Below are 115,343 nucleotides of genomic sequence, written 5' to 3'. Positions count from 1 at the left end.
TGTAGAAATGAAAACCAAACAAGATCAAGAAGAACTTGGCACGCACATCATTATTGAAGGCAGTAAATTTGTTTCGCAAGATGTTGCAGTTTTGCCAAAAGGCACTTCATTTGCAGTCAAAAATTTATTTTTTAATATTCCAGCGCGACGTAATTTCTTAAAATCGGATACGGTGGAATACCGTCATATTATTGATGAGTTTCAACGTGTGGCTTTGGCTCATCCAAAAATACATTTTACGTTTTATCACAACGGTAGTGAAATGTTCAATTTACCGCCATCTACTTTGCGACAACGAATTGTCAATATTTTTTCGGGGAAAACCAATGAAAAATTAGTGCCGGTTCAGGAAGAAACTGAAATAGTGGCCATTCAAGGATTTGTGAGCAAACCAGAATTCGCCAAAAAAAATCGTGGAGAACAGTTTTTCTTTGTCAATGATCGTTTTATAAAAAGCGGTTATTTGCACCATGCGGTTATGGCTGCCTATGACGGAATCCTAAAAGACGGTGCACAGCCTAGTTATTTTTTATATTTATCGGTGCCACCAAACACAATTGATATCAATATTCATCCTACTAAAACGGAGATTAAGTTTGACGATGAACATGCGTTATATGCTATTTTAAGAGCTTCCATAAAACATAGTTTGGGTCAGTTTAATGTAGCGCCAGTTTTGGATTTTGACAGGGATTCTAATTTAGATACGCCGTATCATTACAAAGATTTAGAAGGTGCAACGCCGACGATTCAGGTGGATGGCAACTTCAATCCGTTTTCTGATGATAAGCCCAATAAGCATTTTTCTAATTATAAGAAACCGGAACCAACGGCTAATTGGGAAAGTTTGTACGTAGGTTTAAAACAAGATACGGATGAAATAGGACACATGACTTTCGAAAATGAAGAAGTGACTTCTTCCTTATTTAATGATGAAGAAGTAGAGCATTCTGTTCATAAAACCTATCAAATTCATAAAAAATACATTGTTTCATCGATCAAATCAGGAATGGTAATTGTCGATCAGCAACGCGCACATCAACGTGTTTTGTATGAGCAGTTTTTAGTAAATATGACAGTGAATCAGGCATCAAGCCAGCAGTTATTATTTCCTTTGAACTTGTTTTTTTCGTCAAGCGAAATGAATCTTATCGCTGAGTTGCAACTTTCGTTGATGAATACGGGATTTGTTTTTGAAGAAAATAATAGTGACCATATAGTCATTTCAGGAATTCCGGTAAATGTAACAGAGAGTGAAGTTTCACTGGTTTTGGAACAATTATTAAGTGATTTGCAGGACGGAATTCCAGAAAGCAGTTTCAGTCAGAACGATACGATTGCCAAATCCATGGCCAAAAGTTTAGCGGTGAAAACAGGAACGCACCTTACAGAAAAAGAGCAGGAAAATTTGGTAAACGGGCTTTTTGCCTGTAAAGACCCCAATGTTTCCCCCTTTCATAAACCCACTTTCATCACGATGCGTGTGGAAGATTTAGATAAAAAATTTGCATTATGAGAAACGTAACTGAGACAGTAAAACAATTAATAATTATAAATGTATTGTTTTTTGTTGGTACTCTGGTAATAGGTGATGCTGCCTATAAAATATTGGCTTTGTATTTTCCGGAAAATCCTGATTTTCAATTGTGGCAACCGTTGACGCACATGTTTATGCATGGAGGCTTTATGCATATTTTTTTCAATATGTTTGCGTTGTATTCTTTTGGATCTGCTTTAGAGCAAATGTGGGGAAGCAAGAAATTCTTATTTTTCTATATTTCCTGTGGATTAGGAGCTGCGTTGTTGCACACCGGAGTCAATTATTACTATTTTCAAGAGAGTTTGAATACGTTAATCGCTAACGGATTTCCCAAACAAGAAATTTTACAACTTTTAAATGAGGGTAAAATCGATACAAGATGGCAACAATTTATATCCGTTTCTGATTTTCAAAATTTTACAAGTGCTTATATTGGTACTGCAGTGGGTGCATCCGGAGCTATTTATGGAACGATAGTGGCATTTGCTTTTATGTTTCCTAATGCTGAATTGGCTTTGATGTTTATTCCTGTGCCAATAAAAGCAAAATATTTTGTTCCAGGTTTAGTATTGGTCGATTTGTATTTAGGTATTTCTGGAAAATCTATTTTTGGAGGCGGCGGAATTGCCCATTTTGCACACGTTGGTGGCGCTTTATTTGGTTTTATTATTATGTGGTATTGGAAAAAAAATCAGTTTAATAAAAACCGTTGGAATTAAAATTGTAATACCCTTTAAATTAGTGCAACCTAAATATCAGATCTTAAATCCCAATTGAATTATGAATATTATTGACGACCTGAAATTACAATACAAAATGGGAGGAATAGTGACTAAGCTGATCTTTTGGAATGCAGCTTTGTTTGTTCTTCCGTGGTTGTTTTTTGCTCTTTTATCCTTGTTGGGTGTCAATATTGATTATATTCATTATGTGAGTTTATCATCTAATCCGGCACATTTGCTTTGGAAACCTTGGTCGTTGCTTTCGTATGCTTTTTTTCACAGTGGAATCATGCATATTATTTTTAACATGATTGTTTTGAACTTTTCGGGCAACTTATTTATGACGTATTTTACGTCTAAACAATTGCTGGGATTGTATGTGTTAGGTTCCGTTTTTGCTGGAATTAGTTATATTCTTGTATTCTATGTTTTAAATATTAGCGCTCCAATTGTAGGTGCCTCTGCCGCTATTATGGCTATTTTAGTCGCAACTACTACGTATTATCCTTTGATGGATCTTCGATTATTGATTATTGGAAATGTCAAGTTATGGCATATAACCGCCGTAATTATTATTATTGATTTGATGCAACTGCGCTCAGAAAATATGGGTGGACATATTTCTCATCTTTCCGGAGCATTTTTTGGTTTTATTTTTATTAAATTGCTCCAAAATGGAACGGATTTAAGTACTGTTGTTTCTCGTGTTTTAGATTTTTTTGCAAATTTATTCAAAAAAAATACGGCGACACCATTCAAGAAAGTGCATAAAAACTACAGTAAGCCTCTGGAAAAAAGCGTTTCAAAAATAGTAGCGAAAGATAAATCGCAGCAACAGATAGATGAAATTTTAGATAAAATTAGTCAGTCAGGTTACGATAGTTTGACAAAAGAAGAGAAAGAATTCTTGTTCAAAGTAGGGAAATAAGTAGCAATGAGATTTTAGCTATTGTCTTAATAAAAAATGTAGAAAATGAAAAATCTTTCATGGTTTAATAAAGGAATGTTTTTTTTGAATATAGTCCTTACTATTGTGACTTTTATTGCCTATGTTTTGCCCTTTTTGGCGCCAAAATCATTTCCTCTTTTGTCTGTTTTGACACTTTTTATGCCACTCTTTTTTATCTTGAATGGCTTGTTTTTTGTGTATTGGGCCTTGCAATTCAAAAAACAATTGATAGTTTCAGGTTTGGTTTTGTTGATAGGAATTACTTTTATAAATAAATTTTATAAATTTTCTTCTCCTGAATTTTCTAAAGAAGAAAAGGATTTTACCGTAATGAGTTATAATGTTCGTCTGTTTAATGTTTTTAAATGGATTGACAGAGACGATGTTCCTTCTGATATTCTCACCTTTATAAATGATAAAAACCCTGATATATTGTGTGTTCAGGAATACTCTTCGTCTGCTGACATTGATTTGAAAGTGTATCCGCACCGATATATTTTTACTGATGGAAACCAAATTAAAACGGGGCAGGCTATTTTTTCTAAATTCCCGATTATTGACCAAGGAAATATTATTTTTCCAAATTCCAGTAATAACGTTGTTTTTGCGGATATAAAAAAAGGGAAAGATATTATCAGAGTGTATAATATGCACATACAGTCCATTAAAATTTCTCCTGATGTTAATGAAATTGATGAAAATATCGATGCTATTAATCAGCAAAAATCACAAATGCTATTTATTAGGATAAGTAAAGCGTTCAAGCAACAGCAACAGCAAGCGGAGATTTTCAAGGAGCATAAAATGAAATGTACGTATCCAATTATCATTTGCGGAGACATGAACAATAGTGCGTTTTCGTATGTGTACCGAAGTATCAAAGGAAAGTTGAAAGACAGCTTTGAAGAAGCAGGGAAAGGTTTTGGAGAGACGTATAAATTCAGGTATTATCCCGCCAGGATTGATTATATTTTTGCTGACGAAAAAATGAAAGTAAAGAAGTTTGAAAATTTCCCGAAATTTATAAACTCAGATCATTTTCCTATTATGGCAAGACTGTCTTTTGAATAAAAATCTAATTAAGAATTTTATTTTAAAATCAGTTCTTGTTTTTTTAGATAATCCATCGCATATTTCCCTTCATTAAACAGCAAATCCAGAACGCTAAGATTGTTGATAAAACCATGTTTATCATCAAAAACCTGTGTGTAACTCTCGAATAGAAAAAGATCTTTTTTCCCGTTTACCAAAGCCCTGAAATCTGTGATTGTTGTTGTATCAACATCATGAAAGTATTCAGTTGTTGTTGTGTAATCTAATTTTAGACGGAAACATTTTGATAGAATGCCTAAAACCTCAAAATTTAAATCCAATAAAAAAGTATATTTTTTTTCGAAAATTGGTCTGATATCATCTTCGAAAAATTCAAAAAAAGGAGAACTTCGGTATCCTGCTTCTAATGATTTGAAGTGTTGTTTTTGCCAGTCAAAATCAGTTTCAATTTTGATGTCTTTTGTTTTTTGATGATTTTCTTTCGAATGTTTTACCGGGATATTCAATAACTGAATTCCGTTTGGACTATAAATATAAGCGCGGTTGCGGTTGGTTTGTTTCTGAAAATTATCTTCTATTTCAAAAGTGATATTTTCCGATTGTACCATGGCCGCAAAATGGCTAATTGATGGAAAATAGGTAGGATGGATGAGGATGTCCATGTGGTTATTCGTTAATTTGGTTATTTGGTTTTTTCCGTTGATTTGTCTATTTGGTAATTTCGAAGTCCATTTAGTTTGTTTGTAACACTTTCGATATTTTGTCTTAACCTTAAATAGTCATCTTCGATTATAATATTTAACTCAAAAGATAATATCAATTGATTTAAAACTTCAATAGCTGAACTAAATGCCATTGTTGTAAAATGTGCCTTGTCTTTATATGAACTCCTTGCAGAACCTTCGGCAATATTTGAGCAGATAGAAACGGATGCTCTTCTTAATTGTGAAATTAATCCAAACTTCTCTGAATCTGGAAATGTAGAAGTTAAGAAATAAATGGATTTAGTGAATTCTTTAGCTTCATTCCAAACCTCTAATTTCTCAAATGAATAAGTATGCATTTTATTTGTTGATTTGTTAAGTAAATTGCTAAGTTATTTGAAACGTAAATTTCATATTTATTTTTTATCTAATGACTAGATATGTTTCTGTCTTTACGATCAAATAAACAAACTAACGAATAACCAAATTAACTTTTCCCCTCTTTTCTTTTTTTCCAAAAATAATCTCCAATAAAAAATGCTGCTAAAGCGATTAGGAAATATTTAAAATAAGATTGAGGTTGGCCTTCACCGCTAACAGTTGTAAAAACTCTGTCCCAACGTATTTTATTCAAACCTTTACCGTTCGTATCCCAGCTTAACCAGATAAAAATAGGTTTCCCTACAATGTGATTTTCAGGAACAAATCCCCAAAAACGACTGTCTTCAGAGTTATGACGGTTGTCACCCATCATCCAGTAATAATTTTGTTGGAAAGTATAATCTTTAACTACTTTTCCGTTTAGTCTTATTTCGTTTCCTGTTACTTTAAGGTCGTTTTTATCTCCATTTTCATTTGTTTCATAATCAGTAATTATGGTTTTGTAAAATGGTAATGATTCTGTTGTTAAAGCGACAGTTTTTCCTTTTTCAGGGACATAGATGGGACCATAGTTATCACTGTTCCATTTATTGATGTGAGGAAAAACACCTTTCCCATGATTAGATTCATCAACAACTCTGGATATTTGTCTTGTAACAGCTGTTATACCGGGTACATTTTTCAATCTTTCCGCCCCTGGTGTTGTCAATGCACTAAAGAATAATGTATCTCTTCGAGTTTCATCAGTAACCATCACAGGGTCAGTTACGTCCATCTCTTTAAGTAAATATTCAAAATCGATTGGCGTTTTTCCGTCTAATGCTACTTTGTATGAGAATTGTGGTTTTGCTCTTTCGGGCATTTCCAATAGTTTGCCATCAATATAAATCATACCGTCTTTTATAGACAAGTTGTCTCCAGGAATTCCAACACATCTTTTTACATAATTGGATTTTTTGTCTACCGGTTTGAAAGCGCGTCTTTTTGAAGTGTCAAAAAATCTATAAACAGTATCAACCGGCCAGTTAAATACAACGATGTCTGTTCTATTAATATTTTGTATTCCTGGTAATCTTAAATAAGGCAATTGTGGCCAAGTTAAGTATGATTTTTTTTGAACTAAAGGTATCGAATCGTGAACCATTGGCAATGCCACAGTTGTCATTGGAATTCGGGCACCATAATTCATTTTGCTTACAAATAAAAAATCACCTACCAATAAGGATTTTTCTAATGAAGAGGTAGGAATTGTGTACGGTTGAATTAAATAGGTATGAACCAAAGTAGCTACGATAACTGCAAAAAGTAAAGAGCTAACCGTATCAGCGGTTTTGTTTTCGGGACTTAAACTTCTATCAGCTATGTAATTTAATTTTTGAGTATAATTGACATAATAGATGTAAAATCCAAGAGTTATAAGCCCTAAAAAAGTATCTAATCCAGATCGTTTTCCAAAACTTCTCAATGTTTCTATCCAGATTACAGGAAACATAATCAAATTAATAATTGGAATAAAAAGTAAAATGGTCCACCAAGTTGGGCGGCCTATTATTTTCATCAAAACAATAGCATTATATACTGGAATAGCTGCTTCCCAGCGTTTCCTTCCTGCACTTTCGTATAATTTCCATGTTCCTAAAAAGTGTACCATTTGTACAAGCAGAAAAAATATAAACCATTGATATGCTGACATAATATGTTTGTTTGGTTAATCGGTTATTTGTTTATTCAAAAATTAGAAAGTTTTATAATTTCTAAAAATCTATTTATCTAATTCTAATACATCCTTCATTGTGAAAATCCCTTTTTTTCCCACAATCCATTCTGCTGCAATTACAGCACCTAAAGCAAAACCTTCACGATTGTGTGCTGTATGTTTTATTTCGATAGCATCAACAACAGAATTATAGGTTACGGTATGTGTTCCCGGAACAGTTCCTATTCTTTTTGCTTCGATATGAATTTGGCTAGCTTCTGGTTTTTCTAATGTCCAATTGGTGTAAGAACTATTTTCAATTACTCCTTTGGCTAATGAAATTGCAGTGCCACTTGGTGCGTCTAGTTTCTGGGTATGATGGATTTCTTCCATGTCAACCGAGTAATTGTCAAATTTTGACATGATTTTTGACAAATATTCATTGAGTTCAAAGAAAATATTTACACCTAAACTAAAGTTAGAACTAGAGATAAAACCACCGTTCTTTGCAGCACAAAGTGCAACCATTTCATCATAATGCTCTAGCCAGCCTGTTGTTCCTGAAATCACAGGGATATTAGCATGGAAACAACTGGAAATATTAGGGACTGCAGCTGTTGGAACACTGAAATCTATAGCCACATCAGCACTTGAAAGACCGTCAAAAGTATTGTTTTCATCTTTTTTCAAAACGATTTCATGACCTCTTTCCAGTGCAATTCTTTCAATTACCTGACCCATTTTTCCATATCCTAAAAGCGCAATTTTCATTTGTTTATTTTTTAAATTTTGAATAATTTACGATTCCTGCAAACAAGAGCCCTATTAAAATTCCAGCGATAAATCCAGAAAAGAAATTATTCATTCGAATAGCCTCAAGCTCTTTAATTTCTGAATAATTTATTAAAGTGATTAATAACAAAACTGTAGTTATAATAAAAAAATATTTCTTCCCTATTTTATTAATTAATGACATAATGAGCTGTTATTTTTCTTTATGTAAGCTTTTGGTTTCTAAAAATTATAATTAAATGTTAGTCCTACATTAGTCTTTAATGTTACATCATTCGGATAAAGAACTGGTCTTATTGATAAGTTCTCATCTACATTGAATTGTATTAAAGCGGCATCCACATTAGCATCAATAATATTTAAAGCATAAAAAGCCACAACAAATAATGCAGATAAGTCACGATTTCTCTGATAAAATTTTTGTCCGGCAATCAATCGGTTATTATCTAAGAAAGCCAAATCATCGGTTACATATCCTTCCAATCGGCTTTTATAAGCGTCTCTGTATTGATGGTATTTTTTATTGCTATCGATATAAAAATAGAGACTGGTTCCGATAGCTCCATAAACCAGTGGTATTTTCCAGTATTTTTTGTTGTAAGCTTGCCCCAACCCTGGTAAAACGGCTGAATAAAAAGCTGCTTTTGCAGGAGTTAACGGGTCAATGTCATTCGATTTCAAAGTATCTTTTGCTACAAGCACAGCATTAGTTTCCGTTTGGGCAAAAACAGTAGTGTTTCCTATAATAAAAAGGAATAGACCTATGAAAATGATTTTATGCACTACTCGTTTATTAGTTTAATAATTCTATTGAAGTCTTCTTCAGAATGAAATGGAATAGTGATTTTTCCTTTGCCGTTTCCAGCTACTTTTACATCGACTTTGGTTCCGAAATAATTTGTAAAAGTACTTTTGTGAGCATCTGCAATTTCAAATGAAGCTGCTTTTGGTTTGCCGGCAGGTTTAGGTTTTAAGCTTTCCTGATAGTTTTTTACCAAAGCTTCCGTATCTCGAACGGATAGATTTTGACTCACAATTTTTTGATAAATATCAGTTTGAATATCTTGATCTTCAATGTTGATTATCGCACGACCGTGCCCCATACTAATGAAACCATCACGAATTCCGGTTTGGATTATCGGGTCTAATTTTAGAAGTCTCAAATAATTAGCGATTGTAGAACGTTTTTTTCCTACACGCTCACTCATTTGTTCCTGAGTCAATTGAATTTCATCAATCAAACGTTGGTACGAAAGTGCAATTTCAATTGGATCTAAATCATGACGTTGGATGTTTTCCACCAAAGCCATAACCAATGATTCGTTGTCATTTGCAATACGAATGTATGCAGGGACAGTTTTTAACCCCACAAGAGTCGACGCTCGAAGACGGCGCTCACCCGAAATTAATTGGTATTTATTGAAGTCTAATTTACGTACGGTAATCGGCTGAATAACACCTAATTCTTTGATAGAAGTTGCTAGTTCTCTCAGAGATTCCTCATTGAAATTACTTCTGGGCTGAAACGGATTTATTTCGATCGCATCAATTTCAAGCTCAATAATATTCCCTACAACTTTATCGGCATTTTTATCGTTTACGGATTTTATATCGTTTTCCGGATCTTTCAATAATGCAGATAATCCTCTTCCTAATGCTTGTTTTTTTACTGCTTTTGCCATAAAACTATTTACTGTTTTTCTTTATAACTTCTTGAGCAAGATGTAAGTAGTTAGTAGCTCCTTTGCTTGTGGCATCGTAGTTTATTATACTTTCTCCAAAACTTGGCGCTTCGCTCAGTTTTACATTTCTTTGAATAATGGTATCAAAAACCATGTCGTTAAAATGTTTTTGAACCTCTTCAACTACTTGGTTTGATAAACGCAATCTCGAGTCAAACATGGTCAATAATAACCCTTCGATATCTAAATCCGGATTGTGAATTTTTTGGATGCTTTTTATTGTATTCAATAATTTGCCCAAACCTTCTAATGCAAAATACTCACATTGAATAGGAATAATTACAGAATCTGCAGCAGTCAAAGCATTCAAGGTAAGTAATCCAAGAGAGGGTGCGCAATCTATAATGATATAATCGTAGTCATCTTTGACACTTTCCAATGCTTTTTTAAGCATATACTCCCTGTTTTCTTTATCGACTAATTCGATTTCAATAGCAACGAGATCAATATGGGATGGAATCACATCTACATTTGGAGCGGAACATTTTATAATGGCCTCTTTGGGCGTATGACTATGTTCCAGAATTTGGTACGTGCCAATTTCGATAGATTCAACATCAATACCCAATCCTGATGAGGCATTTGCCTGGGGGTCAGCATCAATAAGTAACACTTTCTTTTCTAAAACACCCAGTGAAGCAGCCAGATTTACAGACGTTGTAGTCTTTCCAACTCCACCTTTTTGATTAGCAATCGCGATGATTTTGCCCATTTATTTTTCTAAATTTTGAACCGTAAAAATACAATTATTTATGGTTTCTAAAAATCTATTTTGTTAACATTTGTTAAAGGTTGATTAGTCGCTATTTGACAGATTCGAATTTTTAAAACGGATATGATTTTCGGGAGCTATTCCAGCGGTTCGTTTCAATCCCGATGTTTTTTACCACCATATGTGCAAGAGACAAGATTTTAATATTTATTTATCTGAAAAATGAAGAATATCAAATAATCAAATTAATTGGTATAATAAAAGATATCCTGTGGCTGTACCTAGATTGAAATGTCTATGTTTACATTAACAGGTATAAATAGTGTTATGAGCTTATTTTTTAGATTTCTATGCCTCGATTTATTTTCTTTTAATAGGGGGTTTGTTGCTGAACCTTTTATCGGTTTTATTTGAAATTTGAATACTTATTAATCTTCACAATTAGATTTTTATAAAAAAAGCAGTTAGCGCCATTTCAAAAAAACAATGTTTCAAAAACATCTGATAAGGGTAAAAATAGAAATAAAATTATTTCAGAAGTAATTTAATTATTCAAATTAATACATGCTTCTATATTTTAATAAAAAATAAAAACAATAACATGAAAATTGGACTAATAGGATTTGGAAAAACAGGTAAAGCCGTAGCTTCAGTAATTCTTCAAAATAAAGAATTTTGTTTGGAATGGGTGTTAAGGCAAAGTACACTTTTAGAACATAGATCAGTTCCTGAATTCTTAGGGGTACATTCTGATGAGCCTGGATTAATATATTCCAGTTCTAAGATTTCAATGGAAGAACTTTTAGATAAACATCCGGTGGATATTATTATTGATTTTTCTTCAGATCAAGGAATTTATACTTATGGATTAATAGCTGCTGAGCGGGAAATTAAAATTATTTCGGCTATATCTCATTATACAGAAAAGGAAATAGAATTACTGAAAGAATTAGCACTACAAACCACTGTGTTTTGGTCTCCAAATATTACTTTAGGGGTTAATTATTTATTATTTGCAGCTAAATTTTTAAAAAAAATTGCGCCATGGGTAGATGTTGAAATCAATGAAGAGCATTTTAAATTAAAAGAGGGAACCTCAGGTACTGCAATTAAAATTGCGGAAGCATTGGATGTTGAAAAAGAGAATATAAATTCGGTTAGGGCAGGGGGTATTGTTGGGAAACATGAAATAATTTTTGGATTTCCATTTCAAACGGTTCGACTGATTCACGAATCCATTTCAAGGGAAGCATTTGGTAGCGGTGTGATTTTTGTTGCCGAAAATTTAAAAAACAAAAGTAAAGGTTTGTATAATTTTGAAGATATTTTACAACCTTATTTTACGAATTAGGTTGTAAAGGTCCATTCTTAGGACCTTTCGGCTTCATCTTTTCGGGATGCCATGATGATTTTATTATACAAAAAAGTCGAACATTTCTGTTCGACTTTTGTCGGGGTGGCAGGATTCGAACCTGCGGCCTCCTGCTCCCAAAGCAGGCGCGATAACCGAGCTACGCTACACCCCGTAATTCTGGTGCAAAGATAGAATTATTTTTTATTTGACCAAACCAAAAAACAAAATAGGGGAATATTATTTCGGAATAGGTAAAAATGATCTTTTTATCGCCATATTTTTTTATTAAAAAACTACATTTGCAACTTCATAAATGTAATAAAAAACAACATGTCTGATACAATCGAAAAAATTAAATGTCTTATTATAGGTTCTGGTCCAGCTGGTTATACTGCAGCTATTTATGCTGCCAGAGCTAATATGAATCCTGTTTTATACCAAGGAATCCAACCTGGAGGTCAACTGACAACAACCAATGAAGTAGAGAACTTTCCGGGTTATGTTGATGGTGTTACGGGTCCTGAAATGATGGTTCAATTGCAATCTCAATCACAACGTTTTGGTACTGATGTTCGTGATGGTTGGGCAACGAAAGTAGATTTTTCAGGAGATATTCATAAAGTTTGGATCAATGGCACAAAAGAATTGCATTGTGAAACTGTAATTATTTCGACAGGAGCATCGGCTAAATATTTAGGTTTACCATCAGAACAACACTATTTAAAAATGGGTGGAGGAGTTTCTGCATGTGCTGTTTGTGACGGTTTTTTCTATAGAAATCAAGAAGTAGTAATTGTAGGAGCAGGAGATTCAGCTTGTGAAGAAGCACACTATTTGTCCAAATTGTGTAAAAAAGTAACAATGTTAGTGCGCAGCGAAAAATTTAGAGCTTCTAAAATCATGGAAGAACGCGTTCGAAAAACAGAGAACATTACTATATTAATGAATCACGATACTGTTGAAGTATTAGGTGATGAGCAAGTAGTTACTGCTGTGAAGGCTTTAAATAAAACTACAAATGAAGTTTTTGATATTCCTGCAACAGGTTTCTTCGTAGCTATTGGTCACAAACCAAATACAGATATTTTCAAAGATTATATCACATTAGACGAAACAGGATATATTATCAATATTCCGGGAACTTCAAAAACAAATGTTGATGGCGTTTTCGTAGCGGGCGATGCTGCGGATCATGTATATCGTCAAGCGATTACAGCAGCCGGAACGGGCTGTATGGCAGCTCTTGATGCTGAAAGATATTTGGCTTCTAAAGAATAATCAGAATCTGATTTTTAAGAAAAAAAAGTCCCATTTGCCTTTGCAAGTGGGACTTTTTGTTGGTTAGGATATATAGGATCAATCCAGTTTTTACTCCCTCTCCTTTGGAGAGGGTTGGGGAGAGGGTTTCCTATTTCAACTTTTTTATCAATTTAGCTTCATCGGCAAATTTTCTGATTTCAATTTTTGGAGCGCCCACAAGTTGAATTTCTGATTTATTAGCGGCGTCTATAATAACTGTTGTTACCGCATTTACACTACAATTGGAATAACTTTCTGTGGTTACATCAACATTTTTTATAGTTAACTTATTTCCGGTTAAGCTCGAGTTATTATCCAACCGAATGATGGCATTAGTTGCGTCTCCTTCGATAGTTGCATTTGATTTTTGGTACATATCCACTTTCAAATCAGTTGTGGTAACTAAGGCTTTTAGAGATGCATTTTTACTTAATTCGATAGTAGTATTTTCTGATTTTAAATTGAGTTCTGTTTTTGATTTATCATCAGACTGTAATACGAAGTTTTTAGCATTCACATTCAAAAATAGTTTGGATGTATCGTATGTTTTAAGGGTAAGGTCGTTTAATAAAATTTCTTGAATTGCATTTATTGTCGTTTCGTTTTTTGAAGTAATCAGTTTTAAATCATTGGTATACGTTATTCTAACAATCAGTTTCTTATAATTGGTGGCTTGTTTTGAGGTATAAATACGAAGCATATTGTCTATTAAATCCAGCGAAATAATATCGTGTAAATTTTCATCGGCTTCAATTTTTAGTTCGGTTTTTTCACCTCTTTCCAAGTTTACTTCGAGATTGTCTTCAACAGTTAGCGACTCGAAATTCCCAACTTCTCTTTGTTCCACAGTTACTGTTTTTGAGCCTTTTATTTTTTCCTTTTTCTGTGCAAATGTCAATGTAGTTGATAAAAGGAGTAGGAGTATAGCAGTATATTTTTTCATAGTTATTTATATTAGAGTCTACACAAATATAAAAAAATCATCCACTTGTGATGGATGATTTTTTGATTTTTGTAAAATGATTTTATTTATCGATAGATAACTTTTTTCTTAACGAATTTATTTTAAGCCTTTGTAAACAAGAATTCTTGACCATTTACTTTAAATTTAAATTCATTTTTAGTTTCGTTAAAATGAATTTCAATTCCTGCTTGTTCAAAACCAAATTTGTCTTTACCTATTGAGTCTAAAGTAAGCGTCGGTTGACCTGTCGCATTTGCAGTAAGATTGCCATTGTTTTCTGTTAAAATAATTTCTACCGGAATTTGTTTACTTGAAAAACTACCAACATAACTATCTAAAATAACTGCTTTTTCTAACTCACTTTTGTCCGAACTCCACACATTATTTTTTGTGTTTACATCAGGTAAAGCGTGATCTGGATCTATGGTAATGGTTTCAATTTCTTCCGTAGAAGCATTTTTAAATACCCAATTCGTGTTGCGTTGCCAGATTTCTACTGGAAGTTGCACACGGTTAGTTGCGCCACTTTTGGTTTTAATTTCTAATACTACAGGCATAGCCATTTTTTCCAGATTTTCAATGTAAATAAGAGCTCCCAATTTTGGATCATTTTTCAAATACTTAATCTTTGAAATGCCTTGGTCTAAACTCCAATTGTTTACAAACCAAGCTCTCCAAAACCAGTTTAAATCCTCTCCGGAAACATTTTCTATAGTTCTGAAAAAATCATCTGGCGTTGGATGTTTAAAAGCCCAGCGTTCCGTATAAACTCTAAACGCCTTATCAAATCGTTCCTTGCCTAACACTTGTTCACGCAACATAACTAACCCGGAAGATGGTTTTTCATAAGCCAGCAACCCTAGGCTTGATTCTTTCATCCCGTCAGGAGCAGTCATAATAGGTTCTAATTCCGGATTGGTTAATCTTTTAGACATTCTGTGCATGTCTTTTGGTTTCGATTTGTACTCTCCTTTGTTAAAATCTTCAGCACTCAGTGAGTTGATAAAGGTATTTAAGCCTTCGTCCATCCAAGCAAATAAGCGTTCGTTAGAGCCTACAATCATTGGGAACCATCCGTGTCCAAATTCATGGTCCGTAACTCTCCATAACTCACTGTCTTTTGATTGCCAATCACAAAAAACAATCGCCGGATACTCCATTCCACCTTCATTTCCTGCTACATTTGTTGCTGCGGGATAAGGATATTCGAACCATCGTTTTGAATAATTCTCAACCGATGATTTTGTGTATTCAGTGGCGCGGCTCCAAGCATCTTGACCAGAACTCTCAACAGGATAGGCTGAAATGGCTAACGATTTTTTACCGCTTGGCAAATTGATTTTTGCGGCATCAATAATAAATGCTGCCGAAGATGCCCAGGAAACATCACGTGCATTTTTTATTTTAAAATGCCAGTTCAAAGTAGCTTTTCCTGAAGGTCTTGAAGCAGTATTTGTCACTTCTTCTGCAGAACGAATTGCAATTGTTTTGTCGCTTTGGGAAGCTGTTGCCCAACGTTTTTGTTGTTCAGCGGTGTATACTTCAGATGGATTCATTAATTCACCGGAGCTAACTACGATATGATTTGCAGGAGCTGTAATGGTTACATCAAAGTTACCAAATTCCAGATAAAATTCTCCAGCGCCTAAATAAGGTAAGCTATTCCAACCTTTGACATCGTCATAAACACACATTCTTGGATACCATTGCGCCATGGTAAATACTTTGCCGTTTTTGGTTTCTAAAACTCCCATTCTATCTGACCCAAAGTCTGGCGAAATAAATGAAAAGTCAATTTTAAGTTTGATGCTTGCTCCATTTGGATTCAAATCTTGAGGAAGGAAAACTTGCATACGTGTATCGATTATTTCAAATTTAGCTTCTGTTTCGACAGTCTTTCCATTTTTTTCAGAAACTATTTTTATCGATTTTATTTTATGACCACCGTCAAAAACTTGCCCTTTATCTCCGTTGCGACTTCCGGTTATTGGAATAACAGTTTCTCCAAGGGAATTGTTTTTAAATAAATTCTGATCCACGTTCATCCATAAAAAAGAAATCTTATCTGGGCTATTGTTCGTGTAAGTCAAAATTTCAGAACCAATAATCTCATTGTTTTTCTCATTCAAGACAGCAGTCAATTGATAATCGGCTCTGTTTTGCCAGTACTTTGCTCCGGGTTGACCGCTTGCTGAGTGGGAATCTGTACCGTTTTTAGTATAAAAATTTGGGCCAAAAGTATCATGATAATCATACTTTGATATTGCTTTATTGTTTACAGGGGCTACTGTTTTACCTTCTTGCGCCTGAAGAGTTGTAACTCCAAAAAATAAAGCTAAATAGGGTGTAGCCTTAAAGAAATTGTTTTTCATAATTTGATTGATTTTGATTGATGATTTGTTGAAATAATTAATTGTTTATAGGACTGTCATGATTTCAGATAGTTATTTATTGTAATAAATAGATGGTTAATTATTTGATTTTCGATAAATGAAGTTCAAAAAAAACATCCATGATTGGTGGATGTTTTTTTAGACTAAGAAAGATTTGTTATTCTTGATGAATACTTCCTCCGGAATTGGTTTCTTTTCGAATTGATTTTGGAACTTTATTATAGCTTATACTTCCTCCGCTTGAAGCTTCGGCATCCAAACTTACAATAGGGTGAATACTTATGGTGGCCCCACTGGAAGCTTCAGCATTAACTTCATTTGCTAATAAGTTTTTGGAGTCAATTTCGCTTCCACTTGATGCATTTGCTTTCATTTTTAATGCTATTCCATTAATGGTGATACTGCTTCCACTACTGGAATCACAAGTAATATTATCTGATTCTATATTCAGGTCCATAGTTCCGGCGCTAGAAGTATTTAGTGTGATGTTTTCTCCTTTTATAGTATTTACGCTTGTTATTGATGCACTGCTATTGGCTTCTAATTGATCAATAACAGGCATTTTTACGGTTACTTTTTTTGATTTCGTATTGATAAAAGAATTTTTATCGCAAGAAATAACGAGTGTGCCATTTTCAACTTTGGTAAAGATGTGTTTTTGTAAATTATCATCAGCTTCAACTACTATTTCAGTTACGTCTGATTGTTCAATGACAAGATCGATGGCATTACTGACTTCTATGTTTTTGAAATCACCTTGGACAATTCTTTTTTCAGTGGTAACATTCCCACTTCCTTCAATTGAGTGTAAATTTATGGAATGGTTACAGGATGCGAATAGTAAGGCAGTTAAGGCAACCAGAATAAATTTTGTAATTAATGTGATGATTTTTAACATAGCTTTAATTTTTTATGATTATACCGTTTTTACTTATGGATAAGCCTTTTTTGGTTCCAGCTTCATTTACTGTTACCGTTTCACCGTTTACTTTTACTGTAGTTGTAGTAATACTGTCATTTTCTGTTACTTTTCCAGTAATGTTTACTTCAACACTATCTTTATCTGTTTCAACATCATTATACTCGTTTTCTTCAGCAGGACAATTTAAACATTTTATTTGAGAGTTTTCTACTTTGTAAATGTAATTGTCTGAACTGTAGTGTAAGTTGAAGAAAGAATCGTCAGATCTGTCAAAATTTTGTACTGAAGAATCTGGTTTTAATAAAATTCCTTCCGGTAAGTATAAAAATATTTCCACTTCCTGATCACGAAATTTATTAGCTACTTCGGTCAATAAATAATTATCTAGAATCAGCTGGTTTCCTACAATTTTGATGGCGTATTTTATTTTTTCAGCTCTTCGTTTTGCATCTTGAAATGATTTACCTCTAGCTATTTTTTCAATTTGAATGAAAGGTAATTTTTCATCGGTACGTAAAATTTCTAAACTTACATTATTGGAATAAATCAATTGGGTGTTAGCTGAATCCTGAACAAACTTGAAGCTTTCTCTCTCATCGATGTCTTTAGTGTAATACTCATTGTATCTGAATTTTACAAACAAAGTGTCATTTGGCATTACATTAATCGTTTCTTTCTGAACTGTTTTTCCCTCGTAAGCCACTTCTGATGCTTGTTTTATTCCTATCGAAATTAGTATCGCTATAGCAATTATCCAAAGTGCCAATAATGTGTATTTAGCAATGTTTCCAATTGATTTCATGGTTGGAGACAATAATTTGAAACCTAAAAGTGTCAAGAAAAAGAACGGAATTCCAACAGCAAAGAACATTAACAATCCAAAAGACCATATTGGATAATCCGTGAAATTTCCTGCTTCAATGAAACTTTGCCATGGTACATTAATAAAATCAGATGAACCTAAAGTGAAAACAGCAATTAGTAAAGAAACTAATGTTGCAATTCCAGTGATGATTAGAATCACCCCCAAAAACTTAGCGAAAATTTTGAAAACTGTCATGATAAAATCTCCCAGACCGCTTCCTATTTTCCCAGCACCAGTTTTTATTTGATTGCCATATTTGTCGTAATCCACATTTTTTAATCTCCCAGAAACGCTTTCAAATTCTTCACGTACTTTTTTTTCGATATTCGAAATATTTACTGGTTCTCCAGTCATTTCCAGTTTTTCAGATGTGGTAACCGCTTCAGGTGTAACAATCCAAAGAATAATATACACCAAAATTCCAGTTCCAAATCCAGCAAAAACTAATAGTATAAGAGCGATTCGGATCCATACGGCATCAATTCCAAAATAATGACCTAATCCTGAAGAAACACCACCAACCATGCCTTTTTCTTTATCACGGTATAATTTTTTTGTTCTTCTGTTAGAGTGGTCGCTAAAAGTTAGAGAACCTTTCAACTCATCTTCAATAATGTAATCTTCCGGTTGTCCCATTACGGCAATAACCTCATCTACATCTTTTAAACCCACAACATGTTTGTCGCTTATTTGTTTCTCATTTAATAATTCTGAAACACGTATTTCAATATCTTTTATAATTTCATCATGTCCTGATGAATTAGATAAAGAACGTTTTATGGCATCAAAATATCGAGTTAATTTTTGGTATGCATCTTCATCTATATGAAAGAACATTCCGCCTAGATTTATATTTACAGTTTTGTTCATGACTATTGTTTTTGGTTGGTTATAAGGTTTACGGCATCGGATAATTCAGTCCAAGTGCCACTAAGTTCTTTTAAAAATGTTTGTCCTATTTCGGTTAGACCATAATATTTTCTTGGTGGTCCTGATGTGGATTCTTCCCAACGATAGTTGAGCAATCCATCATTTTTCAATCGGGTTAGCAGCGGGTAAATAGTTCCCTCCACGACTAATAATTTTGCGTTTTTTAATGTGTCCAATATTTCCGATGTGTATGCATCTTTTTCTTTTAATACGGATAAGATGCAAAACTCGAGAACACCTTTACGCATCTGGGCTTTTGTGTTTTCAATATTCATAATTTCTTTTTTTTGATTTTGTGTTGATTAAACGGTTCATTTTCTGATTGATGATTGATTTTTTTTTTGGAGCTAATTCCTGCTTTCCATTTCAATCTTTTTTATTTTTAAAGGAAAAATAAAAAAGGATTTCCATTTCAATCAGGGCTATTTGGTTCGTTTTATTTATTACGTCTATTCTCTTTTAATCCATTTTATTTTCCTACTTAATAAACGGAATCGTTATTGGATATTTGTATTTTTCACCATTTGATGTTTTGATTGAAGCATAAATGATTAAAAAGAATTCAGCCACTTTTAAAAGGCCAAAAATTAAAACAGCAACTAAGCCTACTGTTAACATTCCAATGTTTCCTTCAAAGTTAAAATTTCTAAAAACAAAATCGTGATCATTTACTACAGCTTCTAAAGGAACATTTCTAAACAGTGTAATTAAAAATGTTGGAACTGCAATTAGTATCAGCACTAAAGAATACAATAATAAACTTAACTGAAAATTAAGTACTTGTTTTCCGTGGTGATCCACAAATTCTGAACTTTCCTTTTTCGAGGTCCAAAGTATTATTGGAAAAATATAATTTCCAAAAGGAATAAAATATTGAGTTAATGCACTCAAATGAGTAAAAGTTGCGGTGTTTTTTTCGGTAGTTGTTTCCATGATTAAAAGTATATAGTAATTTCTTATGCAAATATATATCTAAAAGACAGTATCTTGTTTCGCATAGTACCAAATATTAACATAAAATTAACAAATTAATTTAATATGTATGCATACTATTTTTTTGTATTTTAGCAAAAAACCTAGCAATAATGAACCCGCCATGATTCAAAATTCCAAAAATAATGAAGAATGGCGATACCATATTCCTATAAAAACAAATATTAGCTACATATGAAACTTACAGCGTCAAAACTTAATAAATTTCTCTTATTTAAATTACCGTCGGCATTTATCTGTGGTGTGCGTGTAAAAGAGATTGATGAAAACAAATGTGTGGTATCAGTAAAACACCGTTGGATTAATCAAAATCCGTTTAACTCCATGTATTTTGCTGTGCAGGCAATGGCTGCAGAGCTTTCTACAGGAGCTTTAGTAATGTTCCAAATTCAAAAAAGCGGGAGAAAAATATCTATGCTCGTCGCTAATAATAAAGGGAATTTTACCAAAAAAGCCACAGGAAGAATCACTTTTACCTGTAAAGATGGCTATCTAATCGAACAAGCGATTCAAAAAACAATTGCTACTGGAGAAGGACAAACCTTCTGGATGAAGTCTATTGGAACGGATGAAAAAGGAGTTCAAGTATCCGAAATGGATTTTGAATGGAGTGTAAGAGTCAAATAAAAAATGCTGAGATTTATTAAAATGGAAAAACGCCTCTAAATCTAGAGGCGTTTTTTATAGGAAATTAAAATTTATATTTTTTAGATTAGCATTTTTTTCCACTTGCTTTTGCCGTTGAGACATCGCACTTTTTTCCTTCGGCCTTGCATTTTGCTTGGCATTTTTCTATTTCATCAGCACTCATTGCTTTTGATTTGGAATCTTTTTTAGCACAACAGGATTCTTTTTTTGCTTTTTCTTTTGTGGCAGTTTTACTTTCTTGCGCACTAAGATTTACAGTCAGAAATGCGATTGCTATACAGGTTATTATCTTTTTCATTTTTTGTAAAGTTAAAATTGGTTTTATTTTTTGCTTTGGATGTAAATCCAAAATTATAATTCAAATATAAATAATAATTTAAATCAATTGTTAAAATTCAGGTTAATGTTTACTTAATTGAATCGGATTTTATTACTGGAAATATCCCTTTTATTTGATAATGATTTTTTTGCCGTAATCCCCTTTTGAAGTTTTTAGTTTTACTATGTATACTCCTGAACTTAAATTTTTGATTGGAATTTGAATTTTGGTTTGATTCTCATCTTTCACATCCCAATTTGCCATAGCTTGTCCTAATAAATTAAAGAGATGAACTTCGTTTACAGTTGCGTCAAGAATTTTATTTTGAATAATTAAGACTTTATAATTGTTGGAATATAAAACTATAAGTCCATCATTCAAATTATTCTCTTCAACATCAAGTGTTTTATTTGTGAATTGTAAGGAGAAACGGTTTTTGTATTCACCAATGGCTAACGAAATTGTAAAATCACTATTCCGGATGTCATGATAAATGCCTGTAATGTTATCATGTAAATAGATTTTGGTAGTCTCAGGTATGTTTTCTAATGCATCAATCTTGATAGTTGCTTTACCTTCATTTGCTATAGCAAGACCTATAGGGATTATTTGATTCACATTAAAATCGGGAATTGCTTGAATCACAAACTGACTGTTACTCAATTCCCAATACATATCATTCTCATTCATGTCGAACATTTGTGCATCATAACCAATATCAAAAAGAGGGGTTGTATTACTGTCTGCTCCAACTAATAGTTGTCGGTGCATACCCACAGGAGAGTCAAAACCAAGTCTTATTTTTGATCTTGTATCTATATCAGTATCTGTTTTTTTTGTGTTTTTAGTTCCCGCAGTTTTCATGAAAATGGAACTCGACGAAGTTTCTCTCACGAATACCCTTTGACTATTTTTAAAATTAATATAACCACCATCAACGGTTGTTGTTGTCCCATTTATGGTAGGGTCTAAATAGGCATCCACAAAAAATCCTTGTCCTACGGGTATGTAACGTCCAGGTACTTTTGATCCCCATGAACCATCATTTACATTTAAAGGGCTGTCATTAATAGCTTTAACACCTCCGGTTAAAGTATAAGTTGCATAACCACCCTGATATTCAGCCAATATATGATTGTCTGACTTACCAAAATGATCCCAGAAATAGAGCGCGCCATTAAATACATTTTTGCCCTCAGCATTTCTGCCCGCTAAATTATCTAAAATAAATTCGTTGGCATCGAGTGCGGATGGATAGGGATTTCCTACTAAATAGGTTTGAATTGGAGGTAAGGGCAGTGTAATGGTTCCGGAATTGGGTTTCCCGACAAATACATGATTTTGTGTTACATCAAGATCTGCTGCTCCACCTGTTCCTTTCATCGTAAATCCTTCTCCTGCTTTTAATGACCCAGTATTTCCAATATAGTTCCATTGGAAATAATCATCCCAATCTGTATTAGAATCGGGTGTTGCTGAATTGTATGACCATATCCAACGGTTACTTATATTTATAAAAGTTGTATTGGGCCCGTCGGCAAAAAAGGCACCGTCACCAAAAGTTATAGTTTTCGGATCAGCAGAATTTGTACCATCTCTTAAAATACCTGGAACGTTATGCGGCGTATTATTAATGAGCCCTTGAATAGTACTTACGGGTGATGACCAATAATTGTAATTGAAACTATTTTTTTTGCCTTGTTGATCCCGTTCAATATATCCTAAACTGGTTGCATCAAAAATACTTTCGCTGAATTGAGTCGTAATAAATAATTGGTCCGTTGGATTATAAGTACCATATCTCTTTTGTACCAATTGTGATTCTCCTACCAGATCAATAGTACCATTCAATTTTAAATAAAGAGTTATCCATACCCCTTGACCGTCATTTTTTTCAATTGGAGTGGTTGGCGTAGGATCTGCAATTGTTAATTTACCTGCAGTTGAAATCAATCCTAATACGGTAATGTCTTTATTCCCAGAACTAATGTTGTGTGCCGTTTGTACAATATTCCAATCGATTAGAGTTCCATTATAACCAGTACTATTTGGATAATCCCAAACAGAATGACCGTATTTCCACGGAGTTGTACCGGCACCTCTATCGGTCCAATTACCATCTCTTATTGAAACATAGGGTAAAGGAGCAGTCTCTTCTTGAGAACTCGTAATATTTCTTAATTTGCCATCAACACCTTTTCCTCCAAAAGGTTTAAGATAACCACAGTCAATTAGATTCATACGGTAATAGCCTTTTAAATTTGCCCAATTTAAAGGTTGGTCATCAGTTCCGTCTTTATTGGCATCTGGCCCATTAATATCAATAGGTATTATTTCTCCTCTAACAGCAGCGCCATTATTGATAATTTGTTGATTCATCATTTGTCGTACATGGTCAGAACTTAAACCTATATCCCAAATTCTTAATTCATCCATCCATCCTGAAAAATGATTTACAGGTTTGTTTGGAGGGTTTCCTGTTTGGTCCATAGCTCCCGCAATGCACTCAAAGCTATTAATTGTTGGTGCAGAACCAGCAGAACGAATAACTTCAATTCCGTCAACATACAATATATAGATTCCACCACTATAGGTAACAGCAACATGATACCATCTATTGGTCGTTAATGGGAAGGGTGAAGTTATTTTACTTCCATTATTCCAATTAAAGGTTAGTATACTGCCTACAAGTCTTAAGTCATAACCATCAACAAGACTGTTTGCATTTCGTTTAGATAGAATGGTTTGGATGGTACTTAATGGGTTTGCTGGTTGTGGATCTGGTTTTACCCAAACTTCTATACTAAATGCAGTACCAAATGTACTATCTAATCCATAATTATTTTTAAAAGCTACATAATCATCAACGCCATCAAAATCAATAACATCACAACTGGTTAATGTTACTTGGACATCGCTAAAACAACCTGAAACATCTAATTTCCATCTCAAAGTATAAACTCCCGCATCACCTGAAAAGGATGAAGTTGGACTTTTGACATCAGAAAAACTATAGGTTCCACATGTATTTGTAGTGTTAAAGACGGACCATGTTCCTGTTGCTCCTGTGCCTGGATCATCACTAAAAGTATTAAGTGCTAATGGGTAGGCACCTTTAGCCTTATTTTGTTCTGCAGTTTTAGTATTATCAAACGCATTAAGATTAACCGTTCTTTCTCCACACTCGGCATTGGTATATCCCATAGCTTCACCGGCATAGGCATAATTTACTACTACAGTCGCTATTGCCGTTCCGTCTGGATCATATGCTCTACATCCGTTAATTAAACTTGTTGCTCCGTATTTATGGACGCCAGGCGATGTAGGCGGAAAAGTATATGCCACCTCTAATTTACCTTTTACAATATACACCCCAGGTTCTCCAATTCCATCGGTCCATTCTAACTCATCACTATAAGGTTTAACAGGAATTGTAATATTGTCTATTGCCCATACACTTTCATCAGTTGTTCCAAAAAAGGTCCACTTCACTCTAAGATTAGTAAGGCCGCCAGCAGGAATTTCTTTAATGTATTCATATAAATCAAAACAGGAGTTATCGTTTGCAAACATATAATAACTAGCAGTTGAAGGAGAATGATTCTGCCAATCCCAAGTTAATGGAGGGTTTGTTCCAATTAGTTCTTGTAAGGGAATGTCATAAGTTGCTCCGCCATCTAAGGATAACTCTAACTTAGCATAATCTCCCGCATGTAGATTATACGCTTGATCGAAACAGATAGACGCTTCTGCTAAACCTTCCAAACTAAATATCGGAGTTTCTAAAGTTGTTGGTCCTACACCAAACTTAGAAATATAAGCGGCACTATTATAATTACCATGAGCCATTCCAAATTTCTTCCCCGCTGTGCCATTATCATATTTTATTATATAGGATGTACCTACATTTTTAGCATCATTGGTTCCTGTCCAGTTGTTGACTTTTGTGTTATTTGCTGCTGCTGTCCATGCCGTTCCTGCTACTTCTCCATCAATTTTCCATTGCGTTGGATCCCACTTTTCTGGAAATTGTCCCTCATTAAAATCTCCACCATCTCCTACTGCTACTGTCGAAGCATATCCGCTACGAGCTACTAAACTAACTTGATCACCAAGACAGATATTGAATAAATTTTGATCTAAAATTGGTGGTACATCAGGAGGAATTGCATGTACGTTTACCATATTTGAATATTTCGTACAGTTTCCTACTTGAATTAGCGCTCTAAATAAAGTGGATTTAGTGTTGCTAAAATTAAAGATAGTATTATAGGTGTGGGTGTCAGCAGTATTTGGAATAGCACTCCATGTAGTACCTCCAGCTTCGAATTTTTCCCAACGAACAATTGTACCTGTTTCACCTGATAAATTTATTCTAATTGGGTTTGAATCATTTGGACAAGAAGTTATGGCTATATTGTCAGTAGCAGCAGGGGTCGGAACTATGTCACTAATATAGCCTGACAATGATCCCCCAGAAATTGATGGTGCTGTCAGTATTACATTTTGTGTTTGAGTTGTTGTGTTTCCGTTACCATCATTGTATGTCCAAGTTACTACTGTAGTTCCTTCTGTTGTAATTGGGAATGGAGTTGTTGTTGTACCAGTAATTGTTCCTTTACAAGTATCAGTTGCTGTTGGTGCAGGTAAAGTGGTTAACTCACATCCTGCTTTGTTAACATCTGGTAAGTTTGGTGTTGTGTCTGGTACTGGTGCTATTGTGTCATCGATAATTACATTATGACTTGCTGCGATTACAATACCATTGCCAAAATCAAAAGACCAATTGACAGGATATGTTCCTTGGGTATTATAAATTGATGGATCTCCTGTCGTTCCGGTTACTGTGACACCACAGTTATCCGTTGCCGTTGGTGCCGTTAATGTAGCTGTACATTGTGCCGTTACATTAGTTAAAGTTACTACTGGTTTTGGATTCACAGTTACATCTACGGTAAACGTCGTACCTGGACATCCGGCAGCAGTTGGTGTTACGGTATAGCGAACCACACCTGTTGTAGTGCCTGAATTGGTTAATGTCTGGGCAATTGTAGATCCACAAGCGGCTGCACAATTACTAAATCCAGTTATTGTTCCGCCAGGCGGTGTTATTTGTATAGCTGTCCAAGTAAATGTTGTGCCGCTTACTGTTGAGTTTAGTGTAACACTAGTGGTTCCTTTACTGCAAATGGTCTGAGCTGAAGCAGAACCAATAGGCTTTGGATTTACCATTATAGAACCTGTAGCGGTTACAGTTCCACAGCCTCCAGTTAAAGTTATGGTATAATTATATGGCGAAGCGACTGAAACAGAAGGAGAGCCACTTATAGTTACTGTGTTTGCTGACCAGCTTCCAGAGACTCCAGTTGGAAGTCCAGTGAATGTTACACCGGTTGCTCTGGTAGTTGTATAAGTAATATTGGTTATCGCCGTGTTGATACATCTTGTTTGTGCATTTGTGCCTGCTGCCGATGATAAAGTAATTGTGTTATTGGGTGTTACCGTTATAGAACCTGTAGCGGTTACAGTTCCACAGCCTCCGGTTAAAGTTATGGTATAATTATATGGTGAAGCGACTGAAACAGAAGGAGAGCCACTTATAGTTACTGTATTTGCTGACCAGCTTGCAGAGACTCCCGTTGGAAGTCCACTGAATGTTGCACCGGTTGCTCTGGTAGTTGTGTAAGTTATATTTGTAATTGGAGTAGAAATACAAGTAGTTTGTGCATTTGTGCCTGCTGCCGATGATAAAGCAATTGTGTTATTGGGTGTTACCGTTATAGAACCTGTAGCGGTTACAGTTCCACAACCTCCGGTTAAAGATATGGTATAATTATATGGCGAAGCGACTGAAACAGAAGGAGAACCACTTATAGTTACTGTATTTGCTGACCAGCTTCCAGAGACTCCCGTTGGAAGTCCCGTGATAGTTGCACCGGTTGCTCCAGTAGTTGTGTAAGTTATATTTGTGATTGGAGTAGAAATACAAGTGGTTTGTGCATTTGTGCCTGCTGCCGATGATAAAGCAATTGTGTTATTGGGTGTTACCGTTATAGAACCTGTAGCGGTTACAATTCCACAGCCTCCGGTTAACGTTACTGTATAATTATATGGTGAAGCGACTGAAACAGAAGGAGAGCCACTTATAGTTACTGTATTTGCTGACCAGCTTCCAGAGACTCCCGTTGGAAGTCCACTGAATGTTGCTCCTGTTGCTCCAGTAGTTGTGTAAGTTATATTTGTGATTGGAGTAGAAATACAAATGGTTTGTGTATTTGTGCCTACTGCCGATGATAAAGCAATTGTGTTATTGGGTGTTACCGTTAGCATTCTGTCTGCGGTTGTCGTACCGCACAGCCCAGTTGAAGTGGCGGTGATAGTAGCTGTTCCGCTGAACGCCGCATCCCAATTCATCACCCCGGTACTTACATTTATTGTTCCCGCTGCTACCGGTAATACCGAATATACTACTGAAGTGCTGTTGGCAGCCGTTGCAGTATAAGTCTCATCAGATGCATTCTGGCATACTGTGGTTGCTCCCGCTGTAAAGCTGGTTGCTCCTGTTGAAGGATTTACAGTAACCACAATCTCAGCTCGATCACTTTCGCAACTTGGTCCTCCGCCATCTCTACTGACCCAATATGAAGTGGTTCCTGCAACACTGGTATCAAGTGTTGGAGCTATAGAAGCAGGTATTCCTCCTGTTGATACAGTATACCAAAGGAGATCCGTTAAAGATCCTGAAATAGCATCCTCTATAACAGAGGCCGCATTTAAACAATAATTTAAAGGAGAAACATTTGGAGTGTTGGGTTTTACATTTACACTTACACTAAGAGCAGCTGTTATCGTTCCTACACAGCTAGAACTAGGAGCGCCATCAAAAGTAACAGTAATGTCATAGTTTCCGGCAACACTACCCCAATCAATCGTTATTGTATTGTCAGTTAGCGAACCTCCAGAACTAAGAGTTCCTCCAGAAAATGTCCAACTATAATTTGATCCACCAGATACAGCTGTATACGTTTCAGTTGTATTAATGCAAACTTTATTATCTCCGGAGAGAGTCTGACACTGCCCAAAGCTATATAGTGAAGTTAGAAACAATAGAATTATAAAGAAGTAATTTTTTTTCATAATAGTCACACTTTTTAATCAAACAATTAAGATTTTGTAATCGGGACATAGAATAATCTATGACATTTACAGAAGTAAAATAAAGTTTATTATTGTGGTATTATTTGCAATGAAAAAATTAATCAAGCTGTTGTTATTCTCTATGTTTTCTTTTAGAATAGATATTCAAAAATGACAAAAGGATGATTTTATTCGGATTGTATATATTGTTTTTTTAGGTTTTGTAAACTTAACAACCTTAAAATTAAGAATTTATAACTAAATTTTATTAAAAAAATCTTTTTTTCGATAAAAGGATTTTATCTCCCGATAAACTACTCGTTTTAATAAAATTAAGCTTGGAGGTTTTCTTTTTTTCTTTTTTCAGGAACAATTTTGACATAAAAAAAACTGTCTTTTCAGACAGTTTTCTCTTTTTTAAAGTTTATTAATCCTAAGATTATTTAATAATTATTTTTTTACTGAGTGCTCCTTTAGAAGTTTTGAGTTTTACAATATACACTCCTGAACTTATTTTTTTGATTGGAAGCTGTATGTCATATTGTCCTTGATTTTCAATTTTCCAAGTGGTGATTGATTGTCCAATAATATTGAATAAAGTCACTTCTTGAACAGTTATATCTATTGCTTTATTGTTGATTATTATTGTGTTTTTGCTTTGTGAATGGGCTATTTTTATTTCATTATCAATACTGGTTTCCTCATTAAGATTTAGTGTTTTGTCTTTGAATCGTAATGAAAAACGGGAATTATGTTCGCCTTCAGTAAGATTGATTTCAAAAGCTTCATTTCGGATATTATAGTACATTTTGGTGTCATCATCGTATAGAAAAATAGGTTGGTTTATATCAAAGTTTTCTAAAGCATCGATTAGGAATTTGACTTTCCCTGCAGCATCCGTTTTTACTCCAATAGGGTAGGAAGCATTGATGTCAAAAAATCCTTCGCCTTGAATTACCAATTGATTTTCTCCATTCAAAAAATACATATCATTGGGAAAGTCATCGATATTTAAACCATCATAACCGTAATCCATTTCGCTGGTTGCTTTTTCATTCATAAATCCTAATAATACCTGTCTGTGGTAATCGTTATGGGAATTAAATCCCAATCGAATTCTTTTAAAAGTATCTTTTTCTATAGGATCATTGTCATTATTAGTATTACTCAACGATTTTTCCTTTTTATCATTGTGTCCAATTTTATACATTACATTAGAATTCAAAGCGTCATTTTCTTTATGAAAACCTCTTTGGCTATTTTTAAAGATAACTGTACCGCCTGAACCAATTTTTCCATTCACAAAAAAGCCTTGGCCTACTGGAATATATCGGTTAGGAATCCCTCTTGATGGGGTTCCTGATTGGCTGATGAAATCAATACCAGCTGCTGATGGCGCTAAACCCCCAGTTAAATTTCGTGCAGCATATCCACCTTGATAATCACGTAAAATATGGGTGTTATTGGTTGCATAATGTTCCCAAAAATATAAAGTGCCATCTGTAGAGGGATTTGAGAAAGTTTCTAAAGAAAGTATATTATCAGTTATAAAAGCGTCGGCATCTAATGCAGATGGATATGGGTTACCGGTTAACAATAATTGATCATCACCAACAGTATTTGTTGTTATCGATCCATTATTCGGTTTTCCAATGAAGGTATAATTTTGAGTTCCTGATGATGCTCCACTTCCTTTTAATGTAAATCCTTGACCTACTCGTATTGGATCATTTTCATTTATTTGAACCCAATTAGCATAATCATTAGCATAATCATCAAATTTATAAAGCCAGTAACGAGCTAGACTAATTGGAGTTGTTGCAGCACCGTCATAGCCACCTATCCAATTTATTGCAATTGGTGTTACTGGATTGGTTCCATCTTTCAAACTGCCAGAAACGGTGTAGTCAGCGTTATTTGTAGTTGTATTTATTGGGCTGACTGGAGAACTCCAATAATTATAATTGTATAAATTAGATTGTCCTTTTTGATCTCTTTCGATATATCCTGAGCTTGTAACGTCTAAATCACTTTCCGTGGTTTGCACCAACTGTGACATCCCAACTAAATCAATTTTTCCATCTAATTTTAAGTACCAATCATTTTGTATTTTGGTATCATTGTTCATTATAATATTTTTTCCTGCATCCACCAGCATGCCTAAATCAATGTTGTTAGCCGTTTCTGTAATGTCATGTTTTACATGTACTATCGACCAGTTTTGTTCCATAATATCTTCTCCTCTGATTTCTTTTGTAGGGCTGTTTACCGCTGTTGAAAAACTTCCATTTCGTTCTGTTAAAAATGGCATAGGGGCTTGTTGAATATGAATGTTCTTATGGTTGTAAATTTTTGTTCCAATGATATCAATTGCAGGAGTTGTCAGGTCATCAATGATATCATCTTTATAATTGTCCATTCTGTAATAACGAAGCAAATTAGCAAAAGGCAAAGGAATAGGAGAGGTGGCTACGTTTTTTGGGACAATTGTACCTCTAATTTGTGAACTGGTATCTTGAATTTCCTGATATACCATTCGTTGTAATTGGGAATCGGTCAAAGCCAAATTAAATACTCTTACTTCATCTATTTTTCCTTTAAAATATTTTGTATTACTGCTTGGATCTCTTCCTAAAGTGAGAAGCGATGCATCTGCTGAAATGCTTCCTGTTTTAGCTTGGCTTGCCACCAAAGCACCGTTTAAATATAACTTTATATTGGCACCGTCATAGATTACCCCAACATGATACCATTGTGATACATTTAAGGTGGTATTAAAAAGGACTGAAGTTCCATTAACAATTCCTTCTAATTTTTTAGCAGCTGTTATTCGTATTTGGAAATTATTTTGTCCTACAATGACTCCTTCCGAAGAAAATGCAGGGTTTAAATTAACCCATGCCATGAGCGATGCATTGGCTAAACCTCCAAGGATTGCTGTGCTTTGTCCATAGTCATTTCGTCCATCAAAATCTAGAAATAGTTTTGTGCGGATGTCTCTTGGTGAACCCCACTGAAACGTATTCGTATCAAAAGTATCCAGAATGCCATCTTTGTCAATGTCAGTTGTTCCATCAATAATTCCATTATTATTAGTGTCTAAAATTTTATAGTCATAAATCAATAATGTATTTGCAATATCAAATGTACTTCCGTTAGATATCACATCAAGATAATCGGGGATTCCGTCGGTATCTGTGTCTTTTAGATAGGTAGTAGCTGGATTTGCAGTTGCAATACCTTGTCCTAAATTTCCGTATTGGTTTGTTGCTCCCGTACCATAGTCGTAAATGTCTAATATTCCGTCTCCAAAACCTTCTGTTATTCCATCTCCATTAATATCTTTACTTCTAAATGTTTCTGATTCCGGACCATCTCCTGTTCCGTCCCCATTGATGTCTCCGTCCCCATTTACATATCCAGAAACAGCATTTGTATTTCCTGCCCCAGATTCATCCAAGTCGAAAAGACTGTCGTTGTCACTGTCTAAATCTATATAATTTGGGATTCCATCACTATCAGAGTCTAATGCTGGTAATGCAGCTGTGGATTCGGCACTATCAAGGAGTCCATTTCCGTTGGTGTCAACCCAAGTCACATCTATTCTTCCTTTAGCATTGCTCAAGTTTCCTAAGCCAGTTTCAATAACATCTTCAATACCATCATTATCGGCATCCAAATCAAACATATCGGCAACTCCATCATGGTCTAAATCACATAAAGTTTGTGAAATTAGGATGTCATCCAATGCAAGGTCATTACCGCCACCACCAGGAGCATTATTTTTGAAACGGATGGTAAAGGCATTCACATTTCCTAAGTTGACACTAGTAGTGAATTGTTTCCAAACTCCTTGACTGCAGGTATTGTCCGTAGTGCTTCCAGAGCACCTTCCGATGTCTCCTGTGTTGAAAGTCGTAAGAAGATTGTTTGATAAATCATAAAATTCTACTGTTACATTGGGTAAAATTGAGCCTGGGAAAGTAGAGGGGGCCATTATATTTAATACCCAAAAACTGTAGGTTACAGGCAGATTGGACAGGATTCCTGTTATCGTTGTTTCGTAAAATGTGCCTGGAGTAAAACTGGCGTTAAAAACCGCCATTCTTCCATTGGTGTCCCCTGTGGTATGATCTTCGCCATTGTACCAAGCTAAATCACCATGAATATTTTCAGGGTCGCTGGCTACTGTTCCCGTTATTTTAGAAACCACCGTGTATTCCCCATCGTCTAGTATCCAGGTTGATTGGCTAGGACATGCTGTCGTGTTAGTGCCTGCAATTCCGTCTTCATAGCAATAGGTTGTTGTTGCATTATAAGCAGCTGTAAAGCTTGAAGTCCTTCCTCCTGTCCCGAAGGTTTCATTTAAAAACTTATAATCTACTTTATGGCCATTTGAGCTGTTACAATTTGTTTCCTCAGTAGCATCTAGAATACCATCATTATCATCATCTATATCAAAATTGTCATATACACCATCCCCGTCGCTATCAAAAAAGGTTTGAATTCCAGTACCTTGAATAGAAAAATCATAAGGATTTTCATTAGTATCGCCGTTTACAATTGAAATTGCGGCCGTTTTTAAACCTAAGGTATTAGGATTAAAGCTGACAGAAAATGTAGAACTGCCTCCCGCAGCAATTGAAGTACTCGGACTAGTGGTAACTGTGAAATCGCCAGCGTTAGTTCCGGAAATAGTTAGGACTCCTATGGATAAGGGGGAAGTACCCGTATTTTGAATGGTATATGTTTTTGTAATGATTCCTGTACTAGTTTCCATTGACCCAAAGTCGGTCCAATCTGTGGGACTTGGAATTGCATCACCATCAATAATTGAAACAGCGTTTCCCAGAATATTTATTTCGGGTAAATTTACGGTTGCTACTATAGCTGTTCTTGCGGCAGAAACACATGGACCATTAACCGCTTCAATATAATAGGTTGTCGTTGTAGCAATAAATGGCGTGGTAAAACTGGGTCCTGTTCCTAAAGCACTTCCTCCAGTTGATGCTGCAAACCAAGAAATTATTCCGGCAGAAGCAGTTGCGGACAAATCAACTGTGCCAGAGCCAACTCTAGAAGCGGGAGTTGTACCTGTAATTGTAGGAGTGGCATTTACGGTTACGTTTGCAGTATTATTTGTACCAATGTTAGAACTACAATTATTAGGAGTAGTTCCACCACTTGTCAGATTTGTAATTGTTATAGTAGTTGTACCGGAATTTGAAAGTGCGCTTGTGGTAAAAATTCCTGAACCGGCACTTGTAACCATCATAGTTGCGGTATTGGCTGTAGCGGTATTGGCTCCTGTTAAGTTGTATGTTACAGTATAAGTTCCTACTGGTAGTCCTGCTGCTGAGGATGTTACTAATGCACTGGCTGTGTTGCTTGGACAGATTGGAGTTGCCGATAGAGTTGCCGTTAAACTATAAGTAGGGCAGGTCCATGAGATAATTACTTGACCTTTGTAGCCATTCCCGCCTGATCTATCTGCACCGGTTCCTGCTCTAGCCCCAGCTCCAGCACCGCCAAAAGCAGTGCTTGAATTTCCGTCGCTACTGATATCTAAGCCTGTTGCCCCTGCACCACCTCCAGTAACTGCAGCACCTCCAAGCATTATAAGAGCACTATTTCCATTTGAGATTGTTCCTGCGCTTCCGCCACCACCGCCACTTGATACCCCTAATGCTGCACCGGTTCCACCTGCCCCTCCATAATAATTAAAACCAGATGACCAGCCAATATTGCCACTTGTGGATGCAGTTGCACCACCAGTAGTTGAAAGATTACCACTTGCACCGTTACCACCATTACCACCAACAGCTAATAATGTAGCCGTTGACCCGAACCAAGATGAATTTCCTGCACCACCTGTGCCTGTTGAACCAACTCCGCCTGTTCCAACAGTAACAGTATATGTAGTGCCTGGAATTACTGTAATGGATGTATTCTTAACATAGCCGCCACCGGCACCACCGCCACCAGCAGATGGATTTCCTGTTGCACCACCACCAGCGCCTCCTCCTCCCCAAGCTTCAACTTGTATCCAGGTCACCCCAGCAGGAACAGTAAATGTTCCAGATGTGGAAAAGGTTTGAGTCGTTTGTGAAATTCCAAAAAATGTAATGAAAAGGAGAACAATTGTAAAAACTAATTTTTTGCTTATTAAAGTAATTTTATTCATAGTCTAATTACTGTATTTAATTAAGGTTCAGTTTTTTATCTTTTGAGCGTGACTTGTTTGAGTGATATTTTATGGACTAAAGTTAAATGTATTATTGTGATTAATCAGCTAAAGTGCAAATAAAATCGACAAAATACATTTTTATTTAAATATTGTAGTTTAATTAATACAAAATAATTAATTTTTATAAAAAAATAAATAGGGACTATTATGGGGAAATAGTTACTGGTTTCTAAATTTTCAATATTTATTACTATTCAAAAAAATGTAACCATAGATATTTAGTTAATCTTAATTAACAGTTTATGATTTTAATGAATCATTTTTAATTGGTCTAATTGTATAAAAAAAGACTTCCCGGTTAGGAGAAGTCTCTTTCTGAAGTGTTATTTTATTTTAAATTATTTGACGATAATTTTCTTACTGATATTCCCTTTGGAAGTTTTCAGTTTTACGATATAAACTCCTGATTTTTTGTTCTGAATAGGTATTTTAATACTGGTTTGTTCCTTGTCAGTCACATCCCATTTAGATATTAATTTTCCTTGGATATTAAAAAGTGACACGGCAAGAACTGTATTGTCATTTGCATCATTTGTTATATTCAAAACATTATTAGAACGGGTAAAGACTACTTGAACGGTATTTTCATAAGCAGGATCTTTTACGCTAAGGGTTTTATCCGTAAAACGTAATGAGAAACGATCAGTAAAGTATCCTTCAGGAAGTTCTATTTCATAAAGGGTATTCTTTATACTATTATAAGTATCCGTTTCTTTATCGTAAACAAAAATATTTTGGTTTTCATCAAAATTTTCTAATGCATCAATACCAAAAGATACTTTTCCAGCTGCTTCCATTCGAACAGCAATAGGGAAGGAGGCGTCTTCATCAAAATAACCTTCTCCTTGTATCGCTAATTCATTTTCACCATTCAATAGATACATATCACTTGGAGATTCATCAATATTAAAGGCATCGTAACCATTATCCATAGCACTTGTTGCTTTTTCGTCCATAAAGGCCAAAAGCACTTGTCTGTGGAAGGTTTTGTCGATAACATTAAATCCTAGTCGTACTTTTTTATGAGTGTCTTTCTCAATTGGAGCATTGCTATTGTCCGTCCAATGGCTAGAAGCTTTTGGACTAACCGGAATTCTATACGTTGTTTGGGAAACCCCAACTTCGTCTTCTTTATGAAAATCTCTTTGACTATTATTAAAAGTTACTGTTCCTCCTGTGCCAGCTATTCCAGCAACAAAGAAACCTTGCCCTACAGGAATATATCGGTTAGGAATCAACTTGCTTGTTGCACCAGACCCACTTATGAAATCTACGCCAGTAGCGCTTGGAGCGACTCCTCCAGACAGATTTCGTATGCCATAACCCCCTTGATACGCTCTTAATATATGGGTGTTGTTAGTTGCATAATGTTCCCAGAAATATAATGCTCCATCAATTGCGGGATCAGTAATAGATGTTTCAACTGAACCAATGTTATCGGTTATAAATTTATCAGCATCTAATGCAGATGGATAGGGATTCCCTATAAGTAACAATTGATCTGCGAGTACTGTGTTTGTTATAGTACCGTTATTTGGTTTTCCTAAAAAGGTAAGGTTTTGTGTTCCCGAAGTTCCCGGCCCTTTTAGGGTAAATCCTTTACTTGCTGACAATGATCCTGTTTCACCTATTTGAGTCCAATTGGCGTAGTCATTCGCTAAATTATCGAATTTAAAAATCCAATAGCGTGCTAAACTAAATGGAGATGTTGCTCCATCAAAACCACCAACCCAAGTTATCGTTGCTGGTGCTGCAGGATTTGTTCCGTTTTTTAAAACTCCGGCCACAGTAAAAGCATTATTGTTTGTAGTGGCGTTAATTGCACCCACAGGTGAACTCCAATAGTTATAATTATACTTGTTAGATTGTCCTTGTTGGTCTCTTTCTAATGAACCCGAACTGGTTGCATCTAAGTCGCTGCCTAGTTTTTGTATCAATTGTGATCTTCCCACTAAATCAATTTTTCCATCTAGTTTCAAGTAATGAGAAACTTCAATTTTAGTTCCATCAGTTTGTAATCCTCCGACTGTTGTAGCAGTCAATGTATTACTATTTACAAATAACCCTAAAACGGTTTTATTTCCTATCGAAGTAATATTGTGACTTGTTTTTACAATATTCCAATCTATAGTTTCAGTATCATCTACTATTGATAAACTATAAGGTAAATCTTGAACGGTATTATTTTTCCATGTTACAGGAGTTTCCCAGTAGCCATTTGCTAATGACTCATATGGTAAGGGTGCGGTTTGCAAATCTACTGTTGTTAGATTTCGTAATGCAGCCGTATTATTGTTGTTTGATATGTCTTTTGCATTAGTAAAAGTATAGGTAGACATAGGATAATAGGCGCTTAAATTTGACCAAGGAATACTACTAATTTCATTCGATGTAATGCTATTAGGAATAATTTTTCCATTAGTAGCTATACCATTACTGAGAATTTCTTGATTCATTACATAACGTAATTCTTTTACCGAGAGTGCAACATTCCAAACGCGAACTTCATCGATAGTACCATTAAAGAAAGAGGTAGGTGTTACACCATCTGCAGCTGCTATCAAGAAAGATTGTGTTGGATTGGCAGGTACATTACTTAATATTTTGCTTGCATCTTCAAAACCATCGATATATAATTTTGCAATTGAGGTGGCATTATCATAAACCACGCATACATTATGCCATTTTTCTGTAGGCATTATTATAGAAGATGTTATAGTTTGTTTTGTGCCATTAAACCAACTCATCTCAACTTTTCCGGATGCATTTATACTTAAATCATACCCTGCGGTATAAGGGTTGTTTCTTTTGGAAAGAATTGTTTGGTTGATAGTACTACTTTTTATCCAAGCAGAGACTGTAAATGATGTGTTTAAATCTAAAACTTTACCAGCATCTAGATAATCATTTACACCATCAAAATCGATAGCTCTTTCAAAAGTTCTTTCTGGAGCATAACCAAAAGTAATATATTTAGTTCCGTCAAAATCATAATCAGTTTCTAGCTTTGACCCGTTAACGCGCATAACTCTATATTCTGATGTTGGATTAAATTGAGGAGTACTCGATATAAACATCAAGAAATCACCAGGAGGAGTTATCGTAGAGGTAAGTAAAGTAGAAGGTATAGAAACTTTACAAGAAGGAATGTTACCGCCAGTTTCTTTTACTCTCCAAGTTCTTCCTATTGAAATAAAATCAACTTCAGTAGTTAATGAAGGTGATATCCCCGAACTCATGTTTACTATTACTGCGGGTTGAGCAAGCAGTGTTCCATTATTACTTCCCCAAACTAAAAACTCTTTATCGTTAATAAAATTATTTGGGTTATCGGAGTTTTTATTATAAATACCGCCAAGTCCTATGGTGACATCATCAATTATATTTTCAGTTTTAGATTGTCTTTGTTTCAATTCAGATTTATCATCACGGCCTATTCCAGCAATATTGTAATTAAATCCTGTACTTGCATCGTAAATTGATGTAGCTGCATTTATAGAAGCAGAGTTATAATAATCCAGACTTGTTCCATTACTTCCTAGTGTAATACCATATTTAATAGCTAAATAAGTCTCTATTCTCCTCCTGTCAGTTGCAGTATTACTGGTGTTATAATTGATTACTTCAAGAAAATCTCCATTAAAACTAGGACCAAAAGCTTCACTGGCTCCTAACCAATATCTGGAGTTTAGAATATCCTTATATGGTATATAAGTACCAGGATCTGTTAATTTTTCAGTTGTTGATAATAAAGTGCCATTGTTGAAGATACCCATTTTTGTGGATCCTGTGCCCGACCCAACATATCTGGGATTAAAAATATTAACTCCAGTATAAGATTTTGAGGTACTTATTTCACTGACTCCGTAAGATGTGTTAGCCCCTTGATTATATGCGAATACTTCATTTGTGAACCTACTCGAGGTATTCCCCATTTCAAAACCAGTTACATCTTGACTTCCTTTATTAATGGCAATATCATCACCACAATAAGTATCCATTGGACTTGTAGTAGAAGTTACAGTATTTGTTGGCTTAATAACTACAAACATATCCAAATTATTAAATCCTTGTCCACCTGCCATAGCATTTGCCCCATTAAAATGAATAACTGGATTAAAGTTGACATTATTAGTGGTATTGTGTAGAAATTTGGGTTCTTTACCTAATTTTGCAATGGCATCCTTAGTACTTCCTGTTGTTTTGTCTTGCCAAGTTGTTATAGCAACATTGTCAGCAACACTTCCAATATTACTATCAGCTTTTAGCCAAAATTTAAGATTAGAGGTAACTCCTCCTGGAGCAACTGTTAACGCAACTGGGACCTTAATTTCTGCTGATACAACAAAATCATAAGAGGTCTCACTTGGAGTACCCACATTATCTGTGTTTGTTACTGTGATAGTAGCCGTTTTTACACCTACTGCCGCAGTAGGAGTAAATGTAACCACAAAACTGGTAATCCCGCTAGCAGCTAATGAACTCGTAGGGATTATACTCGCTGTAAAGAAGCCTGCTGGCGTCACATTAACAGTAGTTGTTATTCCCAATGCAGTAGTTCCATAATTATAGATTTGAAAAGGAATCGCTATTTTTGTGGTTGTATCGGTGATTCCAAAGTCGGTTTGATCTAAAACACTTGGTGTGGTATCTCCATCAACAATAGAAACATCATTTCCTTGTATGTCTATTTCCCTACCTGTAACTGTCGTATTTCCCGTAATAACAAAATCATAAATACTTTCATTACCATCGCTATTTGCTATGCTTACAATGGCTAAAAAATTTCCTGTGATGGCAGAGTTGAATGTAACTTGAAAGGTTAGACTTGAACTTGGAGCAATTGAATTGCTGCTTGGTTGACTTGTTACTGTAAATGCACCATCCCCGGTTATTACAACTCTAGGTGTTCCTGTAAGTGTTAAAAGACCAGTGCCTAAATTCTGAATGGTAAATGTTTTTACAATAGATGTTCCAGCCAATCCACTCCCAAAATCAGTGTTATTAGTTGTAGATCCACCAGATGTTCCATCAATAATATCAGTACTGTTTCCTTGTAGATTAATTTCTGGTGTTACCCCGGTATCTCCCGTTCCGGCTATATTAAAATTATTGGGATTTTCGTCTGCATCATCAGTGGTAAATGATAAAGTTGCATTTCGTGTGCCTATAGCTGTGGGAGTAAAGGTAATCGTAAAGGTGGCACTTGATTGAGGTGCAATTGATGTTGGGGGATTTGTTGCTACAAATTCTGAGGCATTTGTTCCTCCAATAGTTATACTGCCTAAATTTAATATTGCCGCACCTAAATTATTAATGGTATAAGTTCTGGTTAAACCTATGAGAAGATTGGAACTTCCTAGATTAGAAAAATCACCAGTACTTGGTGTAGTATCACCATCTGTAATAGTGAAGCCATTTCCTGAAACTGCAATTTCAGGATTATTTATAGTTGCTACAATAGCAACTCTTGGACTCGATGTACAAGATCCATTAGTAGCTTGTATGTAATAGGTAGTTGTAGCTGTAATAGATGGAGTAGTATAACTATTCCCTGTTACTAATGCTGTTCCTCCAGTTGCTGTAGTAAACCAAGAAATTGTCCCAACAGATGCTACTGCACTTAAGGGAACCGTGCCTGTACCTGTTCTTGAACCAGGCGTAGTTGAAGTTATTGTAGGGGTAGCTGATACTGTTATAGTTGCACTATTAAATAGTAAAATGTTATTACTACATGTTCCTGCGGCTAGATTTGTTATAGTTACTGTAGTTGATCCTGAGTTTGGTAAGGTACTGGTAGAAAAACTTCCTGTACCAGCAGTTGTAACATTCATAGTTGCAGTATTTCCTGAAGCAGTATTAGCTCCAGAAATATTGTAGGTTACGGTATAGGTGCCTACTGGCAGACCAGTTATACTCGAATTAACAGATACATTTGCAGCAAAAGTTGAACATAAAGGAGTTGCTACAGATGTGCTATTCAAGCTGAAAATAGGACATGTCCATGAAATGATTACTTGCCCATTTCCACCACCTCCACCAGATCTATCCGTTTTTGTTAGAGCATTTGCCCCTGCACCACCACCACCAGGTGGGGTACCAAAAGCTCCGTCTCCACTTTCTGTAGAACCATCTGCTCCTTTAACTCCTCCAGCTACTGCTGCACCCCCATTTTGGTCAATACCAGAATTTCCATTAGAGCCTGTACCTGCGCTTGATCCTCCAGCACCACCACCAAATAGACCATCACCACCTTTTCCTCCATAATAACTAAGAGGAGCTGTAAAACCCGTATTACCTGAGCTAACTGCTGTAGCTCCTGTAGTGTAGGTGTTATTCGTATTTGTAAAAGCTGCTCCATTACCACCAACGGCTAATAAGTAGGTTGTTGCACCGCTACTCAACGATGAAAATCCTCCAGATGTACCATTACCTCTGCTGCCTATACCGCCACTACCTACAGTTACTGTGTAATTTGTACCAGGTGTTACTGCATAGGAATTTCTTCTAGCATAAGCACCACCTGCACCACCACCTCCAGAAGAATTTGTTCCTGTAGCTCCACCACCTGCACCACCTGCGCCCCATGCTTCAATATTTATACTCGTTACTCCAGCTGGAACAGTGAAGGTGGAGCTTCCTGGTGTGTTGAATGTTTGTGAGGATTGAGAAAATCCAAAAAAACTAAGTAGTAAAAAATATAAAGTAAAAAGGGTGTTTTTTGAAAAGTAATTTTGAGTCATGAACTTTCGGGTAAGATATTTAGGCCATAAAACTACTTGTTTGTTTTTTACGAAACAACATTTTGTTGATAAAATGTTATAATTTTTTGCTGTTTATCGGGTTTTTTGTTTCATTTGTCGAAGATTTAAATGTGGTAAAGTCCCTACGGTACAGTGCTGTGTCTTGTAAATCCTTAAACTACCAATATCAGACTCCTGCGGGATTGCTCCGATAGGAGTTAAATGTTGATAAAAATAATTAATCTGCACCTATCTGAATGTTCCGTAGATTATTTGCAGGAGCAAATACCTCTATTGGGTTGATACAATATTTTATTTTTTTTATGACTATCCGTAACTAATACCAGCAATAATTTTTGCCACAGATTAAAGAAAAAAATGAATTAGACTTATTGGAGAAATCCATTAAAATCCTTTAAATATGCGGCAAAAAAATAAAGTGATATGACTATTCGTAACTAATACCAAACAATACTTTTTGCCTCAGATTTAAAAGATTTCCACAGATTAGAGAAAAGCGAATTCGATTTATTAGGGGAAATCCGTGAAAATCTTTTAAATCTGTGGAAAAAAAAATGTTAGTTCGCAAAGCGGACAGCATATCCTTTTTTTTATCGGACAAAATGTTTTAATAGACAAAATGTTTTTTTGACAACATAGCAAAAAAAAGCTACCTCGAATCGAGATAGCTTTTTAGTATAAAATTTGAAATGATTATTGCTTAATGAAACGTTTTATTACAGATTGTCCGTTTGTGGTTATTTCTAGTAAATAAGCACCGGTGTTAATATTTGTAACTGAAACAGCTCCATTTTCAACTTTTCCTTTTGAAACTTCTTGTCCAAGTAAATTAATAACTCTGTACGTAGCGTTTTCAGCTGACGATACATTTAAAACAGCTCCTTTTACAGGGTTTGGATATATATTGATATTCTGTACCTTGATGGATTCAATTAATTTGGCAGTAGAAGAAACAATATTTACGGTATAATCTTCTACTTGTCCGAAAGAGAATACCTCACACGATGTTGGAATTGCGTTGTATTTCATCGACACTCTCATTCTGGTTGAACCAATTACAGCAGTTGCTGGAATAGTAAATGAACCGGAAACTGGGGTTGTTGTTGAAGCGGTTTTAGACCATACTAGTTCTCCTGCATCGGCAAAATCACCATCCCTATTATAATCAATCCAAACTGCATATCCTTCTTTGTATTTTGTTGAAGTCCAAGACGGAGTTATTGTTATGGTATAAGCTGTTCCCCTAGATGTATTTGTAGAAATAGCAGTAAAGTTTTCATAACCAGTTCCACCAGTTGAAGTGTTGCTGATCGTTCCTAAAACTACTTTTCCAATTTTTTCACTAGCCACACTGTTTCCTTGCGATGTACAATAAATTAAAGTATTGGCTAATGTTGTCACATTTACGATATTACTTGAAGGAGATACATTTCCGGCAACATCTTTTGCTTTTACCGTAAAAGTATAGGCAGTTGAAGCTGTTAATCCAGTCACGGAATAAGTAGTGCCAGATGTTGTTCCTTGTAGTGTTACTCCCTTATAAACATCATATCCAGTTACAGCAACATTATCTGTAGAAGCAGTCCACGATAAATTTGTAGTTGTCGATGTAGTTCCAGAAACGGTTAAACTCGTGGGTACTGTTGGTGCTGTAGTATCTGGGGTAGTTACGTTTACAATATTACTTGCTGCCGATACATTTCCCGCAGCATCTTTGGCTTTTACTGTAAAGGTATAAGTGGCAGCAGTATTTAATCCTGTTACTACATAACTTGTTGTACTTACAGTTGCTAATAAAGTTACACCTTGATATACATCATATCCAGTTACAGTAACATTATCGGTAGAGGCAGTCCATGATAAATTTGTAGTTGTCGATGTAGTTCCAGAAGCGGTTAAATCCGTCGTTACTGTTGGTGCTGTAGTATCTGGGGTAGTTACATCCACAACATTACTTGTTGCCGATACATTTCCTGCAGCATCTTTAGCTTTTACTGTAAAGGTATAAGCGGCAGCTGTAGATAATCCTGTTACTTCATAACTTGTTGTACTTACAGTCGTTAATAAAGTTATACCTTGATATACATCATATCCAGTCACCCCCACATCATCGGTAGAGGCTACCCATGACAAATTAGTGGAACTTTGTGTTGTTCCAGATGCTGCTAAACTTGTGGGTGAAGTTGGTGCAGTTACATCAATTATTGGATCTAAGGTTGTAATAATAACTTCATCGCTAGCCCCAGAAATATTCCCGAATGCATCTTTTGCTTTTACAGAAAAAGCATATGGACTAGAAGTGGTTAGTCCAGTCACTGTAAAACTCGTTGAAGCTACAGTAGCAATTAAAGCAGTGTCTTGGTAAACATCATATCCAGTCACAGCAACATCATCAATAGAAGCATTCCAAGATAAAAGGGTTGACGTCTGAGTTGTTCCGGAAGCGACTAGTAAAGTTGGCACTGTTGGAGCAGAACTGTCTATAAGTACATTTTGAAAGGCAGTTACCGATTGTCCATTACCATCATCAAATGTCCAAGTGACAACTGTGGTTCCTGAATCTATAATAGGAAAGACAGTGTTTGTCATACCAGTAATAGTACCCGTGCAATTATCTGTAGTAGTTGGAGCAACGAGAGTTACTGGGTTTTGGCTACTCACAGATGCTAAAGTAGGTACTAATGGAGCAATTGTGTCGTCAATAATTATTGTTTGATTTTGAGTTGATGTATTGCCATTGCCATCATTATATGTCCAAGTTACTATGGTAGTTCCTTGGCTTGTAATAGGGAATGTAGTTGCAGTAGTTCCTGTAATTACTCCTGCGCAAGCACTAGAAGCTGTTGGAGCTGTTGCAGTAGTTGAACATTGCCCTGTTACAATAGTTAAATTCGCTACAACTGGAATTGGAGCTCCGCAAATATTTACAGCAAAAGTTTGTCCTCCCAAAATAGCTGAATTATTCCCTTTTATCGAAAATTTAAAACTATCAGAATTTGAATTGATGCCATCATTAATATAGCTTAGTAATCCATTATTAATATCGGCTTGGCTAAATACATCTCCATTATTCAACACAGTTCCATTCAATTTTAAAGTTCCTCTTGCAGGAAGCTGTGTAATAGTATAGATTAATTGTGATGTGGTAGCTCCAGGTTGTGAAGCGCTTAATTTGGATTGAAGTATCGTTGTTGTAGTACCTTGTCCAACACTTACAGGATTGTAAGTTAGTGTGATATTATTTACAATTTGTAATTTACCGCAGATGCTAATATTAAATTGATTAAATGTACCCCCTGAAGTATTTGCGACTCTGTCAGTGGCTAATAATACCCAAGTTCCAAGAGAAGAAGAACCATTAAATTTTGACAATGCTTGACTTGATTGTTTAACTCCCGAGAGCGTAGTCAAACATGGAACAGGTAGAGGAGCACCACTATCATCAAAAGTAACATCTATGTTGGCTCCATTACAATCTCTATTGTAGATTTCAGCAAAAATTCCAGTTGGCCCACTAAATTGCATTTTAATATCTGATAACAAAGGATGTGTGGCCTTCATATAAAAGTTCACATCGCTAATTATGATGTTGTCTGGAATGTCAATCCTTGCACTAACGGCATTTGTAGAATTGGTTTCCCAAGTCGAATCGTTGTTTTCAAAATAAACATTAGCATATGTTTTACAGAAATCACTGGCAATTTGAAATACATATACTTCAGAAAAGACACCACTTACACAAGGATTTATTGGCTTAACTCTCCAATAATTAATAGTTCCTTGTGTCAAAGCGCTAGTTTGATAGGAGTTTGAGGTAACAGTTGCGGATTCTGTTATAGTTGAGAAATTTGGATTGGTAGAAATTTGAACGAGATATGAAGAAGCATTAGACAAAGCTTGCCATTGCAATAACGAAGATGTTTGCTGATTTGAGGCTCCATTTGATGGGCCAGTGAGCATTACATTTCCAATTGTATTATCAAAAACATTCAATTCAACGGGGAAATTGATATTTGCACTTGTAGATGTCCCATTAAAGTTAAAGGAATAATTTTCAGCAGAAACACTATCAATAGATGATACCGTCATGGTAACACTACCAGTGTTAGTTCTTGTAGTTGGAGAAAAAGAAGCAGTTGCACCTGTAGGCAAACCAATTGCAGAGAATGTTACTATTTCATTAAATCCTGGTGCTGGTGTGTAGTTAAGTGTATAAACAGCACTTGTAGGTTTACAAACTGAAACACCACTCTGTGCTGTAATTATTTCAAACTTACCTGATTTAATTTCAAAATTAGCATTGGATAAATCAAAGAAAATGTTGGTAGCAGCTTCAACTTTAATTCTATTTAATTTACCAACGTTATTAGGAACGGTTATGTTTTGCGATCCACTATTAGCAACTCCTGAAGCTAAAACTATTGGATACGTATAGCCACCATCAGTAGATAGTTTAATATTTACCGTTGTAGAAAAAGTAGCTGTATTCGTACTGGCTACATTCCATGTGATAGTTTTTGTTTCACCAGCATACCAAATTTCTGAACCTGTATTAGGTGCTGTTACTAAAAAAGGACCAGCCGTTCCTGAAACCGTTACAACACTGTTCCCTTGTTTAGTTTGACCTCCTAAAGGATTATTATCTCTAACGGTTAATCTAAAATTTAGTATTCTTGCTATGCTTGGTAAAACCTCCCATGTAGGCGTAATGTTATCTATAATTGCATTGAGATTAGGAAAAGTTCTCGAAGGAGATGTTGTAGGAGAGAAAGATCTGAAATTTGGGCTTCCAGGATTTGTCGAAACAGGAGGCATTACACCCGTTGTTTCGTTATTCATTTGTTCCCATGTATAGGTCATTGGATTATTTTCGGCATCAGTTGCATTCCCCGTTAATGTAAAAGGTGTAGATTTGGGAATAGTATAATTTGCAATGGCAGCCAAAACAGGCTCGTTATTTGCAGTAACAGTCTCTGTTTCACAAGTGTGTGTGGCAATTGCCGCTGTCATTTGCTGAATACTGATTGCATGAAAATAAGCATCACTATTTCCTTGAACATTTGGTGCGCATATACCCGCATAGCCCATAATCGTAGAGGCACTTCCTGGTTCCATAGCTGATGTAGAAGCTCTCTGGCAGTTATTATTTTGTGTATGTCCTGCTCCAAATTGATGTCCAATTTCATGACATACATAATCTATATCAAAAGGATCAAATTGCGGTGTTACAATTCCAGTAACTCCACTTCCTTTAGACGCCGCCATGCAAGGTCCAGTACTAGCTATTCCACCACCACCAGTGCTAAAAACGTGCCCAATGTCATAATTTCCAACACCTATTAACCCTGTAATATTTGAAGTATTTGTACCTAACATTTGCGAGCCATCATAATTATCATACGGATCAGCATCTGGTATAGCATCAATATTGACATTATTTCTATATATCAATCGATCGTTATTGGCCACAAGTTGAAAAACAACAGCGAAATCTCTTTTATAGACACTATTTACACGAGTGATAGTCGTATTAATTGCTGCTAAAGCACCAGCAACGGTATTACCACAATAGGTTGTGTATTCTGAGGTACAGGCTACTGCAAGCCTATAAGTTCTTAGCTTTCCGTCGGTAGAATTATTAATCTTAGCTCCCTTAGCTCCACTTGAAATTGAAGAAGTCAATTGCTCATCCATTACCGTATTACATACAAAACCATCGGTTAGGTTTTTTGTACAATCTTTTCTGTCGTATACAATATAGTTTTTGGTATCATTTTTTGCAAAGGGATCAATATAAATAGTTTTTTCGCCAGTGATAAGTCCTGTAAATCCTTCGGGAGACATACTAATATAAATCTTATTCAAAGGATTCTTTCTACTCACTCCATAAAAAGATTGAATATCTGGGTATTTTGCTTCCAAATCAGGATGTAAAGTACTTACTTTCTCAACACTAAAGCTTTCGGTAGTTCCATTTTCAAGAGGAAAATCTAATAATAAAGTTGTCGTCAGTTTATTATTTTGGGATCTTTTGGATGCAAAGCTCAAATTTGTTTTTAAAGATTTAAAATCTAATGAGAAAATTTTATATTTAGAAGGAATGATTTTTTTATCTGGTTTAGAAATGGTTTTTGAGATTTTCGATTCCTCTTTTATTTGCCAATTGTTTATTGATTGTGCTATTGAAAATTGACAGAATAATAGAAAAAATAAAAAAGCTAGACAGGTAATTTTTTTCATGTTGTTAAATTATAGGTGCTCAAATCTAAATTAAATATTTAATAAAAACAATTTGAAAACCGGTAAAATGTATTATTTAACCGATTAAAAGCGCTAATAATCATTTTTAAGTTGTTAAAAATGTTAAATATTTTGAGTTTTAAATAAATAATTTATAATAGCTGCTCGGTAAATTTATTGTAGGTGTTGATTACAAGTTCGCTTTTACTTCGCACTTGATAAAAATAGAAGACAAAGTGTAGAAAATTCAAATTTAGACATAAAAAAACCTTAAAAAATTGTTTTTTAAGGTTTTTCGTTTTTGTAGCGAGACCGAGATTTGAACTCGGGACCTCAGGGTTACGAAAATTGAAATAGGATCTTTTTTATTTTATAAGTTACTGATTATTTTTTTTTGTTAAAAGTAGGTTTTATCGCTTTTTTTAATTTCCTCACTCCTTTCAATTACTATTTAGTGGTACAATTTGAACTGTAAAATGAACAATATCTAATAGTGAATTATGTTATTTCAAGAAATTATCTCAAAAATACGAATCTCGGAGATATACTGCGAAGTATGGTTTTTAATTTGCAGCAACAAATAAAAACAGAGAATTATGCTTAGACGAATAGGAGGGTTATTGGTATCTATAATAGGTAAATATTGGTGTAGATCGTTAGCAATAAAGTATCAGGAAATAACAAATCAAAGTAAAATAGTTTAAAATTAGGGTTTGGTTGTAAAAAGAAACAAACACCTACAGCATAAGTATAATTAATTGTTCACAAATCTGAATGAATTTTTAAAGCTAGAATTCACATTACTTGTAATATAAAAACATCACAGAATTAAAAATAGTATCAAAAACATTTCAGTATCAAAACTACTCGATACTTTTGTGCTTATTAAAACCTCAGTTTAAAATTCAAATCATCATACCAAAAACTAGAAGTACTGATTCATAAATAATAAAACCAAGGCTAACAATCCAAAATATAGTATTCTGTGAAACAAAAAAGACTGTGCAACCAACTGGACATGTTAACTTAGTCATCACAGAAAGTTAAGAAATAAATCTTAATTTTGTAACCTAAAATTTTATCTATTCTATCTTGAAAAACATACTCATTATTGACGACGAGGAAAAACTACGTAGCCTTCTTGCCCGAATCGTAAAATCAGAAGGCTTCGAAGTTCTTGAAGCATCCGATTTAAAATCAGGTTTAAAGAAATTAGAACATAATGATATTGATGTGGTACTTTGTGATGTCAAACTTCCTGATGGCAATGGGGTTGATTTTGTTCAAAAGATAAAAGCGGCTTTTCCTCTAACAGAAGTTATTTTATTAACTGCCTTCGGCAAAATTTCCGATGGTGTTCAAGCCATGAAAAACGGAGCTTTCGATTATATCGTAAAAGGCGATGATAATGATAAAATTATCCCATTGTTATACAAAGCATTGGAAAAAGTACAATTATTAAAAAAAGTCAAACAGCTCGAAAAACGAATTTCAGATAAATATTCCTTTGATACTATTATTGGAAAATCTAAAGGATTGGAACAAGTAATTGATTTGGCCAAAAAAGTATCCAAAACAGATTCGACCGTGCTTTTAACCGGAGAAACTGGAACTGGAAAAGAAGTTTTTGCGCAAGCCATTCATGAAAATAGTAACCGAGTAGGGAAATCATTTGTAGCTTTAAATTGCAGTACTTTCAGTAAGGAAATTCTCGAAAGCGAATTGTTCGGACACAAACAAGGGGCTTTTACAGGCGCCATCAAAGACAAAAAAGGATTCATCGAAGAGGCGAATGGCGGAACTTTATTTTTGGATGAAATTGGCGAAATGCCATTAGAATTACAAGCTAAATTGTTACGTGTCTTAGAAACCAACGAATACATTCAAATAGGCGATACCACTCCCAAAAAATCAAATTTTAGGCTAATTGCCGCAACCAATCGCAATTTGAAAACCGAAAGTGAAGAACACCGTTTTCGTTCGGACTTGTATTTCCGATTAAATATTTTTGAGATTACAATTCCGCCATTACGGGAAAGAATAAAAGATATTGCTCCATTGGCACATTATTTTGTGGCACAATTTTCAGCTAAAACAAACAAGCAAACATTGTCTATTGATGTCGAATTTCTTCATAAATTAGAAACCTACCATTGGCCTGGAAATATCAGAGAATTAAAAAATATAATTGAGCGATCTGTAATTTTGGTAAATGGTGAAATACTGACCCAAGACGTTTTACCTTATGAGATGCAACATCAGGAGGATAAAACCAACAAAACACTGTCTGCTTTCTCTATGCAAAGTGTGGAAAAATTGCACATCCAGAAAGTTCTAAATTATGCAAAAGGCAATAAAGCAGAAACGGCACGCTTATTAGAAATAGGAGTTGCAACGCTTTATAGAAAATTAGACGAATACAATATTCAGTAATTTATAATCATACACTTTCGGAGTTCTGAGCCTTGAAAAAGATATCAAAACGAGAAAAGCCTATCAAAATGATAGGCTTTTTTTATGCCGTATTTTGACTAAAAATACATAAGTCACTAATTGATGGTGCTTTATATGTGTCTGTGATTTCTTGGAATACATTTTGGCATAAGCGATGAAGAACATAAAAAATCATTCTTATGAAAAATCAAGTCACTACGATTTACAAACAAGCAGAACGCTTTGCCGAAATCACTAAGACTGCAATCATTACTGGAAACATTACCAGAGCAAAAAAATGTTTGGCTTTGGCAGAGCGGCTATTTGCAACAGGAAGCAGCGAAACAAAGAGTGCCATTTCTAATGTGTATGTTTTTTCGGTTTCCTCTTTTATGGAACTGCGTCATTGCAGTATTTCCAATCTGTTTCCAAAATCGTTAAAGGCAGAATACATCAAACAAATCAATGCTTCGGGAGTGTAATGAGGCTAATCGATTGTCTAAAAGTCTAATAATCCAAATAATCTAAAAATCCATGTTAATCACCATTCTTTTACTCGCATTAGGAGCTGTGCTCTTTGTGATTTGTTTTAAATCAGTCGAATTCTTTGAAAAAATCTAAATTATGATCGCACTATTTCTTGTCGCTCTAGCCGTATTTGGCTACTTGGTTTATGTATTAATCAAACCAGAAAAATTTTAAAAAAAAATGAATTTTTGGAATTTAAGATTGTCACAGAGAATCTAAAATCTAAAATCAACAATCAAAAATTAAAATTATGAATACAGAGTTATTTGGTGTCATCAGTATTTTTATCGTCTCGATAGTTTTGGCTATTCCAATAGGAAGGTATATTGCTAAAATTTATTCGAATGATAAAACGTTACTTGACCCGATTTTCAATCCAATTGAAAAATTCATTTTTAAAATCAGCGGCATCAATGCAACTGAAGAAATGAACTGGAAGCAACATTTAAAAGCACTTTTGAGTGTAAATATGGTTTGGTTCTTTCTTTGTTTTTTTATTCTATTATTTCAAGGGTCACTATTTTTAAATCCTGACAATAATCCATCCATGTCGCCCGATTTGGCGTTCAATACCGCCATTTCGTTTGTGGTAAACTGTAATTTACAGCATTATTCAGGTGAAAGTGGAGTTTCTTATTTGTCGCAAATGTTCTTAATGTTCTTGCAATTTGTATCTGCTGGTGTCGGAATGGCAGCAGCAGCAATGGTTTTTATTGCAATGAAAGAGAGAACTACCGATAAATTAGGGAATTTTTATAATTATTTTATCAAAAGCTGTACACGCGTTTTATTGCCACTTTCTGCTATTGTTGCTGTGGCGCTGTTGTTTAGCGGAACACCAATGACATTTGAAGGAAAAGATGCAATTACTACTTTGCAAGGAGATTCAGTAGAAGTTTCTCGTGGACCAGCCGCCGCTTTTATTGCCATCAAGCATATAGGTACCAATGGTGGTGGTTTTTTTGGAGCCAACTCTGCGCATCCTTTAGAGAATCCAACTTATTTTAGTAATGCGATCGAATTATGGGCACAACTAATTATCCCGTTTGCGATGATTTTTGCTTTGGGTTTTTATCTAAAGAAAAGAAAATTCTCATACGTTATTTTTGGAGTAATGACAGTTGGTTTCTTGCTTTTGGTAATACCAACCGTTATCAGTGAACTCAACGGAAATCCAGCTATCGAAAGAATGGGAATCTCCCAAGCTACTGGAGCTATGGAAGGCAAGGAAGTTCGTTTTGGATCTGCCATTACTGGATTTTGGAGCATTGCCACAACGGTAATTTCTACAGGATCTGTTAATAGTATGCACGATAGTTCGATGCCAGTTTCAGGTTCGATGGAATTATTGGCTATGATGATCAATGCCTTTTATGGCGGATGCGGAGTAGGTATTTTGAACTTCTATATTTTTATTATTCTGGCTGTATTTATTTCTGGTTTAATGGTGGGTAGAACGCCTGAATTTTTAGGAAAGAAAATCGAAGCACGCGAAGTTAAAATTGCTGCTTTCATTGCTATTCTTCATCCTTTATTGATATTGTCAGGAACTGCTTTGGCTTCTTATTTTGCTGCGAATGATACGGCAATGGGCTATTGGTTTAGCGGAAACGCAACAGGATGGCTGAACAATCCCGGACATCATGGATTTTCGGAAATGTTATATGAGTATACTTCGAGTGCCGCGAATAATGGATCTGGTTTTGAAGGTTTAGGAGACAACAATCCGTTTTGGAATATCACTACAGGAATTGTATTGTTATTGAGTCGTTTCCTTCCTATTATTGGACCATTGGCTATCGCAGGATTATTAGCTAATAAAAAATACATCCCGGAAAGTGCGGGAACTTTAAAAACAGATACTACCATTTTTGGAGTAATGGTTTTTGCTGTAATAGCCATCATTGCTGCTTTGTCTTTCTTCCCAGCTTTGGCTTTAGGTCCATTGGCAGAATACTTTACATTAAAATAAATAATTAATTTTTCAATGATTAGCTATAAAACTTTAACAGAGACATAGGAATTAAAAGTGGTTAGAAGAGAATCAATAGAAATTCCATTTTTCACAGAGCTATGTAAACTATATAAAAGTGAAACTTCTCAGCATAAACGATATTAAAATCTATGTTTCCATGTGGTTAAAAAAGTTAACTGAACAGAATGATTATAATAATAAAACAAAAAAATGACTAAAAATAAATCCAATTCATTGTTTGAGAGCAAGCAGGTAAAAGACGCCTTAGTGCAGTCTTTTGTAAAGCTTAACCCGAAGATAATGTTCAAAAATCCGGTAATGTTTACCGTAGAAATCGGGACTGCCATTATGCTTGCTGTGTGTATAGCCATTTTATTTGGCGCACAGGATCAAGGTAGTTTTGCTTATAATTTCATTGTATTCTTAATTTTATTAGCAACGCTTTTGTTTGCCAATTTTGCCGAAGCTATTGCCGAAGCCAGAGGAAAAGCACAAGCCGACAGTTTAAGAAAAACACGTGAAGAAACACCGGCCAAACAGCTTTTGCCTAATGGTGAAATCAAAAATATCAGTTCTTCTGAATTAAAGAAGGGCGATATTTTCGTTTGTGAAGCTGGAGATTTAATTGCAACGGATGGTGAAATTATTGAAGGATTGGCTACTATCGATGAAAGTGCCATTACTGGAGAAAGTGCGCCCGTAATTCGTGAATCTGGGGGTGATAAATCATCGGTAACGGGTGGGACCAAAGTATTGTCTGATAAAATTAAAGTAATCGTTACCAACGAACCAGGCGAAAGTTTTCTGGATAAAATGATTGCTTTGGTAGAAGGAGCAAGCCGTCAGAAAACACCAAACGAAATTGCATTAACGATTTTGTTGGCAGCCTTTACTTTAATCTTCGTGATTGTTTGTGTTACTTTGAAACCATTTGCCGATTATGCGAATGCACCAATTACGATTGCTGCTTTTATCTCCCTTTTTGTTTGTTTGATTCCAACGACAATTGGTGGTTTACTTTCAGCGATTGGAATTGCGGGGATGGACAGAGCCTTACGTGCCAACGTAATTACCAAATCAGGTAAAGCGGTAGAAACTGCGGGTGATATTGATGTATTGCTTTTGGACAAAACAGGAACAATCACTATAGGAAATAGAAAAGCCACTAATTTTTATCCTGCAAAAGGGGTTTCGCAAGACGATTTCATCAAGTCGGCTGTATTAAGTTCACTTGCCGATGATACTCCCGAAGGAAAAAGTATTGTGGAATTGGCAGGAGTGGAAGTAGCTCAAAAATTGTCTGTTGAAGGTGCTACTTTAATCAAATTTACTACCGAAACCCGAACCAGTGGAGTTGTCTTGAAAGATGGAACCAACATTAGAAAAGGGGCCCAAGATGCCGCAAAAAATATAGCGCTTCAAGCCGGAAATGATTTTCCGGATGATACTGCTCAAAGGGTTATAGCTATTTCTTCAAAAGGGGGAACGCCATTGGTCGTTGTCAAAAACAATGAAGTTCAAGGGGTTATTGAATTGCAGGATATTATCAAAACGGGAATGAAAGAACGTTTTGACCGTTTGCGAAAAATGGGTGTAAAAACGGTGATGGTTACTGGAGATAATCCTTTGACGGCCAAATTTATTGCAGAGGCTGCCGGTGTCGATGACTTCATTGCCGAAGCCAAACCTGAGGATAAAATGAACTACATCAAAAACGAGCAACAAAATGGGAAACTCGTGGCGATGATGGGTGATGGAACCAATGATGCGCCCGCTCTTGCCCAAGCCGATGTTGGTGTTGCCATGAACAGTGGAACGCAAGCTGCAAAAGAAGCAGGAAACATGGTCGATCTAGACAATGACCCAACCAAGTTAATTGAAATTATTGAAATTGGAAAACAATTGCTGATGACCCGAGGAACGCTTACCACGTTCTCGATTGCCAATGACGTAGCGAAATATTTCGCTATTGTTCCTGCGCTTTTCATTACGGCGATTCCAGCTCTTGATGGTTTGAATATCATGCGTTTGCACAGCCCGGAAAGTGCTATTTTATCAGCGGTGATTTTTAATGCGATTATCATTCCGATATTGATTCCGCTGGCTCTAAGAGGTGTAGATTATAAACCAATTGGTGCAAGTGCCATCTTGAAACGAAACCTGTTGATTTATGGTTTGGGTGGGTTGATTGTTCCTTTTATCGGAATCAAATTAATCGATTTGGTTGTAGCACTATTTATGTAAAATCAAACCTAACAGGTTTTTGAAACCTGTTAGGTTTATAAAATAAACAAAATGAAAAATATATTTTCAATATTAAAATTTACCTTATTAATGGTAATTTTACTAGCAGTCATTTATCCGTTAGCGATTTACGGAATTGCGCAGTTTGCTCCAAACAAAGGAAAAGGAGAAACCATTTCTATAAACGGAAAGGTGGTGGGTTACCAAAAAATAGGACAGAAATTCGATAAATCCAATTACTTTTGGGGACGACCTTCGGCAGTAGATTATAATGCTGCGGGAAGTGGAGGCAGCAACAAAGGACCAAGCAATTCGGAGTATTTGGCTTTGATTCAAAAAAGAATCGATACCTTTTTGATTGTGCACCCGTATTTGAAAAAAGGGGAAATACCTGCAGATATGGTTACGGCTTCTGGAAGTGGTCTGGATCCAAATATTTCTCCAGAAGGGGCATTAATTCAGGTACGACGCGTGGCGAAGGAAAGAAAATTATCTGAAGATAAAGTAAAAGCTTTGGTGGAAACCAAAATCAATACACCCTCGTTAATGGGAACTTCAACAGTGAATGTTCTGGAATTGAATGTGGCTTTGGATGCGTTGAAATAAAAAAAACATAACCCAGTCAGGGTTGGAATAAACTTATAATTAAAAAACACCCTTTTTAGCCCCGATAGTAGTGGAAATCCTTATGAGCTGGTGTTCGGCTCATAAGATTGCAACGAATAGCGGGATTAGCTTCTTAGAGTAATAATAATAATAATAATAAATGAGGATGCTTCCTTCCTCGCAATGACTAACAAAATGAAAAAAATAATAGTTACAGCTTTAATAGCTTTCGGATTTACAACAGTTAATGCTCAAGAAGAGTCAAAAAGTTCCTTCACGTTTTCGGGATATGTTGAGACCTATTATAGTTATGATTTTGGGAATCCAGACAATCATGTACGACCGGGATTTATTTACAGTCATAACAAGCATAATGAATTGAATCTGAATTTAGGTTTGGTAAAAGTGAATTATGCAAAGGATAATATTCGTGGAAACTTTGCACTTATGGCGGGCACATATGCTGAATATAATTTGGCAGCGGAACAGGATTTATTACAAAATGTGTATGAGGCGAACATTGGTGTGAAAATTTCGGCAGCCCATAATCTTTGGGTTGATGCGGGAATTATGCCCTCGCATATTGGTTTTGAAAGTGCGATTGGTAAAGATTGTATGACTTTGACCCGAAGTATTTTGGCGGACAACTCTCCGTATTATGAAACGGGAGTGAAAATTGGCTATACTTCAAAAAGCGAAAAATGGTATTTGGCTGCGATGTATTTGAATGGCTGGCAACGCATCCAGAAAGTTGAGGATAATCAAACACCAGCTTTTGGAACGCAAATTACTTATAAACCAACTTCAAAAACAACATTGAATTGGAGTACCTACGTTGGAAATGAGCAACCGGATAATGATAGAAAATGGCGTTATTTCAATAACTTTTACGGACAATTTAAAGTGACTGAAAAAACAAGCGTAATTGCTGGTTTTGATATAGGTTCGCAACAATCAGCCAATAAAAGTGACAAATATGACATTTGGTTTTCTCCAATTTTGATTGCGCAATACAAACCAACCGCTAAAATTCAGTTGGCGGCAAGAGGCGAATATTATCAGGACAAAAAAGGGGTAATCATTGCAACGGGAACGCTAAACGGATTTAAAACCTACGGTTTCTCGGCTAATTTTGACTATTTAGTTACTGAAAATTTAATGTTCAGAGTAGAAGCCCGAAATTTGAATAGTAAGGATGCGGTATTTTTGAAAGATAATTTGCCTAGTAATGACAATTTATTTTTGACGACTTCATTAGCGATTTCGTTTTAAATAAAGTGAAAAGTGAAAAGTGAGATGTTGTAGATTATAAACATTTTACTTTTCACTTCTCATAGAATAAAAAAATATGGACAACGAAAAAGAAAATAACGTCAAGCACTTTCTGGATTTAATACAAAAATCACGCAAAGGAAAGTTTAAAATCTACATTGGGATGAGTGCCGGTGTGGGCAAAACGTTTCGTATGCTGCAGGAAGCACATACTTTATTGAAAAAAGGGATTGATGTAAAAATTGGATATATTGAAACACATAATCGAGCGGAAACACACGAATTGCTCGAAGGTTTACCGGTAATTCCAAGACGTACGCTTTTCTATAAAGGCAAACAACTCGAGGAAATGGATGTGCAAGCCATTATCAATTTGCGTCCTGAGGTGGTTATTGTTGATGAATTGGCGCATACGAATATTGAGGGAAGCAAGAATGAGAAACGTTGGCAAGACGTTTTGGAGATTTTGGAAACGGGAATTAATGTGATTTCGGCAGTGAATATTCAGCATATTGAAAGTTTGAATGAAGACGTGAAACGGATCACCAATGTTGATGTTCAGGAGCGAATTCCGGATAATGTGCTGCGATTGGCCGATGAGGTGGTGAATATTGATTTGACCTCGGAGGATTTGATTGCCCGTTTGAAAGAAGGGAAAATTTATACCGCAGATAAAATTCAGACGGCTTTGAATAACTTTTTTAAATCAGATCAAATTTTACAATTGCGGGAATTGGCGTTGAAAGAAGTTGCGGGTCAAGTGCTTAGAAAAGTAGAGAATGAAGTTCCGAAAAATAGTGCTTTACGACATGAAAAACTGTTGGCTTGCATTAGCAGCAATGATAAAACGGCTAAAATTGTTATCAGAAAAGCAGCCCGTTTGGCCAGTTATTACAACTGTAATTGGTATGTTTTATACGTGGAAACACCAAAAGAAAGCAGCGATAAAATTGCATTGGACAAGCAACGCCATTTGATAAATAATTTCAAATTAGCCACACAACTTGGAGCAGAAGTGATTAAAATTCAAAATTCTAATATTACAGATGCCATGCTGAAAATTGTGGAACAAAAAAATATTACAACGGTTTGCATAGGAAAACCGCACTTGAATTTATTTAAAGTAATTTTGTCAACAACGATTTTCAGGCGCTTATTGAATAGTCTTTCTTTATCGAATGTTGATTTAGTAATTCTGGCATAAAAATAATATAGCCACAGATTCACAAATTTACATGAGTAAATTCGTGACAACTAATTAAATAAAAGAGGGATGAGATAGCTTCGTTCCTCGCAATGACAATATGAGAATTAAAACCAAATTAAACTTGGGCGTTGGCTTACTTTTTCTAATGATAATTATACTTTCATTAGTGGCTGCGTTTTATATTTTTTCGATAAAAAAAGACACTGAAAACATTCTAAAAGCGAATTACAATACGCTCGAATATTCTCGGAACATGCTCCTTTCATTAGATGAAATTAATGTCGATGAAGAAAAAGCAATTGTTGTTTTTGAAACGAATCTTAAGAATCAGATTGCCAATATTACTGAGATTGGCGAAGATAAAGCGACGTATAATTTGCAAAAAAGTTTTGATTTTTTAAAAAAAAATAGGACTGATGAAACTATAAAAAACCAAATTCGGCAGGATGTTTTTGAGATTATGAAGTTGAATATGATTGCGATTAAAGAGAAAAGTGATATTGCTACACATACAGCCGAAACCGCTAATTTGTGGATTGCAGTAACAGGTACGCTTTGCTTCTTGATTGCGTTCAATCTATTAGTGAATTTACCCAATAATATTGCCAATCCAATAAAAGAGCTTACTGCAAGCATTAAAGAAATTGCCAATAAAAATTATTCGGAACGCGTGCATTTTATGACTCATAACGAGTATGGCGATTTGGCCAAATCGTTCAATTCAATGGCCCAAAAACTCGAGGAATACAGCAATAGTAATCTGCATAAGCTGTCCTTTGAAAAGAAACGATTAGAAACGCTGATTAACAATATGCATGACCCGATTATAGGATTGGACAATGAAGGTCTGATTTTATTTGCGAATGATGAAGCATTGAAAATTATGGGTTTAAAATCGGAAGAAGCTATCGGAAAATTGGCTTCAACTTTAGCATTAACAAATGATTTGATGAAATCCTTAATTATAAATAATTTATCAAATGATTCCAATACTTCGGGACAAAAATCACTTCCAATGAAAATTTTTGCCGATGGAAAGGAAAGTTATTTCGAAAAAGAAACAGTAACAATTACTATAAAGCCAACGGGAGAAGACCAAACTATCATTATTGGTGACGTGATTATTTTAAGAAATATTACTGTTTTTAAAGAATTGGATTTTGCCAAAACTAATTTCATTGCCACCGTTTCGCATGAGTTGAAAACCCCAATCGCTTCGATTAAAATGAGTTTGCAATTGCTGGAAAAACCAGAAACAGGAAGTATCAATACCGACCAAAAACAGCTCATTGACGGCATCAATGAGGACAGCCAGAGATTGCTTAAAATTACAGGAGAATTACTGGAATTATCACAACTGGAAACAGGAAATATTCAGTTGAATATAGAAAAAAGTAATCCGTATGAAATTGTAAATTATGCCATTGAAGCGATAAAAGTGCAAGCCGAACAAAAGCAAATCGAATTGCAGATAGAAATGGAGCATAACTTGCCGGAAGTGAAGGCTGACAGTGAAAAAACGGCTTGGGTTTTAATCAATTTTCTAACCAATGCTATTCGGTATTCTTCGGAAAATAGCAGTATTACGGTACAATTGAAAAAAGAAAATAATCAGATTGCTTTTCAAGTGATTGATACCGGAAAAGGAATTGACAGCCGCTATAAAACTAAAATTTTCGATAAGTATTTTCAGATTCCCGGAAGCCATAAATCTGGTACGGGATTGGGCTTAGCCATAAGCAAGGAATTTATTGAGGCGCAAGGAGGAACCATTGGTATTGAAAGCGAATTAGGACTGGGAAGTACTTTTTATTTTAAGTTGGGCAGTATATGATTGAAGGAAATTGATAAAATTGAAAAGATTAAACTCATTATTGCTGACTTAAATTGTAATTTAACAATGTGGTATTTTAAAAATGCAGTACTTTTTTACTTAAGAAAAAAGAAATAATATTACTGGACCTGAGGTCTGGTTACGTATTATTCAAATTGTTAGAGTTATAGTCTACTGCTTTTTTAAAATTCCTCACTCAAATTCCTCACTGAGAGAGGAATTAATTTAAATAAAAAACCCTTAAACAATTAATGTCTAAGGGTTTGTTTTTGTAGCGAGACCGAGATTTGAACTCGGGACCTCAGGGTTATGAAAACTAGCCCTTAACTGTTATCTTTTTGTAATCACTGTATAATCAGGCAATTGATTATTTGTATTTCCTCGTTTTTATTGCTTTTTTAATGTTTTTAAGTTTTTTGGGGTTGCCGACAACCATTTTACGCTAATTTCTTTACTGTATTGACTTGCGAAGGATTAAAGATGTTTTTTTCAATACCAAAAATCCAGTTTGCATTGACTTTGTAAACTTTGCAAATATTTTCAATGTGCTTTGCGGTAAAATGTGCTAATCCTTTTTTAATTCTACTTAAACTTTGTTTTGGCATTTCAATTTCTCTACAAAAATCTGTATCAAATCGAATTATACCCAATGATTTGAGTATATCAATTAATTCAAATATTTTGATGTCTGATTGATACATGTTTTTAATTTTGAGCTGTTACAATACAACCGAAAGATCCACAAGTTTTAGATGAGATTAAATTATCTTCTATGAATAATTCTACTGTAAGACCACCACCTACTTTATCGTTATTCTGTGCAGAAATATATTTAAAGTCGTTTCCAAATTGATTATAGCTAACAGTATAAGGAACTGGTACCGTTTCTTGATGTGTTTCACCGTTAGAACCTACATAAGTAATATCAGCACTTTTAGATGTTCCTGTAATTTTATACTCTAATGCTTTATGAAACGAGTAAATAACACGAACACCATCTCTTGATTTATAAGTGAAGTTTTGAATTGATTCACTAGACTTTATTTTAAAAGCGGTATAAATGTATTCACTAGAATAAGTTTTTTTTTCATTAGGACTTATTTTAAATTCAAAATCAGGGGCATTGTCAAATTTGGAATCATAAGGACTTATGGTTACATTATAATCTGTTCTGTTTTCAAAAGAATATGATTCCTTTGGAGCGTCATCATTGCTAGAACATCCAAAAAAAATAATAGTAATAAGTAATAGTATAATTCTATTCATTATTTGTTTTTTTTCATTAAGTAATGATATACATTTTGATTTCCAACCGTTAAAACGTATGCTGTAACAAATTCATATCCATTAGCTGATAAAAAATTTAATGCATCTATCATGGAGTTGAATATTAATCCTTCTCCTTTTTCATCTTTTAAAAGAGTTTCATCTGTATTGTTAGAAAAAAATTTTGTTTTTTGACCTATATCAATTGTTATTGTGAGTTTTGATGACATCAATTTAGATGTGCCTAATATTTGCAAATATTGTACATCTAAATCTTTAATAGGTATTCCGTTAATTGTTTGTCCAAAACTTGAGTAACTGCAAATAGTTAAAAAAATAATGATTAAAATTTTATTCATAATTTATTGGTTTTTGTTTTTAAGTTCTTTTAGTATTTCTTTTTGAAGAGTTATAACTTCATCTATTCTAAGCATCCATGCACCAATCCATCTAATTAATAAAACAGCAACAACTATTACTGTTATTATATATAAAAAATTCATAATTCCTTCCATAAGTTTATTTATTTGGTTAAAAAGTTCTTTTTACTATTTTGAATATTTGTTTCACATCGTTTAATTCGATGGTAAAATCTTGAAACTCAGGACTTGTATTTCTTGAATGACAAGTAATAATTCCATTTTCTAAATTTTGACTAATAATGTCTTTACAAATTATTGTGTCTTTATGGACAATAATCCAGCCATATTGAGAGTCACGAAAACCATCTTTCCAATGTTGACGATTCAATTCTCTACAAAGTGTTATACACCCTTCAGGGTTATCATATAATCCTCCGTTGTCCATACTGTCTCCTTTTATTTCAAAAGCTACATAGTTACCTCTTGCATATTGGTCCACATAAAAATTTACTTCATTAAACCCATCTATAAAATCACCTTCACAACATTCACTTATATAAGTTGCATAGGCTTTGGCAGGAACTAAAGGCACTGTCATAATAAATTTTCCGTTTCCTAAATCTTGAAATTTGTTTCCGTTTTTATTTTCTAAGTAATCTTCTTCATCAGATAAAGTGTCTTCTTCATTTTCTAATAAAAAGTAGTTGTTAGATACATTAAAGTATTCTGCAAGTATTTTTCTGTTTTTAATATTCGGTTTAGAGTTCTTGTTTATAATTCTACTCAAAGTAGATTGTGAAACCCCTGTGTTTTCTGAGAGCTCGTAAGGTGTTATACCTTTTTTTTCGATAAGAGCTTTTAGTTTTGACCCAATTGTATCCATTTGTTTTGTTTATAATGATTATAAATAAAAGTAAAATGCATTAATTTAATTCGTAATACTTGCATAATACTTTCATTTTGACATATATTTGCATAACAAAATTATTCAATACAAATATTTGATAAATGTAAGAATAAAAAAGTAAGCTCCTTGAAATATCGAATAAAAATAAAAAGCTGGTGGGTTTACAGAAACCTTTTTGAGAAAAGCTGAAAAATAAAAACTAGCAGATGCAGGTCGCCACTTTCATAGCGCAAGGTTCGACTCCTTGGTTTGCACAATTAACATTAACAATTAATCAGAATGGGAATAAGACAAAATATTTTAGAGAAAATAAGAGAGCCACGTATGAGAGCTAAAATAGTTTTAGCGTCTCCAAAAAACATTACAGACAGTACGGTGGTTAGATGGATAAACAATAATGATGATTCACTTACAAAAGAATGGTGTTTGAAACTTATTGAAACTGAATTAGGAATGAAAAGAAGTCAATTTTTTGAAACTAATAAACCATGAAATACCCTAACGAAATTTCAAATATCATATTTAAAATATGGATTCGATTATTAACAATACTGGCTTTGATATTTATGGTTGTAATACTGGCTTTAATTTATTTCAAATGGTATTACTAGAAAAAACAATAATTGTATTGCTGCTATTAATAGCGATGCTTGGGATTATCTGCTTAGGGAAATGGTTTTATGACAAACTAAATAAATGGTAATGAATAGACTTCAAAGAATAGCATTTATAAAAAGAGAATCCAGAGAGTTAGAAACTCAAGAAGCACTCTTTAGACAAGGATTAAGTTCAATTACAAGCCGTAAGAGATACTTAGAATTGGAGTTGGCAAGTTTGGGAGCTTCCAACTCCACCCGAAAGGGCAAATATGATGATGTTTTAACAGATCAGCAGAAACTGGAGATTAGAGCAAGTTTAACCAAATAAAAAACCTGCTTTCGAGCAGGAAAGCAGGTTTTAGGAATCAAATTTTAAATACGCCGAGCAGGCATAATCAAAAAGCAAAGATATGGAAGTTTCAGAAAAAACAAATGATTTCACTTCGCAAAAAATACAAGTGGATTATAACGGCGAAATCCAAAGCCTTTCCTTTTTGGAAATAGAGGCGATTTTAAATGAAAAAACAAGCTTACGCTCTACAATGCCTTTTGCGGTTTGGAGCAAAAAAAGAATCATTACCCAGTCAGCAACACTGTCCAGCTTTGCTCAAAACTTCGCTTTTTTCCTGAATCAAAAAATGTATTTCGACTCAGATACCATCTTCAAAATGAATGTAGAAATGGGATGTGTGAAACTTTTTAATATTAACTAAAAATGAAACTAAAAAAAATCAACTCAGAGATAAAAAAAGGTCGTGCCGTCTTGCTTATGTATAATATCGATAAGGTAAAAAAGGATTACCCAATCGAGAAAAGAAATAGGGAAATGTTCGAAATCAAACAGGAAATCGAACGCCTAGAAAACTTAAGGATAACCAAAACGCAAAACGCAATAGCGAAATTAAACCGAGAATTACAATGGCATTAGAAATTAATCAAGTTTACAAAACACCTCAGGGAAGAATCCTTAAAGTAAAAACAATCAGAGAATCAGGAATTCACACGCTCATCACTATTGACGAAAAAGGGGAAGTTCTTCCAGATAAAAAAAACTCATTTGGTCATGTAGTTGACCGCTCAGAAAGGCTTTGCTCTGATGAAACAATCAGATCATTTAAACAGATAAAAACAGCATAATGAAATTTAGAGCAGATATAAATTCAGAAAAACTCCTTCACATATTTGGTGTCCTATTTATAACCATAGGGTTAGGAGGTATTTTATTAGTCCTATTATTTCCAAACTTATCAACAACAATCAAATTCTAAAATAATCAATAAAAAAGCCTACTGGACAAGAGTAGGCAAATAAACCGAAGTTTAATTTAAAATCAATTACAAAATTATGAAAAATCAAGTTACAAATTCTGAAAACACATTGACAAATGTAAAAGAGCTACCAAACCTTCACGGTGTTGAGGTTTCTCCAAGAGAATTATCGTCTGAATACTGGACACCTGAAAAAGAAGGTGAGTATCGTGTAGGTCTTGTTTTGGAAGTCAAAGAGGAAACTTACAAGAGCGAAGTAACAGGCGAACCAATCACACTTCCTTGCGTGATAATGTTATCACAAAACGAAGATTTAAGTTTCTCTACTATTCGCAATGGCTCAAAACGACTTGTTGCGACTATTGAAGATGCTATTGAATCTGGAGAGGTTGTTTACGGTCAAACGCCTGTAAAGATAACTTATACAGGGAAGCAAAAGAATAAAACAAATTCTTTCATCTCAGACAAATGGAGTGTTAAACCTTTAATTTTCTAATTCATGAATCTGGAAACATTAAAAGACAGTATGCCGAATTTACATTCGGCTGCTGTATCCGAAAAAGAGTTATTTGATAAATCGATTGATTTTACACGACCTCTTAAAGATTACCCTAAAGCGGAATTCATTGCCAATTTCATAAAATCAGGAGTTAAGCCACAACATGTTTATACTGAATCTTTAAATGTTGACGGTTTAGTTGTTCAGGATGCAATGGAAAAGTATTTGGACAATGATTCTTTGAGTTCTTCAATGCTTAAAGCGGCTTTAAAAACGCCTTTACATTTTGAATTTGCCAAAAGTGAAGATAAAGAAGAACTTGAAAAAATAAAGGGAACACCAGCTTGTTTCAATTTAGGTACTTTTTTACACCAAGCTATTTTGGAACCTACAAAATTCGAAAGGGTAATTATTGAACCTAATTATGCACTTAACTCAAACGAAGGTTGCGCCAAAATGATTGAGTATTGGGAAACTTTTTTTACTCAAAGAGGTTTCGGATACATCGGTGAAGAAGAAGTAAAGGCTGCTGATATTATAGATCATTGCCAAAATCAAGTTACTGAACTTTTGGAATTGAAATTGGATAAAATAGATGGCAAACGTGCCTATATCAAAGTTTTTGAAAGTTGTTCAGGTGTTGAAGCAGTTACACAAGAAAACTTTATAAAAATCCAAATCCTTAAGAAACATTATGAGGTTTACGGAGGTGGTATTCTAAAAAAACTATTGCATCATTCCAAACGTGAAATATCAATGTATCACACGGATTCAAATACTGGACTTGATTTAAAAATACGTCCCGATGCTATCCAGTTTGAGGAAAACATAGGAGTTAATGCAATCATATCAGTAAAAAGCTCAGGAATTGAAGATTTGAAAGCATTCTATTATCAAGCTGCAAAGCTGCATTATGACTTATCTGAAGGCATGTATCAAGAAGTTGCAACAAAAGCAACTGGACGTGACTTTAATACTACAATTATGGTAATGCTTCAAACGGTTGCTCCTTACGCAATAGCCATTTTGGTTTGGTCAGCTGAGGATATAGAAATGGGAAAACACAAGTTTCATTTTGCTTTAAATAACGCAAAAGAAATCATTGAAAAAGAATCAGTGAAAGGCTACGAGGTTTTTTCAGAAGAGGATAACTTGGGACTAATCCAGATGTTTTTACCGAGTTGGAACCAACAAGAATATTTACCCGTAAACATTTAAAAAAACAACAAAATATAACATGGAAACATTACAAATTGACAAAGCAAATGCTTTAAAAGCTCATGAAGAAGCAAGCACAAAAGGGAAATCATTACTTGAAAATCTATTTGGGAAAAAGGTATTTCTTAAAGATGTAAAAGACAGTATTAAAAATTTTGATGATGTTTTAGAAAATAATGGAATTTCTAGAGAAGATTTTGAAACATCATGTAAAAGATTGGAACCTGATGAAGTTGCTTATCGAATGGCAAAATTAGTTTGCATCACTTTCAATGAGGGATGGCTTCCAGATTGGACAAACTCAAATGAATACAAATATTATCCTTGGTTCAATATGAGTTCTTCTTCGGGCGTCGGTTTTTCGGACGTCGACTGCGGTTTTTGGCGTGCGAATTCGTGTGTCGGCTCGCGCCTTTGCTTTAAATCTGCTGATTTAGCAAAACACGTAGGAAAACTTTTTGAACAAGAAATTTACAAACCACTTTTTACAATTTAATTATGTACACAGATATTAAAACTTTTGAAGATGCTTGCAAAGTATTAGCTCTTAACCCTGAAAATTTAATTCCTGATTTCTCATTCTTTCCAGAATCAGACAAACAGGCAATGATTGACCATTCCAAATTAGTAATTATTGCAAAGGCTATAAATGGTGATTGGGTTCCAAACTGGAAAGATTATGATCAATACAAATATTATCCATGGTTCGAGATGGGTTCTTCTTCGGGCGTCGGTTTTTCGTACCGCGACTGCGTTATTTGGCGTACGGGTTCGTCTGTCGGCTCGCGCCTTTGCTTTGAGAGTAGAGAAAAAGCCAAATATGTAGGGAAGCAATTTGAATACCTATACAAAAGCTATTTTGTAAAAGAATAAATAAATAAGGTTGTGTGGTGTCGTTGCTGTAGTTCTTCTTCAGGCGTCAGTTTTTCGTACAACGACTACGATAATTGGAATACGAATTCGAATGTCAGCTCGCACCTGAGCTAAAAAATATTAAACATCACAGACCTTGCCCACATGGCAAAAAAACACAAATTAATAGGTTCGTTAGTAATGAAAGTGAAAATGAACCAATCAAAGCAAAGTATGAAAAGATTTAAAAATATTTATCAGCAGATCATTTCAATTGAAAATCTAACACTTGCAGAAAGTAAAGCACGCAAGGGAAAGTCTAAACAGTATGGAGTTAAAGTATTTGATAGGAATCCACAGAATAACCTTGTAGAGCTTAATAAAATGTTGTTTGAAAAGATTTATCAAACATCAGAATATACCACTTTCAAAGTGTATGAGCCAAAGGAAAGATTAGTTTTTAGACTTCCTTATTTCCCTGACCGGATAACGCATCATGCGATAATGAATGTTTTAGAACCAATTTTTACAAAGCTATTCACAGCTGATACATATAGTTGCATCAAAGGAAGAGGTATTCATGGAGCTGCTAAAAATTTGAAACTAGCATTGCGGGACCAGGAGAATACAAAATACTGTTTGAAATTAGATATTGTGAAGTTTTACCCAAATGTAGATCATGAAATACTAAAGCAATTATTAAGAAGAAAATTTAAAGACAATGATCTTCTTTGGTTACTTGATGAAATCATTGATAGTGCTGAAGGTTTACCGATTGGAAATTATCTAAGTCAATATTTTGCTAACTATTACCTAACGTATTTCGATCATTGGATAAAAGAAAATAAGGAGATTAAATATTACTTCAGGTATGCTGATGATATTGTAATTCTATCCAGTAATAAAACTCATTTACATGAAATTTTAGCAGAAATAAAAACCTATCTGAACGATAATTTAAAACTGGAAGTAAAAGGTAACTATCAAATATTTCCCGTTGAATCTCGTGGAATTGATTTTGTTGGATATGTGTTCTACCATACGCACACAATGCTCCGAAAATCAATTAAAAAAAGATTCGCAAAGGCAATATCAAAAACAAAGAATAAAGCCACTATAGCGGCTTATTATGGATGGGCCAAACATTGCAATTCAAAACACTTATTAAAAAAATTAATACCAAATGAACAATTTTAAAGATTTCGATATAAAACCAGAGATAACAAATTTTGTAGGTGAAAAAATCAAGATAAATAATTTGCTTGATAAAGAAATAATTGTAGTTGATTTCAGAGTGCTTCCATCAAACTATGAAGGAAAAGGAGATAGGCTTGATATTCAAATTGAATATCGTGATGAGCCAAGAGTGATTTTTACTGGAGGCAAGTATCTCAGACAAACCATAGAAAAAGTACCGAAAGATAAGTTTCCATTTAAAACAAAAATCAAAAAGAACGGTGAGTATTTGGAATTCACTTAAAAAGGAAATCAATGTCAAATACTTATAGAACAAGTTCCGGTGAAAAGTTCACCACGGCACAAGTGGAATCCAGAATGAGAATCGCTAAAGCTGCTGCACTCGAAAAGCAATTTAATGAATTTGATTACAACTTTTGCGAAGAGTGCGGACGTAATGCTTCAAACACAAGGTTAGATTGCTCACATGATATTTCAGTAAAGAAAGCTAAGGAAGAAGGTAAAACAGAACAATGTTGGAATGTTGGGAACATCACAATTCTTTGCAGGGATTGTCACCAAAATAAAGATAAACTTAATACGCAATTCACATGAAAAACTTTGAAATCACAAATAGCGCCATTAAGCAAGTAAAAGACAACAACAGGAGATATTATGAGAAGGTAATTTTATTTGCTCAGACATGGGTAAAAACACAGTTCAAAGGATTTACAAGCGAGCATTTAAAAGAGGCGTATTACTCTCATGGAAATTTAAAGCCTATTGAACCAAGAGTATTTGGAGCTGTTTTTAGAGAACTTTCAAAAGATGGATTGATTTTTAAAAATGGTTTTCAATTATCTAAAAATCCAAAATGCCATTCAAGGCCACAGCAAATTTGGATAAGCAAAGAATACCGATTAAAGCAGCAGAAAAACAGAAGTAACGAGCATCAAACATTGGAATTATTTAATAGTTAAAAACAAAATAACTAAAAATGGAAATAGTAAAAAAATTAGGAACAAAATTTAATGAAATAGTAATAAGAACTTCTGTACTTGAAGAAATGAAAGGCAACTATACTGCTGAAAGGCTTTTAAGGACGTGGGAAGAAGATTTTGTAGATGAAGATACTGGTAACGTAGTAACGATCCAGAGAAATGAAATTCTTTTTGATAGAGGTGTATTAATGGATAATGATGTGCTTTCACAAATCAACTTTTATCTCCAAAGTGGAGATATTAAAGATGTTTTAGCCAGTAACCAAAAAAGAACAGGCATTGCTGTTAAAAATTCAGCATCTGTTTATTGTGTTACTATTCTTCAAGGAACTAAAAAAAGAAATTATTATTTATATGCAAATTCAGTTGATTTAGCTCTAAATATAATTACTGACTTTCTTGAGCAAAAAATAGAAGGATCATTTTCTTTTACTTCTGTTAAAGAAATGGGATTTAGTAACTTAATTCCTTTAGAAGATGATGATTTAGACAAAGATTTCTATAAAATAGAAGTTGAGATTGCTTATGAAGAAGATGATCCGTTTAAGCAAGTTTATATTTTGCAAGCAAATGATGCTGAAGAAGCAAAAGAAATAATTATCAAGTTCATTTCATTAAAAATGAAAGAAGAAAAAAGAGAAAAGCCTTTTGAAACAACCATAGTTTCAGCTAGAACAGTTCCATGTAACAACATTATTGACTACCAATTTGCCAAAGAGTATTTCGATAATGATTAAAGACCTCAAATCATCGGTTTAATCCGAGTAATAGAAACAAAGTAATAATTTATGGCTAGACCTAAAAAAGAAAATGCGGAATACTTTTCTCATGATTCAAGTATGAGGAATGATCCTAAAATAAAAGCTTTAAGAAGAAGGTTTTCAATTGGTTATTCGGTTTACAATATGTTCCTGGAGTACTTGACTGATTGTAGTTTTTTTGAATTTGAAATGAATGATTTGCAATATGAGATTTTAGCTGGTGACTTTGACATTGAAACTGAAACTTTAATTCAGATTTTGGATTACTGTGTTAAAATAGGGTTGTTACAAAATCAAGGAAATGTCTTTTTTTCAAATGGATTAAAGAAAAGATTGCAATCAGTTTTAGATAAGAGAAACAACGCAAAAGATAAGTTTCTGAATAAGAAAATACTTGAAATAGCAAGTTTTCAATCTAAAACTGATGTTTCTGTCACAGAAACGACACAAAGTAAAGTAAAGGAAAGTAAAGTAAAGGAAAGTAAAGTTCTTTTAAGAAAAGAACCAAAAGCAGCGATTGTTGATGTTTTAAAAATAGAGTATCCATTTTTCACAGAAAACTTCAAAACACAATGGCAGTTATGGAAAGTCTATAAATCTAAAGAATTTAATTTCAAATACAAATCAATTCAAAGTGAGCAGGCTTCACTTACAGAATTGTCAAATCTTTCTAAAAAAAGCGAAAAAATAGCTATTGAAATTATAAACCAGTCTATGGCGAAAGGATGGAAAGGATTCTTTGAATTAAAAAATAATACTCAAAATGGAAAACAATTTAATAATTCAGCAGGAACAAATTCAAATACAGGGTACAAGCCTGCCACAGTTGATAGAGAAAAGCTTATTCAAGAGCTTACCGATGATGTTGCAAATGGAAATATCCCAGGTCAATATTAATAATACACCCGCAGAAACGAGATTAAATCTTGCAGATGATGTGATGAGGTTGCTTCAAGTTCGTGAAAGAAATGCTGATATGTCGAAAGATTGGCTGTTGTTTATTTCTACTTCAAATTTCAAAATTACAGCTGGAGAAATTTATTTGGCTTTTAAAATGGCTTTGAGTCGAGAGATTTTAGATTCAAATGGAAAAGAAATTGATTTGTTCCCAGAACTAAGTAACAATACAACCGGCAAAGTCATTTCGGCATATTTAAAATCTAAGAACGAAAGTTTAATATACCAGAATGCCAAAGACAAACTAAAGTTGTTGAAAATGCCATCAAATGAAGTTTCGGAAATTGAAAAGGAAAAAATACGAGAGTATTTTATCAAATCAATCTTTGATGAAATTACTTCAAATGGGTTCAGTGCTGATGCACATCATTTGTTTTTTGATTTAGAAAACTCTGGAAAGCTAAAAATTTCAGTTGAAGAAAAGAAAAAACTTTACGATGAACAACTTAAAATTTATGTTCCAGCACAAAGGGAAGATATAAAATTAAGAGGTTCATTTTCGGCAAAACATTTACTAAAAGACTTTGATAAAAGATTGAATTCTGGAAAGCCATTGATTTATGTAGTCAATAAATGCAGAAGCATAGCAGTTTCTAATTACTTGAAAAATCATTTGGAAGATTTCGAGGTATTCAAAAAAGCATTGGAATGAAAGCTAAAATACGCCACATCGTAAATCAAAAACATGAATCAAGCAATGGAAGTTGTGGTACCTACTTCACTGATTTTTTAAAGGAGTTACAAATTCCATTAATTGAGTTTGAACAAATCATTTCCGAGATGTACAATAATGATGAGGTTCAAATCAGAGAAGCGATAAATGGATTAATGGTAATGAAAAAAGTTTAATCATGAATGAGCATCCGGATCAGATAATAATTGCTAAAGCAATTTCAAAAGAAAATACCTATTTCATTTTCAGGAACAATTCAGAAGAGGTAACGCTTTCAATAAATGATACTGGAATGATTAAATCAAATCATAAACTTACCCATTCTGAAATCCAGTTTTTAAGAGAAGAGTATCCTTTATTCTTCAATAAATAATCAAATTAAAATAAACGAGCAATAATGATTGACATAAAAAAACAATTTAAACCAGAGTATATTGACTTCTTAGAAAGCAAAATACTTGAGGTTAAAAATACAGGATTTGAGTATTCTGACTTTCATAAAAATACTTTTCCACATCAAAGAGATGTTTGCCAATGGGCATTGTTTGGAGGTAGAAGAGCTATCTTTTGTTCTTTCGGATTAGGGAAGACAGTTATCCAGTTAGAAATTGCAAGAGCTGTTATAGAGAAAACAGGAAAACCGTTTCTTATTGGCTTACCACTTGGAGTATTGGGAGAATTCAGAGATGATGCAAAAACAATTTTAGGATTAGAAGTTGATTATGTTTTGGATCAGGAAGATGTTGAAAACGCTCAAAGCTTTTATGATAAACCACAAATATTTTTATCAAACTATGACAGGATCCGTGAAGGTAAATTTGATACTTCTTATTTTGGAGGAGTTTCATTTGATGAAGGAGATGCGATCAGGAATTTGGAAACAAAAACATCGGACTACATTATCAATGAAATGTCAAAGATTGAATACCGTTTTATTGCTACAGCAACTCCAGCCCCAAATGAATATACTGAAATTCTTAACTATGCGCAATTTTTAGGAATATGTGACAGAGGTCAAGCACTTACAAGATTCTTTCAACGTGATAGCGTTAATGCTGGAAACCTTACACTTTACAAACACAAAGAAAAAGAGTTTTGGTTGTGGGTTCGTAGCTGGGCAATTTTCATTGAGTATCCATCTGACTTAGGATATAGCGATGAAGGATATAGACTTCCTGAATTAAAAGTGCATTACCATCAAATAAATTTGAATGATCGTTCTATCAAAAGTGATAGAGATGGTAATTATAAAATGTTTACAGATGCTTCGAAAAGCTTATCAGAAGCTGCAAAAGAAAAAAGAGAAAGTTTATTTGCTAGAGCTGAAAAGTCAGTTGAGATTGCAATGCAGCATCCGGATAAGCATTTTATTTTTTGGCACGATTTAGAAGATGAGAGAAAAGCACTTGAGTTGTTGCTACCAAAAGAAAAAACAAAATCAGTGTTTGGAACTCAGAAGCAAGAAATCAAAGAGCAATATCTCAACGAATTCAAACATGGACAATATCAATATTTGGCAACCAAGCCATCAATTGCCGGAGCTGGGTGTAACTTTCAAAAGTTTTGTTCGGATGCTGTATTTACAGGTATAGGATATAAGTTCAAAGATTTCATTCAGGCAATTCACAGGATATTGAGATTTAGACAATTCAATGAAGTGAATATCCATTTAGTATTTACAGATGCCGAACTTGAAATACTTAAAAAGCTAGAGCGTAAATGGTCCGACCATAAAAAGATGATTGCTGAAATGACAGCATTAATGATAAAGTACGGGCTTGACCATAGAACTCAAATAGCAGAATTGAAAAGAGCAATAAACATTGAACGCCAAGAATGGAAAGGTAAAGACGTAGCACTTGTGAATGATGACAATGTGAATGATGTCAAAACCATTGCCGATAATTCTGTAAAGATGATACTTACTTCTATTCCTTTTGGAAATCAATATGAGTATTGCGAAAGCTACAGAGATTTTGGACACAATGATAATAATGAAAAATTCTTTGAACAGATGGATTATTTAACTCCTGAACTTTTGAGAGTTTTAGAACCAGGTAGAATATGTGCAATTCATGTTAAAAATAGAATTCAGTTCAGTTATCAGAATGGAGTTGGTTTCACGTCATTAATTGATTTTAGAGGATTGACAACTGAGCATTTCGTTAAACATGGTTTTTACTTATTGGGAGAGCATTACATACCAACTGATGTCGTTAGAGAAAACAATCAAACATATCGCCTTGGATGGACTGAGAACTGTAAGGATGGTACCAAGATGGGAGCAGGATCTCCAGAGTATCTTTTGATATTCCGAAAAGCTCCAACGGACATATCAAATGCTTATGCAGATGATAGAGTTGTGAAAAGTAAATCAGAATACACACGTGGCAGATGGCAGCTAGACGCTCATTCGCTTTGGAAAACTTCAAATAATAGATTTCTTTCTTCTGAGGAGCTAAGAACATTAAACCTTTCACAAATCGGTAAACGTTGGAAGGAGTATTGTCAAAACAATCCGTATGACTTTGAAAAGCATGTTGAGTTATGCGAAACGCTCGATAGTATTAAAAAGCTTCCATCATCATTTATGGCCGTAAGCCCATGGACACATACGCAAAACGATTTTGTTTGGGATGACATCAATCGAATGAACACTTTAAATACTCAACAAGCGTCAAAAAGAAAGATGCTGCATGTTTGTCCACTTCAGTTCGATATCGTTGATAGAGCAATTGACAGATACTCAAACGAAGGAGATTTAATTTATGATCCGTTTGCAGGGATTGGAACTGTTCCACTTCGAGCAATAAAAAAAGGACGTAAAGGAAGAGGTAGCGAGCTTAATGATTTGTATTGGAAAGATTCAGTCGAGTATTGCAAAGCAGAAGAATACAAACAATCAGTACCAACTTTATTTGATTTAGCGATATAATGGAAGATACTATAAAAATTTACTGGATAGATCTATTTTGTGGAGCTGGAGGAACTTCAACCGGCATTCATTTTTCGTCTAGCAATACGGAGGTTTTGGCATGTGTAAATCATGATGCAAATGCGATTAAGTCTCATTTTGAGAATCACCCAAAAGCGCATCATTTCACGGAGGATATAAGAGATTTTGCAGTTGTGATAAAACTTAAAAAGTTAGTTGATGAAATTAGAGAACGAGAACCATTTGCAATAATTTCTATTTGGGCATCGCTTGAATGTACTAACTTTTCAAAAGCCAAAGGAGGTCAACCACGAGACGCTGATAGCAGAACATTAGCTGAACACATGTTTATGTATCTGATGAAACTGAATCCTGATTACTTCTGGGTTGAAAATGTACGTGAGTTTTTATCTTGGGGACCATTAGACGAAAAAGGAAAACCGGTTTCGAGAACTGAAGGTAAAGATTATATAAAATGGGTTGATGATGTAAAAGCGTTTGGATATAGGTTCGATAAAAAGATATTGAATTCTGCAAATTATGGAGCCTATCAGTCACGTGAAAGATTGTTTCTTCAGTTTGCTAAATCTGAATTTCCTATATCATGGCCAGAACAAACCCACACGAAAGACAAAATAGATAGTCCTTTGTTTCCAATGAAAAAATGGAAGCCAGTTAGAGAGGTTTTGGATTTACAAGATGAGGGTATCAGTATTTTTGAGAGAAAGAAAGAGCTTTCAGATAATACCCTGAAAAGGATTTATGCTGGACTTATCAAGTTTGTTGCTAATGGAGAAGATGTATTTACCAAACGTTATAACGGAGGTAAAATAAATCCACATCAAAAAGTAAATTCTATTGAAAGACCTATGGGAACTATTTGCACAAATGGAACTCATGCTTTGGTAAAATCTGTTTTCCTTAAAAAGTATTACTCTGGAAGACCTGAAGGCAAAGTTATAGGAGTTGATGGACCATGTGGAACTATCACAACGGTTGGAGGTCAAGCAATCGTTACGGCTTCTCACCTGAATACTTATTATGGAAATGGTGGAATTCATTCTTTAGATAAACCATCGCCAACTGTAACAACAAAAGATAGAATTGCAAAAGTAGATGTGAATTTTATAGATCAGCAATATACCAGTTCTGAGCCTATCGGATTAGATCAACCTTGCAATACGTTGACAACAGTTCCAAAATTCGCTTTGGTAAATGCTAAGAACTTCATTTTCAATCCTGCTTGGGGTGGAAATAATGGAAGCATTGATAATCCATGTTGTACGGTTGTGGCCAGACAAGATAAAGCTCCTTTGTATATTGTAAGTACTGAGATTGGACTTTTGCAAATTCCAGTTTATGAAGGAGATTCTGAAACTATGATTTTGATAAAAAGGTTCATGGTTAATTATAGTATCGTTGACATCAAAATGCGAATGCTAAACATTCCGGAATTGAAACAAATTCAAGGTTTCCCAAAAGATTATAAACTCATAGGCACCCAAACTGAACAAAAGAAATTCATCGGTAACGCAGTTGAGGTTAACCAGGCTAAAGCATTAGTTCAAAACAATTATAATTCATTGATTAATCATTTCCAAAAAATAGCAGTATGACCTTGAGCAAAGAACACGAAACAGGATATAACCTCATTGAGTTGAGAATCCTTTTACAAAGGTCAATTGAAATCCTAGATGATTTGAACCTACAAAGAAATCCACTAGGGAACAAATCTTTGAGTACCCATTTGAAGGGACTGTATGCTCCATTAGAAAAACAAACTAAAAGGTATAGCGATATGCATTCTGTTTCTCCAGATGGAACTGATCACTTTTATGATGTGGTAAAGAACAATAATCAGTTTATTATGAAACACCATTTACTAGATAAAGCTTTGATTTGTGGGTTCTTGATGGCACATGAGCATAATCCAAAAGCAGTAGAAGGGATTATTAATAAAACATTGAAAAAATTGTAATATGACTTTGGAGGATTTACAGCAAGAAGTAAAAGACATTGTTAATGATACCATAGGATCAATATTTTCTTTGAACACCAACGGTAAAGAATGGACAATCAATATTACAAAAGGCGCTACGATATTCAAAGGTAGCTTAGAAGAAGTTTTGAGCTGCTACATTGAAGAAATAACTTCTTATAGAGAACCAAGAACAGATTTTAAACATGTGACATCGCATAAAAAATACATTTATTAGCTATGACAAATCTTTTATCAAATACAGCATTCGGGAAATACCTAGAGACAATTGAAATTTCAAATAGTTGTTACCGAATGCTTAGAAAGAATTACGATTCTTTGATGGCGCAGAAGATAGAGGCTTGTATGTTTGTTCCATGCAAACTTGTTAAAGGTGTTTTGGTTATTTTGGAAAAGCCTAAATGCGATTGCAACACAGAATATGATAGGGAAGGTTGTCCTGATAAATGCTGGGAATATCTTAATGCAAAAAACCGTGTTTTATTTGAAGGTTATGACGGAACATTTAAGCAATTGCAATGCCTAATTACATTAGGGATAACTGTTGAATATATGGTAAAATACAACTTAACACTAACCCAAACCACTTTAAAACGAATAGGATTATGAAAGCACTATCAATAAAACAGCCGTATGCAAGCTTAATCGCTCATGGCATTAAAGACATAGAGAACCGAACATGGCAAACTCATTTTAGAGGCAGGATATTTATTCATGCTTCGGCTAAAAAAGTAATTGTTGATTTTACAACTGGACAAACAGCTATGATTTATGGAACTGATTTATTTCCAGATACCGGACATAATTTTGCACATGAAAAATTCCCAACTTCCGCAATCATTGGAGAAGTTGACATCATTGATTGTGTTCAGGATCATCCGAGTATTTGGGCTGAAAAGCATAACGACATTATGGGAGAATTTATTCATAAACCTATTTGGAACTGGGTTCTGGCTAATGCGGTTCTGTATGAGAAACCAATCTTAAAGGTAAAAGGGAAATTATCGTTTTGGTTTCCTGATACTGATATTATGGAATGTATTGGGTGCTCGCAAAAATTTGATTCTGAATTTATGGAAGAAGATGATGCTAATGAAAAGTATTGTCAGGAATGTTGGGAGGTACTTTCTCCGATTATGAAACAAGAAGCTAAAGAAATTGAAGAATCAGAATTTTGTGAATGTCCTAATCCTACACAATCATTGTTTCCAGATGGAAAATATAGATGCATTAATGAAGAGTGCTTCAAAATATGGTTTCATTAAAAACCCAGTAAAACCAAAACCTCAGTTAACTTACCCCACTTGCTGTAGACAAAACAATTTTAAAAGCTATTCCTAACCGAATGGCTTTTTTTGTTTTAATTAAGTAATATATTATCTTACTTAATTGTTATATTTGTAAATCAAAACGTAATAAATCAAAACCAATAAATGATCTGTGAAAGCTTAAAAATAGAACAGGGAAAAGTATTTGTTTATAACAAATCAACAAAACTTTTCGAAGAAACTTCAAATGCTGAATTGATTGGAAGTTTAATTTTGGAAAAGGCTGAAAACTCAAATCCGGATTTGATAAAAAAAGAATTCATTATGTTTTTGCAGAAAAACAATTTAAACCCAACAATTGAAAGAATAACGATTTTTGAAAAAATACAAAATGAAACTTTTGAGTTTACGATTAAGAAAATCCATGATAAAGTTTTAAAAGAGCTGCATATATCACTTAGAACAGTAAACAATACTTTTCACTTATTGAAAGATGCAGGAATAATCAAGATATCAAACAAGAAGATTTCTTCAAGAGTAAATTATTTTGAATTGGCGGGTTAGAAGATAAGCTATGAAAGAATTTCAAGGAACAAAAGGAAAGTGGGAGGTAAAACATTCTGAATCAAAAGAAGCTTTTAATGTGGTAGGCTCTTCTCTTGGTGAACATTATAAAATAGCTAGAATACCTTATCTAGTTACTGATACACTTATTGAAGTGAATAATCGTGAAAAAAAAGAAGCAGAATTAAATGCAATATTAATTGCAGCAGCTCCAGAACTACTAAAAGAATTAAAGTTACAGTTTGATAAAATGGACAAAGGCAGTGATAGTTACTTAAGAGTCGGTAAGTTGTTAGATAGAATACTATAATAAAGTAATACTTCATTTAAAAATGAAAGAAGATACATTTGAAAAATATTGTTTAGTAATCGATGAATGGTTTGTAAACGGCTTTAATGGAACTAAAGCTTATCAATCTGTATATCCAAATGCAAGTGATGAAAGCTCTGATTCATCATTTAGAGAGATGGTCGGAATTAGTCGGATTGAAGCCTATATAAAAGAAAAAAAGGACAAAGCTCAAGTGATTCTTCATACTTCACATGAAAAGCTATTAGAAGAGCTTAAAAATTGGGCATACTCTGATATTACAGAAACTTTAATGTTATCTCCGGAAGACGTAAAAACACTACCAGCCGAAATAAGAAGATTGATAACTAAATTCAAAACAACTTCTAAAAGTTATATGGTAGGAGATGTTTTGAATACTGAAACAGTTGTAGAGCTTTGGTTTGTTTCAAAAGAGAAGGCTATGGAAATGATTCATAAGCATACTGGATTCTATGAAGAACACAATCATCAAAAAAGCAATAAAATGTCTAAACAAGAAAGACAACTAAGACTTGCAGCATTAAAAAAGAAATTAGTAAAATAATATGTCTTCACCGTGTGTAGCAAGTTGACCCAACCCTTATAAACACTACAAAGTTAAAAAATGGATTTAAGTGATTCAGAGATATTAGAACTAGAAGAATTGTTATACGAAGAAAAGATAGATCTGTTAAATGATGGGCTTACTCTTTTCAATGACAAAACTAGTCCAAACTATCAATTACTTTACAATTCCATTAACTCACAAGAATGGGCGTTTGATGAAAACGGAAAGCTTAAACTTATTAGCGGTTATGCTGGTGCCGTTTTAGAAGGCAGTTCCAGAAGTACAAAAACATGGTCTGGAATTGATGTTATATTTTGGCTTGCAACTGTTAAACACCAAAAAGAAGGTTGTACCATAAACATTTACCGTGAAACCTATAACGAATTTAAAACTACTCTTTACGAAGATTTCCAACGCAGATTAGATGATTTTGGATTAGACAATCCTTTTCGTAGAGCAAAAGAGGTAAAATCATTTAGGATTGGAAACTCAAAAGTTAACTTTCTTGGAGATGGTAAATTCGGTGGAGGTTGCGACTATGCTTTTTTCAATGAGGTAATGTTCATCAATGAAGAAGTATTCAAGCAAGTTAAAATGCGTTGTCGCTTGTTTTGGTGGATGGATTTCAATCCGTGCTTTACAGATCATTGGGTTTTCGATAGTGTTATACCTCGTGAAGATGTTGCCTACATTCGAACTACTTTTTTAAACAATCCTTTTATATCTCCAAACGAGTTAAATGAAATCTTAGGTTATGAACCTTGGGAAACGGGAAGTTACCAAGTAGAAAACGACAATGTGTACTACAAAGGCGAGGTTGTTTCAGAGACGAACCAACCACCTATTAACGTCAAGAATGTTGAGCGTGGTACATCAAGTGAGTTCGACTGGAAGGTTTACGGATTAGGATTACGTGGAGCGATGAAAGGCGTTATTTTTAATCAACTTACCTGGATAGATGAGTTTCCGGACATGGCTTTTACTTATGGAAATGACTTTGGATTTACAGCAGATCCAAATGCCTTTGGAAAATATGCTGAAGATGATAAAAACATTTACTTAGAACTTTTGATTTATCAACCTATTGAAACTCCAGAAGAATTAGCAGAAACTTATCAATCTTTAGGAGTTCCTAGAAATGCTATAGTCGCTTGTGATAGTTCAGATAAATACACTGGAGAAAATAAAGGAACAGTTGAAATGGTGAAAGGATTAAACGAAAAAGGGTATCGAAATGCTTTTAAAATAAAAAAAACAAATTCAGTGATGTATTGGATTTTATCAATGAAGAAAAAGAAGATTCACGTTGTAAAAAATCATCTTTGGAAGCAAGTAAAAACCGAAAGGGAAAACTATACTTTTAAATCGGTTAATGGTATCCTAATTAATCAACCAATTGATAAATACAATCACTTTTGGGATATGGCTAGATATGGACACATATCGCACAATAGCAAAAAGAAACAACCTACTACAGCACCTAGAAACTCTTAAAATAATTTCCATGTATATTGACGTAAAACACAAAATAGGTTCAGTAGTTTATTTACTAACTGATGAAGATCAATTGAAAAGAGTAGTAACAGCTATAATAGTTCGTTCTGGAGGTTATTTAGCATACGAGCTATCTTGTGGTATGGATCGTTCAGCACATACTGAAATAGAAATAAGTAAACAAAAAGTATATAATACGTAAGCTCTTATTTTCCACTAAACCGCCTCATTTTCCAAAACATAAAACATCATAAGAATTAATTTTACATAATTCATAATCTGTAATTATTCTTAAAAAAAATGGTGTTATCTAAAGAAGATATTTTCAAAATTTTAGAGGAAAACCCAAACAAGAAATCAATAGCTGAAGCTATCAGAAAGCACGCACTATTGAACATGCACGTTAATGGTGTTGGAGTGAAAGAACACTTATCTTCTTTGAAGGATTATGAAACAAAACTACAGACTGAAGTTGGTCAAAAAATAGTTGAAAGCAATAAAGGAATATTCAATTCTTTACTTCATCCAATAAATAAAGTCTTTTCTGCCAAAGGAGGTTCTAAAAGATATGATCTGCCAACTTACCTATCAGAGCAATTTAAAAATAAACTTTCGGACGTTGCTCATGGTGTTTCACTTAGAAAATGGCTAGAAAAGAAAGTTTTCAATAAATACATAACTGATCCTAATGGATTGATATTTATTGAAGTTTCAAACAATGAAGCAAAACCGACATTTAAAAGTATCACTTCGATTTACGACTACAAAACAGTAGGTCAAAAAGTCGAGTATGTAGTTTTCAATCCAATTAAAATTGATGATACTGATAAGCTTTATTATCGTGTTGTCGATGATTCTTTTGATTACTGGATTGAATCAAGCAAAAAAGGGGATAAATCTTCTTTCAATATTGATAAAGAAAAAACATTTCCGGTTCATTTCAAGAGTTGTCCGGCTTATATCGTTTCAGATATTTTTGACGATGTATGTGACATTAAAGCATCTTTTATTGATGCCACACTTGAAAAGGCGAATAGTTTTTTATATGATAATGCTGTAAATACGAAACATAAACTTTTGTTTGGATTTGCTAAGTATTGGGAGTATGGACGTGATTGTGTTCCGTGTGATGGCGATGGAGTTATTCTAAATAAAGATACCGATGTTCAAGAACAATGTTGGAGTTGTGGCGGTTCTGGACGTAGACCATTTGGAGATGTAACAGATAAGCTAATCTTAGACCTTCCAAAAGATAAAGATGATGTTGTTCTAAATAAATATTCTGGTTTCGATTCTCCAGACTTGGAGATTTGGAAGCAATACAAAGAAGACTTGAAAGATCACGAAAAGGACATCTTCAAAACTCTTTGGAATATCAATTTTATAACTGAACAAACAACCAAGACAGCAACTCAAACTGTAATGGAAGTTCAACCTATTAATGATAAGCTGCATTCGGTTTCTGATTGCTTTGAAAAATTGGAAGCATTTGTAACCGATAGTTTAGGCTTTTTCTACTATGAAAATGCTTATAAAGGTTCGTTTATCAACTATGGCCGTAGGTACTTAATTGAAAGTCCTGATGTAATTTGGGAAAAACTAACCAAGGCTAAAACAGACAAAATGCCTGCTGTTTTCTTGATGAACTTGACAAAGGAATATATCCAATCACTTTACGCTAATAACGATGTAGAATGTTCGATTTACCTTAAAATATTAGGAGTTGAACCTTTCTTATTTATGACAATTGAAGAAGTCATTGCATTAGGTGTTAGCGACGATGACAAGAAGTTAAAGATATATTTTCAAGATTGGTTTCAAACCAAAAGTGAAACTGAACTTTTATTAAATACAAGAGAATTATTACTAACCGACTTACGAAATTTTGTAAGTCAAAAAACTTTTAAAAATGAAACACCAATTGTACAATGAATTGAACGGTAAAGGCGAAGTTATACGTCAGGTTTCAATCACAGAAGAATTAGCCGAAACATTAAACGGTCAATCAGAATCTTCTGGACTTAGTTATGAATTAGCTGGAGAAAGCGCAAAAGACAAACCTGCTTCTATAAAAATTGGAGAATTGGAATTTGAAAAGAAAGAAGTAATTGAAGCGTTGCTATTAGTTGATGTAAAATTAACGGGTAACACAGGAATTGCAAAAACACAAGAAACCTATGATGCTTTGAGTGATGAAAATAAAGTAATCGTTCAAGAAGAATTGAACAAATAAAACCAATCCAAATGAAAAGAGAAGATTTCATTAAATCGTTAGCAGATGCGCTAAAAGTTGATGCCAAGATACTGGCAGAAGAATTGAACAAAGAAGATGACATTAAATTGGAGCTTCCAAAATTGAACGCTTTTACAGAGGCAGAACTTGCCACTAGAGATGCGAATATCAAAAAAGGAGGTTACGATGAAGGTGTAACAGTTGGTTTTGACAAATCAGCGAAAAAGTTAAAAGAAGTTGCTGGAGTAGAAGTAGAAGGTTTGGACATTTCTAAAATAGCAGAAGCGATTGTTTTAAAAACAAATACTGACGCTAAGACAGAACCAAACGCCAAAATCAAGGAATTGAGCGAATCACTTGCAAAACTTCAAACAACCGTTACAACGTTGGAAGGTGAAAAAGAAACGCTTAACAAAAGCTTTGAAGGCTATAAAACGGAAAGTCAATTGCTTTCTGAAATTCCAAAAAACAAAGCTGGACTTTCAAATAAAACTGTTTTAGCAGAAATGAGAGAAAGCGGTTATGATTTCACTAAAGATGGTGTTACCAAAAACGGGGAATTACTAAAAGACAATCTTCAAAACCCAGTTAAAAGACAAGAAGTGTTTGCTCAATTCCTAACTGAAAAGAATTGGATTGAAGTTGACAAAGATGGTCGTGGTGGTGGCGATGAAGGCGGTAAATCTTCAACGATTAAAACAATGGATGATTATCAAAATTACTGTAAAGATGCCAAAATTGATCCTTTGTCAGAAGACGGTAAAGCGGTATTGATTCAAGCAAGAAAAGAAAATAACTTTTAAAACTTAAAAAAGATGGCAAATTATATTACATCATTATTATTAGACTTTCAAACGAAAGCAGGAGGTGTGTTCAAGGATACCGAAATGAGAGAAAAACAATCGCAATTACTTTCGTTGTTTATGAAAAATCCAACGTCTGTAATTCCAGATTACGACAAATTGAAGACTTCAGATCAAAGAGCTGGAGCGGTTTACTTGTTGAAAAGAACAATGGAAACTTTAGGAACTAACAGGGCTGCATTGCACGCTGGTAATTTCGGAGATTCATTTAAAAAGGATTTGACTTGGAAAACATATTCAAGACCTTTCAAATTGTCTATGAAAGCCGGTGACAGAAATATCTTTGACAATCCAGAGCGTTTCAACAATGAAATGAAAAATGCAGTTTTAGATATTCACGCTGGTATTGATGCTGATATTGCAGCATTTTTGGCACTTCAAAAAACCCAACTGGCTAAATCTCCAGTAGGTAAAGCGACCTGGAACGGAACAACTTTTGTTTATGAGGTTGCAAATGCAGAAAAAGAATACTACTTCCAAGTATTGAAGTCAGCAATGAGTGCTAACGGACATCGTGGAGCTTTAGATTTAGTCTCTGATTCTATCCAAAAAATGGAAGCTGAAAGATTATTTACCAATGGAACTACCAACGCTAAAAATACAGCGTTCCAAGCAAGTAACTTGACAATATACGAAGATCACAATTTAGCAGATGTAGCTTACAAAGGATTGTCTTATGCAATTCCAGAGGGAGCAGTTGCAGCTTTACCGTGGATTCCAATGGCTAACCGTACAAATCAAGGAGATGAAAACGGAGCTACTGGATTGCTTACAAGTTTTGCAGATCCTTTGGGAACTGGTTTGACTTTCGCATTGAGTATGTACAAAAAAAGAGCAGATACAAACACAACAGGCGGAGAGTATCAAGATTTCATCACAGAATTTGAGGTGTCAATTGACATGGCTTACGTTACTGCTCCATTGTCTGGGACAAACGAATCAGCGATTGTTAAATTCGGTCAATTAGGAGCTTAATCCAAAATAAAGTATGAATCATTTAGAAGCATATAATAAAATCAAAAACCGTGTCGAGTGGGATAAATCACTCGACACGAGATTTGAGTTCATAACTTATAAAACTCCAGAAAGCGGACGTTTTTTGCAAGAAGAACATCCATCAGTAAGGATTGAAATAGTTTATGAAACGCTGTTTGATGTAGATATTTCAAACGCTGATTTTGAAAGCAAATTGGAATACATAAAGCAAAAAGCGATTTTACAAATGCTTCATGATGTTTTCAGCGATCAAAAAGACATTTTGGATTATTGGATTGATGGATATGTAGGGTTATTTGATTACGCTATCATTTTGAAAAACTCTAACAATGTAATGTTTGATGTGATGAATTCCACTCGAATTAATTTAACAGAAACTGTAACAGATGATAATCTTAAACGATGGTTTATTGATCTTAATGGATTGAAAGACTCGGTTAACGGAGTTTACACACAAAGTTTTTCAGACAGGTATCGCAGGGAAATAAATCGCATCAGAAAGGTTTTGTTTATCAGAAATAAATCTATGAAAGTAGTCACCGCAAGATGATAGTATTAAAAGTAAATCCCGTAGGAATAGATAAGAAAATACAAGGTATTCAGTCTTATCTACACGAAAATCTAACAGGGTATAATTTGGAGGTATTGGGACGTGCGGAATTGAAAGATAAAAAACCAATTGTATTCTACAAAAAAAACGACTACAAGGATGTTTTATTTATCAATCCATTGACTAACGGAAAAGTTTTTTTTGTTGATAATGAAACTACAAAAACAGAGGGTAAAAATCTAGTCACTGATGTAGATATTATCTTTTTGCTGGATGTTCAGAAAATTAAACCAAATGTTGTTCATCGACCAGATGAAGAAATTAGAATTGAAATTTTAGAGATTTTACACCGCTATTTGAAAAGAACTGAATTCGAAATAACTAAAGGAATCGAAGCTTTGAAAGGTTTTGAAACTAAGTTAAAAGATTTACAGCCTTATCATTTTGTAAAATACTCTTTTGAATTAAAATATAATAGTAACGAATGCTAAACTAAAAATTATGGCAGATTTAATTAATGAAGTTTGCGGAACAGATGCAGCTTCACAACCTAAGAATTTAGGAGGTAAAAAACAATGTATTGAGGGGGCTGTATTAACAGGATTCTTAGCAAAAAACGATTTTTCGTTTGATTCTGTTGCAGATGCAAAAGACCCAGTAAAAGTAAAAGCGGCTATTGCTGCAAAAAGCATTGTACCTCTTCCAGAATTTGAAACTGTGGAAGATGAGAATACAGAAGCTACAACCGTTGAGAAAAGAAGAAAAACAATTATTTCTAAACAAGGAGTTGCGGGTAGTAAATACGGTCTTGATGCTTCTATGTGTACTTATGCTGGTTTGAAAACTTATCAAGATTCAGATTACACAAGAATTTTTGAAATCACCGATGCAGATGATGAAGAGATGACTTGTGATATTGACGAAGCTGGAAAAGTGTTTGGTCGAAAATTGACAAGTACAATAGTAGGATTGAGAACCAGAACAAGTCTTGAAAATGATGCAAGCGTACCTTTGAGTTTAAAATTCTCAAAAGACACGTATAGCATTATCAAAACAGAAAACAAGTTTGCGGACTTGGAAGGTATTTTTGATATTGAGTTTGAAATCGTTGGAATCCCAACGGCAACGTCAATTAAATTCAAAGCTTTGTCCGGTTGTTCTGGAAGACTTATAAAATCTTTAGAAGATGGAGACTTTGTATTAAAAAATGCTGCTGGAGCAGTTCAATCGGTAACTCTTACGGCTCCAGATTCTAATGGTGTTTATGAGTTAGTGGGTACTGCATTCGCTAACGGATTCATTCTTTCAACTGCTGGAGTAGTTGCAAAAGAGGAAGCTAATTACGAAGCTCCGGTTGCTCTCACAATTAGCGGAATAGTATAATGAAATTCACTTATAAAGGGATTGTTTTCGCAAAGGATTATAACAAGTCCTTTGCGGAATTTGAAAAAGATTTTGGCTCAAATCATATTTTCAATGAAATTCCACACTTAGAAAGAGCAAAAGAGTTGAAGAAAGTTCACAATGACTTAATCAAGCACAATGGCAAATTTCTTGACAGTTCAGACAAAGGCGAAAAGCATAAAGCCGAACCAAGTAAGGAGTGAATTATTTAAGTTCATTCGATCAATTGAACAGGAATTAGTTGCATATAATGTAGCTACTTTGAATCAAGATAGCGAAGATGTTACAGGAAAACCAATTGGGTTTTATTCTCCAGCAACGGAGTTGATAACCAATGGTAGAAAAAAAACTGGAGAGCCTTTCGATTTAACTGAAACAGGCAAGTTTTTAGATGGAATTTTCGCTAAAGTTCAAAGCAACTCTATTCTTTTTGACACAACTGATCCAAAGAAAAAAGAGGTTTTGAAAAACTTACTTACAGATGATATTTTCGGACTTCAAGACAATGATTTAAAAATGGTGATTGACGAAAGACTTTCACCATTTCTTTTAAACTACTACAAAACAAAACTGATATGATCTTTAAATCATTAGATACTATTCCAGCAAAAATTTTCTATAAAATCATGGGTAATGGAGATGTCTCGCTGTTATCTGACGAATCAACTCCTATCAATGAGCTAGAGGTGATATGGGAAGAAATTCAAGCAGAAGATGAGGTTTTGAATTCAGAACAAAACAAAAGAATAAAAACTTATTCTAAAATAGAATCTCTTTTAGCAAAACTAGAAAGCATCAAGCACGCAGTATATTATTTAAAGATTAAAGATGATGTGGAATTGAGAGACTTACTTAAATCTCACGGTTACAAATACGAAACCAAAGAAGATTTGGACCGTATTTTATTGCAAAGCGATGGTATTAATGACACCATCGATAAATTAAGATTGAAGCTGCCAAAAGAGAACCAAAACAAAAAAAACATTCCATTTGATGAAATGGTTTTATCTGCGGGTGTAATTGCTGGAGTTGGCTATATCGATACCAATACAATTACAAAAACACAACTAGACGGTATCTTAAAAATTACAGAATCTAAAATAAAAGCAAGTGGCAAAGGGAAATAAAATAATCGAAAATGACATTATTGAAAATGAGGTTTATCAAATTGGTCAAAAATTTGGTAAGTCGCTTGATCCTGCCAATAAAGCAATTGAACAATTTGAAAAGAATTGGATTACTTCAATTGAACAAATAAAAAGAGCTTCGTTAGATTATACTAAAATTTCAAAGGAGTTTTCTAAGGTTGGAAATTCAAAAGAGTTTTTAGCAACAAAAAAACAAGAAGAGCAGGTTTCTTTATTAGCAGCTAAAGCTTATGCAGCAGAAAATCAGGCTTTAATTAATCTGCAAAAAGTAGAAACTGAAAAATCAAGAACAGAAAAAGAGAATCTTATTATTGCGAATAAGAAACTTGATTTAGACAGAAAACAAGAAGCTGAAACTAAGAAGAAAATAACTCTAACAGCTCAAGAGAAATATGAAATTCAGCAATTAAATAAAGGAGCTAGAGAGGCTGCTTTACTTTCTTCTGCATTATCTACAGAATACGAAAAACAATCCCTTAGATTAACTCTATTAAGGGCAAAGTATAAAGACGTTGCCCTAATACAAGGCGTTTCAAGCAAAGAAGCTAAAACGCTGGCTTCTGAAATTACAAAGTTAGATACTAAATTAAAAGAAGTAGATGCTAACGCTGGGCAATTTCAGAGAAACGTAGGGAATTACGGAAGCGCAATGAAATCTGCTGGAGCGGCTGCACGTTCGATGGCATCAGCTATGGGAGTTGTTGGTGGAGCTGTTTTATTTGCCACTGTTGTTAAAGATGCTTTTAATCGAGTTCGTGAGTTCGATAAATCAATGCAGAATTTAGCAGGTGTATTGAGAACTACTAGAAGCGAATTAGCTCCGTTGGAAACAAGAATTATAAGCGTTGCAGGAGCTTCTATTAAAACTTCAAGAGAAATTGCAGAGTTAGCTGAAACGCTCGCAACTTTAGGAAAGTCTCCAGAGCAAATAGAAAAGCTTTTAAAGCCAGTAGATGATCTATCGATAGGGCTTAATACAACTGGAGCAGAAGCAGGGGAGTTTTTAATCCAAATGCTAAATGCTTTTGGAGCTAGTGATGATGAAGCAGGTAAATATGCTGATACTATTGCTTCTATTGCCAACTCTACATCTTTAGACTTTATAAAGATGCGGGATTCATTTCAGTATATAGCTCCAATTTCAAGATTACTAAACAAAGATTTGGCTTATACCGGTGCCGTTGTCGGAATATTAGCGGATAACGGATTGAAAGCAGAAAGTTCAGGAAGGTTATTAGCTACTGGAATTCAAAAACTATCTAAGAGTGGACTGACCTTAAATGATGCTTTAAATCAAATTAATGAGGCTCAATCAAAAGGAATAAAAGAAACGGAATTATTAAAAATAGCTAATGGATTACTAGGAGCCGAAGGTGCTAAAGTAGGTATTATTTTAGCTGCTAACACGGGTATAATCGAAAAAAACGCACAAGCTATTAGAGATAATGGAGGCGCATTGGAGGATTTGGTGACTCAACAATTAGAATCTGTTGATGCTAAAATAAAGACATTAGATTCTACTTACGAAGAATTAATTTTAAGTATAGAAAACGGTAAAGGTACATTGTCTAGTGCTTTTGTAGTTTTTTTAGATATAATAACACAAAGTCTAAAAAAACTTATTGAGTTCAATTCTACATACGAAGATTTAAGAGCTAAACAAGCTGGCATCTCTTTTTCGGCTGATAGTAAAATTTATGAAGGATTAGATCCTGAAAGAAAAAAGGCAATTGCAGAACAAAATAAACTAGCAGCGCAATGGGAAATAAGCAGTTTGAATGATGAGCTTAAAAAAGCATCCGCAGATATTAAAAAATACGATAAGATTTCTTTTGGGAATTTATTTAACACTTCAAAACTTAAAGAAGCTCGTAAAAGTATGGATTCTATAAATTTAGCTTTGGGAGTTGAAAAAGGAAGAGTTCAGGCAGCTGATGCGGCTCTTAGTTCGCTTAACAAAACTACAGAAAATACAGTAAAAACAAACAATACAGTTACAGAAGAAACTAAAGAACAAGCAAAAGCCAGAGAAAAAGCCAATAAAGAAAGAGAAAAAGACGAAAAAGCACTTAAAGACCGATTAAAACAATTAGCTGAGGATGCTTATAATTACCAAAAATCATTAATTGAAAGAGAAATAAACGACAATAAAGATATTCTTGATGATGAAAAAAGCACGCTTTTAGAAAAACAAATCGCCAACATCAATTATACTAATGCAAAAATAAGTTTACTTGATTTAACAAAGGCTAAAGAAATAAAAGACAATAGCGTAATTGTTAATGGAAAAGAACAAAACGTTGATAAATTAAAAACTATTGATGAGAAATATAGTCAAGATTTATATGCAATTCAAAAAATAAGACAGGCTAATGGATTAGAGCTTCTTAAAGAGCAATTTGAAGCCGAATTGAAACTGGTGAAAGATGCTGAACAAAAAAAACAAGATGCCGAAAACCAAGAAATAAAAGGCGCTCAAGATACTTTAAGTAGTTCGGCTAGAACTCCAAAAGACATTGAAGCTTACGAAAAAGCAGTATATGAAATTAAAAAGAAATATGCTTTATTAAGAATTCAAGTTCAAATAGATGAGATTAAGGCACTTCAAGCAGATAAAACGCATAGTGTAGAACAACAAGCTGAACTAGCAAAACAATTATCTGTTTTAGAAATTGCTTACTCCAATGTTTCTACTGATCAGATTATCGAAGACAGCAAAAAAGAGTTTGAGGAGCAAAAAAAGAATATTGAAGCTTTAGAAGAAATAAGAAAAAAAGCTTTTCAAGGTTTAATTGATGGATTAGCAGGAGCTTTAGATATTGATTCTTCTGGATTAAATGATTTCTTTAATGTTTTTGAGGGAGGTATAAAAAAACTAACTGATGGCTTAGATGAAACCGGAATAACCACAGCCGATATTTTACAAGGAATAGGAGCAGCCGCACAAGTTACAAGTGATATTATAGGCGCTGTTCATCAAGCCAATATTGAAGAGTTAGAAAGACAAAAAGAAGCTTCTAACGAATATTACGATAATGCTTTTGAACGAGCTGAAGGAGACAAAATACAGCAAGATTTAATTCGTGAAGAACAAAAATTAAAAGAAGATGAATTAAATAAAAAAATTGCCAAAGAAAAAACGAAAGCAGCTAAAGCAGAAAAAGCTGCAGCTATCGTTCAAGCTGGAATTAACACAGCATTAGCAGTTACGGCAGCACTTGCAACAGTTCCGTTTTTACCGCTTGGGCTAGCTATGTCAATTGTTGCAGGAGCTATGGGATTGGCTCAAATTGGTATAATTGCTTCAAAACCTATTCCTAAATTCAAGGATGGACATTTATCTGGAACGCATGAAGGATTGGCGTTGACTAATGACGGTGGACGTGATGAGGTTTGGGAGCGTGACGGAAAAGCACAAGTGATTAAAGGGCGAAATGTTCCAATTATGATGAAGAAAAAAGATAAGATTTACAAGTCAGTTGATGATTATAAAAAGCTAATGCGAGCTTCTATTTTGGCTAGTGTAGATATCGACAATAATAAACTGAAATCTTTTCAAGCGGAACAAGCTTTTTTAAATGCTTCCAATAAAATTGATGAAAAAGCAATTGAAGAAGCTATATCAAATGGTTTCAGAAAACAAAGAGTGAACTTTCACACAACGAATAATAATAAAGTGGATTTGAATTATCCACTTTGGAGGATTAGAAACTTAGACAGAAACTGATTATGGCACTACCTAACGGATCTTATTTTGACAACATTAGGCACACATTATATTCTGTGCATAAACCGCCATTGGTAATTACAGATCCTATTGGTTATGAAAATTCAAATGAAGAATTTACTCGCACTATTAAAAATATAGGAGTAGTTGCAAACTTTTCAAGTGATTTAAAGTTTGTAAATGATGGATTAGATTATATTGAAGATATAATTTTTAACTATGGAGTAAATGAAACAATTACCATAAAGAAAGAAGGGAAAGATCCAAATACTGATGAGTGGATTGAACTTTACTTTGGAACTTTAGATATCATGGTTTACGAAAATGAAGATGGTGTTTTGTCAATAAGAATTAACTCTGGAGGCATTGATAAAATTTTTAAATCAAGGGAAAGCGAAAGCATAGAAATTGAAAGTATCAAAACATTGGACGAAATTGCAATACCAGAATTAGTTACTAAAAAAATTACAAATGAAGGTAGAGAGATATTTTTAAAAACAATTTATAACGTTTTAAAAACAGACAATAACGCTTATTTATACAATCAAACCAATGGACAAACTAGAGGATGTACGGTCAATGTTCCTTTAAATATTTTTTCTAAGTCACATGACAATGCACAATCTCCATATCCAAATACAACAATAGGTGATAATTCACACGATAGAAGCGCTCAAGGCACTAACGAACTTATGTTTTTTGCTAATTCTAATACACAAAGGAATTTAGAAATCAATTTAGATATTTCTTTCAAAGTGAATGTGATAAATTATGATGATGTCCATTGGTCAAAATATTGGTTAAGAATTGCTATATATAAAGATGGAGCATCGTATAATTATAGTAGACCAATTGATATTTGGTACACAGATAATATAAGATCCTTTAATGGTAATATCATAACTAAACAATTAAATTATGTTTTAGATTTAAAACAAGGCGAAAGTGCTTCTTTACAGTTTTGTCAATTGATGGATGGGAAAAACGGACATAGCGCACACTTAGAGGTTAAGTTTGAAGATATAGTTATAAATGAGCCTAAAATGACTATATCAGAAAGCAGCTCTTCTCCAGGTACTGAAACAAAAATGCTTTTAATGCACGAATTAGGTGAAAGACTTTCATTATTGATAACTGGCAAAAGTGGTATTTTTAAATCAAATGTTTTAGGAAGAAAAGAATTAGGATATAGAAAAGATGGAGACTGGGCTTATATATCCACTTATTGTGGACATTGGTTAAGAGGTTTTGACAGGCATCCATTACCGCAACCAGCCACGGAAACAACTCCGGAAATAGTAAATAAATACAAAGCTTATACAACATCATTTAAAGACTATTCCGAAACCTTGAAAGCAATTTTTAATATTCATATAGGTTTTCAGACAATTAACGGAATTGAGCAAGTTGTTGCTGAGAAGTTCAGTTATTTTTTTAATCAAAATATAGTTTTGGTACTGCCATTTCCATTAACAAAAGCAAAAAGATACACAGCTGAAGATTTTATATATTCTAGTGTTGAAGCTGGATATGAAAAGGGAGGTACTGTTGAAGATATTCAAGGATTAGATGAACCAAATGGAAAGTCAAATTGGGTATCGAATATTACTGCATTGAAAAATCCATACACAGCAATTTCAAAATACATAGCTGGAGTTTATGCTGAAGAAAAACAAAGGCAGTATCAAAAAAAGGACTATCCAACTTTAGACAGAGATTTAGACAAAGATATTTTTATAAAAGATTGCAAGCTTTCATTAGGATCAATAAAAGAAAGAACTTGGAAAGATGATTTAGCTGTACCGCCAACAGGTATTTTTAGCCCTAATACTGCTAAAAATTTAAGACTATCTCCAGCTAATAATTTAAGGAGACATGGAGTAATGTTGTCTGCTCCTTTAAAACAGTATCAAAATAAATATTTAGCTTTTGGAAGCTCAACATCAAACAGCGGAATGGTAACGCAACCCACCGACATAGCAAGTCAAGTAGGTGAGAATGGAAGTGTTTTAAATTCAAATTTAGGAAATAGAATATTTGAGCCTTTTTATATTGAAGGAGAGCATATTATAAATACTGAAATATCCAGACTTTTAAGAGGACATTCAAGATTTAACGGAATTGATATACCTAATTTTTATTGCAAAGTTCAATTCACTATGAATGATGATCCTAAAATAAGATACGGGTGGATTATGAGCGTTAAGCCAGATGGAGCAGGTAAATGGAAAATTATAGAAGCATCAAATTAATTAAATTATGTTAAACGAAATCAAACCTTACTTTTTTTATTCGCCAATCAATTCAATTCGCATGGCTGAAGTTGTTGAATGGGGAATTTATAAGCCTAAAACAGTTGGAAATACTTTAAGTTTTCAAGAAAACGGAATTAATAAAAAAGATTTTTTCCAACTCTACCAATTTAACGATGCAGTTAGAAATCAATTCAAGTCTAGTTTTTCAAATCACGAAATAACTATAACCGGATGTGATGGTAGTAATGTAAATGTGCTGCCAAAACAACGCACGGACAATTTAAATATTTTAGATTACAGAACGGCAAAAAAAATAAGCGTTGATGGTTTTCTGGCTGTTTATTTTGGTGTTGGAAGTATCTTGGAATATGGAACTAATGCTTTCATTGAATCTTATAATTTGTATCAATTTTTACCTGATTGGATAACACCAAGTAAAAATATAGAAGTTGATGGTTTTGGAGAAGTTTCAATTGATAAAATAATTTGGTTAGAAGATCAAGCTATTTATGCCGTTCAGACATTCACAAGTTATTCAAACCTAATAGAAACAACGACAAAAGTAAAATCTGTTTACAATAAATTTGACTATGATATTTTTGAATTTGATATTGATTTTTCATTGTTTCCAAAAGGAAAGTATCAGATAAAAATAAAAGCAACTGATGCTATTTTTCAAGAAGTAAACTATTGCAGCGAAAGGATTTCGTTAAAAGAAGTTCATGAAAATACACATCATGTTATTTATGAGAATGATAAAAACAATCAAATAAATTACGGTTGGGGAATTCAACACATGATGAGGTTGGAATGTGAAACCGAATTAAAGTATTCTCCTGAAGGTGAAAATGAAGTTCATAAAACAGACAATGACACTATTTTATTAAATGCTACAAATTTCGAAAGCTACGAAATGGAATTAAGCCCATTGCCAACAGCGATGGCCATAAAGTCAACAAGTGCATTTTCATTAAGTAGTTTGTTTGTTGACACTAGATCTTATGTTGCTGAATCTAAACCAACGATTGAAAAATTATTAAATTCTAATCTTTACGACTTTAAAGTAAAAATAATTCTATCTAATAAACCATACCTTGATAGAAGTAACAATTTTAGAAGTTTGTTAAATCAACATCCATTAGAAGATGTTGATGGTTTAATTATTGGAAATGACAATAATTTAAGTTTTATTATTCCTTAGTTTTTAAAAATCAAAAAACCCGATAATTAATTTTATCGGGTTTTGCTTAGTAATGTGGTATTTATTTTTGAAACAGGAATAGATTTTATCAATTCTTTTTGAAACTCTAACTGTCTTATCTTAATTGCTGAATCTATATAATTTTCAATATTTAATTCAGACAAAATATTTTTTTGTTGATTAAATAAATTTTGAACTTTATTAACTTTTTCTTGAATATCCATCAATTTTTATCTTTTAATTCAAAAATCTTCTTTTTTGTAGCATCATCAATAATAGAAATATTACGGTGTTCATGGTGATGATGGTGATGGTGAACTGATTTATCTATAAAGGTATTTTTACCTTCCTTATCAGGAAACAATAATTCTCCAATGGATTTACCTACAAGCCATCCACCACCTACTAAAACAACAAAAAGAAAGAGTATAAATCCCATATAACAAAAATAGTCATTTTCCACTAAACAAAGGTATTTTCCAAAACAATAGTTTTCATAAGAATTAATTTTATAAAAATTTTAATTATGCCAACTATAGAGGAAAGACTTGGAGTTATAGAAGGGTTTATTTTACTCTCTAAAAAAGGTGAAAACCTTGATAATCTACCTTTAACGGCAACAGGAAATCATGTTTTAGTTTTTAATCCCGTGACAAAAAGGATTGAAAAAATCCCCAATAAATTAGAATCTTTTTTAAAAATAGGCACTTTCGAAGGAGATGCTGATGACATCATTGATAGGATTAACCAAATAGACAATCCAGCTGCTGACATAGATTTAAAAGGAACTACAGATAACGGAAATCAAACCGACAATCCAATAGAGATAGTTGATGATGATGGTTATTTTTCTGTAGAAAATACTTCCAGAAGTAAAGGAATAAAAGTTTTTCAAGATTTATTTAATTTCTTCTCTGGCACATCTACACTCGGTTTAAAATTCCCAACACTAACAAGAAATTCCCAACAAACTTTTCAAGATAAGTCTGGAACTATTGCGCTGCTCGAAGATTTAGAAGATAGTTTAGCACCAGCTAACATTTTCAAATTCGTTCAAAAGGGATTGAATAATTCAGACTTAGAAAATTATGAAATAGGAGATGTTTTTTGCGGTTGGTCAAATGACGGAACTCAACGATTTGCAGAAGCAAAATGGTTGGGAGGTTCATTATTTGATTCAGATAATTTCCTTCCATTATTACCAATATTAATTGATTAATTATAATTAAATACCATGAAAAAAATAACATTATTGCTATTGCTTTTAGTTTCGACCATTTCTTTTGGTCAAACAATTTTACCAAATAAGATAAGAGTATTAGGAGCTACTAAAAACAATGATGCTACACGTAAGGTAGTACAAGACTCTATTACTAAGGAATACCACTGGAAACTGGACAAAAACGGAACGGTTACAAGTATTACCGGAACCGATGGCGTAACTGTAGCTAATGGAACAACCGCACCGGTTATAGGGATTAGCTCTATTTCGCAATTAAAGGTGGCTGGATTGGTCACTGATTTAGCGGGAAAAGTCGATAAAGTAACTGGGAAAAGCTTGCTTTCCGATGCTGAGATCACACGCCTTACTACATTGGCAAACTATACACATCCAGCAAATCACCCGCCAAGTATCATTACTCAGGATGCGAGCAATAGATTTGTAACAGATGCCGAAAAAGCCACTTGGAACGGGAAACAATCAGCGCTGGGATATACCGCTGAAAACTCAGCAAATAAAAACCTCGCTAATGGCTACGCAGGACTGGGAAGTAATGGTAAACTTATTTCCTCACAACTGCCAGATATCACTATATCAGACACATTTATAACCTCTTCACAAGCTGCAATGCTAGCTGTTATTGCCGAAACAGGTGACGTGGCGGTTAGGACTGATTTAAATAAAACTTTTATTTTAAAAGGAACTAATCCAGCCGTTCTATCTGATTGGCAAGAATTACTTACTCCGACCAGTGCAGTGACCACTGTTTTTGGGCGCAATGGAGCGGTTACTGCTCAAACGGGCGACTACAATGCTGACCAGATAACAGAAACAACTAGAAAGTTTCAAACAGCCAATCAAAACACGTTTAACGACGTTACAAGCAGCACGCAAACACAATTGAATGGTAAGTTATCTTCATCCGGAACAGCTGCAAACGCTACATTATGGAGAGGTTTAGCTTATAATAATGCCACTCCTACTTCTTCTCCGTTATATTTTATGGGTAGTGCTGATGGTGGAACTTATGGGTATACTTCTATTGCAGAAGCAAAAACAACACTAGGTTTTAATCCAGATGTATTGGCAGTTGATAATACGATAGTTCGTAGAAGTAATGATGGAACCTCTATGGTGTATGCTGGTTATTTTAATATGACTAAAGCATTTCTGGATGCAACTCTAATAAGTGACTTTGTAACTACTGATGGTAATGGAGTACTTAGAAAAAATAGCGCAAGCGCGGTTAAAACTTTTCTAGGCTTAGGTTCTAATGCTTATACTTCTACTGCTTATTTGCCTTTGACAGGTGGAACATTAAGTGGGAGTTTACAAGTTAATAATGGCCATATTCAAATTTTAAATGCAGGAATAGCCACAAGTTTAATATCTCCAACTAGCTCAATTAATGGTGGTAGTTCTTTAGACCTTAATGCTTATGTATATGGTAATAACCCTTATGGGATTTGGACAAATGGTGTTAAAAGAGTTACAGTTGGCGGGGATGGTAATACAGTATTCAGTGGTAGCATAATTTCAAACATACTAAATTCAGGACTTATAGGTGCGGTTGGTGCTGGTACGGCTTACAGATTATATAGTCAGGGAGGGGTTTCTTATGGAATAGGGACTAGCACTAATGGAGGTATAGAATATATGGCTAATCAAGCAGCTGCTGCAGATTCTCATAAATTTTATGGAGGAGTTGATAACGCTTCTCCAAAACTATTGCTTACAATTGCTGGCACTGGAAATTTATCAGCCTTAGGTAGTGTAACGGCCACCGCCTTTTATCAATCCTCAGACCGCAGACTAAAAAAAATCCTAAAACGAGATGGTGAAGTAGCTTATTTCAAATGGAAAGATAATAGAGACACAAAAACTCATATTGGTTACATAGCACAAGAGGTTAAAAAAGAATTTCCTGATCAAGTTCAAAAGGATGAAAAAGGAATGTTGTCAGTAAACTATATAGAAGTTTTGGTAGCAAAAATCCAAGATTTAGAAAAAAGAATTAAACAATTAGAGAAAAGATGATAAAGTACCTAATACTATTATTCACCGTATTATCATTTGGGCAGGCTTCAAACCAAATGGTTTCTTATACACAGGCGCAATCCTTGGGTTTTGCTTTAAACAGCGGACAATCCCATGTCACGTCTACCCAATGTATGACTAAAACAGAGGCACTCGCTAAATACAATCTTAATGCCTCTTCTATGAGTGCGTATGCCAGCAATCAATTAGTGCCAAAAAGTGCGTGGGTGAGTGCGGTGGTGTATTATACGTATACATTGAATTTAGGTTTTGGCGAAGGAGTTTCGGCTACTTGTTCTGATAATTCAGGAGCCGTACAAACGGTTTACAGCAGTCAAAGTGGCATCACCATGCCCATGACGTTTTACTCAAATACTGCCTTGACCACGACCTTTCCAGCTGGAGGATATACGTATTATTTTCCGTCAGGAAATGAATTATTGACTATTAATAATTCTGGAAGCTTGACCTCCTTAGCTGGTTGTGCAGCAGCGGACACTGCTGCGCCAAGTACACCGTCAAATTTAAGCCCGTCTTTGATCTCTCCTACAAATGTATATCTGGACTGGTTTGCTTCTACAGATAATGTAGGGGTTACGGGTTATGAAATTCACAGAAGCACCGTAAGCAGCACCAGCGGATTTATTTTTATAAACACTTCATTAACAAATACTTATTCGGACTTGTCTGTCGTGCCTAATACTACCTATTGGTACAAAGTAAGAGCTTATGATGCAGCTGGTAATTTGTCAGGATTTTCAAATATTGTGAGCCAGTATACTTTTCAATAATATAATAATTACTAAAAAATAAAACGATGTCACAATTTTTAACTCAACTCTTAGGTACTACAGATTTACCCACTTATGCCGCTTGGTTCGTTTTGGCTTTTATTGGCGCCGCTACAGCTATTTTGATACGTGCAAAAGTAAAATATAAGTCAAGCGAAGAAACTCCGGATAAATGGCGTTGGGGCTTCTTGATACAAGACAACTTAATCAATTTATTAGTTGGGTTTTTAATCACTTTTATTTTTTTAAGGTTTTCAAATGAAACACTAAAAATGGAGCCTACCGCTTTTGGTGCCTTGATAATTGGTGCTACTAATAACGAACTTGCTTTGCTATTTATGAAATTTAGTATGAAGGCTAGGAAGTAAATTTATTTATTAAATAAAAGATATGGAAACCATAGAAAACGAACAAAAGTTAAAATTATCTACTTCAAATATTATAGCCTTGGTGGCTGTTTTACTTACTGTTATCGGAGGCTATATTAACATCAAGTCGACTCAAACAGAATATAATCAAAGAATCACCACGCTAGAAAAAGCAGACGAAGACAAAAAGGCTGGTTTTACTAAAGTCGATTTTAAGTTGGATAAAATTTCAGAAAGTTTAAACCAATTAAAAGTAGATATGGCTGGTCAAAGAGCTTTAGAAGCAGGAAAAATACATAATATTAAATGAAAAAAATAACATTAAAAGAAATCCAAACTCTGTCAAAGGAGTTTGGAATTCCTACTTCTAGAATACAAGCCATAAAAGAAGTAGAAAGCGGAGGAATTGGTTTTGATTCTAAAACTGGTAAAATAATTATTCAGTTTGAGCCTGTTTGGTTTAAGAGGCAATCCCCTTATTCTCCATCTGGAAAATGGTCTGTAAACGGTGTAGAAAGACAAGAACTGGAATGGAAAGCGTTTAACGATGCTTTTGAAAAAGATCCGAATGCAGCTATGGAAGCAACCTCAATTGGTCTTATGCAAGTCATGGGATTTCATTGGAAGCTACTCGGATTTAAATCCGTTGGCGAAATGTGGGATTATGCCAAAGAATCAGAATATAATCAGTTAAGATTGTCTTTATTATTTATAAAGTCTAATAAAAAAATGTTCAAAGCTTTAATTGCTGGAAATTGGAAAGTAGTGGCATATTATTACAACGGTGCGCATTACTGGAAATTGAAATACGATGTCAAACTGGCTAATGCCGAAAAATTATATTTATGAAAAATCAAAAAGTAAATCATGTTTTATTGTGGGTTTTCGCAATAGTTGTGGGACTGGCCATGAATTCCTGTGGTGCCAGAAAATCGGAGAAATCCAGAAGTTCCAAAGCTTTGAAAACGGAAAACTCCAATACTTCCAATATCAAAAAAAATGAAGAAGCGACGGTTAAAGTTGTCGAAAAAACGGCTGTAGATGACAAGAATAAAACCAAGACAAAGGAAACGTCGTACAAGCCAGTAGACCCCACCAGAGAAGCGAGTGTCACCACGCCCGACGGTAAAAAACACAAGCTAAACAATGCTGAAATCCTGATAAAGGAAACTGAGCAGGAAAACAATACTAAAACCGATAATTCCAGAAATTCCGAAGAATTCCGTAAATCGGAATTATCGGAATTATCGGAATCCGAGACAAAAACCAATTCAAAAAAAGCCAATGAAGAAATAAAAGTAGAACGGGAGGAGTACAGTATTTGGAACTGGCTTTGGTTATTGATCCCTTTTGGAATCATAGTACTGGTTTGGAGAAACAAAACAAAAATAGCGAGTTGGATCGCTGGAATTTGGTGGGTATAGTTTAGAATAAAAACATAGAGGTATCCGAAAATCTAGAGAGTAGGAAAATATTAAATAAAAAAATATGTTACAAGTAAGAGCAAAATTCGTTTGTAATGGGGTTCAAGACAATCCGCAATACGAAAACAAATCAATTTCATTCACGCCAGTTATCAATGGAAGTGATGAAAACAAATCCTTTTCAAAATATACTCCATCAGGAAGTGTGCATTTAAATATCAGCTACGAAACCGAAGCGGTTAATTTTTTTGAAGAAGGAAAAGAGTATTATCTTGACTTTACCAAAGCGGAATAAATTTAAAATAGTTTGTTTTAATTTTAAAAAGCAGTTCAGTAATGAGCTGCTTTTTTTTATACATGTTAATTCAAAAATTATATATCAAAAGTTACATATTTCCTTTAAAATTATATATCTGAACCTCGCTAACCATTAGCATCAAAAAGTGTTTTTAAATTCTTTAGTGGCAAAAGTTATTATTTAGAATAATTATCAATAAACTTAAACGCTTGTACGTTACAAAAATGTAACGTGTATTTGTAGTGTAGTTAAGAGATAGCTACCTAGATTGTTTAACCAAATTCATTTACATTATGAATTTTAAAGTGAAAATCCACTTTAGTAAAACAAAAAAAAGCTGGAAAATCCTCCTCAGAATTTCAGCCAGCTTTAAAAAGTTTCTAAGTTTATTAACTTAAAGTGGTGGGAGGGGAGAGATCCTCTCCCTGCTTTCACTTTGTAAAAATACAAAATATTATGATAAAAGCAATTATAAAGTTCTTTAGGAGCTTTTACGAAAAAGAGATCGATTACAAATTTGAGTTTGAATTATCGATTTATGATGTTATTTTCGGAATATTAATTTTAATTATATTTTTATGGACGTTTCTCAAGTAAAAGAAAAGGTATTGAAAATACTTGAAGATTTTGGAATGACTGGAAGCAAAGCAGCTGAAGCGATGGGCGTGACTTATGCCACATTCAGGAATAAGAAAAATGACAATGCCAAAGGTCATACTTTCAACGAAAAGAACTATTCTGATTTGGTGGAGTTTATTAAAAAAGAAGCTGAAAAACTACTTTAAAAACAGCTTGCTGGCAACTATGTATAACACAGTAGCCAGCACTAAAGAATGTTAGGTACTTTTTCTATTCCTCCAGCTGTTATTGTGATACTTGTCACTCGGATTGCTTTTGAACTTTTCCCAAATCAATCGCAGAACCAAAGCTAGTCCAGCAATTGAAATTATAAAGTCGATAATTGTCATATATGCAAATTTATAGATTTAAAAATTGAAAGTTGATCTTTTTCAAAGCTTCGTTTTTTCGCGTCTCCCTTCCAACTAAGTAAACCGTTTCAGTAACTTTTGTAGTATGATCTGCCATTCCTTTAGATAAATTCATAGCAGCATCTGAAGCTTTGTCTAGTTCATCCAGGAACAAATGTTTTAAAGAATAAAAATCAGCCGTTACATCAAATTTATCTTTCACTAATCGTTTCCATCGTTTGGTAATTTGGGATGATTGAGTAGGAACTAATGACGGTTTTAAACCTCTTGTAAACAAAAAATCATCTTCACTAGTGCATTCGTTTATTATTTCAGTCCAAAACGGCAAAGCGTTTGGCAAAATAACCTTAATTACTTCCTTGCTAACACTTCCTTTCAATATAGTTATTTTATATTCTTGCTTAGCTAGATTCACATGTTTTTTCTGAACTCGAAACAATTCAGCACTTCTGGCACCGGAATGAAAGAAGATCATTCCGTATCTGTAGAAAGTGTAGTAATTAGCTTTTAGAATTTTGAATATTTTATTCAGCTCATCCACTTCTAGCGTTTCACGGATTTTTTTAATGGTTTTCTTTTTTCGAATATCTTTAATTGGATTATGAAAAACCATTCTTTTTTCCACCAAATCAGAAATCACAATTGATAAATGAGTTAGATATTTATTGTATTCATTATTTGTCAAATCCAAAGGGTCTAGTAAATCTCTAATGTGTCCACTATGAATTCCGCATATAGGAACCTCAATTCTTTGTTCCGCTGCCGACTTCTTTATTTTTGCTATTATTCTACGACACTCTTTTTTTACGCCTTCTGAAACCATTAATTTAGGGTAATTAATTTCCAAAGCTTCAATGAAATTTAATTCCGGGTATAAAGTTCCTTGAACTGGTTTCAGCTTAGGAATCATATATTTTTTAGTGATTGGATTATATCCTTCTTTTTCAAATAGTACAGGAATATCTTTTAGCCATGCTTGAATAACGGCTTTTCGCTGTTCCAATGACTTGAAACGGTTTAGTTTTTTTCTGAATGGGAATCCTTTTGGATACTTCTCTTTAAATATTGGATCGTAGAATTTGCATTCTACACGCCAATCTAGTTCAAGTGATTTCTTGGAAGTTAAAGTTTTCCAGTTTTCTGGATGTACCCATATTTCTGAATATGAGCAGTCAAATAATAAGTCTTTTGCCATTTTTTGTGTAATTACTTTAGGGTTGTCGGTAGGGTTGCCGATTTAAGTAATTACAAGCCGTAAGATTTTTTATTAAAACACTTAAACCCTTGTTGGGATTGGGTTTAAGTGTTGTTTTAATTTGTAGCGAGACCGAGATTTGAACTCGGGACCTCAGGGTTATGAATCCTGCGCTCTAACCAACTGAGCTATCTCGCCATGATTCCGGATGGATAACCATCCCTGAATGCGGGTGCAAATATAAAAATAAAATTAATGCTTGCAAGCATATTTTTAATAAAAAAAAATATTTTTAAAAATGCTTTTTTTTCGGAGTAATATTCTATATATTTCCAAAAAATTAAATGTAGCTCATGGATCAAAAAGTACGTTACGAAATCGAGTTTCCCATAAATTCTTCGCCTCAATTATTGTATCAATATATATCGACTCCATCAGGTCTGTCTGAATGGTTTGCCGATAATGTGAACTCTCGAGGTGAGTTTTTTACTTTCATTTGGAATGATTCCCAAGAAAAAGCAAGACTTGCTTCTAAGAAAACAGGTGAAAAAGTGAAATTCAAATGGGTCGATGAGAATAGTAAAGACACAGAATACTTTTTTGAATTGCATATTTTAGTGGATGAGCTGACCAAGGATGTCTCTTTAATGGTAGTTGATTTTGCAGAAAAAGATGAAGTTGATGAAGCTACACTATTGTGGGAGAATCAAATTTCGGATCTTAAACATCTAATTGGTTCCGTATAGTAAAATAGTATTTTATAACTTATATTTGCCCTGAATAAAATTTAGGGCTTTTTTTATGATTAATTTTAATGGGACTATTGTATCTGAGGATGCTAATATATTGACACAAAACCGAGCTTTTTTATATGGCGATGCCGTTTTTGAAACGGTTAAAATACTAAACAATAAAATCCTTTTTCTCGAGGATCATTATTTTAGGTTAATGTCTTCAATGCGTGTGGTTCGAATGGAAATTCCGATGACTTTTACCATGGAATATCTAGAAGAACAAATACTTTCTTTAGTTAAAAATAATGGCGTAGTTAATTCTTCTCGTGCTCGAATTACCGTTTATAGAAATGATGGAGGATTTTATTTACCACAAAACAATACGGTCTCTTTTCTGATCCATTCAATAGCACTTGAGAATACGTTGTATTCAATTGAAAAAATGGCATATGAAGTAGATTTATACAAAGATTTTTACATTACAAAACAATTACTTTCGTCTATTAAAACGACTAATAAAATCATAAATATAACAGGAAGTATTTTTGCAAATGAAAATGGTTTGGATAATTGTCTGTTGTTGAACGATAGTAAAAATATTGTTGAAGCATTACAAGGGAATATTTTCATGGTATTAGGCAACAAACTAATTACACCTCCGGTTTCTGAGGGATGTTTGAATGGTGTAATGAGAAAGCAAATTCTTGCTTTGGCTAAAAAAATAGAAAATTTAGAAGTTGTAGAGGAAATGATTTCTCCATTTGACCTTCAAAAAGCTGACGAATTGTTTATTACAAATGTCATAAAAGGAATTCAGCCGATAACCCAATACCGAAAAAAAGTATTTGCAACTGATTTATCAGTACTACTGATTGAAAAACTTAATGAAATGATTAGTAATACTTAATTTAAGTATGGATTTTCAGGGGCATTAGACCAGATGAGGTATTCTCCACCCAATTCCATGATTTGCTCTTTCCAGAAATGTGTTGCTGATTTTCCAATTATTTTATTTTCATAGCTATTAGCGGTAATAATCCATGAATGACTTTCCATTTCGTTTTCTAATTGATTTTCATTCCAACCCGTATAACCTAGAAAGAATCGGATATTATCGTTATTAATTGCGCCTTTATTGATGAGTTCTTTTGTTGACTCAAAGTCACCTCCCCAGTAAATTCCATTTGAAATTTCAATACTATTAGGAATCAAATCTGGAATGTTATGTATAAAATAGAGGTTGTCTTGTTCTACCGGACCACCATTATAAATCTTAAATCGCGCATCTATATCCGGAATTAAATCATGAATGGTATACTTCAAAGGTTTGTTAATTATAAAACCAACGGATCCTTCTTGATTATAATCAGCTAATAAAATTACCGATCTATTGAATGATAGATCCCCAATTATCGTAGGCTCTGCAATGAGCAGGTATCCTTTTTTTAGTTTATCTGTGATCATCGGAATATAATTTTTATTAAATTTAAGTTTTTTATTATATTAGTACAAAATAAAATCGTTGAAAAGCATAAAAAAACCTTCCATCTGGAAGGTTTTAATTATATTGGAAAACTTAAATTAGTTTACCGCTCCTTCTAATTCTGCACCAGCTTTAAATTTCACTACATTTTTAGCAGCGATTTGAATTGTTTTTCCTGTTTGAGGATTTCTACCGTCTCTAGCAGCTCTAGCTGAAACTGACCATGATCCGAAACCTACTAAAGATACTCTTCCACCTTTTTTCAAAGTACCACCTACGTTTCCTAAAAATGACTCTAAAGCTAATTTAGCTGCAGCTTTTGTAATTCCTGCATCAGCAGCGATAGCATCGATTAATTCTGATTTGTTCATAATAAATAGTTATTAATTGTTGGTTAAAAAAAATTGTTAATACACAAATTTAGTAGGAAATACGTTCCTTGCAAGCGTTTTATACGATTTTAGGTTGTTTTGTTGATAACTTATATTTTTTGTTAATAAAAGTAAGGTTATTTCTTGTTAAAATGGATTTAACGCCCGTTTTTGTTGGTGTTAATGAGTTTTTGCTTCAGTTGAAAATGTAATTCCATTGAGTAATTCGGGTGTATTCATCTTCTTTTTACCCGGAAACTGCAAACTCAACACTTGAATAAATCCATTTTCTACTGCAACCTTCATTTCTTTTTTAGTACAAATTAGACTTCCAATCGTATAATTATGATCTTCTAAAACAATTTTAGCTTCGTATATTTTTACATTCCATTCTTCATTTTTGTCCTGAATGAAACACCAAGCTGCAGGATACGGGCTCAAACCTCGAATCAGATTGTTTATTTCCACAGCTGGTTTTGTCCAGTCTATTTTACAATTTTCTTTGTTAAGTTTGTAAGCCGTTTTAATATCGGCAGTGTCTTTTTGAATAATTGTGTCCACATTTCCTTTTTCAATCATCTCCAAAGTATGAATAACGGTCTTACTTCCCAAATCCATTAATCGGTCATGCAATTGACCCGCATTTTCGGTCTCATCAATTGGTGTTTCCGAGCTTAAAATCATCGCACCGGTATCAATTTTATCGTCAATAAAAAAAGTAGTCACACCCGTTTTAGTCTCTCCATTTATTATTGCCCAATTAATGGGTGCGGCTCCGCGATAGTTCGGTAGGAGTGAAGCGTGAAGATTGAAAGTTCCTAACACCGGCATTTCCCATACTACTTTTGGTAACATTCTAAAAGCAACTACAATTTGTAAATTAGCATTCAACGATTTCAATTCCGATAGAAAAGCTTCGTCTTTAAGGTTTGCAGGCTGTAATAAAGTAAGATCATTGGCCAGTGCGTATTCTTTTACTGCAGAATATTTTAATTTTTGTCCACGACCTGCAGGTTTGTCTGCGGCGGTAATAACGCCCACAACCTCATAGTTGTTTTTTAGTATTGTATCTAATATTCCCACGGCAAATTCGGGCGTTCCCATAAAAATAATTCGTAATTTTTCCATTATGATCTTAAAGTATATTTATTATTTGGTTTAACCAAAATAGTGTTGTTTTCTAATAAATCCTGAAGTACAAAGATAACTTCATCAGGGCTGTTTTTAGTTTTATTTTGAATGTCTCTCGAATTTAAATCTTCGGTTTGTAATAAAGTAACGATTTCTTTTGAAAGTAATGTACTATCTTTTTTCTTGTTTTTTTTGGTAATGCAAAAGGAACAAATTCCACAATCAACGTTTGTTTCTTCGCCGAAATAATTCAAAATCAGTTTGTTTTTACACACCTTTTTTTCATTGATATAATAAAGAACGGACTGGAGTTGTTCTTTTTTTAATTGATTTTGATTTTCTAAATATTTTGAAACCCGACTGATGGTTCTTTCATCTTCCCGAACTTCATTGAAAATCAGTGTAGAATCATTATTTTTCGAATGATATTCTATTATCTCTTTTCCTTTCAATTTATGTAACACCGCTTGTATTTCGGTTTCCTTGTGATTTGATTTTTTAGCAATCAATTGTAAGTTGAAAGCGGTTTGCATTTCATAAATTCCGGGGTAGGTTCGCAATATTGCCAAAATAATTTCCTCGTCATTAGGATTCAAACTCATGTAACGAATCACTTCTTTGGAAGGAATAAGAAATTGCAACGTGATTTTTTCAGAAAATTCTTGAGACAGATTGATAATTCCTTGTCTGTCCAGAAATTGCATCGCATTGTACGTTTTCAATGTAGGAAATTCATATTTCATGCAAAAATGATGCAAATTGAATGTAAACTGTTCGTTGATTCCTTCTCCGTAAGCGATCTGAAAATAATTACTGAGTTTAACATACATGAGATTCAAAAACTTTTTATCAGGGAGAATATTTATAAATTGGTTTTCAGCCTGAATAATATCAGAAGGGCTTGTTAGTAAAACGGCATAGGCTTTTTCGCCATTTCTTCCTGCGCGTCCCGCTTCTTGGTAATAATTCTCTAAATTTTCGGGTAGTTGAATGTGAATTACGGTTTTTACATTGGCTTTGTCAATTCCCATCCCAAAGGCATTGGTGGCCACAATAACGGGTACGTCTTCATTCATCCACAGCTGCATGTTTTTATCTTTTTCTTTGGATGAAAGTCCGCCGTGATAATAGGTTGCTTTAAATCCTAACGAATTAAGTTGAGAGGAAATTTCCAAACAAGATTTTCTGTTTCGAACATAAATGATAGATGATTCTGGATTTTTCTTCAGGATTTGTTCTATTCTGAAAAGTTTATCTTCTACTTCAAAAACCATGTAGGCAATATTTTCTCTTGCAAATGATTTCTCAAAAACTTGCGGATCATGCAATCCCAGTTCAGTGATGATCTCTTCTTTGACTTTTGGAGTCGCAGTAGCGGTTAATGCAAGGAAAGGTACTTTTGGAAAATGTTTTTTTAATGCGGAAATCTTCAAATAAGCAGGTCGGAAATCATGTCCCCATTGAGATACGCAATGCGCTTCATCAATGGTAATTAAGTTTATGGGAAGGTTTTTTATTCGTTCCAGAATCCAGTCAGATTGCAAGCGTTCCGGAGATAAATAGAGAAATTTATAATTACCGAATTGGCAATTATCTAGTAAATCAATCATTTCTTCGGATCTGATGCCGCCGGTTAATGCAATGGCTTTGATATTTCGCTTTTGCAAATTAGCAACTTGATCTTTCATCAGCGCTACTAATGGCGAAATCACCAGACAAATTCCTTCGTTCATCATCGCCGGAATCTGGAAACAGACTGATTTGCCTCCGCCGGTTGGCATCAATGCAAAGGTATCTTGACCACTTAAAACGGAATCGATAATTTCCTTTTGCAGCGACCTGAATTTGTCGTGTTTCCAATATTTTTGAAGAATAGCTAACGCTTCTTGCATAGATTATAGATTTCAATTCGTAGAAAATATCCCAAATTGTAAATTCTAAACTCGAAAATTATTTAGAAATTTCATCTAAGATAAAAAGAATTCTGTTATCCAGGGTATCTTTAGGAACTTCTATGAGTTCATAACCGTAACTTTGATACGTTTCAGTTAAGTGATTACAGATGAGTTTAGCTTGTTCAAAGTTTTCATAACGTTCATGATCGCTAATGTAGATTTCTTCCCACGGCGGAAGAATGAAGATTTTTGAGTACGTATGTTCGCGACAAGCTATGTCAAAAGTCGCAGGATAGCTATCGCCAATATAATGCATATAAGCCAAAACATCCGGAATTCCCCGATCAATAAAAACGACTTCATGAGGCTCTTTGGAAGCATTATGAAACTGCTTTTTTCTTCCTTCAAGAAGTAATTCGCTGAATAGTAGTGGTTTTTCGAGGAATAATTGCTCAATTCCTTGTTTTTTTGCTTCTAAAGTTACTTCCCGTGAAATTTCGGGATAACAACAATATCCATTAGCTATTAATCCATCGATGATAGTTGTTTTACCTGTTCCTGGACCGCCAATGATAACTATGATTTCTTTCTGCACTTTTAAAAAATAAGGGGCAAATTTACTTAAACTTATTGGGATTTGAAAAAATGATTGCGGTTAAAATAAGATTAGGTAAAAAATCATAATTCAAAATTCATAATTTACGTTTGAAACTGTATATTTGCCTTTATTTTTAAATAGAAAATGGATAAGAACACTCAAGAATTTTATGATAGATTAAAAGTAGAGTTGGACATGAGCAATACATGGCCGGCAGAATACTTATTTAAATTTATTGTGCCAACAGATAATGATAACATTGAACGTGTTCAGTTGGCTTTTGATTGTATGGGAGCAGTTATAAAAACGACAAAATCCAAGACGGGAAAGTTTACCAGTATATCTGTTGACGTAACCATGAAAGATTCGCAAGAAATAGTAGATAAATACCTAGAAGTTTCTACCATTAAGGGGATTATTTCTCTTTAGATATAAAACAAAATTTTGATGCATATACAATCGAATGATTATAAATCTTCGAAAAAGAGCATGTAAGATCAAAAAATATACATTCGAATATGAATTCAAAATATATTAAAGAAAACTCGAACGATGTGGTGCACCATTTGGAATACAATGCGGAAAGATCGCATTTGATTATTCCGGAATATGGACGCCATTTGCAAAAACTGATTGATCAGGCAACTAAAATTGAAGATGATGTAGAGCGCAACAAAGCGGCAAAATACATTATTCAGGTAATGGGAAGTTTGAATCCACATTTACGTGACGTTCCTGATTTTCAGCACAAGTTGTGGGATCAGATTTTTATCATGTCTGATTTTAAATTAGTAGCTGATTCTCCATATCCAATTCCATCCCGTGAAGTATTACAATTGAAGCCGGATGTGTTGAGTTATCCTCAGAATTTTCCAAAATACAGGTATTATGGCAACAACATAAAATATATGATTGATGTAGCCAATAAATGGGAAGATGGAGAGATGAAAAGTGCTTTAGTGAAAGTGATCGCTAATCACATGAAAAAATCCTATTTGAGTTGGAATAAAGACACGGTTAAGGATGATGTCATTTTTGAACATTTATATGAACTGTCTGATGGTAAGTTAAATTTGATTCAAAGTACAGAGGAATTATTAAATACCACTGATTTATTACGAACGAATAAACGGGTTTCTAATAAAATCTTGCCGGTAGGACAGCCAAAAATTCTTAGCAATAAGAATGCAAAAACTGGAAAACCAAATCCGACGCACAAAAATCAAAATAGAAAACCTTTGTAAGTCAGTTATAAATTAAGAGTTATAAGTTATGAATATTTTCAGTAGTAACTTTTAGCTCGTAACTTTTTAACTCATAACTAATAATTTATAACTCATAACTGTAAAAAATGGGAATTTTCAAAATAGAAGGAGGCATTAGTCTAAAAGGAGAAATCACGCCACAAGGGGCCAAAAATGAAGCATTGCAAATTTTATGTGCTGTTCTTTTAACTTCTGAAAAAGTGATTATTAATAATATTCCTGATATTATTGACATCAACAAACTAATTACGCTTTTAGGAAATTTAGGAGTTAAAATCCAAAAAACAGGATCTGGCTCTTATACTTTTCAAGCCGATGAAGTGAATATAGAGTATTTAGAAACTGAAGCATTCAAGAAAGAAGGCGGTTCTCTTCGTGGATCTATTATGATTGTTGGGCCACTTTTGGCACGATTTGGAAGAGGGTATATTCCAAAACCAGGTGGTGATAAAATTGGACGCAGAAGATTGGATACCCACTTTGAAGGTTTTATAAATCTTGGAGCAAAATTCCGTTACAATAGAGAAGATCATTTTTATGGTGTAGAAGCGCCTAAAGGATTGACAGGTGCTGATATGTTATTGGATGAAGCTTCAGTTACCGGAACAGCTAATATTGTTATGGCTGCAGTTTTGGCCAAAGGAAAAACAACAGTTTATAACGCTGCTTGTGAACCTTATTTGCAACAATTGTGTAAGATGTTAAACTCCATGGGAGCTAAAATAACAGGTGTTGGATCTAACTTATTGACTATTGAAGGTGTTGAAAGTTTAGGTGGTTGTGAGCATAGAATTCTTCCTGATATGATCGAAATAGGAAGTTGGATTGGTCTTGCTGCAATGACAAAATCAGAAATTACGATAAAAGATGTAAGTTGGGATAACTTAGGAGTAATCCCTAATACTTTTAGAAAACTAGGAATCACTCTGGAACGTAGAGGAGATGATATATACATTCCTGCTCACGTAGATGGGTATGAAGTAAAAACAGATATTGACGGTTCTATTTTAACAATTGCCGATGCGCCTTGGCCTGGATTTACTCCTGATTTATTGAGTATTGTTCTTGTTGTTGCCACTCAAGCGAGAGGCGATGTATTGATTCATCAAAAAATGTTTGAAAGCAGATTGTTCTTTGTGGATAAATTAATCGATATGGGAGCTAAAATCATGTTGTGTGATCCACATCGTGCAGTTGTTATGGGACATGATTTCAAATCACAATTGAAAGCTACTACAATGTCTTCACCAGATATTCGTGCGGGAATCTCTTTATTGATTGCAGCGCTTTCGGCAAAAGGAACGAGTACCATTCAAAATATTGAACAAATAGACAGAGGGTACGAGCGCATTGACGAGCGATTGAGAGCCATTGGAGCTAATATTGTACGTGCATAAATCAAATAAATAATTATAAAATATCGTTTAAGTAAACCAAATAGGATTTGAATCTAAGCATTCAATACGGTTTACTTAAACGTTTTTAATTTTAATTCCTCTTTAGAAAAAGATCATGTCAACCGAACAAACAGCGATAAAGGCCACATATTTTAGTATTATTGGAAATACATCTTTGGCGATTATCAAAGGTCTGGCAGGTTTTTTCGGGAATTCGTATGCTTTAATAGCGGATGCGATTGAATCTACAACAGATATTTTTGCTTCATTTTTAGTGTTATTTGGAATTAAATATTCCAATAGACCAGCAGATAAAAATCATCCTTATGGACACGGAAGGGCAGAGCCTTTAATTACTTTTTTGGTAGTGGGTTTTTTAATCACTTCTGCCACCATTATTGCTTATGAAAGTATCATCAATATTGGGACACCACATCAATTGCCAAAACCATGGACATTAATCGTTCTTGGGGCAATAATTATTTGGAAAGAGTATTCTTTTCGATTAGTGATGAAAAGGAGCATTCAAACCAATAGTTCCTCACTGAGAGCTGATGCCTGGCACCACCGCAGCGATGCGATAACATCTGTGGCAGCATTTCTTGGTATTTCAATTGCTTTGATTTTAGGTGATGGATACGAATCAGCCGATGATTGGGCAGCACTTTTTGCTTCGGGATTCATTCTTTATAATAGTTATCAAATATTCAGACCTGCTCTGGGGGAAATAATGGATGAACATTTATATGATGATTTAATTGAGCAAATTAGAATAGTTTCACTTCAAGTAGACGGAATTATAGACACGGAAAAGTGTTTTATTCGAAAAGCCGGTATGCAATATCACGTTGATTTACATGCAATTGTGGATTCGAATATTACAGTAAAAGAAGGACATGACTTAGCACATAAATTGAAAGATACTTTGCAAGAGAAAATTCCGGAATTGGGTCACGTTTTGATTCATGTGGAACCGAATTGATTTCATTGTTTAAATCATTTTTTAAATTTATAAAACTAAAAAAGGCACAAGAAGATTATTTCTCGGGCCTTTTTTTTGGTCATTAAACTATTTTCTTGTTGAAGTTTTACTCTAAAATATTTAAAAATTTAAGTCCAAAAACTACACCGTCACCTTTGAAACCATTTTGGTAGGAACGTACATAATCAACACGTAACATCTTAAATTTTCCAAAACCTAAATTATCTAAGCCAACCGTTAATTCTGTGTAAGGCTTTACATTTGGTGTAGAAAGTGTATGAGCTCCCAATATTAAAGTTGATTTTAATTTATTCAACAACGGGATTTTATTCATAATATATCCTTCGTCATTGTATTCTGCATGTGCTTCAAAATAACGGGTATTTGTACTGTTAGAATAATAAGGCAATAAGTTAAAAACATTCAAATAGCGTTCTGTCTGACCTATGTGTGTTTGATTTCCGTTAAAATGTTTGTAATCTGCAAAGGAGATATTTTCTGCATTCAAAAATTTACCAGCTTTCAAATTCATTCCTATAGTTCCTTTGTTTTTCAATTTTAAATCATAAGTTAGCCGTGCATTTACGTGGTCAAATTCATATTTTTTTTCATTGGCAGCAAAGCCTTTTTCATACCCTAAAAATAACGTAGGATATTTTCCATTTCTAATATTATATTTTCCGTCTGGGCGGGAAGAATATTTATTCCCAAAATTTATTTTTGCATTTAGAGAAGCTTTCATCAAATGATGCTTTTCAAAAGCAGGAGTGATAAAGTCATCAGGTGCCAACGGATTATTAGAAGTGTATGAATCTTGTTTATTGAAATAAGAGAAATCAGTAGTGTTGAATAATGGTTTTCGCTGTTGGTATTCTATTCTTCCGTTCAGGTGTACACCATTAGCAATGTCTTGGCTATAGCCAATTGCTGCAAATTCAAGATTATACAGTTTCATATAATTATTCTTAAATGCTAAAGAACTTATCGAATTTATAATAGCACTAATGGGTTGTTCTGCATTAAATTGTTTTACTGTATTTCCTCCTGTTGCATATAAGGTTGCATAATCCTGATTATTGAACCGATGGATAAATTGTCCTGTTACACGCAAACGATCTTCAGCAAAACCGTAATTGAGTTTTGTATTGATGGAAGTGTATATTCCTTTTTTTTCCTGATTTTTCCAATTGGTGTATCTAAATCCAGAATCAAAATTATATCCTTGTACAGTATTGAAACTTAAAGAACCCAGATTTAGTAATCCTTCATAACTAAAAGAGTTTTTCTCTGAACTATTTCTATAAGTATAACCCGTTAGTAGTTTCACTAGTTTAAATTTATTCCCTTTTGCGTCAATAGAGTCTAAATATTTTTTAGAATTTCGAACCTTGTAAATACTGTCTTTTCGAATATAATCGCTGCTTTCTTCGATGGTTAAAGGAATGGGTCTGTTGCTATTCCAAAAAATAGAATCTTTTTTATTTGAATTTATTTCGACACTTGTAATTTCATTTGTAAAAGTTTTTTTAGCAAAGGAGTTCACAAATTCATAATTACTATACACATAGGTATATTTTCCATTGAATTTTATTCCAAAGGCTCCGGCTGTAATATCAAGACTTTGGGTGTTTTTAGCCCAAATTTTGTTGTTTTTATTGTAACTGAAGTTTTGTTTTAAAGTCATTACATCAACAAATTCCTCTTTCATTCGGTAACCTTTAATATCTAAGTCAACGGCATATAGGGCCCAAGAATCTTCAACAATATAAATGTAACCTTCAAAAACAGGTTCGCTGTCACGTTTTGCGTTAACTTTTATTTTATTAATCATTTGATTATTGGCATCATAAAAAGTACTTTCCAGCTTGTATTTATAATAATTGAACGCATTATTCGCGATTGGAGAAATCATATTGACCCCAAAGTCAATCGTATTGTCATAGAAATCATAAAAGGATGATCTGGCCGTATTATAACTATAGCCATTGTCTCTGCCGCTTACTTTGGAGGCGGTTACCACTTCTTTTAAATTGTTTGGTTTTTCAAAAGTAATCTTAGAAAAAGTCTCTGACAAAGAAATAATCCCCGTTCCTGTTGAATCCAAAGAGCCATTCATATCACCAATTTTTTGGCCGAATATTTTTTTTGGGGCATTTTTTAGTTTGAAAATACCTCTGGAATAAAAATCGGCGTTAAAACGAGCTGTTTTTTCGGTATTTTCTTTTTTACTGGCAATTGCGTTTTTTATGATAGCAAGTGCAGGATTAATTTTGGTGTTGATAACTACTTCATTCAAAGAAAAACTTTCTTCAATCATTTTAACATCAAATGAATACGGTAATTTATCCGTCTGAATTGTTATTTTTTGCGTTTTAAAACCTAAAAATTGAAATACGATAGTTTGCTTTCCCGTTTTTTTCAGGTTTAGTTCATATTTCCCTGCTTCATTTGAGGTAGTTCCATTATAGGTTTCTTCTTGAAAAACGGTTACAAAAGGTAGAGGATTCCCTTTTTCGTCAGAAACGGTTCCCTTTATTTGTGCATGGTTGGTAATTGATACCAAAGAAATTAGAAGTAAGTAGTATTTTATCATAAAAGTTTTTTCTTTCACAAAAATAAAAGAAGTTTAAAAAGAGGCTATTAA

Annotated in this window: 107 protein-coding genes and 2 tRNA genes (1 of these 109 only partly in view); 74 read left to right on the top strand and 35 right to left on the bottom strand. The window is 34.1% G+C overall.

All coding sequences use genetic code 11. The features are described 5' to 3' along the window. The 4 genes from mutL to E0H99_RS07385 all read left to right on the top strand — a co-directional run. A protein-coding gene (mutL, locus tag E0H99_RS07400; RefSeq protein ID WP_131993188.1) for a DNA mismatch repair endonuclease MutL crosses the window boundary here: on the top strand, positions 1–1,516 show its 3' portion. Its footprint begins 326 nt before the window's first position; the window shows 1,516 of its 1,842 coding nt (coding positions 327–1,842); the start codon falls outside the window, past its left edge; the stop codon is at positions 1,514–1,516. After that, on the top strand, positions 1,513–2,259 hold the full coding sequence (locus E0H99_RS07395; protein WP_131993185.1) for a rhomboid family intramembrane serine protease: 747 nt from the start codon (positions 1,513–1,515) through the stop codon (positions 2,257–2,259). The genes mutL and E0H99_RS07395 overlap by 4 nt, the downstream gene beginning before the upstream one ends. 61 nt (positions 2,260–2,320) lie before the next feature. After that, a complete protein-coding gene (locus E0H99_RS07390; RefSeq protein WP_131993182.1) occupies positions 2,321–3,190 on the top strand; it encodes a rhomboid family intramembrane serine protease in 870 nt (289 codons plus the stop codon). A 45-nt stretch (positions 3,191–3,235) separates the two neighbouring features. Continuing rightward, a complete protein-coding gene (locus E0H99_RS07385) occupies positions 3,236–4,282 on the top strand; it encodes an endonuclease/exonuclease/phosphatase family protein (protein WP_131993179.1) in 1,047 nt (348 codons plus the stop codon). 17 nt (positions 4,283–4,299) lie between these two features. On the opposite strand, the gene E0H99_RS07380 is transcribed toward E0H99_RS07385, so the two are convergent. The 8 genes from E0H99_RS07380 to E0H99_RS07345 all read right to left on the bottom strand — a co-directional run bounded on the left by E0H99_RS07380 (position 4,300) and on the right by E0H99_RS07345 (position 10,291). After that, positions 4,300–4,926, bottom strand: a complete 627-nt coding sequence (locus E0H99_RS07380) for a WbqC family protein (protein ID WP_131993176.1) — start codon at positions 4,924–4,926, stop codon at positions 4,300–4,302. Between the two features lie 20 nt (positions 4,927–4,946). Next, positions 4,947–5,327, bottom strand: coding sequence for a four helix bundle protein (locus E0H99_RS07375; protein ID WP_131993173.1), 381 nt, complete (start codon positions 5,325–5,327; stop codon positions 4,947–4,949). Positions 5,328–5,455: 128 nt separating this feature from the next. After that, positions 5,456–7,042, bottom strand: a complete 1,587-nt coding sequence (gene lepB / locus E0H99_RS07370; RefSeq protein ID WP_131993170.1) for a signal peptidase I — start codon at positions 7,040–7,042, stop codon at positions 5,456–5,458. Between the two features lie 69 nt (positions 7,043–7,111). Next, positions 7,112–7,816 (bottom strand): 4-hydroxy-tetrahydrodipicolinate reductase, encoded by a 705-nt coding sequence (gene dapB / locus E0H99_RS07365; protein WP_131993167.1) that lies wholly within the window; start codon positions 7,814–7,816, stop codon positions 7,112–7,114. A 4-nt stretch (positions 7,817–7,820) separates the two neighbouring features. Next, positions 7,821–8,021, bottom strand: a complete 201-nt coding sequence (locus E0H99_RS07360; RefSeq protein ID WP_131993164.1) for a hypothetical protein — start codon at positions 8,019–8,021, stop codon at positions 7,821–7,823. Between the two features lie 38 nt (positions 8,022–8,059). Beyond that, complete coding sequence (locus E0H99_RS07355; protein ID WP_131993161.1) at positions 8,060–8,620, bottom strand: DUF5683 domain-containing protein; 561 nt, start codon at positions 8,618–8,620, stop codon at positions 8,060–8,062. Beyond that, on the bottom strand, positions 8,620–9,519 hold the full coding sequence (locus E0H99_RS07350) for a ParB/RepB/Spo0J family partition protein (protein WP_131993158.1): 900 nt from the start codon (positions 9,517–9,519) through the stop codon (positions 8,620–8,622). The genes E0H99_RS07355 and E0H99_RS07350 overlap by 1 nt, the downstream gene beginning before the upstream one ends. Positions 9,520–9,523: 4 nt before the next feature. Beyond that, the gene (locus E0H99_RS07345; protein WP_131993155.1) at positions 9,524–10,291 is read right to left on the bottom strand and encodes a ParA family protein; all 768 of its coding nucleotides are present in this window, start codon (positions 10,289–10,291) and stop codon (positions 9,524–9,526) included. Positions 10,292–10,892: 601 nt separating this feature from the next. On the opposite strand from E0H99_RS07345, the gene E0H99_RS07340 reads away from it, so the two are divergent. Next, positions 10,893–11,642 (top strand): 4-hydroxy-tetrahydrodipicolinate reductase, encoded by a 750-nt coding sequence (locus tag E0H99_RS07340; protein WP_131993152.1) that lies wholly within the window; start codon positions 10,893–10,895, stop codon positions 11,640–11,642. A 100-nt stretch (positions 11,643–11,742) separates the two neighbouring features. Here E0H99_RS07340 and E0H99_RS07335 read toward each other — a convergent pair. Beyond that, a tRNA-Pro gene (locus E0H99_RS07335) sits at positions 11,743–11,817 on the bottom strand. A 158-nt stretch (positions 11,818–11,975) separates the two neighbouring features. Here E0H99_RS07335 and trxB point away from each other — a divergent pair. Then, positions 11,976–12,923, top strand: a complete 948-nt coding sequence (trxB, locus tag E0H99_RS07330; protein WP_131993149.1) for a thioredoxin-disulfide reductase — start codon at positions 11,976–11,978, stop codon at positions 12,921–12,923. Between the two features lie 130 nt (positions 12,924–13,053). Here the strand turns inward: trxB and E0H99_RS07325 are convergent, their stop codons facing one another. The 6 genes from E0H99_RS07325 to E0H99_RS07300 all read right to left on the bottom strand — a co-directional run bounded on the left by E0H99_RS07325 (position 13,054) and on the right by E0H99_RS07300 (position 19,951). Further along, entirely contained in the window at positions 13,054–13,887 is an 834-nt protein-coding gene (locus tag E0H99_RS07325) for a GIN domain-containing protein (RefSeq protein ID WP_131993146.1), read from the bottom strand. 122 nt (positions 13,888–14,009) lie between these two features. Continuing rightward, a complete protein-coding gene (locus tag E0H99_RS07320) occupies positions 14,010–16,280 on the bottom strand; it encodes a M1 family metallopeptidase (RefSeq protein ID WP_131993143.1) in 2,271 nt (756 codons plus the stop codon). Between the two features lie 178 nt (positions 16,281–16,458). Next, positions 16,459–17,199 (bottom strand): head GIN domain-containing protein, encoded by a 741-nt coding sequence (locus E0H99_RS07315; protein WP_131993140.1) that lies wholly within the window; start codon positions 17,197–17,199, stop codon positions 16,459–16,461. A gap of 4 nt (positions 17,200–17,203) precedes the next feature. Next, positions 17,204–18,958, bottom strand: coding sequence for a PspC domain-containing protein (locus E0H99_RS07310; protein WP_131993137.1), 1,755 nt, complete (start codon positions 18,956–18,958; stop codon positions 17,204–17,206). A gap of 2 nt (positions 18,959–18,960) precedes the next feature. After that, on the bottom strand, positions 18,961–19,293 hold the full coding sequence (locus tag E0H99_RS07305) for a PadR family transcriptional regulator (RefSeq protein WP_099713267.1): 333 nt from the start codon (positions 19,291–19,293) through the stop codon (positions 18,961–18,963). Positions 19,294–19,495: 202 nt separating this feature from the next. Continuing rightward, positions 19,496–19,951 (bottom strand): DUF4870 domain-containing protein, encoded by a 456-nt coding sequence (locus E0H99_RS07300; RefSeq protein ID WP_131993132.1) that lies wholly within the window; start codon positions 19,949–19,951, stop codon positions 19,496–19,498. Between the two features lie 234 nt (positions 19,952–20,185). Between E0H99_RS07300 and E0H99_RS07295 the strand changes: the two genes are divergently transcribed. After that, positions 20,186–20,638: a DUF4442 domain-containing protein gene (locus E0H99_RS07295; protein WP_131993129.1), complete on the top strand. Its 453-nt coding sequence runs from the start codon at positions 20,186–20,188 to the stop codon at positions 20,636–20,638. Positions 20,639–20,723: 85 nt separating this feature from the next. Here the strand turns inward: E0H99_RS07295 and E0H99_RS07290 are convergent, their stop codons facing one another. From E0H99_RS07290 to E0H99_RS17205, 5 genes are all read right to left on the bottom strand, one after another. After that, positions 20,724–20,957 (bottom strand): hypothetical protein, encoded by a 234-nt coding sequence (locus E0H99_RS07290; protein WP_131993126.1) that lies wholly within the window; start codon positions 20,955–20,957, stop codon positions 20,724–20,726. 150 nt (positions 20,958–21,107) lie between these two features. Then, a complete protein-coding gene (locus tag E0H99_RS07285; protein ID WP_131993123.1) occupies positions 21,108–28,115 on the bottom strand; it encodes a LamG-like jellyroll fold domain-containing protein in 7,008 nt (2,335 codons plus the stop codon). A gap of 439 nt (positions 28,116–28,554) precedes the next feature. Then, on the bottom strand, positions 28,555–34,299 hold the full coding sequence (locus tag E0H99_RS07280; protein WP_131993120.1) for a LamG-like jellyroll fold domain-containing protein: 5,745 nt from the start codon (positions 34,297–34,299) through the stop codon (positions 28,555–28,557). 401 nt (positions 34,300–34,700) lie between these two features. Then, the gene (locus E0H99_RS07275) at positions 34,701–41,105 is read right to left on the bottom strand and encodes a choice-of-anchor D domain-containing protein (protein ID WP_131993117.1); all 6,405 of its coding nucleotides are present in this window, start codon (positions 41,103–41,105) and stop codon (positions 34,701–34,703) included. A 714-nt stretch (positions 41,106–41,819) separates the two neighbouring features. Beyond that, a complete protein-coding gene (locus tag E0H99_RS17205; protein ID WP_165930272.1) occupies positions 41,820–47,366 on the bottom strand; it encodes a fibronectin type III domain-containing protein in 5,547 nt (1,848 codons plus the stop codon). A 1,089-nt stretch (positions 47,367–48,455) separates the two neighbouring features. Between E0H99_RS17205 and E0H99_RS07255 the strand changes: the two genes are divergently transcribed. The 9 genes from E0H99_RS07255 to E0H99_RS07215 all read left to right on the top strand — a co-directional run bounded on the left by E0H99_RS07255 (position 48,456) and on the right by E0H99_RS07215 (position 59,465). Further along, positions 48,456–49,799 carry a sigma-54-dependent transcriptional regulator gene (locus E0H99_RS07255; protein WP_165930275.1) on the top strand — a complete coding sequence of 448 codons (1,344 nt, stop codon included), beginning with the start codon at positions 48,456–48,458 and terminating at the stop codon, positions 49,797–49,799. A gap of 200 nt (positions 49,800–49,999) precedes the next feature. Continuing rightward, on the top strand, positions 50,000–50,281 hold the full coding sequence (locus tag E0H99_RS07250; protein ID WP_131993111.1) for a hypothetical protein: 282 nt from the start codon (positions 50,000–50,002) through the stop codon (positions 50,279–50,281). A 142-nt stretch (positions 50,282–50,423) separates the two neighbouring features. Continuing rightward, positions 50,424–50,501 (top strand): K(+)-transporting ATPase subunit F, encoded by a 78-nt coding sequence (gene kdpF / locus E0H99_RS07245; protein WP_131917220.1) that lies wholly within the window; start codon positions 50,424–50,426, stop codon positions 50,499–50,501. Positions 50,502–50,577: 76 nt separating this feature from the next. Beyond that, the gene (kdpA, locus tag E0H99_RS07240) at positions 50,578–52,299 is read left to right on the top strand and encodes a potassium-transporting ATPase subunit KdpA (RefSeq protein ID WP_131993108.1); all 1,722 of its coding nucleotides are present in this window, start codon (positions 50,578–50,580) and stop codon (positions 52,297–52,299) included. A gap of 213 nt (positions 52,300–52,512) precedes the next feature. Next, a complete protein-coding gene (kdpB, locus tag E0H99_RS07235) occupies positions 52,513–54,546 on the top strand; it encodes a potassium-transporting ATPase subunit KdpB (protein WP_131993105.1) in 2,034 nt (677 codons plus the stop codon). A 51-nt stretch (positions 54,547–54,597) separates the two neighbouring features. Further along, the gene (locus E0H99_RS07230) at positions 54,598–55,152 is read left to right on the top strand and encodes a K(+)-transporting ATPase subunit C (RefSeq protein ID WP_131993102.1); all 555 of its coding nucleotides are present in this window, start codon (positions 54,598–54,600) and stop codon (positions 55,150–55,152) included. Between the two features lie 195 nt (positions 55,153–55,347). Continuing rightward, a complete protein-coding gene (locus E0H99_RS07225) occupies positions 55,348–56,424 on the top strand; it encodes a porin (RefSeq protein WP_131993099.1) in 1,077 nt (358 codons plus the stop codon). Between the two features lie 76 nt (positions 56,425–56,500). Next, on the top strand, positions 56,501–57,628 hold the full coding sequence (locus E0H99_RS07220) for a sensor protein KdpD (RefSeq protein WP_131993096.1): 1,128 nt from the start codon (positions 56,501–56,503) through the stop codon (positions 57,626–57,628). Positions 57,629–57,728: 100 nt separating this feature from the next. Continuing rightward, the gene (locus E0H99_RS07215) at positions 57,729–59,465 is read left to right on the top strand and encodes an ATP-binding protein (RefSeq protein WP_131993093.1); all 1,737 of its coding nucleotides are present in this window, start codon (positions 57,729–57,731) and stop codon (positions 59,463–59,465) included. A gap of 437 nt (positions 59,466–59,902) precedes the next feature. Here the strand turns inward: E0H99_RS07215 and E0H99_RS07210 are convergent, their stop codons facing one another. Genes E0H99_RS07210 through E0H99_RS07195 form a run of 5 tightly spaced genes read right to left on the bottom strand, consistent with a single transcriptional unit; the run spans position 59,903 to position 61,976 of the window. Further along, on the bottom strand, positions 59,903–60,166 hold the full coding sequence (locus E0H99_RS07210) for a helix-turn-helix domain-containing protein (RefSeq protein WP_131993090.1): 264 nt from the start codon (positions 60,164–60,166) through the stop codon (positions 59,903–59,905). A 4-nt stretch (positions 60,167–60,170) separates the two neighbouring features. Next, positions 60,171–60,731 carry a hypothetical protein gene (locus tag E0H99_RS07205; RefSeq protein WP_131993087.1) on the bottom strand — a complete coding sequence of 187 codons (561 nt, stop codon included), beginning with the start codon at positions 60,729–60,731 and terminating at the stop codon, positions 60,171–60,173. After that, on the bottom strand, positions 60,731–61,090 hold the full coding sequence (locus E0H99_RS07200; protein WP_131993084.1) for a hypothetical protein: 360 nt from the start codon (positions 61,088–61,090) through the stop codon (positions 60,731–60,733). The genes E0H99_RS07205 and E0H99_RS07200 overlap by 1 nt, the downstream gene beginning before the upstream one ends. Positions 61,091–61,093: 3 nt before the next feature. Continuing rightward, positions 61,094–61,246 carry a hypothetical protein gene (locus tag E0H99_RS17200; protein ID WP_165930271.1) on the bottom strand — a complete coding sequence of 51 codons (153 nt, stop codon included), beginning with the start codon at positions 61,244–61,246 and terminating at the stop codon, positions 61,094–61,096. A 16-nt stretch (positions 61,247–61,262) separates the two neighbouring features. Continuing rightward, on the bottom strand, positions 61,263–61,976 hold the full coding sequence (locus E0H99_RS07195; RefSeq protein ID WP_131993081.1) for a helix-turn-helix transcriptional regulator: 714 nt from the start codon (positions 61,974–61,976) through the stop codon (positions 61,263–61,265). A 303-nt stretch (positions 61,977–62,279) separates the two neighbouring features. On the opposite strand from E0H99_RS07195, the gene E0H99_RS07190 reads away from it, so the two are divergent. The 43 genes from E0H99_RS07190 (at position 62,280) to E0H99_RS06990 (ending at position 94,519) form a co-directional block, all read left to right on the top strand. Continuing rightward, positions 62,280–62,492: a hypothetical protein gene (locus E0H99_RS07190; protein ID WP_131993078.1), complete on the top strand. Its 213-nt coding sequence runs from the start codon at positions 62,280–62,282 to the stop codon at positions 62,490–62,492. Between the two features lie 37 nt (positions 62,493–62,529). After that, positions 62,530–62,703 (top strand): hypothetical protein, encoded by a 174-nt coding sequence (locus E0H99_RS17195; RefSeq protein ID WP_165930270.1) that lies wholly within the window; start codon positions 62,530–62,532, stop codon positions 62,701–62,703. Continuing rightward, positions 62,703–62,927 carry a hypothetical protein gene (locus tag E0H99_RS07185; protein ID WP_131993075.1) on the top strand — a complete coding sequence of 75 codons (225 nt, stop codon included), beginning with the start codon at positions 62,703–62,705 and terminating at the stop codon, positions 62,925–62,927. Before E0H99_RS17195 ends, E0H99_RS07185 begins: the two co-directional genes overlap by 1 nt. An 82-nt stretch (positions 62,928–63,009) precedes the next feature. Further along, the gene (locus tag E0H99_RS07180) at positions 63,010–63,312 is read left to right on the top strand and encodes a hypothetical protein (RefSeq protein WP_131993072.1); all 303 of its coding nucleotides are present in this window, start codon (positions 63,010–63,012) and stop codon (positions 63,310–63,312) included. A 2-nt stretch (positions 63,313–63,314) separates the two neighbouring features. Then, complete coding sequence (locus tag E0H99_RS07175) at positions 63,315–63,527, top strand: hypothetical protein (RefSeq protein WP_131993069.1); 213 nt, start codon at positions 63,315–63,317, stop codon at positions 63,525–63,527. Then, on the top strand, positions 63,518–63,736 hold the full coding sequence (locus E0H99_RS07170; protein WP_131993066.1) for a hypothetical protein: 219 nt from the start codon (positions 63,518–63,520) through the stop codon (positions 63,734–63,736). Before E0H99_RS07175 ends, E0H99_RS07170 begins: the two co-directional genes overlap by 10 nt. A 207-nt stretch (positions 63,737–63,943) precedes the next feature. After that, positions 63,944–64,363, top strand: a complete 420-nt coding sequence (locus tag E0H99_RS07165; RefSeq protein ID WP_131993063.1) for a hypothetical protein — start codon at positions 63,944–63,946, stop codon at positions 64,361–64,363. A gap of 3 nt (positions 64,364–64,366) precedes the next feature. Then, entirely contained in the window at positions 64,367–65,584 is a 1,218-nt protein-coding gene (locus E0H99_RS07160; RefSeq protein ID WP_131993060.1) for a PD-(D/E)XK nuclease-like domain-containing protein, read from the top strand. Positions 65,585–65,603: 19 nt separating this feature from the next. Beyond that, positions 65,604–66,080, top strand: coding sequence for a hypothetical protein (locus E0H99_RS07155; protein ID WP_131993057.1), 477 nt, complete (start codon positions 65,604–65,606; stop codon positions 66,078–66,080). A 2-nt stretch (positions 66,081–66,082) separates the two neighbouring features. Beyond that, entirely contained in the window at positions 66,083–66,457 is a 375-nt protein-coding gene (locus tag E0H99_RS07150; protein WP_131993054.1) for a hypothetical protein, read from the top strand. A 213-nt stretch (positions 66,458–66,670) separates the two neighbouring features. Beyond that, the gene (locus E0H99_RS07145) at positions 66,671–67,633 is read left to right on the top strand and encodes a reverse transcriptase/maturase family protein (protein WP_131993051.1); all 963 of its coding nucleotides are present in this window, start codon (positions 66,671–66,673) and stop codon (positions 67,631–67,633) included. Continuing rightward, on the top strand, positions 67,620–67,916 hold the full coding sequence (locus tag E0H99_RS07140; RefSeq protein ID WP_131993048.1) for a hypothetical protein: 297 nt from the start codon (positions 67,620–67,622) through the stop codon (positions 67,914–67,916). The genes E0H99_RS07145 and E0H99_RS07140 overlap by 14 nt, the downstream gene beginning before the upstream one ends. Positions 67,917–67,927: 11 nt before the next feature. Beyond that, complete coding sequence (locus tag E0H99_RS07135; RefSeq protein ID WP_131993045.1) at positions 67,928–68,227, top strand: hypothetical protein; 300 nt, start codon at positions 67,928–67,930, stop codon at positions 68,225–68,227. Further along, positions 68,224–68,592: a hypothetical protein gene (locus E0H99_RS07130; RefSeq protein WP_131993042.1), complete on the top strand. Its 369-nt coding sequence runs from the start codon at positions 68,224–68,226 to the stop codon at positions 68,590–68,592. Before E0H99_RS07135 ends, E0H99_RS07130 begins: the two co-directional genes overlap by 4 nt. 17 nt (positions 68,593–68,609) lie before the next feature. Beyond that, the gene (locus E0H99_RS07125) at positions 68,610–69,350 is read left to right on the top strand and encodes a hypothetical protein (RefSeq protein ID WP_131993039.1); all 741 of its coding nucleotides are present in this window, start codon (positions 68,610–68,612) and stop codon (positions 69,348–69,350) included. 51 nt (positions 69,351–69,401) lie between these two features. After that, a complete protein-coding gene (locus E0H99_RS07120; RefSeq protein ID WP_131993036.1) occupies positions 69,402–70,271 on the top strand; it encodes a DUF4373 domain-containing protein in 870 nt (289 codons plus the stop codon). Further along, a complete protein-coding gene (locus E0H99_RS17190) occupies positions 70,246–70,983 on the top strand; it encodes a hypothetical protein (protein WP_165930269.1) in 738 nt (245 codons plus the stop codon). Before E0H99_RS07120 ends, E0H99_RS17190 begins: the two co-directional genes overlap by 26 nt. After that, complete coding sequence (locus E0H99_RS07115) at positions 70,980–71,180, top strand: hypothetical protein (protein WP_131993033.1); 201 nt, start codon at positions 70,980–70,982, stop codon at positions 71,178–71,180. The genes E0H99_RS17190 and E0H99_RS07115 overlap by 4 nt, the downstream gene beginning before the upstream one ends. Before the next feature lie 2 nt (positions 71,181–71,182). Next, positions 71,183–71,377: a hypothetical protein gene (locus E0H99_RS07110; RefSeq protein WP_131993030.1), complete on the top strand. Its 195-nt coding sequence runs from the start codon at positions 71,183–71,185 to the stop codon at positions 71,375–71,377. 24 nt (positions 71,378–71,401) lie between these two features. Beyond that, a complete protein-coding gene (locus E0H99_RS07105; protein WP_131993027.1) occupies positions 71,402–73,939 on the top strand; it encodes a DNA methyltransferase in 2,538 nt (845 codons plus the stop codon). Further along, positions 73,939–75,555, top strand: a complete 1,617-nt coding sequence (locus tag E0H99_RS07100) for a DNA cytosine methyltransferase (RefSeq protein ID WP_131993024.1) — start codon at positions 73,939–73,941, stop codon at positions 75,553–75,555. The genes E0H99_RS07105 and E0H99_RS07100 overlap by 1 nt, the downstream gene beginning before the upstream one ends. Beyond that, complete coding sequence (locus E0H99_RS07095; protein WP_131993020.1) at positions 75,552–75,917, top strand: hypothetical protein; 366 nt, start codon at positions 75,552–75,554, stop codon at positions 75,915–75,917. Before E0H99_RS07100 ends, E0H99_RS07095 begins: the two co-directional genes overlap by 4 nt. A gap of 1 nt (position 75,918) precedes the next feature. Next, complete coding sequence (locus E0H99_RS07090; RefSeq protein WP_131993018.1) at positions 75,919–76,155, top strand: hypothetical protein; 237 nt, start codon at positions 75,919–75,921, stop codon at positions 76,153–76,155. Positions 76,156–76,157: 2 nt separating this feature from the next. Continuing rightward, positions 76,158–76,547, top strand: coding sequence for a hypothetical protein (locus E0H99_RS07085; RefSeq protein WP_131993015.1), 390 nt, complete (start codon positions 76,158–76,160; stop codon positions 76,545–76,547). Continuing rightward, positions 76,544–77,203 (top strand): ASCH domain-containing protein, encoded by a 660-nt coding sequence (locus E0H99_RS07080; protein ID WP_131993012.1) that lies wholly within the window; start codon positions 76,544–76,546, stop codon positions 77,201–77,203. The genes E0H99_RS07085 and E0H99_RS07080 overlap by 4 nt, the downstream gene beginning before the upstream one ends. A 168-nt stretch (positions 77,204–77,371) precedes the next feature. Further along, entirely contained in the window at positions 77,372–77,770 is a 399-nt protein-coding gene (locus E0H99_RS07075) for a transcriptional repressor (protein WP_131993009.1), read from the top strand. A 10-nt stretch (positions 77,771–77,780) separates the two neighbouring features. Beyond that, positions 77,781–78,080 (top strand): hypothetical protein, encoded by a 300-nt coding sequence (locus E0H99_RS17185; protein WP_165930268.1) that lies wholly within the window; start codon positions 77,781–77,783, stop codon positions 78,078–78,080. Between the two features lie 22 nt (positions 78,081–78,102). Further along, positions 78,103–78,645: a terminase small subunit gene (locus E0H99_RS07065; protein WP_131993003.1), complete on the top strand. Its 543-nt coding sequence runs from the start codon at positions 78,103–78,105 to the stop codon at positions 78,643–78,645. Positions 78,646–78,705: 60 nt separating this feature from the next. Next, positions 78,706–80,142 (top strand): phage terminase large subunit, encoded by a 1,437-nt coding sequence (locus tag E0H99_RS07060; protein ID WP_131993000.1) that lies wholly within the window; start codon positions 78,706–78,708, stop codon positions 80,140–80,142. Between the two features lie 10 nt (positions 80,143–80,152). Then, positions 80,153–80,344 (top strand): hypothetical protein, encoded by a 192-nt coding sequence (locus E0H99_RS07055; RefSeq protein WP_165930267.1) that lies wholly within the window; start codon positions 80,153–80,155, stop codon positions 80,342–80,344. A 98-nt stretch (positions 80,345–80,442) separates the two neighbouring features. Then, positions 80,443–82,074 (top strand): hypothetical protein, encoded by a 1,632-nt coding sequence (locus tag E0H99_RS07050; protein ID WP_131992994.1) that lies wholly within the window; start codon positions 80,443–80,445, stop codon positions 82,072–82,074. Next, entirely contained in the window at positions 82,052–82,375 is a 324-nt protein-coding gene (locus E0H99_RS07045; RefSeq protein ID WP_131992991.1) for a hypothetical protein, read from the top strand. Before E0H99_RS07050 ends, E0H99_RS07045 begins: the two co-directional genes overlap by 23 nt. An 11-nt stretch (positions 82,376–82,386) precedes the next feature. After that, the gene (locus E0H99_RS07040; protein ID WP_131992988.1) at positions 82,387–83,178 is read left to right on the top strand and encodes a hypothetical protein; all 792 of its coding nucleotides are present in this window, start codon (positions 82,387–82,389) and stop codon (positions 83,176–83,178) included. A 12-nt stretch (positions 83,179–83,190) separates the two neighbouring features. Then, complete coding sequence (locus E0H99_RS07035; protein WP_131992985.1) at positions 83,191–84,213, top strand: hypothetical protein; 1,023 nt, start codon at positions 83,191–83,193, stop codon at positions 84,211–84,213. A 13-nt stretch (positions 84,214–84,226) separates the two neighbouring features. After that, positions 84,227–84,784: a hypothetical protein gene (locus E0H99_RS07030; RefSeq protein ID WP_131992982.1), complete on the top strand. Its 558-nt coding sequence runs from the start codon at positions 84,227–84,229 to the stop codon at positions 84,782–84,784. Further along, a complete protein-coding gene (locus tag E0H99_RS07025) occupies positions 84,781–85,275 on the top strand; it encodes a hypothetical protein (protein WP_131992979.1) in 495 nt (164 codons plus the stop codon). The genes E0H99_RS07030 and E0H99_RS07025 overlap by 4 nt, the downstream gene beginning before the upstream one ends. A 10-nt stretch (positions 85,276–85,285) precedes the next feature. After that, positions 85,286–86,167, top strand: coding sequence for a hypothetical protein (locus tag E0H99_RS07020; RefSeq protein WP_131992976.1), 882 nt, complete (start codon positions 85,286–85,288; stop codon positions 86,165–86,167). After that, complete coding sequence (locus E0H99_RS07015; protein ID WP_131992973.1) at positions 86,167–86,391, top strand: hypothetical protein; 225 nt, start codon at positions 86,167–86,169, stop codon at positions 86,389–86,391. Before E0H99_RS07020 ends, E0H99_RS07015 begins: the two co-directional genes overlap by 1 nt. Before the next feature lie 58 nt (positions 86,392–86,449). Beyond that, positions 86,450–86,767, top strand: coding sequence for a hypothetical protein (locus tag E0H99_RS07010; protein WP_131992970.1), 318 nt, complete (start codon positions 86,450–86,452; stop codon positions 86,765–86,767). Next, positions 86,764–87,315 carry a hypothetical protein gene (locus tag E0H99_RS07005; RefSeq protein ID WP_131992967.1) on the top strand — a complete coding sequence of 184 codons (552 nt, stop codon included), beginning with the start codon at positions 86,764–86,766 and terminating at the stop codon, positions 87,313–87,315. Before E0H99_RS07010 ends, E0H99_RS07005 begins: the two co-directional genes overlap by 4 nt. Further along, positions 87,299–91,063, top strand: coding sequence for a phage tail tape measure protein (locus E0H99_RS07000; RefSeq protein ID WP_131992964.1), 3,765 nt, complete (start codon positions 87,299–87,301; stop codon positions 91,061–91,063). The genes E0H99_RS07005 and E0H99_RS07000 overlap by 17 nt, the downstream gene beginning before the upstream one ends. A gap of 2 nt (positions 91,064–91,065) precedes the next feature. Further along, positions 91,066–93,315 carry a hypothetical protein gene (locus E0H99_RS06995; RefSeq protein WP_131992961.1) on the top strand — a complete coding sequence of 750 codons (2,250 nt, stop codon included), beginning with the start codon at positions 91,066–91,068 and terminating at the stop codon, positions 93,313–93,315. Positions 93,316–93,322: 7 nt separating this feature from the next. Next, the gene (locus tag E0H99_RS06990) at positions 93,323–94,519 is read left to right on the top strand and encodes a hypothetical protein (protein WP_131992958.1); all 1,197 of its coding nucleotides are present in this window, start codon (positions 93,323–93,325) and stop codon (positions 94,517–94,519) included. Positions 94,520–94,551: 32 nt separating this feature from the next. Here the strand turns inward: E0H99_RS06990 and E0H99_RS06985 are convergent, their stop codons facing one another. Beyond that, the gene (locus E0H99_RS06985) at positions 94,552–94,743 is read right to left on the bottom strand and encodes a hypothetical protein (protein WP_131992955.1); all 192 of its coding nucleotides are present in this window, start codon (positions 94,741–94,743) and stop codon (positions 94,552–94,554) included. Continuing rightward, a complete protein-coding gene (locus E0H99_RS06980; protein ID WP_131992952.1) occupies positions 94,743–94,958 on the bottom strand; it encodes a hypothetical protein in 216 nt (71 codons plus the stop codon). Before E0H99_RS06980 ends, E0H99_RS06985 begins: the two co-directional genes overlap by 1 nt. A gap of 87 nt (positions 94,959–95,045) precedes the next feature. Between E0H99_RS06980 and E0H99_RS06975 the strand changes: the two genes are divergently transcribed. The 9 genes from E0H99_RS06975 (at position 95,046) to E0H99_RS06935 (ending at position 101,444) form a co-directional block, all read left to right on the top strand. Further along, positions 95,046–95,738 carry a hypothetical protein gene (locus E0H99_RS06975; protein WP_131992949.1) on the top strand — a complete coding sequence of 231 codons (693 nt, stop codon included), beginning with the start codon at positions 95,046–95,048 and terminating at the stop codon, positions 95,736–95,738. 15 nt (positions 95,739–95,753) lie between these two features. After that, entirely contained in the window at positions 95,754–97,778 is a 2,025-nt protein-coding gene (locus E0H99_RS17295; protein WP_205728672.1) for a tail fiber domain-containing protein, read from the top strand. Further along, on the top strand, positions 97,775–98,569 hold the full coding sequence (locus E0H99_RS06965; protein ID WP_131992946.1) for a fibronectin type III domain-containing protein: 795 nt from the start codon (positions 97,775–97,777) through the stop codon (positions 98,567–98,569). Before E0H99_RS17295 ends, E0H99_RS06965 begins: the two co-directional genes overlap by 4 nt. A gap of 26 nt (positions 98,570–98,595) precedes the next feature. Then, positions 98,596–98,937: a hypothetical protein gene (locus E0H99_RS06960; RefSeq protein WP_131992943.1), complete on the top strand. Its 342-nt coding sequence runs from the start codon at positions 98,596–98,598 to the stop codon at positions 98,935–98,937. 22 nt (positions 98,938–98,959) lie between these two features. Continuing rightward, on the top strand, positions 98,960–99,247 hold the full coding sequence (locus E0H99_RS06955; RefSeq protein WP_131992940.1) for a hypothetical protein: 288 nt from the start codon (positions 98,960–98,962) through the stop codon (positions 99,245–99,247). After that, positions 99,244–99,786: an N-acetylmuramidase domain-containing protein gene (locus tag E0H99_RS06950; RefSeq protein ID WP_131992937.1), complete on the top strand. Its 543-nt coding sequence runs from the start codon at positions 99,244–99,246 to the stop codon at positions 99,784–99,786. Before E0H99_RS06955 ends, E0H99_RS06950 begins: the two co-directional genes overlap by 4 nt. Next, the gene (locus E0H99_RS06945) at positions 99,783–100,361 is read left to right on the top strand and encodes a hypothetical protein (RefSeq protein ID WP_131992934.1); all 579 of its coding nucleotides are present in this window, start codon (positions 99,783–99,785) and stop codon (positions 100,359–100,361) included. Before E0H99_RS06950 ends, E0H99_RS06945 begins: the two co-directional genes overlap by 4 nt. A 64-nt stretch (positions 100,362–100,425) precedes the next feature. After that, positions 100,426–100,656: a hypothetical protein gene (locus E0H99_RS06940; protein WP_131992931.1), complete on the top strand. Its 231-nt coding sequence runs from the start codon at positions 100,426–100,428 to the stop codon at positions 100,654–100,656. Positions 100,657–101,237: 581 nt separating this feature from the next. Continuing rightward, positions 101,238–101,444, top strand: coding sequence for a hypothetical protein (locus E0H99_RS06935; protein WP_131992928.1), 207 nt, complete (start codon positions 101,238–101,240; stop codon positions 101,442–101,444). Between the two features lie 193 nt (positions 101,445–101,637). Here E0H99_RS06935 and E0H99_RS06930 read toward each other — a convergent pair whose 3' ends face one another. Together E0H99_RS06930 and E0H99_RS06925 are read right to left on the bottom strand one after the other, a co-directional pair. Beyond that, positions 101,638–102,843, bottom strand: a complete 1,206-nt coding sequence (locus E0H99_RS06930) for a tyrosine-type recombinase/integrase (RefSeq protein ID WP_131992925.1) — start codon at positions 102,841–102,843, stop codon at positions 101,638–101,640. 124 nt (positions 102,844–102,967) lie between these two features. Beyond that, a tRNA-Met gene (locus E0H99_RS06925) sits at positions 102,968–103,041 on the bottom strand. A gap of 155 nt (positions 103,042–103,196) precedes the next feature. On the opposite strand from E0H99_RS06925, the gene E0H99_RS06920 reads away from it, so the two are divergent. Then, entirely contained in the window at positions 103,197–103,589 is a 393-nt protein-coding gene (locus E0H99_RS06920; RefSeq protein ID WP_099716121.1) for an START-like domain-containing protein, read from the top strand. 55 nt (positions 103,590–103,644) lie between these two features. Continuing rightward, complete coding sequence (locus tag E0H99_RS06915; protein ID WP_131992922.1) at positions 103,645–104,484, top strand: aminotransferase class IV; 840 nt, start codon at positions 103,645–103,647, stop codon at positions 104,482–104,484. On the opposite strand, the gene E0H99_RS06910 is transcribed toward E0H99_RS06915, so the two are convergent. The 5 genes from E0H99_RS06910 to E0H99_RS06890 form a co-directional block, all read right to left on the bottom strand. Beyond that, positions 104,481–105,041 (bottom strand): YqgE/AlgH family protein, encoded by a 561-nt coding sequence (locus E0H99_RS06910; RefSeq protein ID WP_131992919.1) that lies wholly within the window; start codon positions 105,039–105,041, stop codon positions 104,481–104,483. The genes E0H99_RS06915 and E0H99_RS06910 overlap by 4 nt on opposite strands. 117 nt (positions 105,042–105,158) lie before the next feature. After that, positions 105,159–105,431: an HU family DNA-binding protein gene (locus E0H99_RS06905; protein ID WP_073017033.1), complete on the bottom strand. Its 273-nt coding sequence runs from the start codon at positions 105,429–105,431 to the stop codon at positions 105,159–105,161. Between the two features lie 180 nt (positions 105,432–105,611). Next, positions 105,612–106,559, bottom strand: coding sequence for a methionyl-tRNA formyltransferase (gene fmt / locus E0H99_RS06900; protein ID WP_131992916.1), 948 nt, complete (start codon positions 106,557–106,559; stop codon positions 105,612–105,614). After that, on the bottom strand, positions 106,559–108,454 hold the full coding sequence (locus E0H99_RS06895) for an ATP-dependent DNA helicase RecQ (protein WP_131992913.1): 1,896 nt from the start codon (positions 108,452–108,454) through the stop codon (positions 106,559–106,561). Before E0H99_RS06895 ends, fmt begins: the two co-directional genes overlap by 1 nt. 58 nt (positions 108,455–108,512) lie before the next feature. Beyond that, complete coding sequence (locus tag E0H99_RS06890) at positions 108,513–109,052, bottom strand: AAA family ATPase (RefSeq protein WP_131992910.1); 540 nt, start codon at positions 109,050–109,052, stop codon at positions 108,513–108,515. 147 nt (positions 109,053–109,199) lie between these two features. Here E0H99_RS06890 and E0H99_RS06885 point away from each other — a divergent pair, with 147 nt between their 5' ends. The 4 genes from E0H99_RS06885 (at position 109,200) to E0H99_RS06870 (ending at position 112,699) form a co-directional block, all read left to right on the top strand. Continuing rightward, the gene (locus tag E0H99_RS06885; RefSeq protein ID WP_131992907.1) at positions 109,200–109,484 is read left to right on the top strand and encodes a DUF493 family protein; all 285 of its coding nucleotides are present in this window, start codon (positions 109,200–109,202) and stop codon (positions 109,482–109,484) included. Between the two features lie 89 nt (positions 109,485–109,573). Continuing rightward, positions 109,574–110,299, top strand: coding sequence for a DUF4290 domain-containing protein (locus E0H99_RS06880; RefSeq protein WP_131992905.1), 726 nt, complete (start codon positions 109,574–109,576; stop codon positions 110,297–110,299). A gap of 107 nt (positions 110,300–110,406) precedes the next feature. Further along, complete coding sequence (gene murA, locus E0H99_RS06875) at positions 110,407–111,717, top strand: UDP-N-acetylglucosamine 1-carboxyvinyltransferase (RefSeq protein ID WP_131992903.1); 1,311 nt, start codon at positions 110,407–110,409, stop codon at positions 111,715–111,717. A gap of 115 nt (positions 111,718–111,832) precedes the next feature. Further along, positions 111,833–112,699, top strand: a complete 867-nt coding sequence (locus E0H99_RS06870; protein ID WP_131992901.1) for a cation diffusion facilitator family transporter — start codon at positions 111,833–111,835, stop codon at positions 112,697–112,699. Between the two features lie 106 nt (positions 112,700–112,805). On the opposite strand, the gene E0H99_RS06865 is transcribed toward E0H99_RS06870, so the two are convergent. Continuing rightward, the gene (locus tag E0H99_RS06865) at positions 112,806–115,292 is read right to left on the bottom strand and encodes a DUF5686 and carboxypeptidase regulatory-like domain-containing protein (RefSeq protein ID WP_131992899.1); all 2,487 of its coding nucleotides are present in this window, start codon (positions 115,290–115,292) and stop codon (positions 112,806–112,808) included. Positions 115,293–115,343: the final 51 nt, after the last annotated feature.

It is taken from the genome of Flavobacterium sp. GT3P67, assembly GCF_004349155.1.
GTDB classification, from domain to species: Bacteria; Bacteroidota; Bacteroidia; order Flavobacteriales; family Flavobacteriaceae; genus Flavobacterium; species Flavobacterium ranwuense.
The sequence above is the reverse complement of the archived record's forward strand: the minus strand, read 5'-3'. Positions and strand labels throughout refer to the sequence as shown.

Bases quoted from the DNA above. Each gene is read 5' to 3' on its own strand.
- E0H99_RS07150 (WP_131993054.1), top strand. From the start codon at position 66,083: ATGTACACAGATATTAAAACTTTTGAAGATGCTTGCAAAGTATTAGCT.
- E0H99_RS07250 (WP_131993111.1), top strand. From the start codon at position 50,000: ATGAAAAATCAAGTCACTACGATTTACAAACAAGCAGAACGCTTTGCC.
- E0H99_RS06945 (WP_131992934.1), top strand. From the start codon at position 99,783: ATGAAAAATCAAAAAGTAAATCATGTTTTATTGTGGGTTTTCGCAATA.
- E0H99_RS06990 (WP_131992958.1), top strand. From the start codon at position 93,323: ATGTTAAACGAAATCAAACCTTACTTTTTTTATTCGCCAATCAATTCA.
- E0H99_RS06960 (WP_131992943.1), top strand. From the start codon at position 98,596: ATGTCACAATTTTTAACTCAACTCTTAGGTACTACAGATTTACCCACT.
- E0H99_RS07345 (WP_131993155.1), bottom strand. From the start codon at position 10,291: ATGGGCAAAATCATCGCGATTGCTAATCAAAAAGGTGGAGTTGGAAAG.
- E0H99_RS07005 (WP_131992967.1), top strand. From the start codon at position 86,764: ATGATCTTTAAATCATTAGATACTATTCCAGCAAAAATTTTCTATAAA.
- E0H99_RS07030 (WP_131992982.1), top strand. From the start codon at position 84,227: ATGAATCATTTAGAAGCATATAATAAAATCAAAAACCGTGTCGAGTGG.
- E0H99_RS07380 (WP_131993176.1), bottom strand. From the start codon at position 4,926: ATGGACATCCTCATCCATCCTACCTATTTTCCATCAATTAGCCATTTT.
- E0H99_RS07035 (WP_131992985.1), top strand. From the start codon at position 83,191: ATGGCAAATTATATTACATCATTATTATTAGACTTTCAAACGAAAGCA.
- E0H99_RS07205 (WP_131993087.1), bottom strand. From the start codon at position 60,731: ATGAATAGAATTATACTATTACTTATTACTATTATTTTTTTTGGATGT.
- E0H99_RS07375 (WP_131993173.1), bottom strand. From the start codon at position 5,327: ATGCATACTTATTCATTTGAGAAATTAGAGGTTTGGAATGAAGCTAAA.
- E0H99_RS06885 (WP_131992907.1), top strand. From the start codon at position 109,200: ATGGATAAGAACACTCAAGAATTTTATGATAGATTAAAAGTAGAGTTG.
- E0H99_RS07190 (WP_131993078.1), top strand. From the start codon at position 62,280: ATGGGAATAAGACAAAATATTTTAGAGAAAATAAGAGAGCCACGTATG.
- E0H99_RS17205 (WP_165930272.1), bottom strand. From the start codon at position 47,366: ATGAAAAAAATTACCTGTCTAGCTTTTTTATTTTTTCTATTATTCTGT.
- kdpA (WP_131993108.1), top strand. From the start codon at position 50,578: ATGAATACAGAGTTATTTGGTGTCATCAGTATTTTTATCGTCTCGATA.
- E0H99_RS06905 (WP_073017033.1), bottom strand. From the start codon at position 105,431: ATGAACAAATCAGAATTAATCGATGCTATCGCTGCTGATGCAGGAATT.
- E0H99_RS07115 (WP_131993033.1), top strand. From the start codon at position 70,980: ATGAAAGCTAAAATACGCCACATCGTAAATCAAAAACATGAATCAAGC.
- E0H99_RS07140 (WP_131993048.1), top strand. From the start codon at position 67,620: ATGAACAATTTTAAAGATTTCGATATAAAACCAGAGATAACAAATTTT.
- E0H99_RS06950 (WP_131992937.1), top strand. From the start codon at position 99,244: ATGAAAAAAATAACATTAAAAGAAATCCAAACTCTGTCAAAGGAGTTT.
- E0H99_RS07090 (WP_131993018.1), top strand. From the start codon at position 75,919: ATGACTTTGGAGGATTTACAGCAAGAAGTAAAAGACATTGTTAATGAT.
- E0H99_RS07350 (WP_131993158.1), bottom strand. From the start codon at position 9,519: ATGGCAAAAGCAGTAAAAAAACAAGCATTAGGAAGAGGATTATCTGCA.
- E0H99_RS06955 (WP_131992940.1), top strand. From the start codon at position 98,960: ATGGAAACCATAGAAAACGAACAAAAGTTAAAATTATCTACTTCAAAT.
- E0H99_RS07055 (WP_165930267.1), top strand. From the start codon at position 80,153: ATGTATATTGACGTAAAACACAAAATAGGTTCAGTAGTTTATTTACTA.
- E0H99_RS06980 (WP_131992952.1), bottom strand. From the start codon at position 94,958: ATGGGATTTATACTCTTTCTTTTTGTTGTTTTAGTAGGTGGTGGATGG.
- E0H99_RS07285 (WP_131993123.1), bottom strand. From the start codon at position 28,115: ATGAAAAAAAATTACTTCTTTATAATTCTATTGTTTCTAACTTCACTA.
- fmt (WP_131992916.1), bottom strand. From the start codon at position 106,559: ATGGAAAAATTACGAATTATTTTTATGGGAACGCCCGAATTTGCCGTG.
- E0H99_RS07100 (WP_131993024.1), top strand. From the start codon at position 73,939: ATGGAAGATACTATAAAAATTTACTGGATAGATCTATTTTGTGGAGCT.
- E0H99_RS07180 (WP_131993072.1), top strand. From the start codon at position 63,010: ATGGAAGTTTCAGAAAAAACAAATGATTTCACTTCGCAAAAAATACAA.
- E0H99_RS07360 (WP_131993164.1), bottom strand. From the start codon at position 8,021: ATGTCATTAATTAATAAAATAGGGAAGAAATATTTTTTTATTATAACT.
- E0H99_RS06865 (WP_131992899.1), bottom strand. From the start codon at position 115,292: ATGATAAAATACTACTTACTTCTAATTTCTTTGGTATCAATTACCAAC.
- E0H99_RS07060 (WP_131993000.1), top strand. From the start codon at position 78,706: ATGGATTTAAGTGATTCAGAGATATTAGAACTAGAAGAATTGTTATAC.
- E0H99_RS06920 (WP_099716121.1), top strand. From the start codon at position 103,197: ATGGATCAAAAAGTACGTTACGAAATCGAGTTTCCCATAAATTCTTCG.
- E0H99_RS07200 (WP_131993084.1), bottom strand. From the start codon at position 61,090: ATGAATAAAATTTTAATCATTATTTTTTTAACTATTTGCAGTTACTCA.
- murA (WP_131992903.1), top strand. From the start codon at position 110,407: ATGGGAATTTTCAAAATAGAAGGAGGCATTAGTCTAAAAGGAGAAATC.
- E0H99_RS07095 (WP_131993020.1), top strand. From the start codon at position 75,552: ATGACCTTGAGCAAAGAACACGAAACAGGATATAACCTCATTGAGTTG.
- E0H99_RS17295 (WP_205728672.1), top strand. From the start codon at position 95,754: ATGAAAAAAATAACATTATTGCTATTGCTTTTAGTTTCGACCATTTCT.
- dapB (WP_131993167.1), bottom strand. From the start codon at position 7,816: ATGAAAATTGCGCTTTTAGGATATGGAAAAATGGGTCAGGTAATTGAA.
- E0H99_RS06870 (WP_131992901.1), top strand. From the start codon at position 111,833: ATGTCAACCGAACAAACAGCGATAAAGGCCACATATTTTAGTATTATT.
- E0H99_RS06995 (WP_131992961.1), top strand. From the start codon at position 91,066: ATGGCACTACCTAACGGATCTTATTTTGACAACATTAGGCACACATTA.
- E0H99_RS07105 (WP_131993027.1), top strand. From the start codon at position 71,402: ATGATTGACATAAAAAAACAATTTAAACCAGAGTATATTGACTTCTTA.
- E0H99_RS07295 (WP_131993129.1), top strand. From the start codon at position 20,186: ATGAAACTTACAGCGTCAAAACTTAATAAATTTCTCTTATTTAAATTA.
- E0H99_RS17190 (WP_165930269.1), top strand. From the start codon at position 70,246: ATGGAAATATCCCAGGTCAATATTAATAATACACCCGCAGAAACGAGA.
- E0H99_RS07395 (WP_131993185.1), top strand. From the start codon at position 1,513: ATGAGAAACGTAACTGAGACAGTAAAACAATTAATAATTATAAATGTA.
- E0H99_RS07210 (WP_131993090.1), bottom strand. From the start codon at position 60,166: ATGTATCAATCAGACATCAAAATATTTGAATTAATTGATATACTCAAA.
- E0H99_RS06880 (WP_131992905.1), top strand. From the start codon at position 109,574: ATGAATTCAAAATATATTAAAGAAAACTCGAACGATGTGGTGCACCAT.
- E0H99_RS07220 (WP_131993096.1), top strand. From the start codon at position 56,501: ATGGACAACGAAAAAGAAAATAACGTCAAGCACTTTCTGGATTTAATA.
- kdpB (WP_131993105.1), top strand. From the start codon at position 52,513: ATGACTAAAAATAAATCCAATTCATTGTTTGAGAGCAAGCAGGTAAAA.
- E0H99_RS07065 (WP_131993003.1), top strand. From the start codon at position 78,103: ATGAAAGAAGATACATTTGAAAAATATTGTTTAGTAATCGATGAATGG.
- E0H99_RS17200 (WP_165930271.1), bottom strand. From the start codon at position 61,246: ATGGAAGGAATTATGAATTTTTTATATATAATAACAGTAATAGTTGTT.
- E0H99_RS06965 (WP_131992946.1), top strand. From the start codon at position 97,775: ATGATAAAGTACCTAATACTATTATTCACCGTATTATCATTTGGGCAG.
- E0H99_RS07165 (WP_131993063.1), top strand. From the start codon at position 63,944: ATGAAAAATCAAGTTACAAATTCTGAAAACACATTGACAAATGTAAAA.
- E0H99_RS07020 (WP_131992976.1), top strand. From the start codon at position 85,286: ATGGCAGATTTAATTAATGAAGTTTGCGGAACAGATGCAGCTTCACAA.
- E0H99_RS07305 (WP_099713267.1), bottom strand. From the start codon at position 19,293: ATGAATATTGAAAACACAAAAGCCCAGATGCGTAAAGGTGTTCTCGAG.
- E0H99_RS07155 (WP_131993057.1), top strand. From the start codon at position 65,604: ATGGAAACATTACAAATTGACAAAGCAAATGCTTTAAAAGCTCATGAA.
- E0H99_RS07025 (WP_131992979.1), top strand. From the start codon at position 84,781: ATGATAGTATTAAAAGTAAATCCCGTAGGAATAGATAAGAAAATACAA.
- E0H99_RS07085 (WP_131993015.1), top strand. From the start codon at position 76,158: ATGACAAATCTTTTATCAAATACAGCATTCGGGAAATACCTAGAGACA.
- E0H99_RS06895 (WP_131992913.1), bottom strand. From the start codon at position 108,454: ATGCAAGAAGCGTTAGCTATTCTTCAAAAATATTGGAAACACGACAAA.
- E0H99_RS07225 (WP_131993099.1), top strand. From the start codon at position 55,348: ATGAAAAAAATAATAGTTACAGCTTTAATAGCTTTCGGATTTACAACA.
- E0H99_RS07125 (WP_131993039.1), top strand. From the start codon at position 68,610: ATGGAAATAGTAAAAAAATTAGGAACAAAATTTAATGAAATAGTAATA.
- E0H99_RS07390 (WP_131993182.1), top strand. From the start codon at position 2,321: ATGAATATTATTGACGACCTGAAATTACAATACAAAATGGGAGGAATA.
- E0H99_RS07195 (WP_131993081.1), bottom strand. From the start codon at position 61,976: ATGGATACAATTGGGTCAAAACTAAAAGCTCTTATCGAAAAAAAAGGT.
- E0H99_RS07325 (WP_131993146.1), bottom strand. From the start codon at position 13,887: ATGAAAAAATATACTGCTATACTCCTACTCCTTTTATCAACTACATTG.
- E0H99_RS06930 (WP_131992925.1), bottom strand. From the start codon at position 102,843: ATGGCAAAAGACTTATTATTTGACTGCTCATATTCAGAAATATGGGTA.
- kdpF (WP_131917220.1), top strand. From the start codon at position 50,424: ATGATCGCACTATTTCTTGTCGCTCTAGCCGTATTTGGCTACTTGGTT.
- E0H99_RS07290 (WP_131993126.1), bottom strand. From the start codon at position 20,957: ATGAAAAAGATAATAACCTGTATAGCAATCGCATTTCTGACTGTAAAT.
- E0H99_RS07045 (WP_131992991.1), top strand. From the start codon at position 82,052: ATGAAACACCAATTGTACAATGAATTGAACGGTAAAGGCGAAGTTATA.
- E0H99_RS07215 (WP_131993093.1), top strand. From the start codon at position 57,729: ATGAGAATTAAAACCAAATTAAACTTGGGCGTTGGCTTACTTTTTCTA.
- E0H99_RS07185 (WP_131993075.1), top strand. From the start codon at position 62,703: ATGAATAGACTTCAAAGAATAGCATTTATAAAAAGAGAATCCAGAGAG.
- E0H99_RS07160 (WP_131993060.1), top strand. From the start codon at position 64,367: ATGAATCTGGAAACATTAAAAGACAGTATGCCGAATTTACATTCGGCT.
- E0H99_RS06935 (WP_131992928.1), top strand. From the start codon at position 101,238: ATGGACGTTTCTCAAGTAAAAGAAAAGGTATTGAAAATACTTGAAGAT.
- E0H99_RS06910 (WP_131992919.1), bottom strand. From the start codon at position 105,041: ATGATCACAGATAAACTAAAAAAAGGATACCTGCTCATTGCAGAGCCT.
- E0H99_RS07175 (WP_131993069.1), top strand. From the start codon at position 63,315: ATGAAACTAAAAAAAATCAACTCAGAGATAAAAAAAGGTCGTGCCGTC.
- E0H99_RS07040 (WP_131992988.1), top strand. From the start codon at position 82,387: ATGAAAAGAGAAGATTTCATTAAATCGTTAGCAGATGCGCTAAAAGTT.
- E0H99_RS17195 (WP_165930270.1), top strand. From the start codon at position 62,530: ATGGATTCGATTATTAACAATACTGGCTTTGATATTTATGGTTGTAAT.
- E0H99_RS07280 (WP_131993120.1), bottom strand. From the start codon at position 34,299: ATGAATAAAATTACTTTAATAAGCAAAAAATTAGTTTTTACAATTGTT.
- E0H99_RS07110 (WP_131993030.1), top strand. From the start codon at position 71,183: ATGAATGAGCATCCGGATCAGATAATAATTGCTAAAGCAATTTCAAAA.
- E0H99_RS07145 (WP_131993051.1), top strand. From the start codon at position 66,671: ATGAAAAGATTTAAAAATATTTATCAGCAGATCATTTCAATTGAAAAT.
- E0H99_RS07120 (WP_131993036.1), top strand. From the start codon at position 69,402: ATGGCTAGACCTAAAAAAGAAAATGCGGAATACTTTTCTCATGATTCA.
- E0H99_RS07170 (WP_131993066.1), top strand. From the start codon at position 63,518: ATGGCATTAGAAATTAATCAAGTTTACAAAACACCTCAGGGAAGAATC.
- E0H99_RS07385 (WP_131993179.1), top strand. From the start codon at position 3,236: ATGAAAAATCTTTCATGGTTTAATAAAGGAATGTTTTTTTTGAATATA.
- E0H99_RS07080 (WP_131993012.1), top strand. From the start codon at position 76,544: ATGAAAGCACTATCAATAAAACAGCCGTATGCAAGCTTAATCGCTCAT.
- E0H99_RS07050 (WP_131992994.1), top strand. From the start codon at position 80,443: ATGGTGTTATCTAAAGAAGATATTTTCAAAATTTTAGAGGAAAACCCA.
- E0H99_RS06985 (WP_131992955.1), bottom strand. From the start codon at position 94,743: ATGGATATTCAAGAAAAAGTTAATAAAGTTCAAAATTTATTTAATCAA.
- E0H99_RS07310 (WP_131993137.1), bottom strand. From the start codon at position 18,958: ATGAACAAAACTGTAAATATAAATCTAGGCGGAATGTTCTTTCATATA.
- lepB (WP_131993170.1), bottom strand. From the start codon at position 7,042: ATGTCAGCATATCAATGGTTTATATTTTTTCTGCTTGTACAAATGGTA.
- E0H99_RS07315 (WP_131993140.1), bottom strand. From the start codon at position 17,199: ATGTTAAAAATCATCACATTAATTACAAAATTTATTCTGGTTGCCTTA.
- E0H99_RS07015 (WP_131992973.1), top strand. From the start codon at position 86,167: ATGAAATTCACTTATAAAGGGATTGTTTTCGCAAAGGATTATAACAAG.
- E0H99_RS07320 (WP_131993143.1), bottom strand. From the start codon at position 16,280: ATGAAAAACAATTTCTTTAAGGCTACACCCTATTTAGCTTTATTTTTT.
- E0H99_RS07275 (WP_131993117.1), bottom strand. From the start codon at position 41,105: ATGACTCAAAATTACTTTTCAAAAAACACCCTTTTTACTTTATATTTT.
- E0H99_RS07130 (WP_131993042.1), top strand. From the start codon at position 68,224: ATGAAAAACTTTGAAATCACAAATAGCGCCATTAAGCAAGTAAAAGAC.
- E0H99_RS06940 (WP_131992931.1), top strand. From the start codon at position 100,426: ATGTTACAAGTAAGAGCAAAATTCGTTTGTAATGGGGTTCAAGACAAT.
- E0H99_RS07340 (WP_131993152.1), top strand. From the start codon at position 10,893: ATGAAAATTGGACTAATAGGATTTGGAAAAACAGGTAAAGCCGTAGCT.
- E0H99_RS07075 (WP_131993009.1), top strand. From the start codon at position 77,372: ATGATCTGTGAAAGCTTAAAAATAGAACAGGGAAAAGTATTTGTTTAT.
- E0H99_RS17185 (WP_165930268.1), top strand. From the start codon at position 77,781: ATGAAAGAATTTCAAGGAACAAAAGGAAAGTGGGAGGTAAAACATTCT.
- E0H99_RS06915 (WP_131992922.1), top strand. From the start codon at position 103,645: ATGATTAATTTTAATGGGACTATTGTATCTGAGGATGCTAATATATTG.
- E0H99_RS07230 (WP_131993102.1), top strand. From the start codon at position 54,598: ATGAAAAATATATTTTCAATATTAAAATTTACCTTATTAATGGTAATT.
- E0H99_RS07300 (WP_131993132.1), bottom strand. From the start codon at position 19,951: ATGGAAACAACTACCGAAAAAAACACCGCAACTTTTACTCATTTGAGT.
- E0H99_RS07135 (WP_131993045.1), top strand. From the start codon at position 67,928: ATGTCAAATACTTATAGAACAAGTTCCGGTGAAAAGTTCACCACGGCA.
- E0H99_RS06975 (WP_131992949.1), top strand. From the start codon at position 95,046: ATGCCAACTATAGAGGAAAGACTTGGAGTTATAGAAGGGTTTATTTTA.
- trxB (WP_131993149.1), top strand. From the start codon at position 11,976: ATGTCTGATACAATCGAAAAAATTAAATGTCTTATTATAGGTTCTGGT.